The 96,749-nt window shown below is 52.8% G+C and carries 103 protein-coding genes and 1 pseudogene; 16 read left to right on the forward strand and 88 right to left on the reverse strand.

What is annotated here, in order from left to right; genetic code table 11:
- Positions 1 to 315 precede the first annotated feature (315 nt).
- The 8 genes from IM282_RS21910 to IM282_RS15390 form a co-directional block, all read right to left on the reverse strand.
- Positions 316 to 531, reverse strand: coding sequence for a LysR substrate-binding domain-containing protein (locus IM282_RS21910; RefSeq protein ID WP_226839885.1), 216 nt, complete (start codon positions 529 to 531; stop codon positions 316 to 318).
- A gap of 50 nt (positions 532 to 581) precedes the next feature.
- A complete protein-coding gene (locus IM282_RS21915) occupies positions 582 to 806 on the reverse strand; it encodes a LysR substrate-binding domain-containing protein (RefSeq protein ID WP_370553797.1) in 225 nt (74 codons plus the stop codon).
- Positions 807 to 1,004: 198 nt separating this feature from the next.
- Positions 1,005 to 1,277: an OsmC family protein gene (locus IM282_RS15365; RefSeq protein ID WP_192970536.1), complete on the reverse strand. Its 273-nt coding sequence runs from the start codon at positions 1,275 to 1,277 to the stop codon at positions 1,005 to 1,007.
- Positions 1,278 to 1,286: 9 nt separating this feature from the next.
- The gene (locus IM282_RS15370) at positions 1,287 to 1,442 is read right to left on the reverse strand and encodes a hypothetical protein (protein WP_192970537.1); all 156 of its coding nucleotides are present in this window, start codon (positions 1,440 to 1,442) and stop codon (positions 1,287 to 1,289) included.
- Between the two features lie 276 nt (positions 1,443 to 1,718).
- Positions 1,719 to 2,930 carry an MFS transporter gene (locus IM282_RS15375; protein WP_192970538.1) on the reverse strand — a complete coding sequence of 404 codons (1,212 nt, stop codon included), beginning with the start codon at positions 2,928 to 2,930 and terminating at the stop codon, positions 1,719 to 1,721.
- A gap of 117 nt (positions 2,931 to 3,047) precedes the next feature.
- Positions 3,048 to 4,010, reverse strand: coding sequence for a helix-turn-helix domain-containing protein (locus tag IM282_RS15380; RefSeq protein ID WP_192970539.1), 963 nt, complete (start codon positions 4,008 to 4,010; stop codon positions 3,048 to 3,050).
- A gap of 111 nt (positions 4,011 to 4,121) precedes the next feature.
- A complete protein-coding gene (locus IM282_RS15385) occupies positions 4,122 to 4,898 on the reverse strand; it encodes an MBL fold metallo-hydrolase (RefSeq protein ID WP_192970540.1) in 777 nt (258 codons plus the stop codon).
- 617 nt (positions 4,899 to 5,515) lie between these two features.
- Positions 5,516 to 6,487, reverse strand: coding sequence for a GlxA family transcriptional regulator (locus tag IM282_RS15390; RefSeq protein ID WP_192970541.1), 972 nt, complete (start codon positions 6,485 to 6,487; stop codon positions 5,516 to 5,518).
- A gap of 107 nt (positions 6,488 to 6,594) precedes the next feature.
- Here IM282_RS15390 and IM282_RS15395 point away from each other — a divergent pair, with 107 nt between their 5' ends.
- A complete protein-coding gene (locus tag IM282_RS15395) occupies positions 6,595 to 7,143 on the forward strand; it encodes a cysteine hydrolase family protein (protein ID WP_192970542.1) in 549 nt (182 codons plus the stop codon).
- A gap of 148 nt (positions 7,144 to 7,291) precedes the next feature.
- Here IM282_RS15395 and IM282_RS15400 read toward each other — a convergent pair whose 3' ends face one another.
- The 6 genes from IM282_RS15400 to IM282_RS15425 form a co-directional block, all read right to left on the reverse strand.
- Positions 7,292 to 7,987, reverse strand: a complete 696-nt coding sequence (locus IM282_RS15400; RefSeq protein ID WP_192970543.1) for a gamma-glutamylcyclotransferase — start codon at positions 7,985 to 7,987, stop codon at positions 7,292 to 7,294.
- 166 nt (positions 7,988 to 8,153) lie between these two features.
- A complete protein-coding gene (locus IM282_RS15405) occupies positions 8,154 to 8,753 on the reverse strand; it encodes a hypothetical protein (RefSeq protein ID WP_192970544.1) in 600 nt (199 codons plus the stop codon).
- Positions 8,754 to 8,773: 20 nt separating this feature from the next.
- Positions 8,774 to 9,625, reverse strand: a complete 852-nt coding sequence (locus IM282_RS15410; RefSeq protein ID WP_192970545.1) for a Sir2 family NAD-dependent protein deacetylase — start codon at positions 9,623 to 9,625, stop codon at positions 8,774 to 8,776.
- Positions 9,622 to 10,521: an NAD-dependent protein deacetylase gene (locus tag IM282_RS15415; RefSeq protein ID WP_192970546.1), complete on the reverse strand. Its 900-nt coding sequence runs from the start codon at positions 10,519 to 10,521 to the stop codon at positions 9,622 to 9,624. The genes IM282_RS15410 and IM282_RS15415 overlap by 4 nt, the downstream gene beginning before the upstream one ends.
- A 130-nt stretch (positions 10,522 to 10,651) precedes the next feature.
- On the reverse strand, positions 10,652 to 11,926 hold the full coding sequence (locus tag IM282_RS15420; protein ID WP_370553774.1) for an LLM class flavin-dependent oxidoreductase: 1,275 nt from the start codon (positions 11,924 to 11,926) through the stop codon (positions 10,652 to 10,654).
- A 130-nt stretch (positions 11,927 to 12,056) separates the two neighbouring features.
- Complete coding sequence (locus tag IM282_RS15425) at positions 12,057 to 13,496, reverse strand: PLP-dependent aminotransferase family protein (protein ID WP_370553776.1); 1,440 nt, start codon at positions 13,494 to 13,496, stop codon at positions 12,057 to 12,059.
- Positions 13,497 to 13,633: 137 nt separating this feature from the next.
- On the opposite strand from IM282_RS15425, the gene IM282_RS15430 reads away from it, so the two are divergent.
- From IM282_RS15430 to gcvA, 5 genes are all read left to right on the forward strand, one after another.
- Positions 13,634 to 14,599: a C4-dicarboxylate transporter gene (locus tag IM282_RS15430; protein WP_192970548.1), complete on the forward strand. Its 966-nt coding sequence runs from the start codon at positions 13,634 to 13,636 to the stop codon at positions 14,597 to 14,599.
- Positions 14,580 to 15,326, forward strand: a complete 747-nt coding sequence (locus IM282_RS15435; RefSeq protein WP_192970549.1) for a transcriptional regulator, RpiR family protein — start codon at positions 14,580 to 14,582, stop codon at positions 15,324 to 15,326. The genes IM282_RS15430 and IM282_RS15435 overlap by 20 nt, the downstream gene beginning before the upstream one ends.
- Positions 15,327 to 15,427: 101 nt before the next feature.
- Entirely contained in the window at positions 15,428 to 16,765 is a 1,338-nt protein-coding gene (locus tag IM282_RS15440) for a PTS transporter subunit EIIC (RefSeq protein WP_192970550.1), read from the forward strand.
- Positions 16,766 to 16,779: 14 nt separating this feature from the next.
- Positions 16,780 to 18,222: a glycoside hydrolase family 1 protein gene (locus IM282_RS15445; protein ID WP_226839887.1), complete on the forward strand. Its 1,443-nt coding sequence runs from the start codon at positions 16,780 to 16,782 to the stop codon at positions 18,220 to 18,222.
- A 1,040-nt stretch (positions 18,223 to 19,262) separates the two neighbouring features.
- Positions 19,263 to 20,174, forward strand: coding sequence for a transcriptional regulator GcvA (gcvA, locus tag IM282_RS15450; RefSeq protein ID WP_192970552.1), 912 nt, complete (start codon positions 19,263 to 19,265; stop codon positions 20,172 to 20,174).
- An 87-nt stretch (positions 20,175 to 20,261) separates the two neighbouring features.
- On the opposite strand, the gene tnpA is transcribed toward gcvA, so the two are convergent.
- Together tnpA and IM282_RS15460 are read right to left on the reverse strand one after the other, a co-directional pair.
- Positions 20,262 to 20,684, reverse strand: a complete 423-nt coding sequence (gene tnpA / locus IM282_RS15455; protein WP_192970622.1) for an IS200/IS605 family transposase — start codon at positions 20,682 to 20,684, stop codon at positions 20,262 to 20,264.
- Between the two features lie 163 nt (positions 20,685 to 20,847).
- Entirely contained in the window at positions 20,848 to 22,533 is a 1,686-nt protein-coding gene (locus IM282_RS15460) for a BCCT family transporter (RefSeq protein ID WP_192970553.1), read from the reverse strand.
- A 365-nt stretch (positions 22,534 to 22,898) separates the two neighbouring features.
- On the opposite strand from IM282_RS15460, the gene IM282_RS15465 reads away from it, so the two are divergent.
- The 5 genes from IM282_RS15465 (at position 22,899) to IM282_RS15485 (ending at position 29,881) form a co-directional block, all read left to right on the forward strand.
- Positions 22,899 to 24,086 carry an aromatic ring-hydroxylating dioxygenase subunit alpha gene (locus tag IM282_RS15465; RefSeq protein WP_192970554.1) on the forward strand — a complete coding sequence of 396 codons (1,188 nt, stop codon included), beginning with the start codon at positions 22,899 to 22,901 and terminating at the stop codon, positions 24,084 to 24,086.
- Between the two features lie 3 nt (positions 24,087 to 24,089).
- Positions 24,090 to 25,523: an aldehyde dehydrogenase family protein gene (locus IM282_RS15470; protein WP_192970555.1), complete on the forward strand. Its 1,434-nt coding sequence runs from the start codon at positions 24,090 to 24,092 to the stop codon at positions 25,521 to 25,523.
- Between the two features lie 65 nt (positions 25,524 to 25,588).
- The gene (locus IM282_RS15475; RefSeq protein WP_192970556.1) at positions 25,589 to 26,992 is read left to right on the forward strand and encodes an FAD-dependent oxidoreductase; all 1,404 of its coding nucleotides are present in this window, start codon (positions 25,589 to 25,591) and stop codon (positions 26,990 to 26,992) included.
- Positions 26,989 to 28,305, forward strand: coding sequence for an FAD-binding oxidoreductase (locus IM282_RS15480; RefSeq protein WP_192970557.1), 1,317 nt, complete (start codon positions 26,989 to 26,991; stop codon positions 28,303 to 28,305). Before IM282_RS15475 ends, IM282_RS15480 begins: the two co-directional genes overlap by 4 nt.
- A 520-nt stretch (positions 28,306 to 28,825) precedes the next feature.
- Positions 28,826 to 29,881, forward strand: a complete 1,056-nt coding sequence (locus tag IM282_RS15485) for a 2,3-butanediol dehydrogenase (RefSeq protein WP_192970558.1) — start codon at positions 28,826 to 28,828, stop codon at positions 29,879 to 29,881.
- 71 nt (positions 29,882 to 29,952) lie between these two features.
- On the opposite strand, the gene IM282_RS15490 is transcribed toward IM282_RS15485, so the two are convergent.
- From IM282_RS15490 to IM282_RS15515, 6 genes are all read right to left on the reverse strand, one after another.
- Entirely contained in the window at positions 29,953 to 30,726 is a 774-nt protein-coding gene (locus tag IM282_RS15490; RefSeq protein WP_192970559.1) for a lipoate--protein ligase family protein, read from the reverse strand.
- Positions 30,727 to 30,732: 6 nt separating this feature from the next.
- On the reverse strand, positions 30,733 to 31,842 hold the full coding sequence (locus IM282_RS15495) for an acetoin dehydrogenase dihydrolipoyllysine-residue acetyltransferase subunit (protein ID WP_192970560.1): 1,110 nt from the start codon (positions 31,840 to 31,842) through the stop codon (positions 30,733 to 30,735).
- On the reverse strand, positions 31,842 to 32,861 hold the full coding sequence (locus IM282_RS15500; protein ID WP_192970561.1) for an alpha-ketoacid dehydrogenase subunit beta: 1,020 nt from the start codon (positions 32,859 to 32,861) through the stop codon (positions 31,842 to 31,844). The genes IM282_RS15495 and IM282_RS15500 overlap by 1 nt, the downstream gene beginning before the upstream one ends.
- A gap of 12 nt (positions 32,862 to 32,873) precedes the next feature.
- Entirely contained in the window at positions 32,874 to 33,839 is a 966-nt protein-coding gene (locus tag IM282_RS15505; protein WP_370553799.1) for a thiamine pyrophosphate-dependent dehydrogenase E1 component subunit alpha, read from the reverse strand.
- A 73-nt stretch (positions 33,840 to 33,912) separates the two neighbouring features.
- Positions 33,913 to 34,947 carry an NAD(+)/NADH kinase gene (locus IM282_RS15510; RefSeq protein WP_192970563.1) on the reverse strand — a complete coding sequence of 345 codons (1,035 nt, stop codon included), beginning with the start codon at positions 34,945 to 34,947 and terminating at the stop codon, positions 33,913 to 33,915.
- A gap of 202 nt (positions 34,948 to 35,149) precedes the next feature.
- Positions 35,150 to 37,093: a sigma-54-dependent Fis family transcriptional regulator gene (locus tag IM282_RS15515; RefSeq protein ID WP_192970564.1), complete on the reverse strand. Its 1,944-nt coding sequence runs from the start codon at positions 37,091 to 37,093 to the stop codon at positions 35,150 to 35,152.
- Between the two features lie 652 nt (positions 37,094 to 37,745).
- Between IM282_RS15515 and IM282_RS15520 the strand changes: the two genes are divergently transcribed.
- On the forward strand, positions 37,746 to 38,036 hold the full coding sequence (locus IM282_RS15520; RefSeq protein ID WP_192970565.1) for a hypothetical protein: 291 nt from the start codon (positions 37,746 to 37,748) through the stop codon (positions 38,034 to 38,036).
- A gap of 16 nt (positions 38,037 to 38,052) precedes the next feature.
- Here the strand turns inward: IM282_RS15520 and nucC are convergent, their stop codons facing one another.
- The 4 genes from nucC to IM282_RS15540 form a co-directional block, all read right to left on the reverse strand.
- Positions 38,053 to 38,778, reverse strand: coding sequence for a CBASS effector endonuclease NucC (nucC, locus tag IM282_RS15525; protein WP_192970566.1), 726 nt, complete (start codon positions 38,776 to 38,778; stop codon positions 38,053 to 38,055).
- 90 nt (positions 38,779 to 38,868) lie between these two features.
- Positions 38,869 to 39,801, reverse strand: coding sequence for a CBASS phage resistance system CD-NTase-associated protein Cap6 (gene cap6, locus IM282_RS15530; protein ID WP_192970567.1), 933 nt, complete (start codon positions 39,799 to 39,801; stop codon positions 38,869 to 38,871).
- Positions 39,798 to 40,316, reverse strand: coding sequence for a CBASS phage resistance system CD-NTase-associated protein Cap7 (gene cap7 / locus IM282_RS15535; protein ID WP_000100572.1), 519 nt, complete (start codon positions 40,314 to 40,316; stop codon positions 39,798 to 39,800). Before cap7 ends, cap6 begins: the two co-directional genes overlap by 4 nt.
- 7 nt (positions 40,317 to 40,323) lie before the next feature.
- Positions 40,324 to 41,289, reverse strand: coding sequence for a CBASS oligonucleotide cyclase (locus tag IM282_RS15540; protein WP_192970568.1), 966 nt, complete (start codon positions 41,287 to 41,289; stop codon positions 40,324 to 40,326).
- 182 nt (positions 41,290 to 41,471) lie between these two features.
- Between IM282_RS15540 and IM282_RS15545 the strand changes: the two genes are divergently transcribed.
- Positions 41,472 to 41,795, forward strand: a complete 324-nt coding sequence (locus tag IM282_RS15545; RefSeq protein ID WP_001515173.1) for a helix-turn-helix domain-containing protein — start codon at positions 41,472 to 41,474, stop codon at positions 41,793 to 41,795.
- Between the two features lie 2 nt (positions 41,796 to 41,797).
- Positions 41,798 to 42,664, forward strand: a complete 867-nt coding sequence (locus IM282_RS15550) for an ImmA/IrrE family metallo-endopeptidase (RefSeq protein WP_192970569.1) — start codon at positions 41,798 to 41,800, stop codon at positions 42,662 to 42,664.
- Between the two features lie 118 nt (positions 42,665 to 42,782).
- Here the strand turns inward: IM282_RS15550 and IM282_RS15555 are convergent.
- The 15 genes and pseudogenes from IM282_RS15555 to IM282_RS15625 form a co-directional block, all read right to left on the reverse strand.
- Positions 42,783 to 43,106 (reverse strand): annotated as a pseudogene (locus IM282_RS15555) (SAM-dependent DNA methyltransferase); the annotation flags it as partial.
- 121 nt (positions 43,107 to 43,227) lie between these two features.
- The gene (locus tag IM282_RS15560) at positions 43,228 to 44,154 is read right to left on the reverse strand and encodes a DUF1281 domain-containing protein (RefSeq protein WP_192970570.1); all 927 of its coding nucleotides are present in this window, start codon (positions 44,152 to 44,154) and stop codon (positions 43,228 to 43,230) included.
- 114 nt (positions 44,155 to 44,268) lie between these two features.
- Positions 44,269 to 44,535 carry a TA system toxin CbtA family protein gene (locus tag IM282_RS15565; RefSeq protein ID WP_111736469.1) on the reverse strand — a complete coding sequence of 89 codons (267 nt, stop codon included), beginning with the start codon at positions 44,533 to 44,535 and terminating at the stop codon, positions 44,269 to 44,271.
- A 12-nt stretch (positions 44,536 to 44,547) separates the two neighbouring features.
- Entirely contained in the window at positions 44,548 to 45,561 is a 1,014-nt protein-coding gene (locus IM282_RS15570; RefSeq protein WP_192970571.1) for an ArdC family protein, read from the reverse strand.
- An 80-nt stretch (positions 45,562 to 45,641) separates the two neighbouring features.
- Positions 45,642 to 46,244 (reverse strand): DUF3085 domain-containing protein, encoded by a 603-nt coding sequence (locus IM282_RS15575; RefSeq protein ID WP_192970572.1) that lies wholly within the window; start codon positions 46,242 to 46,244, stop codon positions 45,642 to 45,644.
- Between the two features lie 87 nt (positions 46,245 to 46,331).
- Positions 46,332 to 46,817, reverse strand: a complete 486-nt coding sequence (locus tag IM282_RS15580) for a hypothetical protein (RefSeq protein ID WP_192970573.1) — start codon at positions 46,815 to 46,817, stop codon at positions 46,332 to 46,334.
- Positions 46,818 to 46,889: 72 nt separating this feature from the next.
- Positions 46,890 to 47,438, reverse strand: a complete 549-nt coding sequence (locus IM282_RS15585) for a hypothetical protein (RefSeq protein WP_192970574.1) — start codon at positions 47,436 to 47,438, stop codon at positions 46,890 to 46,892.
- A gap of 101 nt (positions 47,439 to 47,539) precedes the next feature.
- Positions 47,540 to 47,908, reverse strand: coding sequence for a hypothetical protein (locus IM282_RS15590; protein ID WP_192970575.1), 369 nt, complete (start codon positions 47,906 to 47,908; stop codon positions 47,540 to 47,542).
- Positions 47,909 to 48,014: 106 nt separating this feature from the next.
- Positions 48,015 to 48,164, reverse strand: a complete 150-nt coding sequence (locus tag IM282_RS15595) for a hypothetical protein (RefSeq protein WP_192970576.1) — start codon at positions 48,162 to 48,164, stop codon at positions 48,015 to 48,017.
- Positions 48,165 to 48,465: 301 nt separating this feature from the next.
- The gene (locus tag IM282_RS15600; RefSeq protein WP_192970577.1) at positions 48,466 to 48,759 is read right to left on the reverse strand and encodes a hypothetical protein; all 294 of its coding nucleotides are present in this window, start codon (positions 48,757 to 48,759) and stop codon (positions 48,466 to 48,468) included.
- Between the two features lie 79 nt (positions 48,760 to 48,838).
- Positions 48,839 to 49,177 (reverse strand): hypothetical protein, encoded by a 339-nt coding sequence (locus IM282_RS15605; protein WP_192970578.1) that lies wholly within the window; start codon positions 49,175 to 49,177, stop codon positions 48,839 to 48,841.
- A gap of 436 nt (positions 49,178 to 49,613) precedes the next feature.
- Positions 49,614 to 49,967 carry a hypothetical protein gene (locus tag IM282_RS15610; RefSeq protein ID WP_226839888.1) on the reverse strand — a complete coding sequence of 118 codons (354 nt, stop codon included), beginning with the start codon at positions 49,965 to 49,967 and terminating at the stop codon, positions 49,614 to 49,616.
- Positions 49,964 to 50,872 carry an integrase domain-containing protein gene (locus IM282_RS15615; protein WP_192970579.1) on the reverse strand — a complete coding sequence of 303 codons (909 nt, stop codon included), beginning with the start codon at positions 50,870 to 50,872 and terminating at the stop codon, positions 49,964 to 49,966. The genes IM282_RS15610 and IM282_RS15615 overlap by 4 nt, the downstream gene beginning before the upstream one ends.
- Positions 50,873 to 51,934: 1,062 nt before the next feature.
- Positions 51,935 to 52,636, reverse strand: coding sequence for a hypothetical protein (locus tag IM282_RS15620; RefSeq protein WP_192970580.1), 702 nt, complete (start codon positions 52,634 to 52,636; stop codon positions 51,935 to 51,937).
- Positions 52,637 to 52,729: 93 nt separating this feature from the next.
- Positions 52,730 to 53,371, reverse strand: coding sequence for a hypothetical protein (locus IM282_RS15625; RefSeq protein ID WP_192970581.1), 642 nt, complete (start codon positions 53,369 to 53,371; stop codon positions 52,730 to 52,732).
- 404 nt (positions 53,372 to 53,775) lie between these two features.
- Here IM282_RS15625 and IM282_RS15630 point away from each other — a divergent pair, with 404 nt between their 5' ends.
- On the forward strand, positions 53,776 to 54,162 hold the full coding sequence (locus IM282_RS15630) for a hypothetical protein (RefSeq protein ID WP_192970582.1): 387 nt from the start codon (positions 53,776 to 53,778) through the stop codon (positions 54,160 to 54,162).
- Between the two features lie 39 nt (positions 54,163 to 54,201).
- Here the strand turns inward: IM282_RS15630 and IM282_RS15635 are convergent, their stop codons facing one another.
- The 8 genes from IM282_RS15635 to IM282_RS15670 all read right to left on the reverse strand — a co-directional run bounded on the left by IM282_RS15635 (position 54,202) and on the right by IM282_RS15670 (position 64,128).
- Positions 54,202 to 55,713 (reverse strand): conjugal transfer protein TraG N-terminal domain-containing protein, encoded by a 1,512-nt coding sequence (locus IM282_RS15635; RefSeq protein ID WP_192970583.1) that lies wholly within the window; start codon positions 55,711 to 55,713, stop codon positions 54,202 to 54,204.
- A complete protein-coding gene (locus tag IM282_RS15640) occupies positions 55,710 to 56,081 on the reverse strand; it encodes a hypothetical protein (RefSeq protein ID WP_192970584.1) in 372 nt (123 codons plus the stop codon). The genes IM282_RS15635 and IM282_RS15640 overlap by 4 nt, the downstream gene beginning before the upstream one ends.
- A gap of 14 nt (positions 56,082 to 56,095) precedes the next feature.
- Positions 56,096 to 57,580, reverse strand: coding sequence for an integrating conjugative element protein (locus IM282_RS15645; protein WP_192970624.1), 1,485 nt, complete (start codon positions 57,578 to 57,580; stop codon positions 56,096 to 56,098).
- A 10-nt stretch (positions 57,581 to 57,590) separates the two neighbouring features.
- On the reverse strand, positions 57,591 to 58,526 hold the full coding sequence (locus IM282_RS15650; protein ID WP_370553800.1) for a TIGR03756 family integrating conjugative element protein: 936 nt from the start codon (positions 58,524 to 58,526) through the stop codon (positions 57,591 to 57,593).
- Between the two features lie 73 nt (positions 58,527 to 58,599).
- On the reverse strand, positions 58,600 to 59,004 hold the full coding sequence (locus tag IM282_RS15655; protein ID WP_192970625.1) for a TIGR03757 family integrating conjugative element protein: 405 nt from the start codon (positions 59,002 to 59,004) through the stop codon (positions 58,600 to 58,602).
- A gap of 100 nt (positions 59,005 to 59,104) precedes the next feature.
- Positions 59,105 to 59,410 (reverse strand): hypothetical protein, encoded by a 306-nt coding sequence (locus IM282_RS15660; protein ID WP_192970586.1) that lies wholly within the window; start codon positions 59,408 to 59,410, stop codon positions 59,105 to 59,107.
- Between the two features lie 11 nt (positions 59,411 to 59,421).
- The gene (locus IM282_RS15665) at positions 59,422 to 63,684 is read right to left on the reverse strand and encodes an RHS repeat-associated core domain-containing protein (protein ID WP_192970587.1); all 4,263 of its coding nucleotides are present in this window, start codon (positions 63,682 to 63,684) and stop codon (positions 59,422 to 59,424) included.
- Between the two features lie 12 nt (positions 63,685 to 63,696).
- Positions 63,697 to 64,128, reverse strand: a complete 432-nt coding sequence (locus tag IM282_RS15670) for a DcrB-related protein (protein WP_192970588.1) — start codon at positions 64,126 to 64,128, stop codon at positions 63,697 to 63,699.
- 173 nt (positions 64,129 to 64,301) lie between these two features.
- On the opposite strand from IM282_RS15670, the gene IM282_RS15675 reads away from it, so the two are divergent.
- Positions 64,302 to 64,631, forward strand: coding sequence for a hypothetical protein (locus IM282_RS15675; protein WP_192970589.1), 330 nt, complete (start codon positions 64,302 to 64,304; stop codon positions 64,629 to 64,631).
- 78 nt (positions 64,632 to 64,709) lie between these two features.
- Here the strand turns inward: IM282_RS15675 and IM282_RS15680 are convergent, their stop codons facing one another.
- From IM282_RS15680 to IM282_RS15870, 39 genes are all read right to left on the reverse strand, one after another.
- A complete protein-coding gene (locus IM282_RS15680; RefSeq protein WP_192970590.1) occupies positions 64,710 to 65,114 on the reverse strand; it encodes an acetyltransferase in 405 nt (134 codons plus the stop codon).
- On the reverse strand, positions 65,111 to 67,978 hold the full coding sequence (locus tag IM282_RS15685) for a conjugative transfer ATPase (protein ID WP_192970591.1): 2,868 nt from the start codon (positions 67,976 to 67,978) through the stop codon (positions 65,111 to 65,113). The genes IM282_RS15680 and IM282_RS15685 overlap by 4 nt, the downstream gene beginning before the upstream one ends.
- Positions 67,978 to 68,391 (reverse strand): TIGR03751 family conjugal transfer lipoprotein, encoded by a 414-nt coding sequence (locus IM282_RS15690; protein ID WP_370553803.1) that lies wholly within the window; start codon positions 68,389 to 68,391, stop codon positions 67,978 to 67,980. The genes IM282_RS15685 and IM282_RS15690 overlap by 1 nt, the downstream gene beginning before the upstream one ends.
- 14 nt (positions 68,392 to 68,405) lie before the next feature.
- A complete protein-coding gene (locus IM282_RS15695; protein ID WP_192970593.1) occupies positions 68,406 to 69,905 on the reverse strand; it encodes a TIGR03752 family integrating conjugative element protein in 1,500 nt (499 codons plus the stop codon).
- Positions 69,898 to 70,806, reverse strand: a complete 909-nt coding sequence (locus tag IM282_RS15700) for a TIGR03749 family integrating conjugative element protein (protein ID WP_192970594.1) — start codon at positions 70,804 to 70,806, stop codon at positions 69,898 to 69,900. The genes IM282_RS15695 and IM282_RS15700 overlap by 8 nt, the downstream gene beginning before the upstream one ends.
- Complete coding sequence (locus IM282_RS15705) at positions 70,803 to 71,474, reverse strand: PFL_4703 family integrating conjugative element protein (protein WP_192970595.1); 672 nt, start codon at positions 71,472 to 71,474, stop codon at positions 70,803 to 70,805. The genes IM282_RS15700 and IM282_RS15705 overlap by 4 nt, the downstream gene beginning before the upstream one ends.
- Positions 71,471 to 71,836: a TIGR03750 family conjugal transfer protein gene (locus IM282_RS15710; protein WP_192970596.1), complete on the reverse strand. Its 366-nt coding sequence runs from the start codon at positions 71,834 to 71,836 to the stop codon at positions 71,471 to 71,473. Before IM282_RS15710 ends, IM282_RS15705 begins: the two co-directional genes overlap by 4 nt.
- Positions 71,837 to 71,847: 11 nt before the next feature.
- Complete coding sequence (locus tag IM282_RS15715) at positions 71,848 to 72,213, reverse strand: TIGR03745 family integrating conjugative element membrane protein (protein ID WP_151428235.1); 366 nt, start codon at positions 72,211 to 72,213, stop codon at positions 71,848 to 71,850.
- A 64-nt stretch (positions 72,214 to 72,277) separates the two neighbouring features.
- The gene (locus tag IM282_RS15720) at positions 72,278 to 72,520 is read right to left on the reverse strand and encodes a TIGR03758 family integrating conjugative element protein (RefSeq protein WP_192970597.1); all 243 of its coding nucleotides are present in this window, start codon (positions 72,518 to 72,520) and stop codon (positions 72,278 to 72,280) included.
- Positions 72,520 to 72,852, reverse strand: a complete 333-nt coding sequence (locus IM282_RS15725; protein WP_192970598.1) for an RAQPRD family integrative conjugative element protein — start codon at positions 72,850 to 72,852, stop codon at positions 72,520 to 72,522. The genes IM282_RS15720 and IM282_RS15725 overlap by 1 nt, the downstream gene beginning before the upstream one ends.
- 165 nt (positions 72,853 to 73,017) lie before the next feature.
- On the reverse strand, positions 73,018 to 73,368 hold the full coding sequence (locus tag IM282_RS15730) for a hypothetical protein (protein ID WP_192970599.1): 351 nt from the start codon (positions 73,366 to 73,368) through the stop codon (positions 73,018 to 73,020).
- Positions 73,369 to 73,555: 187 nt separating this feature from the next.
- Complete coding sequence (locus IM282_RS15735; RefSeq protein ID WP_192970600.1) at positions 73,556 to 74,314, reverse strand: TIGR03747 family integrating conjugative element membrane protein; 759 nt, start codon at positions 74,312 to 74,314, stop codon at positions 73,556 to 73,558.
- Complete coding sequence (gene traD, locus IM282_RS15740) at positions 74,298 to 76,409, reverse strand: type IV conjugative transfer system coupling protein TraD (protein WP_192970601.1); 2,112 nt, start codon at positions 76,407 to 76,409, stop codon at positions 74,298 to 74,300. Before traD ends, IM282_RS15735 begins: the two co-directional genes overlap by 17 nt.
- Positions 76,406 to 77,185, reverse strand: a complete 780-nt coding sequence (locus tag IM282_RS15745) for a hypothetical protein (protein ID WP_192970602.1) — start codon at positions 77,183 to 77,185, stop codon at positions 76,406 to 76,408. The genes traD and IM282_RS15745 overlap by 4 nt, the downstream gene beginning before the upstream one ends.
- A complete protein-coding gene (locus IM282_RS15750; protein WP_192970603.1) occupies positions 77,182 to 77,706 on the reverse strand; it encodes a hypothetical protein in 525 nt (174 codons plus the stop codon). Before IM282_RS15750 ends, IM282_RS15745 begins: the two co-directional genes overlap by 4 nt.
- A complete protein-coding gene (locus IM282_RS15755) occupies positions 77,690 to 78,316 on the reverse strand; it encodes a restriction endonuclease (protein ID WP_192970604.1) in 627 nt (208 codons plus the stop codon). Before IM282_RS15755 ends, IM282_RS15750 begins: the two co-directional genes overlap by 17 nt.
- Entirely contained in the window at positions 78,313 to 78,828 is a 516-nt protein-coding gene (locus IM282_RS15760) for an integrating conjugative element protein (RefSeq protein ID WP_192970605.1), read from the reverse strand. Before IM282_RS15760 ends, IM282_RS15755 begins: the two co-directional genes overlap by 4 nt.
- Positions 78,815 to 79,171, reverse strand: a complete 357-nt coding sequence (locus IM282_RS15765; RefSeq protein WP_192970606.1) for a hypothetical protein — start codon at positions 79,169 to 79,171, stop codon at positions 78,815 to 78,817. Before IM282_RS15765 ends, IM282_RS15760 begins: the two co-directional genes overlap by 14 nt.
- Before the next feature lie 4 nt (positions 79,172 to 79,175).
- Positions 79,176 to 79,853 (reverse strand): transglycosylase SLT domain-containing protein, encoded by a 678-nt coding sequence (locus tag IM282_RS15770; protein ID WP_192970607.1) that lies wholly within the window; start codon positions 79,851 to 79,853, stop codon positions 79,176 to 79,178.
- On the reverse strand, positions 79,832 to 80,542 hold the full coding sequence (locus IM282_RS15775; protein WP_160029932.1) for a TIGR03759 family integrating conjugative element protein: 711 nt from the start codon (positions 80,540 to 80,542) through the stop codon (positions 79,832 to 79,834). The genes IM282_RS15770 and IM282_RS15775 overlap by 22 nt, the downstream gene beginning before the upstream one ends.
- Before the next feature lie 10 nt (positions 80,543 to 80,552).
- The gene (locus tag IM282_RS15780) at positions 80,553 to 81,308 is read right to left on the reverse strand and encodes a hypothetical protein (protein ID WP_192970608.1); all 756 of its coding nucleotides are present in this window, start codon (positions 81,306 to 81,308) and stop codon (positions 80,553 to 80,555) included.
- Positions 81,305 to 81,940, reverse strand: coding sequence for a PilL N-terminal domain-containing protein (locus tag IM282_RS15785; protein WP_192970609.1), 636 nt, complete (start codon positions 81,938 to 81,940; stop codon positions 81,305 to 81,307). Before IM282_RS15785 ends, IM282_RS15780 begins: the two co-directional genes overlap by 4 nt.
- A gap of 146 nt (positions 81,941 to 82,086) precedes the next feature.
- Positions 82,087 to 82,359, reverse strand: coding sequence for a DUF2442 domain-containing protein (locus tag IM282_RS15790; protein WP_072270381.1), 273 nt, complete (start codon positions 82,357 to 82,359; stop codon positions 82,087 to 82,089).
- The gene (locus tag IM282_RS15795; RefSeq protein WP_012146806.1) at positions 82,340 to 82,576 is read right to left on the reverse strand and encodes a DUF4160 domain-containing protein; all 237 of its coding nucleotides are present in this window, start codon (positions 82,574 to 82,576) and stop codon (positions 82,340 to 82,342) included. Before IM282_RS15795 ends, IM282_RS15790 begins: the two co-directional genes overlap by 20 nt.
- Positions 82,577 to 82,591: 15 nt before the next feature.
- A complete protein-coding gene (locus IM282_RS15800; RefSeq protein WP_192970610.1) occupies positions 82,592 to 83,140 on the reverse strand; it encodes a single-stranded DNA-binding protein in 549 nt (182 codons plus the stop codon).
- Between the two features lie 62 nt (positions 83,141 to 83,202).
- A complete protein-coding gene (locus tag IM282_RS15805; RefSeq protein WP_151428224.1) occupies positions 83,203 to 83,679 on the reverse strand; it encodes an STY4534 family ICE replication protein in 477 nt (158 codons plus the stop codon).
- 678 nt (positions 83,680 to 84,357) lie between these two features.
- Positions 84,358 to 86,397 carry a DNA topoisomerase III gene (locus IM282_RS15810; protein ID WP_192970611.1) on the reverse strand — a complete coding sequence of 680 codons (2,040 nt, stop codon included), beginning with the start codon at positions 86,395 to 86,397 and terminating at the stop codon, positions 84,358 to 84,360.
- A 13-nt stretch (positions 86,398 to 86,410) separates the two neighbouring features.
- Positions 86,411 to 86,986 carry a hypothetical protein gene (locus tag IM282_RS15815; protein WP_192970612.1) on the reverse strand — a complete coding sequence of 192 codons (576 nt, stop codon included), beginning with the start codon at positions 86,984 to 86,986 and terminating at the stop codon, positions 86,411 to 86,413.
- Complete coding sequence (locus tag IM282_RS15820; RefSeq protein ID WP_192970613.1) at positions 86,983 to 87,696, reverse strand: PFL_4669 family integrating conjugative element protein; 714 nt, start codon at positions 87,694 to 87,696, stop codon at positions 86,983 to 86,985. Before IM282_RS15820 ends, IM282_RS15815 begins: the two co-directional genes overlap by 4 nt.
- A gap of 574 nt (positions 87,697 to 88,270) precedes the next feature.
- Complete coding sequence (locus IM282_RS15825) at positions 88,271 to 89,548, reverse strand: STY4528 family pathogenicity island replication protein (protein WP_192970614.1); 1,278 nt, start codon at positions 89,546 to 89,548, stop codon at positions 88,271 to 88,273.
- A gap of 133 nt (positions 89,549 to 89,681) precedes the next feature.
- Entirely contained in the window at positions 89,682 to 89,945 is a 264-nt protein-coding gene (locus IM282_RS15830) for a hypothetical protein (protein WP_192970615.1), read from the reverse strand.
- Entirely contained in the window at positions 89,942 to 90,571 is a 630-nt protein-coding gene (locus tag IM282_RS15835) for a DUF2857 domain-containing protein (RefSeq protein WP_160029922.1), read from the reverse strand. The genes IM282_RS15830 and IM282_RS15835 overlap by 4 nt, the downstream gene beginning before the upstream one ends.
- Entirely contained in the window at positions 90,571 to 90,864 is a 294-nt protein-coding gene (locus tag IM282_RS15840) for a hypothetical protein (protein WP_151428218.1), read from the reverse strand. Before IM282_RS15840 ends, IM282_RS15835 begins: the two co-directional genes overlap by 1 nt.
- A 136-nt stretch (positions 90,865 to 91,000) precedes the next feature.
- Entirely contained in the window at positions 91,001 to 91,726 is a 726-nt protein-coding gene (locus tag IM282_RS15845) for a DUF2786 domain-containing protein (protein ID WP_192970616.1), read from the reverse strand.
- Positions 91,727 to 91,978, reverse strand: a complete 252-nt coding sequence (locus IM282_RS15850; RefSeq protein WP_192970617.1) for a hypothetical protein — start codon at positions 91,976 to 91,978, stop codon at positions 91,727 to 91,729. It lies immediately after the preceding gene.
- Positions 91,975 to 93,699 carry a ParB family protein gene (locus IM282_RS15855; protein WP_192970618.1) on the reverse strand — a complete coding sequence of 575 codons (1,725 nt, stop codon included), beginning with the start codon at positions 93,697 to 93,699 and terminating at the stop codon, positions 91,975 to 91,977. Before IM282_RS15855 ends, IM282_RS15850 begins: the two co-directional genes overlap by 4 nt.
- 2 nt (positions 93,700 to 93,701) lie before the next feature.
- Positions 93,702 to 95,042 carry an SPI-7-type island replicative DNA helicase gene (gene dnaB-PI / locus IM282_RS15860; RefSeq protein WP_192970619.1) on the reverse strand — a complete coding sequence of 447 codons (1,341 nt, stop codon included), beginning with the start codon at positions 95,040 to 95,042 and terminating at the stop codon, positions 93,702 to 93,704.
- Positions 95,035 to 95,394: a hypothetical protein gene (locus IM282_RS15865; protein WP_192970620.1), complete on the reverse strand. Its 360-nt coding sequence runs from the start codon at positions 95,392 to 95,394 to the stop codon at positions 95,035 to 95,037. The genes dnaB-PI and IM282_RS15865 overlap by 8 nt, the downstream gene beginning before the upstream one ends.
- Positions 95,391 to 96,293: a ParA family protein gene (locus tag IM282_RS15870; RefSeq protein ID WP_160029916.1), complete on the reverse strand. Its 903-nt coding sequence runs from the start codon at positions 96,291 to 96,293 to the stop codon at positions 95,391 to 95,393. The genes IM282_RS15865 and IM282_RS15870 overlap by 4 nt, the downstream gene beginning before the upstream one ends.
- Between the last annotated feature and the right edge of the window lie 456 nt (positions 96,294 to 96,749).

Below are 96,749 nucleotides of genomic sequence, written 5' to 3' on the forward strand. Positions count from 1 at the left end.
ATGTAATTTTTATAGCCTTTTGATTATCTGTTTTAGTGCTGCATTTTATTCTGGAAAATTGGTTTTATTTTTTCCAATGCAGACTGGATATAAGTGGCCGTCAGGTTTTATTTAATTCTGAAGATGTCCAACCTTTCACATAATTAGTTGAGTCAATGGTTAAAATTAGACAGCCTGTAATAAGATTTCATTTGTCCTCTGGCATCACACTCTATTAAATTTTTCTGCCTGTTCAATTATCCATTCACGAAAGTAAGCAATTTTTGGCAGACTATCGCAACCAAGAAGATTGACCGGGTAATAAGCTAACGGGCCTTAAAGAATATTCCGAACAAAGACGAACAAGTCTGCCGCTTTGATATCTTCATCGACCATAACACTTCTCGCCAAAGCGACACCATGACCCTCGATTGCTGCTTGTAAAACTGCAGCTGAATTGTTACCCCGCAGAGAAGGCTTACGCGCTATTTCCTGAATATTGAAAAGACGTAACCATGTATCCCAAGTGATAAAATCTTTATGCTGTTCCATCGACAGATCGTGAATAAGTGTATACCCAATGGCTCCTGTCAGGCAGTTAATCAATGGGTTAACAGACATAATTTGGGGGGGCACACCGGAAACATTTCTTCCGCCATTAGTAATTCAGCCTGTAGCCCCTCCCATTTACCCAGACCATAGCGGATGCAAGCATCCATTTCTTGCGAGGAGAAATCTAATAATTTCAGCCTGGTTTCAAGGCGAACATCAATATCAGGCCAGCGGCATTGAAAATTGTCGATCCTGGGCAGGGTCAGTCCAACTATAGGGCAGGATCGTCAACCGAGGCGGGGCCAGTCCACACTTGTTCTGTTGCAGCTTCAGAAATGACAGGCGGCTTTCTGACACCATTTGCATGGTGTTAGAGTCGGCGAACCTGGAGATACCCGCAGTCTACAATCACTCTGTGCTGTACTGACGGAAAACTACGTTTGCCTGGTTTTACCGTTTATCCATTACTGAGCTTAAACGTTCTGAACCGCCAGAGTTACATCTCCTGATACAGATACCCGTACACCGGCTGCTTTAAGTAAATTGCCTATCATGCAGGCAATATCAGTTGCCGTTATCAGTTGTCTGACTTTATCCTTGAGTTCTGGCGTCGTCTCCTCAGGTAGTGAAACCACCACTGAATGAGCGATATGTAAATCCTGAGGCTTGTCACCAGTAATTTCTGTGGTGACATATATATCATTAGCCTTAATGCTGCGTGACTCAAGCGTAATGGCCAGAGTCATTACAAGGCATCATGCAGCTGAGGCTTTGAGCATATCTTTTGGATTTGCTCCGGTACCGACACCACCGAAAACCTCCGGAATGGCGATCGGGATTTCAAATCCATTTCCCTCGACAGATCCATGCCCCAGCCTGAATCCTTTCCACGTTGTTTTAAGTTTATTCACAATTTTCGCTCCTTCTGATTATGTCACTGCCTCAGTCTGATATCTGGTAATGCAGACAACAAGTGGCGGTACCGACATAAATCGGATCAACCCCGTCACGACTGAGGCTGGGAACAAAAAAGTTTAACTGAAAAAATAAGGAATTACAGAGTTCACTGTCTTTTCTGCGGCGGGTATCAATAAATCAGTCCTTACCTGCGCTGGAATAACAGAGCGTTGAAGCTATGCAAAAACCCCGGGTGAAAAACACTGCTAATGAAAATGAGCGGCCAGTTTTTAAAGTAACTGAGTTTCATTTTTTCCACACTGCATGCGTGTTACTCTTCTGTTATGTAAGGCCAGTCCTGCAAGCGGAACCATCAGAAACAGGACCCAGGGCAGGAGCAGGAAATTCATTTTCTCCCAGCCAAAGGTGTTAAGAAGCTTCCCGGCAGCAAGTGAGCAGAGCAATGTAAATACAAAAATACTCATGTCATTAATAGCCTGGGCAAATCCTTTTTCAGCCAGCGAGAACGATGTTGCCAGGAGGCTGGTCCCGCCAATATAAAGAAAATTCCAGCCCAACCCCACGAGAAAAAGTGCGCCTGCAAACTGGGTGAAGCCCGTACCCGATAGCGCCAGCAGAATATACAGAATAAGCGCACCTGCACCTGTCATCATGACAGTAATAATGCCAAAACGCTCAATCAATCGGCCTGTAAAAAAGGAGGGAAGAAACATACCCAGAACGTGGATCTGGATAACCGTAGCGCTCTGGGTCAGAGAGTAGTCATGATGTTTCATTGCCAGCGGCGTCGCTGTCATTGCCAGTACCATTATCCCGAATGCAGAGGCAGCCGAGAAAAGCGCCACGGCATATGCCGGTTGGGTAATGACCGCCAGCCAGGGGCGGGAAATGGTCTCACTGGCCTCGTACGTTTCTGCTGGCGGCATTTGCAGGCGACTCAGTAATGCCAGCCCTGACAGTGCCATTATGCCCATTAACAGAAAAGAGCCCAGGAACGGGACAGAAAAAAGATGACTTCCCGCATTTGCCAGTAAAGGGCCCATCAGGGCTGCCACGATCCCTCCGGCCATGACGAGAGAAATGGCGCGGGTACGATACGATCTCTTCGCCGCCTCGGCTGCAGCAAAGCGGTAAAACTGAGCAAAAGCCTGATAGATACCGACCATAAACGTGCCCACACACAACAGTGCGAAAGAATGGATACTCAAGGCAATGACGGCAAGAATGCTGGCGATAACGCCCGTGCCCGCGCCGGTGCAGAATCCTATCTTTCTGCCTGCCCGACTCATCCATATTGATGCAGGAAATGTTGCCAGTACAGTGCCCAGACTGACAGCAGCAATCGGCAGGGTGGCAAGCACCGGTGTGGGAGCCAGCATCTCTCCTGCCAGTCCTCCAATGGTCATAACCAGAATGGATACCGTCTGGAAAATGGCCTGTGAACCAGCCAGGACCCAGACCTGGCGAAACATTTTTTGCATAGAATTTAATCCGGTTAAGCATACCCGTTTTGCTGTGGCGGGCAGAATAAATGTGCAGACTCTGCCGGGATCGCCAGCCAGGCCTCGAAATTGTAACAACTAACAAACAGGTGGCAGTCAGAGTTGAGTATCCGGCCCCCTGAAAGCGCGCCGCCATTCGCTCGGGCTTACGCTAAACCGTGCTTTAAAACTCTGGCGAAAAGAAATCGGTGACTGAAATCCTGACATCGAGGACACGTCTTCAATGCTGTGGTCGGTGGATTCAAGAAGTTCCTGGCTGCGCTGAAGACGTTCGCTGTTGAGCCAGTCTCCGATCGTCATGCCGGTGGCGGCCTGAAAGTGTCGTGTAAGCGTCCGGCGGCTCATACTGCAGAATTTCGCCAGTGAATCGATGTTATGCGGCCTTTCCAGATTCCTTCGTAAATAACTTGTCAGTTCGTTTACAGCGCTGTCGCGGGTGGTCTCTGGTACCGGACGTTCGATATACTGTGCCTGCCCACCTTCACGATAAGGCGGCATGACCATCCGGCGCGCCACTCTGTTGGCAAATGCGCTGCCATAATGCGCACGCACAATATTCAGACAACAGTCAATCCCTGCTGCCGTACCGGCAGAAGTAATGAGCCGTTCATCATTGATGTACAGCGCATTGGTATCCAGTCGGACTGTCGGGAAGCGTCCGGTAAAATCCCGCTCGTATTCCCAGTGTGTGGCTGCCCGTCGGTTATCCAACAAACCCGCGTAGGCCAGCACATATGTACCCAGACATAATCCCACGACCTCTGCTCCCCGCCTCCAGGCGTCACGCAATGCTTTCAAAATTGTGGGGGACGGTTTTTCCTCAGGATGACTCCAGAATGGAACGATGATGATACTGGCGGTTTCAAGCAGCTCCAGTCCGTTCTCAGTCGAGATCGATAAACCGGCTTCGGACCTGACAGTTCCCGGACTCTCGGCACAAATCTTCAGGCAGAAATGATCTGGTTCAGGTAATGCCTGACCGAAAACCATGTAGGGTACTGAAAAATGGAATGGGCTGACGCCAGGGGTGGCAACAACAGCAACGACAGGTACGCTCACGGTTTCATCTCCGTTGTTAAGGTATCGCGGCCTGATGGCAGAAAAGCACTCCGGTAACGGAGTGCTCTGTTCACGCCTGTAAGCATTCGCAGGCGTGTCATGACACAATTCTCAGAAGGACAGCGTTTCGCCGTCGTCAGGAATACGCACGCTGTGCTGGATCCCGTTCTGCTGGACGAATTCTTTAATTTCACTGCGCGTCAGCAGACAGTGGTTAATAGCCTCCAGATGGGATGCCACAACGATGGCGTCAGGAAGGGTCTGATGCGTGCGCAGAATATCTTGGGTTCCCATGATAATGGCGCCGTAGCCATCGACCTGAGCGAAACCGGCGTTGATAACAACCACATCCGGCGTATAAGTAGCAAGGCTGTCTGCATAGGATTTAACCCAGATAGTATCACCCGCGATGTACAGCACTTTTTCACTGGCGTGGCTGAAGACAAGGCCGCATGCATCGCCAAGGAAAGCCGCCATCTCCGGATCGGCATAGGCCTCATCACTCCCGTGCTGACCATCGGTCTTTATAAGGGTGATACCGTCATAATGGTTTTCATCCTGCAGAACGCGAACATCGGTGAAACCCTGTGCACGAATGAGCTCAGCATCTGCATCATGTTGTGAAAAGATAGTTTTGTTTTTTGGGATGAGTTGCTGCGCAGCCTCATCCCAGTGATCCAGATGCGTATGCGTGACAATTACCGCATCCACATTCAGTAATTCGTCAACAGAGACAGGCAGTTCAACCCGGGGGTTACGCAGGTGCGAACGAGCTGTCCCGGGGAAGCCTGGCCACGCTTCTTTTGCGGCGAGGATAGGATCGATGAGGAAACGTTTACCGGCGTATTCAAGTACAAGTGTGGCGTTGCGAATTTGAGTTAATTTCATTGAAAACCCCCTTAAATTGATTAGTCAGCAAGCAGGCTTACAGTGCCTGACTTGTAGACGCTCAGTATAGGGATACCTGAAAGGCTGCGTGAGACGCCCACTAGACAATTAACGATGTAATCGGGTCACAAGAGGGCTTTAATGTCCTGGCCACGACCATTGTCCGACAGCAGGAATTACTTCTTTATGTGCCGCTGAACCGGACACAGGCCCGACGTAAATGTGTGAGCGAAGGGAAGCAATCTACATTCACCCGTGTATGTGCCGGCTGAACACACCCGTGAGAGAAGCCAATAAGTGTCGGTATATTTACCTCCTGACCTCTTAGGTAGTGGTGTGTATGAATACAGACCGGTAATCCTAATCTCAGGTCGCATTGTCGCCTTTCAGGCACCCCGGGTCGGCCGACAGAGGAAGATCCGGGGATGCGATAAGCTGTCGTTATGTTCATGACTCCATAGAATAGCCGCAGCGGAGCTGAATATTCCCCCTGAAAGCTTCAGCCAGTTTGTTGCCCTGAATAAAAGGAAAACACCGTCGATGTAAATCTGAATCCCGAAAACCGGCCTGTCATCTTTTTCTGTCCTGACAGGCAGGCTAGATTACCCCGTGCAGGATCAAGGTTGAAACCTCCGGCGATAGTCCCCCGGTGTTAGTCCCACTATACGGGTAAAGACCTTTCTGAAGGCCCCCGTATCGCTGTAACCCACATCCCACGCAATACGTTCTAACGGAAGCTGGGAAGACTGGAGCATTTCCCGGGCGCGTCCAACCCGCAGGCGCTGACAATACTCGGTCGTCGTCATACCAGTCGCCTTCTGAAAGCGCCGTAAAAAAGTGCGCTCCTCCAGGCCTGCCAGGGCTGCCATTACCGGCAGCGCAGTTTCTTTTGCTCCTGTCTCCTCTAACCAGTGTTGAACTTTCAGTACCGCCCGATCCCCATGTGATAGTCTGGGAGAGAAAGCGCTGTAGAAACGCTGCTGCCGACCTGGTGGATCTACCAGCAGCCGCTGGGCGGTTTCAATCATAATGGCGGCACCATAGTAGCGATCAACCAGGCGAAGACCCAGATCCACCCAGGCCATCGCACCGCCTGCCGTTATAATATCGTCATCGTCTATTAGTAACTGATCAACATCGAGCCTGACGTCGGGGAAGCGCTGGTTGAATAATTCAGCATACTGCCAGTGCGTGGTGATGGTTCTTCCTCTGAGCAGCCCGGTTTCCCCCAGTAAAAATGCGCCTGCACAGACAGATGCGATCGTAGCTCCACTGGCATGCTGGTCGCAAAGCCAGGCAGTACAGGGACGGGCTGATGATGCCGGCAGCGGCTCCTCCAGACTGGGGGGTAAAATAATCACATCTGGCCCGTCTTCGTAGCCTGGAGCGTCCCCACCCAGTCTTTGCGGGACTTCAGCGCTCCTCCCTCCATGCCACCGAGTTACATTAACCGGACCGGGTACTTTCACGTCATGACGAAGCCGGACTTTTTCGGCAAAAGCCAGCAGATCCATAAGACCCAGAACGGCGGCCTGCTGTGCATGTGGATAAACAAGGATCGCGATTTCTTTCGTCAATGTCTGGCTCATGTGTCGATTCCACCTCTGATTATGTCGTTATTGCCACTTTGCATATTATCTGCTCTGATACAAACTGTCTCTAATGAATTTAAAAAGCCAACCAAGGGATACACTCCATGACCAGACAAGCTATCATTGTTATCGATCTACAGAATGAATATCTCCCGACAGGGAAACTGCCACTGGCTGGTATCGAATCGGCCACAGCTAATGCGGCAAAAGTCATTGCTTCAGCCCGTGAACAGGCTGTACCGGTTTTTCATATCCAGCATATTTTTGCCAATAATGAGATGCCAGTATTTGTACCGGACTCAGACGGGATAAAAATTCAGCCTGCTGTGCTGCCTTCAGGCAATGAACCTGTCATCGTTAAAAACTACGTAAACTCCTTCCTGAATACCAACCTCAGGCAGCTGCTTGAGGAGCAGAGCATCACCTCTCTTGTAGTAGTCGGGGCAATGAGTCATATGTGCGTGGACGCTGCCGTACGTGCGGCCTCAGATTACGGCTATGACGTGACGGTCCTGCATGATGCCTGTGCCACACTGGATCTTGAATTCAACGGAGTCAACGTTCCGGCGGAACAGGTCCACGCCACGATGATGGCTGCTCTGGCGTTTGCCTACGCAACGGTGAAATCTACTGAGGAATATCTGCAAAGTTGACAGAGGCTGTTATCAGCAAACTCCTGCCGGTCAGATGCACAGCACTGACCGGTTTTTGTATATATCCAGAAGGAGTCCCATAAATGCGGCCATTACAAGCCAGACATGTTATATAACAAAGCAAAAAGCGAAACAGGGAGATGTTTCACTAGCATGATGGACCATTGTTGTCAGGGTCCTTTTCTGAAAGAGCTTTCGCCCTCAGGCGAGCAGCCAGTTCGTGAATATATTCATCGACAATGCCGTAATGGCAAAGGGAGTCATTCAGACGCAGGACATAATCACGATTAGACCCAAGCTTTCCATATGCTGTAGAAATACATGAAATAATATTATCAGGAGAAGAATCTTTCTCGTAAAATATGTTCGCGGGATCAGCTGCAAAAATAATCGCCCTGACCGTTCGCCCATCATCAACCGTGACATCAGCCCACACTGGCTGGTAAAAACCGCCAACCATTTCGCGCATCCATACCATTCGGAGTTCATTTTCCTGATTTTCTTCATGGAAACGGTATACCAGGCCCGAAGCCCTTCCCCCCTGCTCCAGCGCAAGCATTCTTCCCGGACATTTAACAGTTCCTCTTCCAAGGATAAGGCGGATACAGAAACTTCGATGCCAGCCCTCAACAACTGCCAGTTGTTTTTCCACGTATTGAAAGAGTGGATTACATATAAGCGACCCATAAGCAAAAATCCAGAGCGGCTCTCCTGCAACATGAGTCTTCAGCATATTTTTCATTGACTGCTCAATACGGTTTTCTGACCACCTCTCGGAGCCAGATATCTCCTGTAAAGCATTCAGGAATGAACCATTATTCAGCGTTTTTCTGTCCAGAATCACATTTACTCTCTTTTTAGCTATTATACAGTCTTCTCACTAAAAACTTAAAGAAGCTGTGTTATCTGAATATATTCAGATGATCAGCCTACGATAGGCTGTATATCCGGGATGCGAAAATCATTTCGATAAGCACAAATTTTAATAGTACTCGTTTAGAATCATGATATTAAATTTTCCCGGAATGGAGGTCTCTGCTTTTAAGAAACAGATAACGAGAAAACCCGACGAGCATGCTCGCTTCACTGGTTCGCAGCATTGAGACATCCAGTGCATCAGGGCTCAGACGAAAACGATCAAGTGCATCCGCATCCTTAAAAACCTGAAAGAGTTTCAGATATCGCTCACGCCCTGATTGCATTCTCGCAATTTCGGACAGGCCAATAGCATCTTCAAGATCGTGAAAATGCATGATGAAGCTTGCCAGGCGATTCACAGGAATATTTTTTTTCTGGCAAAAATGATGATAGTACTCTGAAGCACGTTTACCATGCCCTTTGTCAGCATAATCATCCTGACGACGGGAATCATGGAAAACGGAGGCCAGACAAAGAACTTCCATGTCTTCTTCAGTCAGTTGTTTCTGGTGCCCCAGGATAATTGCCAGTAGCAACACCCGGGCACAATGATCAGGTCCATGCCACGCACTGTCAGCCAACAGAAACTCAACATGTTCGTCCATAAAGGCTAACCAGTGATGATAAGGGCCGGATATGGTAGAACACAGTTCCTCATCAAGGACGGTTCGCAGGATACTTTCTGGGATCACAGGATCCTCCTTTACCTTTATCAACATACTGAGTATTGGACAAGCTGCCTCAGGTTATCGGCAATATCGCCATCAAGGCCGATGGATTTACCGCGAATCACATCAGGAATATACAATTCTTCCCCTATATTGAAGGTAATATAACTGGCATAAGGTTCTTGTTGAACCCTGGACATGAAAGGCGCTTTAATAAACGGATTACGTGCCCCAACCCCCAGTTCAAGAAAGACTATTTTTTTGTCCTGTCTCTGTATCAGAAAATCACTGAATGCTTTCTGGCGTGCCTGCCACTGCGAGCCTTTCAAAAAGGCATGCCCGGTTTCAATATGAACCTGCATATGACCGCCACATTTCGGACACTCCGGGACCAGATGGCAAGGAACTTTCCCGTTCTGTTGCTCCCTGGCCATGATGCTGAGGAGTTCATCCCCTGGATATAACTGGTCATGGCAGGCCGTTGCGCATTGCAGATTCTGGCAATTACCCTCGAATTCGAACACTCGCTCAGGATTAAAGCCTGCTGCAAGAAAGTGAGCATCAATATTCGATGTGATGACAAAATAGTTTTTATTTTTTACCAGGGTGAGCAAATTCTCCATGACCGGATCAGGCATTCTGTCATTGAGAAAGTAATCGTACATCCTGCTGTAAAACGCCCATTTGTCTGCCTCTCTAGGAAAAGAATGAAAGCAACCACGGATGATATTACGGAACCCGTGTTGCAGGCGGAGATCACCAAACTTATGCAAAAAAGCGGCATCCTCAGCAAAAAGATGAATACCTGCAGCAATGGATAATCCATTGCTGGCACCGATTACAATGGCATCTGCATCATGAATACGGTGGATCGCATCCGTTAATTCTCTGCTCATACAGTTTCGCCTGATTCCGGATTTGCGGATAACGCCCTCTTTTCTGCATATGTAACGAGGTCATGCAGGACCTGGGCAATATCAGCATCTAGCGTTATTGTCTTGTTCCGCAATAAATCATGTGTGGGCGGTTCGCCTTTATTGATTCGGACCAGAAAAGCATTAGGCCAGTGATACGTCGCCACCGAGAACGGATTTTTGATGATATTAGGCGTCATCAGACCGACGCCGAGCTCCAGAAGCACAATGTTCTTCTGTGAGTGCTGCTCAATAAAATCCTGATATTTACGCATATAATTTTCCCAGTGCGTCCCTTCCAGAAATACAGGGGAACGGAACCAGGGCTCCATCTCTGCGCCACAACGCGGACAACGCGGGATCAATTCTGAAGGAATGCGCGTATCAGCGATGTGTGCAGCAATTTCTCTGACAATGTCCTCGGAGGGATAGACAGCGTCATGGCAGGGTTTACCACACTGAAGCCAGTGGGATGTTCCTTGTGGGTAGCAAAGTTTCTCGTCAGGGAAGAGTTTGGAAAACTGCAGATCCTGATTAGTAGTAATGATGAAATAATTTTTATCATGGATAAGTTTGTGCAGATCCACATATGTCTGCCCGGCAGGTTGTTCGAACATTAACCGTCCGTGTTTGGCAAGATATGCCCAGCGCTCTTCGCTGCTTGGATACCTGTGATACAGCGCATCACAGAGGTTACGGATGCCATAATTTTTTTGGAAATCACTGAAGTGGTCCCGGAAGTATTTACTGTATCCGTAAAAATCATGCTGGTTTGCCGCTGACATACCTGCGGCACCACCGACCAGGATCGCATCTGCATCCTGGATTTTTTGGTAAATGGTTAAAATGTGATTCTGGTACTGCAACTGGTCAGACATAGCCTGAAAATTCTCTGTTTGCGTTATCGGAGTGCCCGCTTTAAACTGAAGTGGACAGGGTAAATCCGTTCCCTGTTATTAATATTTCAAGGAAACGGATTAAGAAAAAAGTTGTTAGTCTGAAAGAGTGTTAGTCTTCAGTATTTCGTGGCATTCCCCAGGCATCAGCAATAATCTCAGTTGAACGGTAAATAGATTTTTGTGAATGACCGAGGTTCAGGATCATTATTTCATCTGAATTAACACGTTTGTGCCATTTGCCCAGTTGTCTGACAACCTGTTGACCTGTTCCACTCATGATCTTGGCATTCCACATATCCATCAGTCGTAATTCAGACGTAGAATAATCATAATCACGGGCTTCGTCTGGCGTTGGAACGACAAAAGATCGCCCTGTACTCATACGCATCATGGCATGTGAGTATGCCCATGCTTGCTGCCGTGCATCGTTCTCATCGTCAGCAGCCATCACCCCGAAACTCGCTATCACGTATGGACGGTCAAGCACGGCTGAAGGGCGAAAATGCTTCCGATAATGTTTCACTGCCATCTCTACATTCTGGTCCGCCAGATGTGCGGCGAAGGCAAACGGGAATCCCATTTGAGCAGCAACACCAGCCGAATAATCAGACGATCCCAGTAACCAGACAGGCGGACGCTCAAATGAGCGGGATACCCCATTCTCACTGTCCTGTACCGGACCGGGTACAGCATAAACGCCAGTCTTAGAAAAACGATGCCCTGCCGGGAATGAGCCATCAAGGAAGTGAAGCAACTCATCCAGTTGCCTCGGAAAACTTTCTCTTCCAGTATCCCCGCGGCGCAAGGCAGAGGCTGTGGCCATATCCGTACCCGGTGCACGGCCTATACCTAAATCAATACGTCCGGGCGCCAGTGAGGCCAGCAGGCCAAACTGCTCAGCCACAACCAATGGCGGGAAATTCGGTAACATCATTCCGCCAGCACCCAGGCGAATACGCCGGGTTTCTCCCGTCAGTCTGGCCAGAAGAAGTGGTGGAGAAGAGGTCGTGACGCCCGGCATAGCATGGTGTTCAGCTATCCAGTAGCGGGTAAAGCCGCGCTGATCAGCAAGGCGTGCCAGTCTGATGCTGTCCGCCAGAGCCTCCTGAGCACTCACCCCTTTCCCCGCCATGGCGAAATCCAGCAGTGAAACAGGAACAGGTGCAGCACCATACCTTTTTCCAAGAATTGTATTTTTCATCAGAATTGGCTCCTCAAAATTATGTCCAGACCACATCAGCTTCAGAGAATGACATCTGTTCTTTGAATAATTTTGAAGCAATTTTCCAATGCTCACAATTGGCTGTGACGACAACATTCGATGGAAATGGGTCATTATTTCTACGGATAATTGAGGTTTTTTAACGTAGTTTATTACCAGCACAGCGATGGCATTCCCGGAAATCCCCATATCTGTGAAAAGTTTAATTAGCTCCCCACAGGTCCTGGGACATAGCCATTGTCACCGGCACCATTCTGGTGACAAGGAAGAGATCAGGGTAGCAGGTGAGGCGTCAATTCTTTGGCCCACAAAATCCTGTTCTGTCGGAACCTTCATATAGTGCCTGATTAAGCCTTTTAAGCACCCTCTCACATTCATTCACATCAATATTGGCGAACCCTATCACGATGAAAGCGGACGGCGCGTTAGTATCAGACGTATAGTTCCCTGTATCGGCAACCTGAATATTGTTTCTGGAAAGCCAGTCAGAAATCCGGCCGGTTTTTTCAGGCTCGCTGAATCTGACGTAAAGCTGCAGACCGCCAGGCGGAACGCTGAACTGCGCGTCCGGCAGGTATTTTCTTACCAGGGCCACCATATCATCCCGTTTATGCCGGTATACCGTTCGCATCCTTCGCAAATGTCGCGCATAAGTTCCGCTTTTCAGCAATTCAGTAACCCATTGCTGTAGCAGGCCGCTTGTACCGCGAGATAAGCTCCAGTGCAGGGCTGCCATCTGTTGTACGAGGTAGCTGTCTGCAACCAGATATCCGAGCCGGACGTTATTGAACAGTACCTTGGAAAAGGTGCCCATATAAACCACCTGCGCTGCAGCTGCGGTTGAACGAAGTGCGGGGCGGGGAACCTTGTCGAAGTAAAATTCACTGTCGTAATCATCTTCCAGCAGAAGCAGTTTTTTCTGACAGGCCAGCTGAATTATCTCGCTTCGCCTGGCATCGGACAGCGTAATGCACTGTGGAAAATGATGCTCCGGCATCAGATAAAGTATGTCCTCCGAAGCTGGCCGGAAGCCGGAGATATCGATCCCCTCAGCGTCCATCCTGTGTGACTGCAGCTCGTAGCCAAAACGCGAAAAATTACGGGCAAACTCCAGGTAGCCCGGTTCGCCAAAATGAAAATAGGTTCTCTCCTGCCGTACGGTCATGGCCAGAAGCAGACTTCCGTACTGTGAACCAGGCACTATCAGCACTTCCTGGGGACTGGCTGAGATCCCCCGGGAAGGGAGGATCTGGTCGCAGATAAGCTGACGTAACTCCAGGTTCCCTGCGCTCTCACCAAAATGATTAAGCCTGTCAGGATAACGCAGCACGCGGTTGAAAGCCTGCCGGAACTCACTGACCGGAAGATGGGCCGTGCTGGCATGGCTGGGAAGCAGGGATAAGCCTCCGGGAAGAAATTTATCACTCGCGTGGGGGATTGGGGAGGGGGCAGACGTAACCGGACCAGGCGGTGACGTATCCGACTTTTCCCGGTAAATCACCATCGTTCCTCTTCCCGTATGGCTGTGACAGTACTCTTTCACGCAAAGCGCTTCATAAGCCCGGACAACGCTTCCACGGGATACCCTCAGCTGACGGGCCAGCTCCCGGGAGGGGGGAAGGTACTCGCTATAATTCAGCCGGCCTTTGATGATCTGCCAGCTGATCTGCTGCTCAATCTGATGGTAAAGCGGAAGAGCCGTCGCGCTGCGGCTGAGATGAATGTCAATCACGTAAACCCCTGTGGTCCAATTATTTACCTGGATTGGACCTTTGAACGGTAATGTTACAGGACCAATATAGCGGGAATTTAGCATTCTTCTGTCCGGGGCGCAGTAATTTAGCCCGGAAATTAAAAGTGAGATATACGGTGTCCGAAAAACTTAAAACTGTCAGCTTCGATCTCTATTCCTCGGTAATGGGGATAACCGGCCTTGGCCTGGTATGGCGGGCCGCCGCAAAAACCTACAGCGTGACCGCTTTGCCTGGCGAAGTCTTCCTTGCGTCAGGATTAACGGTATTTTTAATACTGACCGGTATCCAGCTTCTGCGGCTGGTTTTTTGCCGTCAGGCTATCCTTGCAGAATGGCAGTCGCGCGCCAGTAAGAACTTTTTTTGTGCTGCCACGATCTCAGGATTTCTGCTCGCAATGGGACTGCTGCCTTACAGTATCCTGCTGGCGAAATCGCTCTGGATAGCGGCCGTCAGCGCGCAGATTTTTTTCCTGACGTGTACGTTCCGCCGTTGGCTTATCGATCAGCTTGATACGCATGAAATCAGCCCGGTATGGCTTATCCCGATGGTGGGAAATGCCTCTCCTGCTTTCGCGGGTGTGGATCTGGGATTTCCGGGCCTGAGTAAGATGCTGCTGTTTTCAGCCCTGCTTTGCTGGGCTCTTTTTATGCCGATTATTCTCTGGCGCATCGTGTTTGTTCGCCCTGCAACCCCTCAAAAGGCCATGCCCGGCCTGGCTATCATGGTTTCAGCGCCTGCGGTCATCGCCGTTGGACTTTACTGTGTTTATGGCGGTATGAATGATTTTATTGAATTTATGGTCTGGACAGCCTTGTTCTTTGCCATTGTGCTTATCAGCCTCTGGAGAAGAATGTTCCCGGATACGTTTAGTCGAATCTGGTGGGGATTTACCTTTCCCTCAACTGCTCTTGCATCAGGTCTGATACGGGTTGATGGGGCATCTACGAATACGCTGAACCACACGCTTGCGCTATCGGCAATAATTTTCGCGACCTTTGTAGTTTGTTCCATTATTATCATGACCGTCAGACAATCTCTTTTTATTTTCGGATGGGGACGGCATGAAAAACACTTTGAATAGCGTATTCTACAGCCCACTTTATGTGAGGGTATCTGAATATCTTTTTTATGCGGGTAAGCGCAATGTTTATACCGCCATTGCGAAATCGATAATTGATAAAATTGAAGAATTTCCCTATGTGAATATTGAGGAACTGGCGTCGTACTGTAATACGACGCCTTCGAGTATCACCAAATTCGTCAGAGAGTTGGGGTACGGTTCGTTCCATGAATTAAAAAATGATACTGTTCCCTACAGGCTGACACACCAGGGCATAAAAGGAATGACCGAAAAAGAGATTCTTGGGGAAATATATAAATACATTCCTTACGAAGAATGCAGGAAAATGGCAGATATCATTAATGACAGTCGCTCGGTTATTATTCTATCAAACTCATTTCTTTTCAATATTGCAAACGTCATGAGGGAAAGCATCAGCAGCAGCAACCGGAAGGTTTATCTGGTCGAGCGTTCAAACAACGAACTGATAAAAACCATCCTGCGGCAGGTGGACTGCGTTTTTATTCTTACCCTAACAGGACAGTGGATAAACGCATGCCAGTATATAAACAACGTATCTGAAAAGTCGCAATTATGCCTTATTTCTGGAAGCGTGCCCGCCATCCTGAATAACAAACCAGTCCGTACCATTGAACTCAACAATTACCCTCAGATGTTATATGCTAACTATTTTTCGCATAAATACCTTGAAAGTATTGTTTTTAATATCGTACAGAACGTGATTTAGCTCACAAAGTTGTTTTCCAAAACAGGAAAATGATACTTTTTGATTTCCACCTTGTTCACGGATATTTTCTGGTTATACCCTACATCAAGAGAGTCCCGCAAATGTCTGAACAACAGCAGATATTGTCTATCATTGACAATTTAGGTGGCCGTGAAAATATTAAGGATTATTACCACTGCGCTACGCGGTTGCGTTTTAATCTCTTCGATTATGACAAGATTAACAAGGATGATCTTAAAGCGAACCCGCTGGTCCTCTCAGTCGTGCAGGCAAGTGGACAGTGTCAGCTCATTATCGGCAACAAAGTAGGGGCAGTATACAATGCCCTGCACGGTATGATTGAAAACGGCGGTCAGAACCGCACGCCGTCTTCTTCAGGGGCGGCAGCAAACCGGGAATCCTTCATCAGCCGTATCTTCGCATTCATTTCAGGCAGCTTCCTGCCACTGATAGGTATCCTTGCCGCCGCAGGTCTGCTGCGCGCCTTCACCACGTTGTTACTGAGCCTGCCTTCGCTGGTCGGAAACAGTACTCTGACCCTGCTGTCATTCATTGCTAATGTACCGTTTTATTTCATGCCCGTGTTGCTTGGTTTCACTATCGCCAGAAAGCTCAAATCCAATGAGCTGATAGGGGCGATTATCGGTGCGTCATTACTGTATCCCGAATTTACCAGTCTGGCAGGGCAGACGCTGAATATCATTGGCCTGCCGCTTGTAGTTATGGAATACGGATACAGCATTTTCCCTGTATTCTTTGCCGTACCGGTTGCTGTTGCGCTGGAGCGCTTCCTGAAGGCCAGACTCTGGGATTCAGTACAGCTGTTTATGGTGCCGTTGTTATGCGTCGTAATTGTGGTACCGCTCACCATGTTTTTACTTGGCCCGTTCGGGAAGTACCTCGGCGATTATCTGGCATCAGCCATTGTTTATATCATTGGTGTGAACAGCCTTGTGGCCGGGATGATCATCGGCGCGGCCTATTCCTTTATCGTCCTGTTCGGTCTGCACTGGGCCATTATTCCGGTAGTCTTTTCAAATATTGCCCATGGCGGTGACCCTATCTATGCCATTGGCGGTATGTCAGCCATCGCCCAGATGGGAGTGGCACTGGGGATCCTTATCAGAACGCGTGATGCAGGTACGCGTCAGCTTGCCAGCAGTGCCTTCTTCCCTTCATTAATCAGCGGCGTGACTGAGCCCATCTTATACGGCCTCATCATTCCTAATCGCCGTACGATTTATTACATCATTATTGCCGGTGCGATCGGAGGGGGAATTGTGGGTGGCTATAACATCACGATTAATAACCTTGTTTTTGCGAGTCTGCTTTCCATCCCGACCGCAAGTAACATGCTGATCTACAGCGTGGGTCTATTCGCCACTTTAATTACTGGCGCAGTCTTACCGGTTATTTTTGGTTACAAGAGCCGGTCTTAAAAATGGGAGAGAACATGAGTAACGAATCACTGAATTTTCCTGAGAACTTCCTGTGGGGCGGCGCTATCGCGGCAAACCAGGCTGAGGGAGCCTGGAATCTTGATGGTAAAGGTATCAGCGTTGCTGACATCAATGAATATGTTTTCAATGAAGACATGCACAAAATGTATAATATCGAACTCACCCGGGACTATGCTGTCCAGGCACAGGACGATAAAGACGGCGTGTTTCCTAAAAGAACAGGTATCGATTTTTACCATACTTTTCGTGAAGACCTGACGCTGCTCAAAGCCGCTGGTCTGAAGACCTTCCGTACCTCAATCAGCTGGGCGCGTATTTTTCCGGACGGGGATAATTCTGCGCCAAACGAAGCGGGCCTGCAATTTTACGATGAGCTGATAGACGAAATCATCAAAAATGGCATGGAGCCCATGATTACGCTCGCCCATTATGAAATGCCCCTGAACCTCGCGCTTAAATATAACGGCTGGAAGAATCGCCAGTTAATCGATTTTTATTTTAACTTTGCCCGCAGCTGCCTCGATCGCTATCACGATCGCGTTAAGTACTGGATCCCTTTTAACCAGATTAACCTCATTCGCTATGAGTCCTTCAATCATCTGGGCATTTTCGAAGATGAGGGCACCTATCTGGAACAGGATAAATATCAGGGTGTCCACCACGAACTGGTGGCATCGGCCATGGTAAAAAAATATGCCGCATCCCTGGGCGGGGATATTAAGATCGGCATGATGCTGTATACCGATTTTGCCTACCCTGAAACGACAAGCCCGGAAGACAACTTCGCGACATGGCAGAAAAACCAGTATGAAGTCTACTTCGCGGATGTGCTTCTGCGTGGAGAATATCCTGGCTATATCAAACGGTTCTTCAAAGAGAAAAACATTGTTCTTAGCATCACGGATGAGGATAAAGCCCTCCTGAAGAATACGGCAGATTTCATGACGTTTTCTTATTACACGACCTATGTTAGCAATGCTGAAATTGCGCACCAGTTCAGGGGAAATAACAAGCGTAACCCGCTTTTATCGCAAACTCCTTGGGGCTGGGCAATTGACCCGGTAGGGCTTCGCTATGTGCTGAATTTCTTCTGGGATCGCTGGCAAAAACCCATCATGATCACCGAGAACGGCATTGGCTGTTTTGACGAGCTGGTTAACGAAACCGTAGAGGATGATTACCGTATAACCTTCTTCAGGGATCATATCCGCTCTGTCGGTGAAGCCATTGCCGATGGCGTGGAGGTGCTGGGCTACTACATGTGGTCTCCGATCGACATTATCAGTTGCTCGTCGAACCAGATGTCAAAACGTTATGGCCTGGTTTACGTCAATCTTGACGATCTGGGGCGTGGTGACGGCAAACGTTTCTACAAAAAAAGTTACTCCTGGTACCAGAAACTCATTGCGACCAACGGTAAATCACTCGAAGAATAATCCCTCAGGGTTGCACAAAGGCGTTTACGGGCCCTGATGCAACCCTGCCTTTCTTTTCATCGTGGTGTTATGAACCGAGACCACAGATTCCACGCTATAAACTAGACTGTTTACCTGCCGTAATGAACTTTTATTCAGGTACAAGCTTAGAACAGCGACGCATGCACACCTTCCTGACCGTAAAATTAGCAAGGTTTCAATAGCATAAAGCCCCGTTAAGTGCAATCTAACGGGGCTTTATGGCCGCGACAGAAAGTGTCTGCGGCCAAATTTTACAGGCTGAATCAATGAGATTGTGCAGTGTGACGCTTTGGTTACTGCGTGGGCACACCAGTGAAATGGCCTGAGATTCCGGTTCGTGCGCAAATTCACAAAAGCGCTGACCATTGGATTCTGGAGCAGTCGCTTCCTTTCAGATTAAAACACCGGATTGTTATTAGCCCGATTATCGGGCATTTACATCATGGCATCCCAGTGTTCAGCCAACTTGCCGTTCTCCATGTGATAAAATGACGTAGGGTCTGTAAAGTGACTGCGGTACGCCATCAGCCATTTCCATAACTTGTCGTCGAACCATGTTCACAATCTGCCGCCATGAAAAATGGATCTTACTGCGAAATACACTTTAATACGGTACAGGAGGGTCACTTACAATTCATAGATATCTATGAAAATAGATTGTTAATGCAGAGCTTTAATGATGAAATATAATTAAACACCAAATCGCTTTAATTGAAAATATATAACACCTGAAAAACCAACATCATTAGTAAATATTAATCGCTTTGCCAGGAATAATAGAACGAGAAAACCAACACGACCTCTAAAAAGAATAAACAATAGGCTTTTAATCTTATAAATAAAACCTTTGAAAATTTTCACAGCCGAGAAACAGTCCAAAATATTCGAGAGCCATTAGAACTTATGTCAACGATCACAATTTTAAAATTTTCCCGCATGACCATAACAAAACTGAGGTAAGTTATGGTAAAAATAAACTATATTAAAAACTGACCAATATACCTCATAAGACTATTCATATGAAAATTAAACCTTTGCCCCCACTAAACAGCTTGACAGCTTTTGAGGCAGCTGCGCGGCATCTCAGCTTCACGTTGGCAGCGAATGAACTCAGTGTCACTCAAGGAGCCATAAGCCGTCAAATTCGACATCTTGAGGAATTTCTTGGCACAGCTCTTTTTACCCGCTCCAATAGAAATATCCATTTAACCGCTACAGGGTTGCAATACTATGACTCTGTCAATAATGCTTTGATAGAAATTGCCAGTGCAACAGGTGATGTTAAAAAATGGCAAGGCGAACATAAAATAACCGTATCAACAACCAGCGCAATGGCGGCACTCTGGCTTCTGCCTAAAGTTGTCAGTTTTCAGAATGAACATGAAGAAGTCGATCTGAGAATTCTTGCTTCAGATAGCATACATGATCTACGTAAGCAAGATTGTGACATTGCTCTTTACTATTGTCGCACACCGCCAGCTAACATGAAGGCCACGCCATTATTTTCAGAAAATGTATTCCCGGTCTGTAGCCCAGTTTACTTAGAAAAAATAGGAGTTCTTTCTTCACCTGAAGATATTTTCAGCAAAACTCTACTTTTTCTTGAAGATTCCCACTCAGAATGGTTAAGTTGGGAACAATGGTTTTCAGCTGTAAATTTACCTGAATACAAACCCAAAAACAGAATAAATATCAATAATTACCCAATGTTATTACAGTCCGCAATTAATGGACAAGGTGTAGCTCTTGCCTGGGGTTCTTTGGTTGACAGTTACCTTGAATCTGGGGCACTAATCAGACCTGTCTCATATACACTAGGTACACAATCTTGTTTTTCAATGCTTGAGCCAATTGGAAAAGGAATAACCACTTCCAGCATAAAATTATTCCGTGAATGGCTATTGAAACAATGCCCTAACACAACAGCTTAAAATAAAAGACCACCTTCTGAGAAGGTGGCTTTTGAGAATGCCCCCTGTAAGGGGGGCTACTGTCAATTTTGATTACTACTCTAGCAATTACATCTGCTGTTCATGCGTTTGTTCCGTTTTCTCCTGATTCCTCACATATCGTCTGATAATTTCTTCATTCACTCCCACCGTATCGACAAAGTAGCCTCGGGACCAAAAATGGTTTCCCCATAGCTTCTTCCCGATATGTGGAAAACGATTATAAAGTCTGATGGCACTCCGTCCTTTCAGATGGCCCATCAGAGTTGATATTGAGATCTTAGGTGGGATGATGACGAGCAGATGTACATGATCGGACTGAACATTTAGCACCAGAACCTCACAATCCTTTATTCCACAGAGGATACAGATCGTCCTGTACAACTCCTTACTCAGCTTATCTTTCAGGATCCTGAATCGGTACTTGGGCGTCCAGACTATGTGGTATTTGCAACGCCAATATACATGTGATGAACTCCTGTAAAGTCCCATGTCGGTTTGTCTCTTTTTACTTGTGGTGAGTAAGCAGAGATATTCCGACATAGGCATTCTTCAGGCTATAGCCTTACAGGAGTAATCACCACCTCCCCAGGAGGTGGTTTAGGGACGACAATAAAACAGGAAGCTGGGTTCACACCCAACCTGCTGTTTAAATTTACAGTTTTCTTTTCTGCATCAAGACCGTTTTAAACGCCCCAGTTGGTTTTATCGAACCATCTAGTTGCTCTGGCTCAGGATGAACGTGTTCAGGTAACATAGCCCATGGAGCTGGCTCTCTTCTAATCGTACGGAAAAGAGTAAAAGTCATTAATGCTATAAATATTGATACAGGAAAACCTGCAATAATTGAAGCCGTTTGCATTGCTGGTAAACCTCCGGCATATAAAAGAACAGCGGCAATGGCAGCGATCATTACTCCCCAAAGAACCCTAATAAATGGTGGGGGTTCGTTATGCCCACATGCATCTAGAATACAAAGCACCAACGTTCCAGAATCAGCAGATGTAATAAAGTAAGTTCCTAATAACACACAAGCCAAAGCACTAAGGATAGTAGTTAGCGAAGAGTAAGGTAGATTATTGAAGAGTGCGAATAACGCATTGGTTGTATCCTTTCTGGTCGCCTCCAAAATAGGGCCACCTTTGAAATCATCCTGAACATCTGACAGGTTTTTTTTCTGTGAAATAACATGTTCGTAATGATGCACCCTTGCCTGCTGTTCGATCTTTAATGCTGTACCCCCGAACACAGATATCCAGATAAAAGTAATAACGGTTGGAACAATAAGTGCGCCAGAGATCAACTCCCTGATAGTTCGACCTCTGGAAATACGTGCAATAAACATCCCTACGAAAGGGGCCCAGGTCATCCACCATGGCCAGTAATATGCCGTCCACGAATTCTGCCAATTAGAATCATTTTGGGCATCACTCCAAAAACTCATACCAATAATATTCTGTATATAGTTCCCGGTACTCTCCATTAAAGTATTCAAGATATATCTTGTGGGGCCGATAAACAACACAATGACAACAATCAGTAGAGATAATAACATATTTAACTCAGAAAGACGTTTTATTCCCTTACTAACCCCAGAAAGAACTGATGAAACCGATAAAGTACAGAGGACCACAATAATAACAAGCTGACTTCCTAAACCCACACTAACACCGAATGCCTGATTTAGACCTGAATTAATCTGAATCACCCCCATACCTAGCGTTTGGGATATACCAAACGCAGTCACGGCCACAGTTAAAATGTCCACAAAATGACCGATCGGACCGTATATTCTCTTTCCTATAAGAGGGTAAAGAATAGAACGCAATGTTAATGGGAGATTCTTCCTGTATGAAAAATAAGAAAGAGCCAATGCAACTATTAGGAAAATAGACCAAGGATGCAAACCCCAGTGGAAAAAAGTTAACTGCATCGCCATACTGGAAGATTCATTACTTAGTCCGGTAGTAAAAGGATTATTTGAATAGTGCCACATTGGTTCTGCCACCGACCAAAATATCAAACCAATCCCCATTCCTCCTGAAAAAAGCATAGCGACCCAGGATGTGTAACTGAACTCGGGCTTTTCATTATCTTTCCCTAACCTTATATGCCCATATCGGCTAACCATCAAATATATTAGAAAAAACAATACCAATGTAACAATACCGATATAAAACCATTTCATACCATATAGCAACGATTCCGAAATGGATTCAAAAGACTTCCCAGCTTGATTCGCCAGGATTGCACAGAATAAAACGAAGCTTATGACCAGTATTTTAGAAGCTATTGTGACCGTAGGGTTCAGACCTTTTAGTAATCCGGATGTAGCCCGCATATGCGTCTCTCCTTCCTCAACATTACTTATAAAAGTTATAGTTTTTGTTTCATTTTTGTTAAAAGCAGTTTTGAGCCTAGAGTGACCTCTCCCCCCTTTCAACTGATTAATAGTCAATCAAGAGTGACTAAAACTCATAACTAAAGGGAGTAATGAGTCCATTTCATTAAAAAAATGTCTATTTTCAATCAAAAACAGATTATTTACTTTCCACATGAGTTTTAATCATTCATGCCCCGCCAAAATGTAGCTTGAAGGTTACACAAATGTTACGCAAGCTCACTCTCATTCACGTATCGCCTGCTGAGGTGTGTGGCTGATATGTGTAACGCAGATAACAACACTTCATTTTTGGAGAGCGCTACATGAGCAATGTCAACCAACATATTATCCCTATCCACTTTGTCGATCGCGTATTAACTCCAATCAGCGAGGCGACAGGCATGCCGAACGAAGCCTATACCAACAGCGATTATTTCCGTTTTGAGCGAGATAACGTCTTAGGTAAAACTTGGACGTGTATTGGTTTTAGTTCTGATTTACCAGAAAAGGGTTTTGTCAAACCTGTAGACTTTATGAATCTCCCTCTCGTCATAATGAAAAATCGTTCTGGCGACATTCAGGTGTTCCACAATGTTTGCAGTCATCGGGGTATGAAACTGGTGCATGAAACAGGCCCTGTACAGGGCATGATCCGCTGCCCTTACCACTCCTGGACTTATGACCTTGATGGAAACTTAAAAGGTACGCCACATGTCGGTGGTATTGGAGTACACAAAGATGAGCGTTTCAAGTGTGAGAAACATGGGCTAAAGCCACTACGTTCTGCAATCTGGATGGGCATGGTATTTATCAATCTATCTGGTGATGCAGAAGATTTTGAGCAGCATATTGCTCCGCTAGAACTACGCTGGAAGGGATTCATGGGCGAACAAGGTATGGATTTGTTACGCCAGGCCAAAAATGGCGGGAACCTGGAAATTGAGGTAAACAGCAACTGGAAACTGGCTGTTGAGAACTACTGTGAGGCCTACCACCTGCCATGGGTACACCCTAGCCTGAACAGTTACTCTCGTCTGGAAGATCACTACAACATCATGTTTGATGAACGATTCGCGGGTCAGGGGAGTCTGGCATATAACTTATCGGAGACCGCAGGGACCCGTCTTCCAAAATTCCCCAACTGGCCGCAAGATAAGCAGCGTCATGCCGAATATGTCGCGCTTTTCCCTAACGTACTCTTGGGTATACAGATCGATCATGCCTTTGCCATGATGATTGAGCCTATTTCAGCAGAAAAAAGCATTGAACACCTGCGCCTCTTCTACGTAGGAGATGAAGCAACCACCCAGCCCTTCGCTTCCTGCCGGCAAGCAACTGTCGAATCATGGAGAGTCGTATTTAGCGAAGATATCGCTGCCGTTGAAGGCATGCAACAAGGACGACATTCACCAGGCTTTGGCGGTGGTGCTTTCTCACCGGAAATGGACGTGCCGACACATTTCTTCCAAAAGTGGTTAGCCACTCAGGTAAAACAAGCACTGGAGGCGTAAGCCATGAAGCACTACCTCAATTATATCGCTGACCGGTGGGTCGACAGCACACGTTCCCTTACTGTCAATAACCCTAGTACAGGTGAACCTTTCGCAACCATCGCTCTGGCTAATACACAGGATGCAGATCGCGCCATGGCTGCCGCCAAATCATGCGTTCGGCAAGGTTCTTTGTCTAATGTTCGTCCCGCAGAACGCACCTCCTGGCTGTTAAAAGCTGCCCAAGCGATACGAGAAGTGGCGGGAGAAGGCGCTAAAACTTGTTGTTGGGAAAATGGTAAACGCATGCAAGACGCCCATGACGAGTTTATGGAGGCGGCCCGCTATTTTGAATATTACGCTGGCATGGCTGATAAATTGGAAGGAACGTCAATACCACTGGGGGAAAACTACCTAGATTTCACACAATATCAACCTTACGGCATATCTGTTCAGATTGTTCCCTGGAATTTTCCTGTATCAATCTGCGCACGTTCCCTAGCGCCGGCCTTAGCCGCTGGTAACGCTGTCGTGATAAAATCACCGGAGCTCTCCCCCCTGGCAATAACACTGCTGATCGAGGCCGTAGTCAGAGCAGGTTTTCCCGCCGGAGCCGTACAACTCCTGTGCGGTGAAGGTGCCGATGTTGGTAACTATCTGGTACAACACCCGGACGTTAATCAAATTGTCTTCACCGGATCAGTCGGAACTGGGCAAACTATCCTTCGCAATGCCGCCACCCACGCAACCCCCGCAGTCATGGAGTTGGGTGGAAAATCTGCAGCAATCGTCTTAGCTGATGCCAATGTCGACCACCTACTGAACAGTGTAAAAAACGGCATATTTTTTAATGCTGGTCAAGTTTGTTCCGCACTTTCACGATTACTCGTTCACGTATCTCGTTATGAAGAGGTTAAAAACGCCATTATAGCACTAGCAGAATCACTAAAAATGGGTTCCGGCGATAACGCAGACACCGAGCTAACTCCGCTGGTTTCACGCGAACAACAACGGAAAGTGTTAGCAATGATAGAACAGGCCCGAGCAGAAGGTGCCACCGTGCTTACTGGGGGATATCCACCTGATATTACAGGATACTTTGTTGCCCCCACTATTATCGAAGCGACCCCAGAGATGTCGATCGCTCAGGACGAGGTGTTCGGTCCAGTTTTGGTCATCATGCCTTTTGAGTTGTCGTCGCAGGCAGTAGAGATAGCAAACGGCACGCCTTTCGGGCTGGTTGCTGGTGTCTTCGGCCAGAACCTGGATCAAACTTTGCATGTAGCCAGGCAGTTACGTGGCGGCCAGGTTTTCATCAATGAATGGTTTGCCGGCGGTATAGAAACACCTTTTGGCGGCGTGGGTCTATCAGGTTTTGGACGAGAGAAAGGCCAGGAAGCAATCTACGGTTATGTAAACACCCAGAACATCGCAATACGCATCCACACTGTACAGTAGCTTCTTTTAACTATACATCCCGCTATTATCGATAGCGGGATATAAAGATATTACCGGAGATCCCTATGGCTAATAAAAAGTGGCTCTGTTTGATTTGCGGCTTTATTTATAACGAAGCAGAAGGTTGGCCAGATGACGGTATTCCTGCGGGTACACCGTGGGAAGAAGTACCGGGCGACTGGGTATGTCCTGAATGCCTGGTTGGTAAAGCCGATTTCGAAATGCTCGACATTACCGATTATGAACCTGCCGCCGTAGAAACCCTAAAGCAACTGGCGATAAACAACACGCTACAAGAAAAACCTCAACCGGTAGTCATTATCGGCAGCGGCCATAGCGGCTATCAGCTAGCAAGCAGTTTAAGAAGTAATTACCCCGATCTACCTATCACCCTGTTTACCGCTGACAATGGAGCCATTTATAGCAAGCCAGCCCTTTCCTGCGCTCTGGCTGCTGGTAAAAAGGCAGAGCAGTTACAACAAAGCAGTGCATTAGAATGGGAACAAAAACTCAACATTCGCCTCTACCCTAATACTAAGGTCTTGTCTATAAATCGGCAGCAACAGCGATTGGAAACCAACATTGGTTCCTATTCGTACGGACGCTTAGTATTGGCTACCGGCGCAGCACCGATTACACCAACCATTTCTGGCGACAGTTCACATTTTATCAGCGTGAATCAACTGCATGATTATGTGCAGTTCAGGCAGATCATCGCCGATAAACATCACATAACGATTCTTGGCGACGGACTTATTGGTTGCGAATTTGCTCACGACTTGGCCAGTGCAGGTTATGAAGTTACTGTTGTTGGATTAGGGCGCTGGCCAATGTCGACATTGTTACCTCAGCCTGTTGGCCTTGGTTTACAACACGCGTTGAGCCAACTTGGGGTGTCCTGGAAACTGAACACCACCATTGTCAATGCATCAGAGAGTATAGACCATTCTTGGCTTCTGACCTTGAGTAACGGTGAAATACTGCATACTGACTTGGTGCTAAGCGCCACAGGCCTCAGACCCAATGTTGCGCTTGCCCAACAGTGTGGACTGTCCGTCAAAAAAGGGATTTGCGTCAACCAATATGGGCAAACCAGTGATAGTTCTATCTTCGCACTTGGCGATTGTGCGGAATATCCTGGAGGCTGGCGCCCTTATATTGCGCCGATCAATCAGGCGCTGCCTGCACTGGTACAAAGCCTGGTCGGCAATCTGACCCCTGTAGATTTAACCCCCAGTCCAGTTATTGTTAAAACCCCCTGTGCACCACTATCTTTCTCACCACCGTTGCTTCCCGGTAAATGGCAAATTGAGCATCGAGGAGACTCAATCATGGCTCTGCATTATGACGCTAGTGACATGTTGACGGGCTTTGCCCTGTTAGGAGGCGCGCTCCAGCAGCAACGCCACGATTGGATGTCGGAAGTAATTAATACCCATGCCCGCCAATACGTTGAGGAAAACATATGATCCATTTACCTAATGACGATTCCAGTTGTGGCTGGTATGACGCTCTACCGTCACGACCACCAAAAAAGATGCTTGCTCGGCATGAAAACGCGGATTTTGTTGTGATCGGTGCAGGTTTCGCCGGCCTGGCCATCGCCCGCCGCCTGGCAGAACAAGCACCTACAGCCAGAGTTTTATTAGTAGACGCCCAACGCGTTGGTCAGGGCGCGTCTGGTCGTAATTCCGGATTCGTGATTGACCTACCCCATAAATTTTCGCTAGAACACCCCAATCCTGAACATAAGAAAAAAATTTTGCGACTTAATCGCCATGCTATCGCATTGCTGTCATCATTAGTTGAAAAATATAATATTAACTGTCAATGGTCAGCGACGGGGAAATATCAGGGCGCCGTAAGCGAACGTGGCATTGCCTATTTGGAGCACTTTGAAAAATTGATGCGCGACCTTGGTGAACCATGGCGCAGCGTCGATGGTACCGAGTTATCCGGGGTGTTAGGGACCAACTATTATCAACGTGCTATCTATACGCCTGGCAGTTACTTAATGCAACCCGCAGCGCTGGTGTGTGGCCTTGCTGACTCATTGCCGGCTAACGTGGAATTGCTAGAGAACACTCCAATACGCTCTCTTTCTAAAATGGGAAAACGATGGGTTTTGCAAAGTGATCGGCATTCTATCAGCACACCGACGCTGATGCTAGGCACCAGTATTTTCACCCGTGAATTCGGTTGGTTAAAAAACCGTTTACTACCTATTATGACCTTTGCCAGTTGGACTCGCCAACTGACTGACGATGAAATTAACCGGTATGGTGGGCAACTTAACTGGGGTCTGACGCCTGCTGACCATGCCGGTACGACACTGAGAATGACCATGGATAGACGTATTATGATCCGCAATACATACAAATATGTACCAAGGTACGGCAGTAGCATCACGAACGTCACACGACAACAAATACAAAAGGAACATCGCCAAGCTTTTTTAGCACGTTATCCTGAACTAGAAGATGTGCCTTTCACACATACGTGGGGAGGTACTTATGCAATTTCCCGCAATTTCACCAATTTCTTTGGTCAGCTTGAAGATGGAGTTTTTGCCTGCGCTTGTGACAACGGTGTCGGCGCTGCATGGGGTACAATTTCGGGCACATTGCTTGCCGACTTATACCTAAAAAACGAATCATCGTTACTCAATGACATTCATCGAGTAACGGGAATGCCTTCTCTTAATCCTCCAGAGCCTATTTTAGGACTTGGCGTTCGTGGAAGAATAAAAATTGAGAAATGGAGGAGTAAGGCTGAATTATAAATAAATACATTACTTGGTCGAAGAACGCAATATTTACAATGATTCCATAATCTATCACAAGTATCATTAATTTTCTTAGACCTTTTAGGCCGCAGAACTGTGAGAGTTGCGGCCATCTTACACTATTCATTTAGTGTCATTTTTAAAGTAAACTTGCTTAATACCACATTCCCGCCCGTCACCATGTGTAAGCACACCCGTTTTAGTTCCATACGAGCAACAGACTGTATTCACCTGCCCTCCCTGAATGGAGCTTCTGACATCGGGTATACGCATCTTTATATAATCCACCTCTAATTTTCCAGTTTCCCTGTTACACCCGTATCAGTTACAGGTGCCTCATCGCAGAGCCGCCACCATCAACACCTTTAACATGAAAATCACAACCCATTGAAATATTGTTACTTTTACTTTCCCTCATATTGGCATGGATTTCGCAACTTCGAGCATTCTGTCTCTGCCGATGGCCTCCGGTATTTCTGCCATCGGTAGGTTTATGGTTAATTTCAGGGGAAAGACGATGAAAGCAGCTCGTTGGTATCAGACCCGCGACATTCGTATCGATGATATTGAAGAACCGCAGGTTTCCGCCGGCAAGGTAAAAATCAAGGTCGCCTGGACCGGTATTTGCGGCAGCGATTTGCACGAGTATCTCGCCGGGCCGATTTTTATCCCGGTCGACCAACCTCACAAGCTAAGCCATGACATCGCCCCCATTGTCATGGGCCACGAGTTTTCCGGGGAAGTGGTGGACGTGGGGCTCGGCGTAACGAAATTCAAAGCCGGCGACCGCGTGGTCGTAGAGCCTATCCTGGCGTGTCAGCAGTGCGAAGCCTGCCGCGAAGGCAAATATAACCTGTGCGCCGATCTGGGTTTCCACGGCCTGTCCGGCGGTGGCGGCGGCTTCGCCTCCTTCACCCTGGTGGACGAGCATATGGTGCACCGCATGCCCGATTCGCTCAGCTATGAGCAGGGTGCGTTGGTAGAACCTGCAGCGGTAGCTCTGCACGCGGTGCGAATGAGCAAGCTGAAAACCGGCGATAAAGCGGCGGTCTTCGGTGCCGGCCCCATCGGTCTGCTGGTGATTGAAGCACTGCGCGCGGCCGGCGCGGCAGAAATCTATGTGGTCGAGCTGTCGCCCCGGCGGGCAGAAAAAGCGCGCGAGCTGGGGGCGAAAGCGGTGATAGATCCCAGCAAAGACGACGCCGTCGGTAGCATCCGCGCATTGAGCGCAGGTGGCGTTGACGTGGCGTTTGAAGTGACCGGCGTTCCGCTAGTGCTGAAACAATGTATCGACAGCACCCGCTACGAAGGCGAGACGATTATCGTCTCCATCTGGGAAGGGGAAGCGGCATTCCATCCAAATAAAGTGGTGCTCAGCGAACGTTCAGTAAAAGGGATTATCGCATATCGCCATATTTTCCCGGCGGTGATGGATCTGATGACCCAAGGCTACTTCCAGGCCGACAAGCTGGTGACCAAACGTATCGAACTGTCGGATTTGGTGGAACAGGGCTTTGAAGCGCTAGTGAAAGAGAAACAACAGGTTAAAATCCTGGTGCGTCCGCCGCAGTAGACCTATTGCGGGCATCGTGCGAAACTGCGGGTCGCCCGATAAAATGGACGGGCGATTCCTCCCCCGCAAGGCTACAGCGGAGCCGGCGAACGCAGGATCGCCGCCCGCAGCGCATCGGTCATCTCGTCGCGTAAGTCGCCGGTAGCGTCCGGAGCCATTTGCGCCACGCTGACGGTTTTCTCCGCCTGATAATAGCGCCCGCAGCCCAGCGCCGCCTCAAATTGATTGGCATGACGGTGAGCCGCAGCCAAATCACAATCCACCAACAGCGCAGCATGGGCCAGCACCACGTGATGTCGCGCCCCGCCGGCGGGTTGATTCGCCACCGGTTGCCAGTATTGGGCGGTGCCGGCGATTTTACGCGCCGTTTTCTCGTCGCCGCAGGCCAGATTGAAACGCCCGTCGCAAAACGATCCTGCCACCGCTTGCCAGTGCGCCGCCACGCCCCGCTCAGCCAGCGCGCTGCCGAGAATGGCGCACAGATGTCGATACACCTCTTCTGCCGCTTCGCCCAAGGGGCGCGCTATCTTGTAAGCCAAACTGATATTCACGATCCCTGGTCCCTGCGGCACCAGCCCGCCGCCGGACTTGCGCAAAAATACCGGGCACCCGGCGGCGGCAAACCGTTGGCGGACAGGCTCCAGCGCGGCGAAACGCTTATAGCTGCCCGGCACTACCAACGACAGCGGCGAATGCCACAGCTGTGCCGCCGCCTCACCGGCGGCGGCACGGGCAAACAGACCGGCTTCGGCCTGCGTGGGATCAGGAAAAAACAACAGCCGCGATGACGGCAGCGAAAAATGGCCGCCATTAACAGCGACGGCCGGGGAAATATCCTTCATCATCTCGCTTTATCCACCACTGATATGTTGCTGCAGCAACCGATTCACCTGCGCAGATTGCTCCATCTGCGGCATATGTCCGGCCCCGGCGATCCGTTCTACCCTGCTACCCGCCGGCGCCCGCTCCGCGTGGCTTGGCGGAATGATCGCATCCTCTTCGCCCCAAATCAGCAGCAGCGGTATCTCGCCGTTTAGCCGCCGCCCCGGCAACGCGGTCTGCCCATCGGCGCTGAAGAGAGTGTCATGCAGCTGTTGCAGGCAGTCAGTGACGCCGTCGAGCCGCTTGTATTTAAGCAAATCATCCAGCAACTGACGGCTGACTAATGCCGCATCGGCAAATAGCAGCTCCACCACAGGTTTGAGATCGCGCCGCGACTGCGCATCGATAAACCCTTGCGTATAACTCCGGTTAACCTCCGGCCCGAAGCCCGCACTGCCGATCAATGCCAGCGAGCGCACCTGCTGCGGGGCATCCAGCGCCAGTTGCGCAGCAACTGCGCCGCCCAACGAGTGGCCGATAAGATGTGCCGAAGGGATTGCCAGCGCCTGCATGAACTCGGCGACGAACCTCGCCAGCGCCGACAGGCTGCTGCCGGTAAGCCGGGTTTCCGTCCGACCATGGGCCGGGAGATCCAGCGCCACCACCGTGGCGTCCGGGAAAGCGTCCAGGTTAAACAACCAGTTGTCCAGGTCGCCGCCAAAACCGTGGATAAACAGCAGGGTTTCCGCACCTTCGCCCTTGCGAATATAGCGCACACGCAGGCCATCCGCCTCAATGAATTGATCGGCGCTGACCGGCTCATCGCCGTCGCCCTCCTCCTCCGGCACCACCCAGCTTTGGATAAAATCGTCGATCTGCCCGTCGCTTACCGTCGGCGGAGCCAACACGCCGAGCAACGCTTTCACCGGCAGCATGTCGCCCTCTTCTGCCACTTTGCGCCTGAGCACGCCGCCGTCTGTGGCCTCTACCGCATTGGCGATTTTATCGGTTTCCACGTTGAGGATCGGCATTCCGGGGACGATCTCCTGCCCCTCCTCAACCAGCCACTCGTTGACCGTGCCCTCACGCATTGACAGCCCCCACTTGGGCATCACCACCGGGATAATTGCTTCGCTCATCACTGTTTTCCTCTGTAGCTGAAGGTGCGTTTTACCGCGTCGACAATGCATGCGGCGCTGGGGATATACCGATCTTCCAGCGTCGGCGAGAACGGCACCGGCGTGTGCGGCGCGCAGACCATTTCGACCGGAGCTCTCAGCGCACCGAACGCATGCTGCCCCACCAGCGCGGCGATATCGGTGGCGATATTGCAGCGCGGATGCGCCTCATCCACCACCACCAACCGCCCGGTGTTCTCCACCGTTTCTATCACCGTGTCGAGGTCCAGCGGCGACAGCGAACGCAGATCCACCACCTCGACGTCAATGCCCTGCTGCGCCAACTGCTGCGCGGCGTTCAGCGCACGGTGTACCATCAGTCCGTAGGTGACGATCGACGCATCGCGGCCGTCACGCACAATGCTCGCCTCGCCAAATGGGATGGCATACGGTTTTTCCGGCACCTCGCCTTCCAGGCCATACAGATTTTTATGTTCGCAGAAGATAACCGGATCGTTGTCACGGATCGCCTGGATCAGCAGCCCTTTGGTATCGTAGGGCGTACTCGGGCAGATCACCTTCAAACCGGGAATATGGGTGAAAATCGGCGTCAACATCTGCGAATGTTGGGCGGCGGCCCGGAAACCGGCCCCTACCATCGCCCGGATCACCACCGGGGTTTCCGCCTTGCCGCCGAACATATAGCGGAACTTGGCCGCTTGATTAAAGATCTGGTCGAAACACACCCCCATAAAGTCGATGAACATCAGTTCAGCAATCGGCCGCATGCCGCAAGCCGCCGCACCTACCGCCGCGCCGACGTAGGCCGATTCCGACAACGGGGTATCCAGCAGGCGGTCGCCATGCTTGGCATACAGTCCTTTCGTCACGCCGAGCACCCCGCCCCAGGCATCTTTCTCGCCCTCGCCGCCCATACCGCCGACAATATCTTCCCCCAGCATAATCACGCTCGGATCGCGGGCCATTTCCTGGTCGATCGCTTCGTTGATCGCCATTTTCATGCTTAATTTACGCGCCATGGTGATCCCCTCTCAGTAGCTGACATAGACATCGGATAACAACTCGGCCGCGCTCGGTTCCGGGGCCGCTTTCGCTTCCTGCACCGCCTGCTCAATCAGCGCGGCCACCTCCCAGTCCACCTCGTCAAAGGCGTCGGCGCTGACGACCCCGGCCTGTTCGACCTGGGCGCGGAACAGCTTCAAGCAGTCTTGATTGGCGCGAATGTGTTCCAGTTCTTCACGTCCGCGATAGGTCTGCGCGTCGCCCTCAAAGTGGCCGTAGAAACGCACCATTTTACACTCCAGCAGCGCCGGGCCGCCGCCTTCTCTGGCGCGACGGATCAGCTCGCCGGCGGTTTCATACACCGCAAAGAAGTCGGTACCGTCCACGGTTACGCCGGGCAGCCCAAATCCCGCGGCACGGTCCACATAACTGTCCACAGCCGTGGCGTAGCTGCGCGAAGTGGCCTCGGCATAACCGTTGTTTTCGATGACGAAGATCACCGGCAGGTTCCACACCGCAGCCAGGTTAAGACTCTCTAAAAACGTTCCCTGGTTGGCCGCGCCGTCGCCGGCGAAAGTGATGCCGATCTCTCCCTTGCCACGAAATTTCGCCGCCAGCGCCGCACCGCAAATCAACGGTGCCCCCGCGCCGAGAATGCCGTTGGCGCCCATCATGCCTTTGCTGAGATCGGCAATATGCATCGAGCCGCCTTTGCCGTTACAGGCCCCCCCGTTTTTACCGTAGATCTCCTTCATCATGGCGATCACGTCCACTCCCTTGGCGATGCAGTGTCCGTGTCCTCGGTGGGTGCTCGCAATGCGGTCTCCATCCCCCAGATGTGAGAGGATCCCGACGGCGGTCGCCTCCTCTCCAGCGTAGAGATGGACAAACCCCGGGATGTCGCCCCGGGAAAAGTCGACGTGCAGCCGCTCTTCGAAGTGGCGAATGGTGCGCATACTGCGATACACGTTCAGCAACTGCTCTGCGCTGAGCAGACTACCGGGATTGCTGGTTTCTCTGGTGTTCATAACATTCTCCAACGGGTCGGGTGAAAAACGCCTCGGTTGATCAGGCTCCGTGACGCAGTAACTGTGCCGCAGCGGCATAGCGCAGGCAGGCGGTGACATCCAGTGAGCGAAACGCATGTTCCCGCAGGGCAATGGTGACCCGCTGCTGCGGGCCAAACGTCAACTCGCGTTCACCGTCGACGGCGATAACCCCCTGACGCAACAGCGGCTGATGGCTCTGGCCGTGATCGATAGACTGCCAGCGGGCGATAGCGACGTCCCCTATCACGCCGGGGACCAGCGGGGCCTGCAGGCGGCAGCCGCCGGGGCCAAAGGTCAACAGCAATCCCCCTGCGTCGAGGCGGCCGATCGGCTGCAACAGGCCGCCAATGGCGGACATGCCCACCGCCTGCGGCTCGGCGAAGCTGAGAAACAGCTGAGAGAGCGCTCCGCCGCTCCATAGCGATCGCGCGCCGATAAAGCGTTCATCGGTGACGGCGGCATCCACCAGCGCGATATCCTGACGGCGAGAGCCATCGGCGTCAGTGAGGGTAATATCCAGCCATTTATTCCACACCAGCGCCCGTTCAGCGGGAACGCTGCCGCGGGCATACAGCCCCAACGCCAGCCCGAGCACCGTCGGCTCATGCAGTTCCGGCCAGGCATTGTTGGTACCGGTAGACAGGCCCACGATCGGTACCCTACCGCAATGGCGGGCCACCGCGCGGTGGGTGCCGTCACCACCGAGCACCACGATGGCGGCCGCCCCCGCCTGCTGCATCTGCTGTGCGGCGTGAAAACTGTCCTGAACCGTGGCGCTGACCTCCATCGGCAGCCAACTGAGCTGCGGCAGCCGCCGGTCGGAGTTCTGGGACACTTCACGCAACAACAACGCCCGCAACCCTTCCCGGTCCGGCATCATGCGCACTTCAGCAATGCCGCAGGCGGCCAGCGCCGCCATCAAGCGCAGCAGCAGGTTGACCCGCTCGGCCAACGGCAGCGTACCGGCATTGCCAACCACACGGCGGATATCTCGGGCAGAAACCGGGTTGGCGATTATCCCAATCCACGGCTGGGGGGCGGCTGGCTGTCTCATCGGCATATCTCCATCATCAACTGGGTGAGATAACGCAAATGCCGTGCCATGCGCGTTAATTAATGGTTAAACTTAAGTTAATCATATGGTTGGCGAGGCATGGAAAAGCAGGGCGCAGGGCGGGGCGGTACAGGTGTCACCTGTTCAGCCTGCGGCGGCTGAAACAGGTGTATCGGGGGGTAACGCGATGGGAAAGGCGGGTTTAATCATGCACCGGCGACTGAATGCCAAAGCGCTGCATACGGCGATAGAGCGTCATCCGGCTGATGCCCATTTGCCGTGCGACAGCGCTATGGTTCCAGCGTGCGGCACGCAGATACTGGACCAACAACTGCGCCTCCGGCGGCAGCGCCGCCTCGGCTTGCGAGTGAATCGCCGGCAACGGACTGCCGGGGAGCGCCGCCGTCACCCCTTCCGGCAGATCGGTGACCTCTATGCGGCCCCCATCGCAGAGCGCGGCGGCGTAATCCAGCGCATTGCTCAGTTCACGCAGGTTACCCGGCCAACGATGCTGATGCAGGCAGCGACGCGCGGCGGCTGAGAGCTGCGCCTTACCGGCCAACAGGTTATCCACGACCCAATCGAGATCGCTGCGCTGGCGTAGTGCAGGCAGCGAGATGCGCGCCCCCTGTAAGCGGTAGAAAAGATCGGCACGGAAGCGCCCTTCCTGCACCAGTTGCTCCAGCGCGTGGTGCGACGCGGAGATCACCCGGATATCCACCGACACCGGCCGCGTGGCACCTACCGGCAACACCTCCTGTTCCGCCAATACCCGCAGCAGCCGGGTCTGCATCTCCAGCGGCATGTCGCCTATCTCATCAAGGAACAGCGTTCCGCCGTCGGCTTCCTGAATCAGCCCGCGCCGCCCCTTGCTGGCGGCACCGGAGAAACTGCCGGGCAGATGGCCGAACAGTTCGCTCTCAATCAGCGCCGCCGGGATCGCCGCACAGTTCACCGCCACAAACGATCGATGGCGGCGGTTGCTTGCCTGGTGAAAGGCTTTGGCAAAAAACTCTTTCCCACTGCCGGTTTCACCGTGAACCATCAGGTGCAACGACGCTTCCAGCAGTCGGGCGGCGCGCTGAAGCTGAAGCTGCAACGCAGCGTCGCCGCCGTTAAGTGCGGCCAACGCCGGCGGTAACGCGCCTTGGCTGACTGTGGATTTACGCGGCGTACGCCGGGCGGGCTGCACGGCAGTGACATACAGTTTCTCGCCGCTGCGGGCGCGTTCGAGCGTCCCCTGTTGCCCGCTGGCACTGGCCAGCCAGTCGGGGAGGCTATCGATGGAAACATTAAACAGCTGTTCAATCGGTAGGCCAAGCAACGTGCTGCGGCAATGAACCGGCGCCGCGGCGATGCCCAGCTCCTTTTCCAGCATGCGCTGGGCGCGGTGGTTATGCCCCACCACTTCACCGGCGGCATCAAAGGCGATCAGGAAATCCGGGCTAACCTCGACAAACGGCGAGGCTGGGCTGAGCTTCAGCACCCAGTCACTGCGGTGGCGATGCTCAAACCAGGCGTTTTCAATCTGATGCGCATAAATTTTAGCGAGCTGTAACGCCAACTGCTGACTGGATTTAGGCTGCGGCGAGCTGAGTGCCGAAATATCAAGAATGGCGTTTAACTGGCCTTGCGGATCGAAAAGCGGAACGGCGGTGCAGGTCAGCGGTATATGGGTGGCATCAAAATGGTCGGTCTGATGCACGGTCAGCGCCTTACCGGTTGCCAGCGCAGTCCCCACAGCGCAGGTACCGGCATAGGCTTCTGTCCACTGCGCCCCGAGAAACAGCCCGGCACGGCGTAGGCTGATTTCCGAATTGCTGTCCCCCAGATAATCTACGGTAATACCCCGCGCATCGGTGAGTAATAACACGTAGCCGGCGGCGGCGATCTGTTTATACAGCATGGTCAGACCGTGATAGGCGATGTGGCGAAACTCTTCCATCTCCTGGCGATATTCCCGCAATTCATTCCATGACAATATGCGCGCATCCTGCATGCGGGTAGGATCAAGCCCATGATATTCCACGCAGCGTTGCCAGGAGTCACGAATGGTCTGTTCATATGAGCACCGGGCTGACAGATACATCTTATTACTGAGACTGGCCATTACCGTGGCAATATGTTCGCGCTGGCTCTGATTCACGGGTCTTTCTCCTGTAGCGGCACGCAGGATATAACCGCTGTCGACCAGCATCGGGCGCGGAGCCCATAATCGGCAGGTTTTAGCGTACCGGGCGTTAACGGTTCTCTTTATCAGACTAACTACCGGAGAGAGTTTTTCACCGCATCCGGGTGTAATCTGTGATCGATCACTCAACGCAACTACTTTATTTAATCAGAAAGAGGCCTGCGTGGGCTTCCGGCTAAGCTGCGTGGGCTGGCGGGGTATCATTATCTCATATCAATGCCCTGCCGGTTGCCAGAATACACAAGCAACATGAAGTCGGATATTCCTGATTATGAATGGATCATATTCGGGGTCAGAGTCACAAAGCGACATTACTAACTGACAGTTGTATCTAATACCGGGGCAGGTCACTGTAGCGAATGTCAAAACGCTGTGATCGACTCTGCACATCTTTCCGTATACCAGAAACTATATGATGACCTGAAAATATTACAGCCTAGTATTAAAAACCAGTCATCTCAGAAGAGAATATCCTCTGATATATCTCATTGTAAGAGAGTGATGCTATCCTTTGGTATTAATCTCAACGATGGAGACGCCGATAAGCCACAAACATGAGCCAGCACATATTCGCCGTGAGAAATTCAGGAATATAATCAGGAAGCTTATGGTTTTAAATAAACCTGTAAATATTTTTCGCGTAGCTCGGGAAGCGGGCGTTAGCACTTCATTGATTCACAACTACTATCCAGATATCGCAGATGAAATCAGGAGGATAGCAGATAATACCCCCCGACGTTCTCGGGCAACATTACGTGAAAAGTTAAAGGATGCAAATGCCAAAAACAAAGTTTTACAGGATGAGATCCAACAACTTCAGCTTCGAATATCAAAGCTGGCAACCATCAATGAAATGCTGAATTACAATCTAAAAAATAAACCTTCTCGAAATAAATAAAAAAACATACCAGTACTCAGTTAGCTAACCATTTTCCATAGGCATCAATGTCAATCATTGGCACAGTGCCACTAAATTGAAGCTGTGCAATAAGCCTGAAAAGGAAAGCGGTAGCTGGTTTATTTCCTGGTTCAAAATTGAATTTTCCATCAATGTTATTGAAGTAAAAATGCCCATGTGATGCAACACAGCCCATATCAAGTCGTCCATCTGATAAATCCCCATTGAGAGCTTTGTCGAACGACACCCCCAAAGCAGGACTCCAGTCACTTTCAAAAGTAAGTAACCCTCCCAAAATTGGAATGAGTGGTTTTGCTGGATATGTCCCGCCAGCATGCGGAATTGGAAGGCTGGTACGATGAAGTCTGCGAACACTTGCAACTTTTCGCTGAGCATAAGTAACAAGCTCTGCTGATGCTGATTGCTTCGCTTCAAAAACCGCATAGACGCTTTCTGCTGGAACAATTATTTGATCATTAAATTTAAAAATAAATGGTGAGTACTGCCTGTCAAAAACGACCACATCAATCTGATCACTAAAATTACCCAAACTATCAACTACAAAAGCATTAGCTGCCTGGTAGCGTTTGGGAAGATATGTATCGAGCATTTCAATCCATACTCCTTCACTGGCATCCCCTTTAGCTCCTGGATGATGGAAAGCTTTACGTGCAGTTCCCAATCGAAGTTGAATGTCTTCATGTAACGAAGCAAATAGTTGAGAAAGTGACCAATTTGACATAATAGATTCCTTTATTCAGTAATACTCATACGTTGCATAAGTATGCATGGCCCACGATACTATTTATGGGCATTTATCTTTACTATATTATTAGCGGTCAATAAATGCAGGTGTTGGTGTCATTTTATTGACTACCTGCAGTGCTGAATGGACTGACACCGCGCTATATGGGTAGGCCGCAAGAATTATTGATGGAATTAGCCGCTGGGTAATATCTGAGAAAGTAAATCCCGGCGAATTCGTGTCCCTTGGACCGGTTAACCTGACTAATTCTTCTATCGCCGTAGAATTTAATCCCAACCCCGTAAGTTTTGAATGCAACAAATAGTGTCGTTGTTCATCATTTGGCCGGGAAAAAGTTAAAACTTCAGCAGCACGACGCTGGACGGCCGGATCCAGAGCTTTCAGCCGGTTAGTACACATAAGAACTGCCGCTGGTAGTTTCTGATTGGCGATCCGATCTATTCCGCGAATAAAAGCGTTTACACCAGCACGATCCTCATGGTGCATCTGAGCATTTTCCCGGGATTGAGCCAATGCATCAGCTTCATCAATCAACAGCAAAACCGCACCACGAGCTTTTCCATTCGTGTTTTTTAATTTATCTGCGGCCTCAATGGTGTAATCAAATGCAGCTGAAACCAGCTGAGTCATTTCGCCAACTCTCCCCTGCCCTCGGGTAGCAAGGCTCAAAGGATACAACGTAATATCAATATCTTCCTGCCGGGCAACAGCATCACCAATGGTTTCCGCCAGCTCTGTTTTACCTGAGCCCACGTCCCCAGCCAATACAACTAAAGGTGGCCGTCTGAGTACTGTATCAACAGCCGCACGAGCATCTGGATGATATTTTTTAGCCCATTCCTGAATCCCATAAGGATTTACAAGCAAGCCTAATATTTTTGATAATCGATCTTTGTGCTCATCAAGACCAACTAAACGAGCCAGACGCTCCTGAGGCTCAAAATCAGGGAAATTAATACGCCGCTCAAACAATTCATCAAGTGATGGTTTTACGTTCATACAAAATTCCTTACGCTAGTGCGAGTGAGGGAGCGACCACCGGCCGAGTAAGTCTTATCATTTTCGAGGTAGCCATTAATCCCTGGAGACTGGGCACCAACCCGTTTGAATGGTAGATCTTTCAAAGCAGTATCTTTTTCCGATTGAGTAGCATTCAGATATTTCGAGCTATAAGTCATAAAACTGTAGAAGGATGCACCCGATACATCTTTTCCTGGGCGGATTTTTCCGGGATCGTCATCTGTTCCTGAACCAAGCAAGTCGCCTGCGGTATATCGAAGGGTCGGCTCGATCCAGTTATTATTTTTCTGAAAACCATAAGAGACCTCCCCCAAATATCCAGCCTTAAGAAACACAACCAATTCTTCTTCGTATGCTTCAATGTCGGCATCACTGGGGTAACCATAAAAACGCTGCATCCGCCGCAAGTCAGTTGCAACTTTAGCAGCCATGTGACGAGCGTGGGTTACGCTGAAAGTTTGTGTCTCTGCTACAGTATAACTATAAGAAGACATAATGATTTCACCCTTGGAATGAAGAACCGAGAACTTTCTGCCAATAGGTTACGGTTAATTGCTTGGTTGGTGCATAGAATGCAGCATCAATAGCGTCACCGGCATCCATTGCGGCGTCAATGATGGCGTCCACATTAGACTGCGTATATAAACGAGCAACATTATTAACAGGATTAACGGGATCGATAATCTGCACTAAGTCTGACAACTTGCCTATTTTTGACGCATGATAATTATCCTCGAAGACAATGCGTTCACGTAATTCAGTGCTCACCAGATAGGTAAAAAATGCCTGTAAAGCTTCCGGATAATTCGAGAAATCCACACCATTATCCAGTAATTTTGCAAGAATCAATTCAATCATGAACGATTTAAAGCGAAAATTCGGTCGCTCTTGTTTCATCAAACGAGCCCAATATTTCGCTAAACGAACAACCTGAGCAAAATGCTTCGGGGCAGCACGCTTGCGGGCTTTGATGAAATCAAGGTGCAGAGGAATACTGGTTTCAAGGAACGAGCCATCTTCCTGGCTTATCAAATGACCTCGCCAGTCAGGTAACCCCGAATACAATACAGGGACAATATCGACATCTAAGCCAGAGCCCCGGAAGGAAACCGTTACAGAGTATGTCTGGGGTTTAACCTGATCAGGACTAAAGTTAGGAAATGCTTGACGCAATCTATCAGCAAGATAGTCAAGTAACTCACGTAAATCCTGTGGTGCATCAGAGCCGCTGATATACACAGCCACATCAATATCGTTTAACGAGCGAAGAGCAGTTCCTTTAGCCAGACTACCTGATGGAATCATTCGCTTTAATGAAAAGTCAGGATGATCAGAAAGATACCCTTCCAGTTTGTTCTGTAATCGCTTGGCCTGTTCCCTGAATTCATCAGCCTTTACTTTTGGAAGATTTACCTTATCCTCGGCAAACCGCGCTATAGTTTTATGGTCGACATGTTCTGTTGACATCTCATCCTCACTAGAAGTCTTCACTCTATCCAAGCCGGACGACATGTCATGTTCATCTTCGTCGGCCACAAAGTTCGGTATAGCGAACTTTTTATAAGAATGAGTGCATTTTTCATACTTGTCAAACTTTTTGTTCGGAATAGTGGTACAATGATGGAAGAGATAAATGAGGAGATGTAACAATGGCAACCCGTCTTGGCGAAAAACTTCGCGATTTGCGTAAACAGCGTGGATTAACACTGGAAAAACTCGCTGACATGGCTGGACTCAGTAAAAGCTATCTATGGGAACTGGAAAATCGCGAGTCTCAACGTCCTTCGGCAGAAAAGCTCACTGCCCTGGCAGATGCACTGGGAGTTGGGACTAGTTTCTTTTTAGAAGATGATCTTAGAGAGCCGGAAGAAAGACATCTTGATGATGCTTTCTTTCGTGGCTATAAAAACCTTGAACCTGAGGCTAAAGCACAGTTAAGAAAAATATTGGACACCTTTAAAAAGGACTTTTAGTTATGCCAGAAAAAGAGATATGGACGCCTCAAAAAGCAGCTATTCGGCTAACAAAAATTTGCGATACTTTCAGTGAGATTCACGGCACAGAACGATTTCCTGTTAACGTTGGTGAGTTGTCTCTGGGGGCAGCAGAGTTATTCCAGTGGGCTGACCCTATAGTAAAAATAGAACCCGTTGACATCAAAGGATTTGATGGTGCATTAATTGCCAATGAAGCCCGCAGCCGTTGGATGCTACTTTACAATAACGGTTTAACATCCCCTGGTAGAATTCGATTCACTCAGGCACATGAACTGGGACATTACGTACTTCATCGTCTAAATCGTGATGAGTTCAGATGTAGCAGTGATGATATGCTATCCTGGGAAGATAAAAATATTGAATCAGAAGCAGATTTATTTGCTTCTTACTTACTGATGCCATTCAATGACTTCCGGAAACAGTTGACGTCAGACGTTGATATTGAAGTATTACGTCAGTATGCGATTCGTTATGGGGTATCGCTGACAGCAGCTGCATTGAAATGGCTTGAATGTACTGAAGAAAATGCCGTATTCATTTTATCTCGTGACGGGTACATGAAATGGGCCTTTTCCAGCCCGGCGGCTCGCCGTAACGGAGCCTTCTTTCGCACACAACGCAATGTTGTATGTATTCCAGAAGGATCGCTTGCTGCAAACCAGAACATTTCAATGGAAAGAGCAGGAATGAAGATCCCTGCATCAATTTGGTTCCCTTATGCAGATAAAGACGCTTCAGTTCGTGAAATGAAAATACAATCAGAGCAATATGAATATGTCATCACCCTTCTAATCCTTTCCCGAAAAACAAATGTATGGCCTCCCTTTCATGGGGAAGATGAGTAAAGATCTTTTTCATATAAAGTGGCATGCATATTTTGCAAGAAAAATAATTAGTTGAAAGCGTCAGCATAACCCATTGATATTAATAAATTTAAAAAGACCTAACAGTTAACATGGGCCCATAAGGTGTGAAAAACTGGCCGCGGTACTTGTCACCCAGATCCAGTTGCATGAAGACCTTTCCCAGGAAGTCATTGAATTGCTCCATCATGCTCGTCGACACCAGGGCAAGCAGCTGCGCCATGCGACTGACGTCCGTTTTCTCATAGCCTTTGACGATCTGCAGGTACTTGTCTTCCCGCTTTTGGTTGAAGCAAAGGCGGTTCTCCAGCGCGATGACGCTGCAGCTGACGAAGTCCTCAAACACCTTGGCGCGCCGGTGATACCGCGCCGTCTCATTGAAAAGTGAGATGAACGCTTTTTCATGGTTAATGAGTCCGGACATACGTGTTCTCCAAAAAAAGGGAACACGGATCCCGGGCGGGAAACAATGTTCCCCGAGGGATGAAAAAAGACCACCGGAAAATCCGGTGGTCATTGTTTAGGGTCGGTGCTGCAGCGAGCGTTTAACTCGCTACGGCGTTGGGTGGTAACGGCAAGGAGTCCTTGTCGGCGTAGGTAAACTGGATCACCTCACCGCCCAGGACTTCCGGTTCCATTCGGCCGCCATCGACATGTTCGCCGTGGTCATAACGGTCGTAACCGCTGTGGCCGGCGTCGGACATGTGCCAGCTGTGCTCAACCTGACAGCTGAACTGTTTTGACAGCTCCCCGATCACCTCGCCTGCCGGCGCGTACCACGGAGAATCAAAGTGCACCGTCAGGACATTGATGCTGTCACGCACGCAGCCGACGTTGTGGCCACAGGGCCATTCAACACCATACTGACGACCGTACAGGTCAACCGTTGCCGGCACATCACGCAGCAGCGCGCCGCCGGCCCCGTTCAGCTCTGTCGCCAGACGCGTGGGGATTAACATCAGCATGTCGCAGGGCACGGTATACTCGGGCATATTCCCGAGCCGCTCCCAACAACTGCCGGCATCAACCTGGCCATCAAGCCCCACCATGCCGAACCAGTCGGCAAATTGGCGCTCAATGACGTCCGCTATTCGCGCCTGGGCAAGTGGCGGGATGTTCTCCCACTTGACTGACGCTATCCCGGACTGGCTGTAGAGCCGCTCAATCTGACGGATGTTTTCAGCCGTCAGCGGCGCATCGGCTTTCAGCAGCCAGAACCACTGCTCAAAAGCCAGGTTCTGTGCCGACGACACGCCAGGATGTGCCAGCAAACCAGGGTAAGGGACATAAACACCTGGTTTTACCGTCGCCGGCTTCAAGATGCCGGCACAGCCTGCCAGGAACATCCTGCAGCTTTGCTGGATGGCATGGCGGTAGTCAGGAACGACATGGCCATTCACCCACTGCTGCAGCTCGTCGACAAACACGGATTGACCGGTAACAACTAAACGGTTTTTGCACCAGTTAGACATGGTAGTTCTCCTCTTCATTCAAGAAAAAAGAGAGACGTCCCCCATCGGGGGAGCATCTCCCCCGTTGGGTTAAGGTGTAAAACAGTGGCGGTCAGCCTGTTGGCTCAACCGCCGTCAGTGGCCGGACAGTTCGCGTAAGACCCGTAACTCATGGGCCAGGCGGATCGCCGGCGACAGCTGCTGATAGTCACTGACATCGATACGTTCGAGGTCATACTTCTCAGCCAGATCGTTAATCGCCTCATACGGCCGAAGACCGGCCTCCTGCAAGGCAATGACGCAAACCTCTTCACAGAAGTCCGTGTCATTCAGTGTCAGTCCGTAATGGCGGCTCAAAAGCGCACCGGCAACGGTCTGCCAGCGGTGTTGTTCCTCGGTCATAGCGCCTCCCCGTCAGGCCGCCTGGGCGGTGTCAATCTTTACCGCTTCTGTCTCTGCCGCCGGCATTAACAGAAACTCGGTCGCCTGACGCGCCTGGCTGCTCGCACGGAACAGCGCACGTTTGTCTTCCTTCATGATTTTCAGCCACCCTTCCAGATAGCTCTCATGCTGGACGTCGCCGGCAACGCCGATCCGGGCACAAAGAAATGCACTGCCCAACTCGGCAACCAGCTCCTCAAACGCATAGACCGGGTCACCCCGCTTACGTGAAGAAGAGGTTATCCCCTCCCGGTTAAGACGTGTTGCATGACCGGTGCTGTGCACCAGCTCATGCAGCAACGTCGACCAGTAGTCCGATTCCGTCTTAAACTGCCGAACTTCCGGCAGCACAATCAGGTCCCGGCTCGGGGTGTAAAACGCCCTGTTCTGGTAAACATGCTCAAGGTGAACACCACAGTCCTCCACCATCGTGCTGACCTGCGCCTGTATTCGCTCATCAACCTGTGGGTCGTCCTCACCCGGAGTGTCTGGCGGCAATGCGCCAACCACGTCATCCGGGAGTCCGTCACACTGGCAGACATTGAACAGGTACAGCGGCTTCAGCATCGGGATACGCTCTTTCAGGGCGTTCCCTTCGTCGTCAAACAGCTGCTGGCCGTCGGCATCCTTCGCATCCTTTTCCCAGGGCTTGAAGACCACGGCAAGCGTCGCCTTCTCGCCGGCACGCACATGACCACCGGCGGCTTCCGCTTGGAGATAGGTCAGCCAACGATTAGCGCTGAAGCCATGGTCACAGGCAGCCAACCACAGCAGCAGCACATTGACGCCGCTGTAAAAGTTACCGGTGGTGCCGTTGAGCGGCATCACCGATCCCTGTGCCATCCGGGAGCGGTCCGTCTGCCAGGGCTTGCACCACGGCAGCGTACCGCGCTCGATGGCGGCGATGATTTTGTCCGTCACCTGTTGATACAGGTCGGGACGTTCAGGCCGTTTTTTCGCTGGCCGTGATGATGATTTCTTTCTCATGGGAGGCTCCTCAGTAATAAGGCGCACTCCTCCCCTGGCGGCGAAGAATACGCCCCAGGGGACAAAGAATGGGTTAACGATTAACGTGCAGGGAAACGGATCGCCCCTTCCGCATTAACCGTGTCAGCCAGGTGATACAGACGTTCGAACATCGAGAGGAATTCCTCCCTGTCGTCCGGCTTCGCCCGTTTAGCGTCGGTATGACTGGCGGTAGCCAGCAGGTCGATGGCGCTGACGCGCCAGCGTTTGTACTCCGCCTTGCCCACGCATGCCCGGTAATGGACATGAGCCAGGCGCTGCATGCGGTTGATGATATGACGGTACTCGGCCACCGGCACCCAGGTGACGGGTGACGCATGCACATGGATCTGGTCGTGCAGCACGTATATCCAGAGCTCAAAGCCGTCTGAAAGTATTCGTTCCATGCTTTCGTCGGTCAGCTGCAGATGCTCACAAAAGTCGTCGCCTCCCACCAACACGCGGGAGGTTTCGTACCAGGCGTCATCCTTTTCCGGATGACAGCCATCGGCATACGCTATGTGCTTCACGCGGCCCGTATCGCCACGTTCGGCCACGGCTGATATCAGGTAAACACCGTCGTCTTTGGCCAACACCAGTTCGCACTGATTGGCCTTAACTTCGGCTACGACCAGGCGCAATGCCTCAGGGTCAAAGTGCAACATGTTAAGTCTCCTTAAAAAGCGGAGACGGCTTCCCCCGGAGGGGAAGCCCCTCCAGGGAAATAAAACGTTATGGCCAGCGAGGTGGTTTTACCACGATGTCCGGAAGTAAAGTTGATCCCGACTAAAGTCGAAACCGGTCAGTACGCTGTTAACGTACGTCTTCAGTGAGTCGACCAGCATCCAGTACACATCGCCGTAGTCGCGGCATTCAGAAGGGAACGCCTCATGGCAGTTCGCTTCATTTAATCGTGACAACAGCATCTGCAGCATCTGGACATCGTTGCGGTCGAACGCTATCAGCTCGCCGCTTTTGACGTCCCCGACACTGTTGGCCACCCAGTGCATCAACGCAGTAAAACCGCGAAAATGACAGGTGTTAACCAGCAGCGGCGGATGATAGTGATTACACGTTTTGTGGTTGTATATTCGCGGCGCCTGCGCACAATCACCGCCATCCTCCAGCCACGCTGGTGAACACGGCACCCAGTCGCCAACGGGTGTCCAGTCGCCGTTTACCGGCAACATTGAATAGTCAGCCTTACGCTGACGGAAAAAGTTGATATCAAGCCCCATGGGTCACTCCTCTCGGCAAAGGACAGGAACTCCCCTGCAGGGAGCCCCTGCCGGGTTAATTACGCGCCTTAATCAGGCGACGCGTTGAGTCAACTTTCTGCGTTGGGATAACACCTCATCCATCCACGTAATCACTTGCCAGTGGTACGGAATCTCGGCATTGCACAAACTGTCTCGATACCGTTCAAGGTGCAAACGGATCGAGCTATCCCCCATCGCTGCGGCGTCAACATCTCCCGGTGCAGAAAGCGCCGGACGCTGCAGATGATGACGCAGCCATATCAGCGGTTGCTCCCAGCCTGACTGGCTGGAGAGCTCCCGCTCAATGCGCACGCATCCAGGACACAGATTGTGTATCAGGATGAGTACCAGGCGGTTAAAGAAATCCGACGCCTCATCCCCGGGGACAATCTCCTGCACGGGCAGGTTATCGGCCGGCCATGACGACAGACGGATACCAGGACCTGCAAATGCGCCGCCGGCAAACAGCTGCCCCGCCGCATCAATACCTGCAGGTCTTGCAGATGCCGGCAGCAACCAGAACATCTCGGTCACCGCCAGGGTAAAATCAATCCACGCGTCCTGGGACGGTGGTGCGTCAAAATACACAGTAGTACTCACGATAAATCCTCCAGAAACAAAAAATGGGGGGATTTATCCCCCGGACGGGAATAAATCCCGTCAGGGTTGTGCTACTTACGTGTTACGCAAATCGCCGTACCTCAATACGCTGTATCGAGCGCAGCAATCACTTCATCAGACTCTCTGTCACGTTTTCCCTCCGCCACCGCGCGCTCCCAGACTGACGCGTTAACTTCCTTCCCTATTTTGTCCAGGACATTCATCACATCCTTTCCGGTTTTGGAAAGTGAGGGTAAGCCGTTCCTCTGCAGAGCAAACAGGAAATACCCAAACGCAAAGCCGGCACTATGAACGGCAACCTCAACGAGCGTCATACCGTTTGCCGGGTCGCGCTCCACGTCAAAACCAAGCCGATGGAACGCTCGCGCGCTCATCAGCTCGCTTTCGAGCAGGCACAGGTAGCGCAGCATATCGAGAGGGGTTTTCAGGTAATCGATAGTGGTATTCATGGATAAATCCTCGCACATGGGGGATTTATCCCCTGGCGGGAATAAATCCCCGACAGGGTTGGGCGTCGACCACGGTATAGCCGTCGCAATGTCATTGTTTTCAAACTCAGAAACCGAGCGCCGCAATGGCTTCATCAGCCTCACCGTTAACCTTGCCGTAGGACAAACTCCACGCCCACGCTTCTTTGTGGGCGTCGTTGCCAAGACTGTCCAGGTTGCTCAAGACTTCCCGGCCAGCATCAGACAACGTCGGCAATCTATCCCTCTGCAGGTAGTAGAGAAAGAACCCGAAAGCCTCACCGACACTGATAACCCTATTCTCCAGGTCGGTCAGTTCACGAGGTTCATCCCGCTACTGATGGAGCCCGAGTCGTCGATAGGCTCTTGCGGTATACAGTTCACCTTCAATAGCGCAAAGGTAGAAAAGCACGTCCCGGGACGTCTTGAGGTCGAAAACATTCGTGCGGAAGTTAATTTGCGTATTCATCGGTAAATCCTCTTATAAGATGGATTTACCCCCTGAACGGGAGTAAATCCCGTCAGGGTTGGGTATTAAACTAACGTTGAAAAGCAGGTTGTAAATCAACAGATTCAAACCCCCGACTTGCGGGTATCATGAGCTGATAGCGAGGCCCTTTGACAGGATGTAACCGATGCCTGAAACAATGGAACAGGCGCTTTCCTGACCAAAATGAGCTGACTTCCTGCGTCTCCATGTACTGCCACACTTCACCAAAATTCTCAGCGACAGTGGGATCCGGCAGTTCACGGTTTGCTGCCTGTTTGGCTAATTCTGCCCACATGTAATGCCATTCATTACTGTCGGCGGTGACAAGTGAAATACCATTCATGGGATAATCCTCTTTCAAATGTTGAAACGGAGGATCTATCCCCAGACGGGTATAAATCCCCGTCAGGGTATAAGTCGCTTTAGAAGCGGTAACGCAGTCTGGCCAGATGCTCGGCCTGCTGACAGGCGAGTCGGTAGGCTTTTCTGCGTTCGGTATGTTTGCAAGGCAGCACAACATGGGTGCTTGCGTAGGTATATTCTCCTTTGTACCAACCTTTGCGCTGCGTCAGTAACGCGCTGACCGAACCATCATCACTGCAGATAACATGCGCGCGAACGGCAAAATTACCTGCTGCATTGACGTACCAGTCAGTAAAACGCGGCGGCGCCATGCGAAAAGGTATTCGCTGGAGAACCGATTTGACACGGTGCAGGGTTGAGAAGAAATCAGGAACAACTGAAGAAGTAAAAACAGACATGGTGTATCTCCTGTAATGGGGAAACACCAGCCCGAGGGGAAGGTATCTCCCCGGGGGATTGGACTGCGGTAATCGCAATCGTCAGTACATCAGTCATGACCTTCATCACCGTTAAGTGATCCCTGTTCTCAAAGGTTAAACAGGGTTACCGCCACTGGGGCTTCCTCTTTCAGGCTACGAGGCTATTTGCAGTCACCCGAAGGCGTTTCTCACAGACCGCTGAAACTTTGGTTGGCACTCACCCGAAGGCACTTCTCACAGAGTGCTGAAGCATTGGCTGGTTGTCCGAAGACAACGAGTAAGCCTGTTTATTTTCAGACCACTTACGTCAGGAGTCAAGAAGCTTTACCAACTATTTTGAGTAATAAAAAGCCGCAGCCCTGAGTGAGCTGCGGCGATAACGTTTTCCAAATTTTAGAACCATCACATCATAAAACTACTGTTCACAACTCAATCGATATTCTCCACATTTAAGTTCATCCACTAAATATTCAGGTTCAATTGGCACCTGGTGAATTCCTCGCACTGGCTCTCCAAACATAAGTACACAACTTCCCGTCAAATAACACTTTCCATCTTTGATGTTGACCTCACACTCAAAATCACCGACCACATCAAAATACTCCGAAATTGATTCATAGGTATCAGTTTCATCAACCGGGCTCACACACTCGAAGTAAGTCAGATACCCCTCATCAATATACTTACCAAGATACCGGGAAAAATAAGGCTTTCCCTTGGTAATATGATTTGCTGACGTAATATTCAATGAAATAGTTTCTTGCATCATTCATCCTCACTCATCTTTTGGCTATAAACACGTTTTATATAATCTCCCCTCCCATCACCGTGCCCCAAATCCATAGACGTTAATGCATAGGTTTCCTTATCACTGAACCCTTGCAATTTGTAATAGGCCTCAGCATCTTGCGCATACGCATAACGTAATGAATGGTTAGATTCCTTACTTACCAAACCTCCGTCACGTCTCATAACATTAATATACCGTGTCATGGCCTGTTTTAATGTTGGCTTGTCAATCAACTTTCCATTGTGCTTCTCTGCATAAGAAATCGCATTATTAATCGCGGAAACTACCTTGTCCCGATCAATAACCCGTGTATCACGAGGCCGCCCTCCTTTTGTTCCGAAAACCACTCGTACTTTATCTTCGCCACGTAAAATAGATTGCTTCCATGTTTTTATTGACTTAGCTGCCTGAACAGCCTCTTCATTACGGAGCCCTAAATAACGGGCCAGTTCCATAACGACAGCTACTCCCTCATCTTTATTTTTCACACTGGCAAGAGCCTCTTGATAGCGTTCATTTGATAATGCCACTTTAGTGCCAGCCCGACTGACACCGGCGATACCTAACGCCTTATTACTGAGGCGAGGGTGATTCGGATCTGCCATTTCCGTCTTTCCGACTAAGCCACATATATTACGAACAGCCGACATTTCGTTTTGCAATGTACGCTCAGACAAACTTTCTTCTCTACGGCTTTGTATATACAACTCGACGTGCCTGACTTTTAGTTGCTGTGCTGTTCGTATTTGAATATTCAAATCAGCGAGTCGTTTGGCCAGTCGCGCAACAATCTTCCCTCGATCAGCAACAGTTTTAAAACCACCACTTCCGCGCCTGGACAAAGTCACCAAATCCTTTATAAGTAATTTTTCATTTCTGGACATCTCTCCCCCTTCGACTACAGCAATACGTTTGAGAGTGCTTTCCCAGAAAGAGTAAAAGCACTCTCACACGCATTACATGACGATCATGAATACATCTCCCCTGACGACACGGTTGATTTGCGCTTCCTGCGACTTAACGGGTATCTGTGCATCAGGGAATGCAAGATGTTGAGGTATTGCGGGGTCTCAAATCAGTGAAAACTGACCGCAGCGAATGCTGTACCTGTTATCAGGTCGCCCCCGGCGCGAACTTTCATTGGCGCCGCCATCGATACCGCGTTAAAAATCTCCTTAATCAAATAGTTAGGCGTAAAGCAAAGATAAAAATCAGTTTTTACGCATGAGTGGAAGGTTCTCCTGTACGTTTTGACAAAATGGACTACGTGTCGGTCCGATTGTCATCCTGTACAGAGAATCCCGTAGGCTCTGGTGCAAACGCGTCAACTTCCGTGCGTCACTTTGTCGTCGTTTCACGCCAACAAAAGTGACGCACGCCCCTCTGCGCCTAATGAGACTCACGTAAGCGGCCAAATGTACCAAATGGCCTTATACGTGCGTTCAAAAGTTGCATCGTCAGCAAAGCGTTTAAAAAGACTTAAAAAATCAAAAAGTTGATACAGAATCGCTTACAAAGCGACCATTCTGCAGAAAGACGTAATGCATACGTAATTGGTGAAAGGAACCGTGCCGGAACAGGCTAGGTTGAGTCGTTAATGAACCTTCATCACTATCGTGATCTCCGTTCTCAAAGGGTAAACGGAGGTACCGCCAATTAGGTATCCTCTTCCAGGCTACGAGGATATTGTGACCACCCGAAGGCGTTTCTCACAGGTCACACGAAACATTGGCTGGCACTCACCCGAAGGCGTCTCTCACAGAGTGCTGAGACATTGGATGGTCGCCCGAAGGCAACGGTCGTACCTAAGTAGACTAGCAAAGATGGCTAAGCTCGGTCAAATGAGGAAAAAAGTTTTGCAGAAAAAGGGCTACGGGAAAACCTCCTGTATCTTCCCATATGTACATCAATGGATATAAAATAAAAAACGAAAATATTTATAAGTTCTAATAAATAAATGGGTAAGGATATTCATGAACTTTTTTAACAAGCCTTTTTATATCATCCCGTTCATAAACATCCCTCTCATTATTAGCATTTTTAGAATCCGGGATCTGTAACCACACTGGAGGGGTTATTTTATCCACATCAAATATGTATAGATTCAATGAGGTTCGCGGACCTTTATTACTGTGATTTGTATGTTCATTACATATGATGCCATCGACACCCATGCTTCGAACAGTCCTCATAAAAAACTCAATCCAATGCCGGACAAAGTTTTGTTGCACCATGTCTTTGAAAGCTTCATCTAAAACGGTTTTATTCGGCAGGCTATTTAGTTTCCTTCCCCACTGAGAAAGTTTCTCATTAACAATGAGATATGGTCGTAAAATCTGGCCCGTAAAGAAAAACCGTTCCCATTCAGATAAACTACTCGACGCAATATGCATAGCACCAAACGGATGACTACTTACTTTCTTCCATAGTTCTTTAGAGAAAAATGAATCCTCCAGCAGGTTTGCAATTTTGGCATCTTCGTTTATTTTTATTTTACAACGACCTTCCCCTGCACCTTTAAGAAGTTCATCATCAATGCTAAATGAAATAAAACTGTGGGGAATAAGCTCCCTCTTATATACTGATGTCGTCTCTGATAAAGACCAATTATCAAAATAGACATTCGTACCATGATACCACTCCTGCATTTCGGATTCCTCATAAATAATTAAAAGTCAATTTCCAGCTTTGATAATTAATGAATCTGACAATGCCAGATTCATTAAAAAAACAAATCTCATTTACTTCCCAAACAACCGCTCATGCACCCACCCTTTATTGGTTAGCACGAACACGCTTGTCACTTTCAGTGGTTCCGATTCAGAATCAACGTCTTTCTTAAGCTGACTATTTAAACTGGTAATTTCAGAAGACTTAGCCCAATCAGGGACACCAGTTACTTTGTAAGAGAAAGAAACCCTGGAAATTTTTTGGCCCATAGCATCAGAAGGTTCGGTGAAATTGCTGACCTCTGAAACAGTTGCTTTCCCAAAACAGAACCCCCCCAGGGTTTCCCCGTTAATTTTTTTCGCCGCATCAGACTTATAAAATTTTTTACCTTCATCGGTCAAGTCATAGCTGTTCACTACCACATCATGTGCTTTACTGCCCCATGATGCTTCATAATGTTTTCGTGAAATTTCTTTTTCTGTCAGAAGGCCTTTTTGGGACATTACATGCAAAATATCAGGTAAATTATTGAAAGCGTAACCGTCCGTTTTTAACGGGAAATTAGCCTTAAAATAACAAGATGGGTATATGCTATCCAAATACTGCTGAGCTGCTGCTTTGAAGTTACCTTCTGACGCATCTTTAGGATCATTACAGCCACTAAGAGCAATCGCTCCAATACAAATCAACGGGGAAATATATTTTAATTTCATATCGTTACTACCTTGTTTCCGATAAGTTCAGTTAAATAGTATTCACTATGGGCCTATCAGGCGCCGCTCGGGTTCTTTATGTTAGTCAAGCAACAATGATCTTTGCTGATAGTTGTGCTTGCTTCAAGTAAACACAGAGGACCATTCGAGTTCAAAACTTACAAAACCCTGACAATCTGTCAAGATCCTTGATTCCAGGCTGATTTGGTCTGTGCCTAGGTTATCGTGTGGGTTCATCTCTTTTGCCCATGATGAACACAGTGCTCACTTTGACCGTAGTCGATGCATAACAGAACGTATAGAGAATAGCTCAGCCGTTTGCCGCTCAAGGAACCAGGCAAATAGCAATTGATTGTTATTTAAGCTAAGATGGGGGTAGGCTATCACTAGGTTAAGGAGTGATGATGAACGATACAACACAGCACCACGCTTATCAGCGTGGGGTTCGCATGGCAAACCTGTGGAAGCGAATTAAAGGTACCATTCTTCACTGGGATAACGTTTGTGTGTCTAAAGCACGTAGCCATAAGCTACCTGGTTGGGTTGGTCGCATTCCTATCGCTATTGCACTTTTAGGTTCCCTTACAGCAGCATTACTAGGAGGACTAGCTATTGCTGGATGTCTACTGTTTATATGGGCAATCGCGTTCATACTTCAACAATTTAACCAACCAACAGCCCCTGAATATGTTGATCCAGTTAATAATGAGTCTTTAACAGAATATAGAGATGGTGACCAAGGTTTCGGCTTATATTGTGGAGCATATCGGATAGATCTGGAGGATGAATAAGAGGACTGAGTTATTCAGCCCTCTGCGGTTTTAATTAAATCACAGTTTTGCTGACCGTTTCAGGGTGTCAACTGCTTGCCCCCCAGTATCTTGAGCTTTCTTTGAACCTGCATTTACAGCATTACCAAGCGCTTGTCCTACACTGATACCAGCCCATGACAGCGCGGCCATCCAGACTGTCGGTAACACGATAAACATTGCACCCATTACCAGATTCATGATCAGATCATCAGAACTGTTCTGAAAACCGGCCACATTCCATCGGCTGTGCGTATCCGAACCGTAAAGAGCTTCCAGAAACCAACTGTCCAGCCAGCGCGCCAGTTCCCACCAGAACGTCAGGAAATTGAGAGCAAATACCACGAACGTCATTGTGATCACTGAAGCATAATTGTATGCCGCGAAGGCCAGGATAAGCGGGATCATGATATACACTGCCATCAGCAGGACGGCCTGCACCATCGGCAGCGCCTGCCGCATCGCATCAAAGGCAGGGAATGCCGCCAGGCTTCCCAGCGCGGTTCCACCGGTTGATGCGACACGGTTAACCGAGTTGTCCATGGTGAAGTCAGCGTTGCCGCCATAGCCGGCATAGGCTCGTCCTCCCTGAGAGACTGTCAGGTTATCCGGACTGACCAGACGACGCACCACTGCTTCTTTGTAGTCCGCGTCTGCCTGTCCCATCATTTTAAGCGCTGCAGACATCCGCAGCATCACGCCCGGATCAACCTGTTTCACCACCCGGGCTTCCAGGCCGGTGTCAGCCGCCGACCACCACTCACTGCAGGTCGGGTAGCCACCTCGTCCAGTGTTAGCCCGGCCACTGTCCCGTGATTCGTTCCATGGGAAGCTGGCGCGCGGCGTTTTCGACTGCAGGTTGTTGTAATACCCGCCGTTCAGGAAGGTTTTTGACCCCAGCCACTCGATATCACGCAGCGTCGCCTTGTCCGTCGTTTGTCCCTGGTCGCGGTTCTGCCAGGTGTACAATGCCAGCGCGTAGCAGTCATTGGTGAAGTCCTGCAGCTCTTTCGCCAGCGCCGGGTTATTGACCCGACTGTGCTGGACTTCAAACCGTACCTGCCGCAGATCCGGCCGACACGGAATGTTAGCTACAGCCACCGCGGTGAACCCCTTCGACAATTTATGCACGACCAGCCACCACACCGGCACCTTCGCCGTCTGACCGTTCATGCTCGACATGATATTCGCATACCCCGTCTCATCCGGTTTCTTCGGTGTCCAGGTGCCGCAGATGCTCGCCCGGCTGCTGTCATACTTGATGGTGTCCAGACTGACATTCATCAGTGGTAGGCAGCAGGCAAGCATCACGAAAAATGCACCATAGAGCAGGTTCTCGATGCGCGGCAGGGACAGCATCCCCTTGTTGCCTTCATCTTCCCCCTCTTCCCGGACCTTCAACCAGATCCCAACAACCTTGAACAGCAGCGGCAGCACGAATAACCCCGAACTGACCAGCAGCTCCCACAGGCCGTTGTTCACGATCCAGCCGAGCAGCGTCAGGAAATACTCCAGATAACTGTTGGTCATCATAGCGTCAGCCCTCCGCCAAAGATGGAATATTCACACGCCAGGGCAAACAGCGCGCAAGCGATGACCATACGTTTGAGGGGCTGACGGTGTTCCGGTTTAACCCCGGGTGCATGCCAGATTTTCCAGAATGCCCAGGCCAGCGCCGCATAAAGCGCCAGACGCCAGAACAGCCAGCCGTAACGGGTGCTATGCACCCAGCTACGCAGCGCTGCGGTTTCACCGGGGTGAGTAACGCCCCAGTGTGCGAGCCCCAACGCCATGACCATGGCGACCACAAGCATGGCAAGCAGCTGCAGGAAACGTTTGACTCCCCGACCAAACCTGCCGCCCCGACGGGGCAGCAGGTCTTTGTTCTCTGATTCAGTCATAGGTATCTCCACACTCACTGGTCTGTTTCCGGCACGGCCAGCTGATTAAACTTGGTATCCGGGCTGTCTGTAGACTGACGCTGCGGGTTGGTTTCGGCGCGGTTGTTCTCGCGATCGATAATCGTCAGCACTGCATTGCGGGAGATTTCACGTTTCATCTCCATCTCGTTTTTCAGCGCCGTGATTTCGCGATCGAGCGCTTCGATGCGGCGGTCGCCTTCTTGCATCGCCACCTTCTGTGCGGCCGCATTCGGTTCGGACATACCGGTGGTGATCATGCGGCGCATCAGGAAGGCCGTCTCGATGGTATCGGCCATCGCCAGCTCGCTGGCGAGACGCCCGACAAGGGCAGCATTGTCCGGGTCACGCTGCAGTGCACGCACAACGCCGGCGGTCACCGCCAGGCTGCCGGATTTGAGCTTGGCCAGGTTCGCAGCCGTCGGTTTTTCAGCGCCATTAACCAGCTTGGCCAGCTGCTCATTGTTGGCCTTGGTGGCCTCTTCCAGCATCGGAGCAAAACCGGTGCCGGCCACGGTGCTACCCGGCTGCTCATCGCCTTCGCCACTGGTGCATTGCGATGCGTCTTTACAGGTGCGTAATGACGTGTCACCCAGCACTTTCACCACCGCAGCGGCGGCCTCCTCGCTGCTGGCATATTTGGCGCAGGCACCACCGGTGCAGCTGCTGCCGGACACGCCGGAGGTACTGGTGACAGGCAGTGCATTCATCATGTTGTAGCCGGCAGCCGCCAGGTCATGGGTCGGCTTGATGGCCGGCTGCCCAGAGCCGCCACGTTTCTGCCCGCCAATCCAGGTCTGCCCGGACTGACCTGTTACCTTTTCCGTCGCATTCATCGAGCGGACGGCATCGCCGCCGCTGCTGTTGACCAGGCTTTTGGCCTCTTCCATCGCAGCCGCCTGGCTCCAGGCACCGGTATCCGCCATGTCCATCATGCGTTTGGAAAGGTTCTGGCAGTTGAGCTGCGCCTTGTCGAAGGCAACACCGCCCTGCAGTACCCCGTTGGTCAGCATTTCATACAGCCCCGGGTTGGCGCGTTGGATGGCCATCGCCGGCAGGCTGGCCACCGCACCGGTGGCGCCCTGGATAACGTCACTCATCAGGTTCTTGAACCCGTCGGTGACACCGTTAAGCTGGTTGCCGATCGTCGTTTTCAGGTCGAAGTTGCCGCACATCAAATCCGAGCTCCAGCCCAGGTTCATGCCCAGCCGCTGCATATTGCCGCGTGTCGCCGGCTGCGAAATCACCGAGCCGCCGCCCAGCGAGTAGAACAGCTTGTCGGACACCGCGCCGCTGGTGCTCTTCCCGTACCCAACATTGCTGTCATTGACCTGCGGCAGCGAAACGCCAAACAGCGTACCGTTGTCGTCATTGTCATCAGCGTGCGCACTCATCGTGCTGGCCAGCGTCAGGCTGCCGGCAATCAGCAGAGACAGCAGGCTGCGCCGTCCCCGTAAAAATGTATGCATCGTGTTATTCATCATTCAGACCTCAGAAATCCGTGCTGTAGAGGAAACGCTGCCCGCGGCGCTGGCAGCAGCTGTAGGGTTGCCACAGGGCAAAGGCGGCGTTGGCATCTGCCGCCGGCGGATGGTCGCCGTCCGGGAAGACCGCGCAGGACTGGCTCAGCTGCGGTGAAAGGCGCTGCCATTTGTGGTTCCGGGTACCGGTATTCTCCTGAACGGAACCCGGTGGCCAGTACCCTTCCGAGCGCTGGCCAATCAATGGCTGGTAGACGTGAGGCTGGCCGGAGCGGGTAATGATGTCGGCCACCCGCTGCGCCACGACGGCGCCGGCCTTGTCGTCATCAACCTGGGTCACGAACCCCGACCGGGGGTAGACGTTACCCCACATGTTGGCGCCGGCCTGGCTGCCAATCTCGCGTTGGTCAGGCACCAGGGCTTCCGGATAGAGGGATTCGGGCATACCGGTACGCCACGCCAGGCTGTCGAGCGTGCTGAGGAAATACGGCACGAGCGGCATGGCGGCACTGCGGCAGGAATACCCGGGGATGCTGCCACCAATGATGGACGTCGCCGGGTGGCCAATCGCATCAGCGTACTTAAAATGCAGGTTGGTCTTGCGCTGACCGGGGGTTTTCAGCTCGTTATTACCGCCGCCGGCGGATACGCCGCTCAGCGCGCCGGTAATACTGCTTTCCAGGCCGCCGGAGGCCTGACTGACCATCGACATCTCACGCCAGGTATTACCGCCCTGACTGTTGTAGGTCGAGACCACCGCTTCGGGGATAAAGTGCGTCACCTTGACTGAGGTCCGCACCGTACAGCCGTGCAGGCCGCAGAACAGCCAGTAACAGATACCGCTGACTCGCCAGCTGATACATGACGGCGATACGGCGCTGGCAACAATCTGCGCGGTGTTGAGCGCGGCGTTGGCTGCCGGCACGCTGGCCACTGACAGCATCATGGCCATGCCGAGGGATTTTAGGTTCAGGCGGAACTGGCCGGGAATCGAGGTATCGGGGAGTTGATGTTGCATATCACTGCCCTCCCTGCGCCTGAGCGCGCAGCGCCACTGCCTGCGCAACATCTGCAGTGCCGTACACCACGTCTGTGTCGTCAAACACCACCGCCGGCACTTTTTTGACGCCCAGCTCCCAGGCGTGCACCACTGCACGGTAAACCGTGGCCAGCTGCTGCTCGTCCGCCTGCCATTGCGGGGATTTCAGTACGGCCTGCGCCTGGCGCTCGGCCTCATCGGGGTTTGACGACAGCTCGCCGAACAGTTGCTTCTGCAGCTGCTCCGGGCCGTCAAGATAAATCACGGATACCGACGCATCGATGTTGGTCGGGGGATGGTGAGAATCGGTATAGAGTACCGTGCCGGCAAGCACCGAAGCCGGCATCAGCAGAGGGAACAACGTCAGCAACGTGCTGATTTTCATGGCGTGCACTCCTGCATGGATAGAATCCACACAGGGTGCTACGACATGGTCAGAAAGGCAGCAAAGAAGTCTTTATTCGATTACAAAAGTTTTTCGATGTTCAGTCCTGAAAATCATCGTTTTCGAGGTAATAGCGGACTGCTTCAAGAAGTTCTACACTCCCAGAAGCGGGACTGTGCTCTAACTTATTGTCAATGATCGCCTTAAAGATCGGCGCTTCAAGGAACGTGCCGTAGTTATCTTCAAAATCCATTTCTTCGTCTTCATTTTCAGCAATATAATAACTACCGTTGACGATATCCTCTTCAGAAGAAAGGTTGAACGATGGCGAGACATACAGCCAACCTACATCAGGCAGGTCATCCTTCATTTTTAGTAATTCACTAAAACCATTAATAACAATCATTTAAACCTCCACTATTTTCTGCAGGATGTCCCGCCACCCCATTTATTACGGCCACCAGTTCCATCAGGATGGTAAATTTTATGGTAACTTTTGTGATCATTAAAATCTGCCAACTGCAGTGAACCTGGGGAGTCACCGTGGTGCCACGTCATCCCTTTAGGTGACGAGCCTCTAAACTTACCATTTTTCATCGGTTGAACGTGCTCCACAACCCCTGGGTATTTGACTTGTAACTCTCGTTTAAAGTCAGGGTCTACTTGCAGACGCTTATATACCGACTCGTTTGCACGACTAAAGTGCTCTTTATCCGTCATTGTATACTCTGAAAAGTCCAAAGTATGTTCATGGAACACATGGTATTTCCCTAAGCCACGTTCACCCTCGCCACGGTAAAGCCCTAACGGGTCAATCCATCCATACGGGTTTGGCGCATACTGATACAAGTTCAGCCCGCCGCGCAGCCCTATCGGATCCTGCGAGGTAAAACGCCCGACCTCCGGCTCATAGTAGCGGAACAGATTATAATGCAGCCCACTTTCGTTATCCTGGTACTGGCCGGCATAACGCAGCGGCTGGTCAACGAGCGCGCCCTTGCGCCGTTCGGCGCCGGCGACCGTCTGCCCCTGCAGTTTGCCGAAGGTGTCGTAGTTGCCGGACCAGCGCAGGTTACCCTCGGCATCGGTCACCTCCAGCGGCGCGCTGTTAAGGTCGGTGTGCAGCCAGTAGATATCCGCCTGCTGGCCGTCGCCCGCCTGCTCGAGGGCCGCCAACGGCGTCCACCGGCTTGCCGGGTCATAGCTCCAGGTGCGGCGCGTGCCGTTGTCCCGCTGCTCCTGCAACAGTCGGTAGCCCTCCCACAAGAAGCGCGTGGTTTCCGGCGCTTTACCCTTGCAGGTTACCGTCTTGCGTGTGCGGCGTCCCAGTGCGTCATAGTGATACTGCGCCTCAAAATCACCCTGCGGGCCGCGGCCGTGCGCCTTTATCAGCCGGTTGTCGGCATCATAGACGTAATGCTGTTGGTAGACCCCGTTACGCCGGCTGACCAGGTTGCCCCAGCCGTCATAGCGGTAAAACATCCGCTGCCAGTATTCGAGCCGGTTATTGACCACCGGCGCCGGCGGCAGGTCGGCATCCGGGTCTCGGCTGACGCGCAGTTCCCCGGTCAGGTTATCCGCCAGGTCGTAGCGCAGCCGGTGGCCCGGCCTGCCCTGCTGCGCCTCACGGTGCTGCAGTAGGCGTCCTTCCGCGTCGTAGCCATAATGAATCTCACCGCGCAGCGCGTCACCGACACCTTCCAGTTCGCCGCGCCCGGTATAGCGGAACGTGCGCCACAGCACGCCCTCCTCCGGTTTGGTTATCTGTCCGTGGCTGAAAGCACTGCTTTGCCAACTGCGCCGCCCCAGCGCATCGTATTGGCGCTGCTGATGCAGCGCGCCCTGCGTGCGCCCGGTCTCCCGATGTAGCCGGTCGCGGCTGAATTCGCTCACCAGTTGCTGGTTAAATCTGATGGCGCTGGCGTGGCCGGAGCCGTAATGAAGCCACTGCAGCTGGTCGCCCTGCGGCAGCGTCAGCGCCTGCAGGTTGGACAAGGCATCCCACTGGTACTGCAGCTCGCCGTTGACGCCCTGCTCGCTCACTAGGTTACCGGCCTTGTCGTAGCGCAGCTGCACGCTGTCCGGCTCGATACCCAGTTCGCTGCCGGCGGCAGTCGGCGTGCGCGTCAGGCGGTTCATGCGCCCGGCCGCATCGTAATGATAATGCCACTCGGCGCTGTCGTTGGCACGCCAGACCAGCTGGCCGGCGTCGTCATAACGGAATTGATGCAGCCGCGGGGACGGCTGCGGCTCTACGTCCGGCGGCGCGACCTCCCGGTACTCGGTAAGTTGCCCGTCAAGGCCATAACGATAAAAGCGGTCGAGACGGTCGGGACGCCGCTCGCCCTTCAGCCGGCCGACGGCATCATGACTGAAGTGGTAGTCCCCACCGTTGCCGCTCTCAATGTTGGTCAACCATCCTCGGCAATTATAGTGATAACGGCGCGTACGCTGGATACGGTCGGTGACACTGACCGGCTGGCCCAGCAGGTTGTACTGCCAGCGCGTCTCGCTGCCGAGCGGGTCCTGGTGTTGGGCCAGCTGGCCCTGCGCATTCCAGGCAAACTGCTCTTCGCTGCCGTCCGGATGCAGTAGCGTCTGCAGCCGGCCGGCGGCGTCCCAGCGGTAACGGGTCAGGTGGCCTTCCGCATCGGTGCGGTGTGTCAGTTGCCCCAGCGCATCATAGGCGTAGGCGGTGACGCTGCCGGAACAGTCGGTATAGCGCGTCAGCAATCCCTGCCCATTCCAGACCAGCTTCACCTCGCCGCCCAGCGCATCGATGACGCGTTCCGGCAGGCTCTCTTCCTCGTCGGGATAGTGATAGCGGGTGACGTTGCCCAGCGCATCAATCTGCTGCGTCGGGCGCCCCTGAGTGTCCCAGTGCTGAAAGGCCTGACTGCCATCCGGATAAGTGACCGAGAACAGGCGGCCACTGTTGCGGGAATATTGGTAAGTGGTGGTGCGTCCCAGCGGGTCGGTCTCGCTCAGCAGGCGACCGTAACGGTCCCACTCGCTCTGACGCTGCGCACCGCCCGGCAGCACCACGCCGCACAGCTCGCCCCGTTCATAGATAAACGCCGATTTTCTGCTGTCAAAGTCGGTGAACTGCGCCACGTTGTCATCGTCATCCAGCTGCCACAGCGCCTGCCGGCCGTCATCGCGCACTGCCCGCCGCATGCCACCGGCAAAATCATAATAAAGCGCCAGCTGTTCGCCGGCGCTGTTGCGGTAGGCCACCACCCGCGGCAGGCCGTCAAGCTCCTGCCAGCGGTACTCGTTCAGCAGGCCGTTGTGGTCCTGATGACTGACCATCAGTCCGTCCTGCCAGCCAAAGCGCCGGGTGACTTCACCGGCGCGGTTGCTGACGGTCACCAGTTGCCCTTCCTCATCGTAGGCGTAGTGCACCAGCGGCAGTTCGCCGTCCGGGGTATGCAGCAGCACCGTGCTCAGACGGGACAGTCCGTTAGCGGTGGTCAGGTAGCGACACGCCAGCCGCTGGCCGGCGCTGTCGACCAGTTCGGTCAGTCGGCCGTGGTCGTCATGGAACAGGGAAACCGCGTTGCCGGCGAGGTCAGTCACCATCAGCAGCCGGCTCGGTTGGTCATCGGATAAGACCGGGTAGTGCCAGGCCTGTTCGCTGACGTCGAACACCTGCCAGCTGCCATCGCTGTTGTGCATCAGCCAGCACTTTTCCGCTTCGCAGTAGGTTTTATGGCCTTTGGGCACCATCGGGAAGGAAACATAGTCGCCGGACGGCGCACGCCACACCAAACCATCCTGATAGCGCTGCAGGCTGCTCTCCCAGAACAGGCTCCAGCCGCGCCCCAGAGCACTCTCCGCCGGGTTGCCGCTGCGCCAGTAGCGCTGCCACTCAACCGGCAGGCGTGACGGCAGCACAAAGTCCAGTTCGTCGTCGCCGGACAGGAACTTCTGGCCGCTGATGATATCGACCGGCCTGGCGATAATGCCGGCGGCAGCCATGGCGGTCATCAGCGTGCCGAAGCGGCAGGCAACCCGCCCCAGCTTGTTGATGCCGGGCGCCTTGCTCAGCATTCTGCCCAGCGCACCCAGCTTGCTGGCCGCGCCGCCGACACCGCCTACCAGGCCGGCAAACAACAACGTCAGGTCGGAAATCTTATACACCCAGTCCGGCACTTCCGGTTTTATCGGCAAGGTGGTGACTGTGCCGCCGCCGATGCGCACGTTGGGTGAGCCTTCCATCACCTGGGCGTCGCAGTTGGTTTTATCCCCCACGCGCGCCGCCGGCTGGCCGTTGATATACACCTTGTCCGAGCCCTGCGCCATCTGCATGCTGGGGCCATCCTGGTCGCAGGCGACCTGGCTGACGGTGGCGATGGCCGCCGGCTTGCCATTGATGCGCACGTCCGGCGAGCCGGTCAGGATTTTTCCGGCCGGCGTCAGGCTCCCTGCGCCGGCCTCCGCAATGCCATCTCGCGCCTTGGTCGCCAGCTCCCCGGTGAGATAACCCACCGCCAGACTGGCGCCCACCAGTAATACACCGACACCCACGCAGGACGCCGCCAGGCCGGCAACGAACAGCGCACCCGCCGCCACCGCGCCGGCGGCGGCAATCAGGCCACCGACAATCGTGCCGCCAATCATCCCGGCCAGCGCATGAGAATGCCCAATCGCATCGCCGACGCGTGCTGCTTCGCCCATCACACCCTCCCGTTATGCCGGCTGATAACTGTCCAGAACCTGCTGCAGCAAGGCATCATCCTGCGGCAATAATTTACGCGTATGCGCCAGCGTGAACACCAGTACGCGCCCTTCCTGCAGCGCAAACACCGCCTGGCGTTGCCAGACGCGTTTGCCATCGCGCAGATAGCTGGCGTGTACACATTCTCCCTGCAGCAGGTCTTTGCCCAGCGACGCCGGCTCACGGTTTTTCAGCATCCAGCCTTTCAGCCCCCGGGACAACTCATCGAGCTGACGCGTGATGTAGTCGGCCAGCACCTCATCAGGCTGCAGCGCATCACGGGAAATATTCAGGGAGGGGGAGAAATCATCGCCGGCTAGCAACACGTTGACAGTGCGGTCGCGGTAACCGTCCGGCAGGGAAACGCTGCCTTCAGAAAAGGCGCAGCGGGAAAAATCAGGCATCGCGCAGGGTCCTTATGCTTAATGAGGGGTTAAGCATCGCATAGGTTCAGTTAAAATGGAAAGCTCCCCTCTGTATGCCATTCACACCCTTATTACGTCTTCATTGCTCTTAAGCAATTGAATGTTTATGGTAAGTATTCCTTACCATAAACGATAAAAGAGACATGTCCCTTATGAAAAAAATATTACTCGCTATTGCGCTTACCACTGTCGCATGCACCGCGTTCGCAGGCGCTCCTGTCTTGCCAACCAGCGAAATCCAGGAAAAAGCCGGGTTTGCTCTTGGGCTAACGGCTGATCAGGTGACCATCACCAATGTCCGTCAATCTGAAACTCTCACGGTAAAATTTAACGCGGAAGCCAAAGGGCGGGTATTCCAGTGCTATTACTCCGGCACCGGCTCCACAACCAGCGATGCGCTCTGTTCACCAACGGATGGAAAGCCCATGCCTGCGAGCACAGCCTGTAATGACCTGACCCGGGCAGCCGGATTATGCCAATAAAAAAAACCGGCCCAGAGGCCGGTGAAAGTGATGAGTATTTTGGAAAACATAACAAGTTCGGAGTAAGTATAGCTTCAGCTAATTGACCTGAAAACGTTCGCACAGGTCACTCAGATGGAGCAACAGATACACCACGTCCGCAGCGTCCGGCACAGAGATATACCAGCGAGGGTGATCGTACTCCTCAGGTTGTGGCCAGGAGGTGGTACCTGTCACTGTCACCAGGACATCGACAGACTGGCCCAGTCGTCCTTCCAGATGCAGCGCCACGCTGGTCCGGCTCCCGATACGGTGCGGGTGTGCCGTCAGCACGACCCGCCCCAATAACCGCTCACGGAGCGCATCACACAGCGTCCTGAGTGCCTGCGCATCCGTCTTGCTGATTGTCGCTACCCCCTGGGGCGGCAGCGTAAACAGGCCGGCACCCTGTGACGGCACCGCCTGGGGACGGACTGCGGGTTCCGGGTATTTCAACGTCATCATGCTGCCTGGCTCCCCGCGTCCTCGTCATTGGCGACCAGGCCACGCAGACGGTCAAGTTTGCGCGCTACCTTGAATGCAGCTTCGAGCTCGGTGCAACCAAACTCCTGCATCAGCGCACGGCGCTCTGCCTTTTCTTCCTTCTCGGTCATCCCCAGCGCCAGGTAGAGGCTAGCCGGCACGGCCCGGAACAACGCTTCCATTTTTTTCGACAAAATGACGCCTTCGGTGTAACACCTGGACAGCTTGCTGGCCGACAGCAGCACTGATTCTTGCTCTGCCGTCAGCGCCTTGAAGCGGGCGATATCCTTCACCTCCTCCGGCGGCATGGTCAGACACACCCACCATTCGGCCATGTTGAGCATCTTCTCGGCAATGTCCGGGAAATCCTTCAGGTTCTGCGTGGCCAGCCACAGCCAGGCGCCGAGTTTACGCCACATCTTGACGATCTTGGTCATATACGGCGACAGCAGCGGGTTGACCGTCACAATGTGCGCTTCATCGACCACAAAGACGATATCCCGCTCCGAGTATTGGTCACGCTCGGCAATGTTGTTGATGGTGTTGGTCAGGCTCACCATCGTCAGGGCCATCTGCGCCTCATACCCCTCACGCGCCAGATGCCCCAGGTCAATCAGCGTCACATCCGCTTCTGGCCACAGCGAGCCTTCACGGTTGAACAGCTCGGCCTCAAAGGAGCCAGGCTGGGTGAACATGCCCAGCGCCTCGGCCATTTCCGCCGCTTTTGCCCGGCGCTGCGGGTTACGTTTTTCGTTACTCGTGTCATTGCCGATGTCATACAGCGCGTTCTGCAGGTCGGATGGCAACATCTGGCGCTGCTCATCATAGGCCGTCTGTGCGGCCATCAGTAGCGCCTCGCGGATCATCGCCCGATCGGCACGCTTGAGCTCGGCTTCTTCCTTCGGATCGCCGCCGGTGATCATCATGCGCGCCGAGATTTCCATTTCGCCCAGGTAATCGCGTTTATCCTCGTCCTCATCATCGGCATCGATATCGCGCAGCTCGCTCTCGTCCAGCTCCAGTGAACTGAGCTCTTCAATCAACTTGTGAGCAAACGAGAACGGCGGCAGCGACACGCCGCTGCCAGGCTTGATGCTGATTTTATTGACCGTCAGACCCTGGCTTTCAAAATAGTCCGCCTGCAGGCCAAACGAGTTGCCGGCCTCGGCAATGAACAGGCGCGGCCGGTGTACCGCCATGACCTGCGTCGTCGCCGCACAGAGCGTTGCAGACTTGCCGGCGCCGGTAGGGCCAAAAAACAACATATGGGCGTTCTGACTGCGGTCATCCTTATTTAACGGATCCACCGTCAGCAGGTCACCGCCTCGGTTAAAAAAGCTCAGACCGGGGTTGCCGGTGCCGGTTTCACGGCCGGTAACCGGCAAAAGGCCGGCAAGGTGTTGGACGAAGGTTAAGCGGGTGTACCAGTGCTTTTTGTCCGTCTCCGGGTTAAAACACATCGGCAGCGCGCGCAGGTAGGTATTGAGCGGGGCCACATCAAACTCAGGGCGCACCGGCTGCAGGCCGGCACCGAGCAGCACGTTCGTCAGTTCCACACGTTTGTGGTTAAGCGCCGTCAGGTCGCCGGCGCGCAACAAAAAGGTAATGCCGGCGCGATACAGCTTGTGCCGGTTGCCCAGGTATTCCTTTACCTGCGCCACATCCTGACGCACGCGACCGGACTCGGTATTCTCACCGACGGCATTTTTCGACAGCTTGTTAAAGTCGTTTTCCAGCGTGTCCTGCGGCTGCGCCACGATAGTCATGCAGACCATCGTCCCCTCCGGGAACATGTCCATCAGCGCATTGATTTTCTTCTCACCGCGCTTCATTTCCCCGGTAATGGTCCCGGGCTCCGGCGCGCGACGCAGCTTTTCGACAGGAATGGCGCAGTGCGCCTGGTTATCAAACCACCAGACACCGTGGTCCGGATCGGACACCGGCGGCGTAAACCACAATGTTTCGGCAAAGTCGTTTTGCACCGGCATCGTGCCTTCCGGCTTATCCCGGCGGTCGAAATAGGCTGCCTCACGGTACAGGGTATTTTTATCCACCCATTCCGGGTTCGGGTTGAAGTGACGCAGCATCCAGTCATGCACCTGCGCACCATTTTGCCGTACGCAAACCACACCGGCTCCGTTCAGCGCGCCGGTGAGCCGTTCACAGGTCTGGTTCAGCATGGCTACCGGCGGCATCGGGTCGGTATTGCCCTTACCAATCCAGCGGTACACCACCATGCGCGTGCGGCGCTGTTGGCCACGCCAGGGCTGGTCGGTGATCAGCGTATCCTTGAACAGCCCCTCCGGCCGCGCGATACCGCGCAGGTGCCGTTCGGTTTCCTGCAACCAGGACTCGGTCAATTGTGAGCCCCGGGCATGCGGCTTGATATAGCCACGCAAGCGATTCAGGTAGGCATCAACATTGTCTTCATCCTGGCAGAAAAACTGCACCACCCAGGGGTTCTGATCATGTTCATCAAACGAGTCCTGCAGCGCATCTTCCACCGTGTCACGCATCTTCTCCAGATGGTCAGTGGTGCGCCCCTCCGTGGCCACCGGGGTGACTTCATAAACCGCACCGACAGACACACCATCATCAAGCAGGATGCACTGCTCATGATCCAGAAACTCTGCCCAGGGCAAATAATCAATGATGGACGGATTGGCGTCGTAAATCTTTTTCTCGTCCTGGACCGTCATCTTGCCCGGCCGGGTCAGCGCTTCGCGGCCGGCCACCGACAGCGGCGCACCATCTTCCGTGATGGTCATCGCTTCAGTGACGGCATCTGCCGGCACCACCGCTTTTTTGCGCGTCAGGCGCTTTTTATCAAACAGGGAAAATCGCATCAGTAGGCCTCCGTCCGTTCACCTGGCATCGCGTATTGCACCTGGCTGTAAAACGGGAAAACGGTGCTGTACCCCGGTACCGGGGTGTTGCCGTCGGCCAGGTGCGGGAAGACGTACATCACCAGATCGGGATTCGGCAGTCGCGGGAACTGCTGGCCGATCTCACTCTCCTGCGTGCGGCTGTAGCTGCGATCGTCAGCAACGCTGGCCTGGCTCTCGCTTTCCGTCAGCGGGCGGCGCAGGCTGTCCCTGGCTGCCACCGCATTGCGCGCTGAACCGCCGCCGTCCTCACCCTGCCAGAGTCCCAGCATCGTGCTGTCACCGGGTGGGAGCATCTCGTCCTTTGACGTGGAGCAGCCGGACAGGGCGGCGCCAATCACCAACATGACCAGGGCTGATCGGATTGTCTTCATCATGGTTTCCTCTCTTAGTCCAGACCGCCGGCGCTGCCACCTTCGCCCGGCAGGCTGAAGTCGTCATAACGCACCTTGCGCCCTTTGGTTTCAAAGTCGATCGCCAGCTGGCGGGTGATATGCACGGCCAACTTTTGGCCTGGCGGCACATAAATCGCATCGAACATCATGCCGTAACGCTCACGCACCCAATCAGCCGTCTCTTTCATCCCGCCTGACAGCGCCTTGCCCAGCACCGCCTGGCCGGCGTTACCGGTCATTGTGGACGTGATACCGTTGACGTTATTCTGCGACGTGTACTGCCCCTGACTGATACCGTCACCGGCCGCGCTGGCGGCCGACAGGGCGGCAATGGTCGGCAGGTAGGTGGAGGCATTCGACTTGCGTTCACCGCCGATGCACGGAATGCCGCTGTCATCGGAAATCCAGCCGATGCCGGTGGTAGTGCTGACATCCTTCCCGTTGTTGCCGCTGTTGTTATTGCTGTTGGCTTTCATATTGGTGTCAGGGTGCGGCAGGGTACGCACCGTACCGTCGGCAAACACGAACGTGATGCTGTTGACCTGGCCACGCACGCACGACAGCGTCCAGTCGCCGCTGGCGGTACCTGAGACAATCGCCCCTTCCACGTCCGGCAGCTCGATGCCGTTGGCGGTCAGGTTGTCCTTGCCGATCATCAGCTTGAACGGGTACGGGTCGGTCACCGTGCCATTGATCGGCACGCGACCAAGCAACGCCGTCATGGCGCGACTGCCCACCAGGGTCGAGTTCTCGGGCAGGGTAAACACCGGTTCGGCGTTCTCCTCCGCCCCTTTTTCATTGGTGCGGCCTTTTACCTGCTGCTCATAGGCGGCTTTCTGGCGCGTGATGGCATTGTCCGACAAGAACGACGTCGGGAACTGCGGGCCCTCTTTGGCACTGTTCGGATTGCGCGGATCCACTTCTTTCTGGTCCTTCGGGCCAACCCACATCAGGCCGTCATCGCCGGCCGTGGCGCTGCCGCCGGCGGCGCCCATGCCGTCCAGTCCCAGCCCCAGCGGCATGTCACTGTCACTTTTGGCCTTGTCCTTGTTGCTGGCCAACTGGTCTGTCAGCGACTGGATACGCCCCATCAGCGTCTGTTGCTGCTCCTGCAGCTGCTGCTGACGCTGCTGGGCCTGTTTCTGGAAGCCGGCCACGGCCTCATTCACCTGGCCGGAGACGTTGCTGTTGCGTTTGCGCAGAGCCTCGTTTTCTTTCAGCACGTTATCGATGTTTTTCTGCAGCTCGGCCTGCTGCGCCCGCGTGGTACGCAGCGTGCCAACCAGGGTGCGCAACGTGTCTTCCGGAGTATCCCCTTCAACACCCAGCGCACGCAGCTCTTCCGGAGACATATTGGCCAACACGTTCTGCGCCTGCTGCGGCTTCTCTGCGGTTTTGTTGCCACTGCAGGCTTTAAGGCCGACAAGCACGGCCGCTGCCAGCATGCCGAACACGATCACTTTCGGCAGCATATTGGATTTCACATCAGCCATGGTTTGCCCCCTTCTTCGCCGCTTTCACCGCCTTGCGCATTACCGACGCCTCGGCAACAAACGCGCCATCAGGGCGACCAGCGGTCACCAGGTACAGCGTGGTGGTGTCTTCCGGTGTGCCAACCGGCCCCAGGTACCGATGCTGGAACGTCGCCGTAACAAACTGCCCCTGCAGTACCCGCGGATCGAGCGTGATTTTACGGCTCGCCGTATTTTTCACCTTTAACGCCACCACGTTGCGGCTGCCGATACCCCAGCCACCCAGCGGGGTGACCGAGACCGACTCGGACGGGTACAGCGTGGTGATGCGTTTGGGTAAGTGCGGATTAACAGGATGGATGCCGGGCACGGCTTCGACGGTACGCACCGGGCCATACAGGCTCTGCGCCGCGTAACGCGTCAGCACCACCGGCAACGGCGCGTTGTATTTCACCTTCTTGCGCTTCACCTGACTGCCGTCATCCTGACCTGGCGAGGCACTACCGCCCTCTGCGGAGGCCGACTTGTCTTGACTGTTGCTGACCGAGGAGACCTCACCGCTGTAGACGATGCGTACCGGCTCGGTTGAGCCTTTGCCAGACGCCGTGACATCGAGCAGGATGACCTCCCCGTTTTCGACGTCCTGCAGCTGCAGGCGCGTCTGCGGGAACGCGCTATCCGCTTTCAGATACACCGCACCACCGCTGCTTTGCACCCGCAGCTTGCCGTTCAGCGCCGGCGGGAAGCCAACGCGGACATTTTTATCGGCAAACAGCACGCGCTCCTTGCCGACTGCCAGCGGGATCTGCAGCGGGATACGCTCCCACTTCATCAGTTCCTCTGCCTGCGCCTCTGGTGCAGAAACCAGTGTTGACAGTGTCAACACGCTCAGAGAAAGCGCCAATACGCGAGCTTTCATCATTGGAAGACTCCTTTTTTCTCAGGCACCGGCGCTGGCGGTGCAGCAGCCAGGCGCTGCGGCATACTGTCGTAACAATCCAGCGCCAGACCAAATTCATTGCGCTCTGGATCCCCTTCCGACCGCACCACTTTCAGCGGATAACGGGTCAGGGCGCGTTTTACCGGTTCGCCGGCAAACGTCTCATCGGCCACCAGGTCGAGACGGACCACCCAGTTATCCCGGCCTTTGATGTCGACCGGATTCTGGTTGTAACGGGCGTTATAACCGTGATCCGGGATTTCAAAGACCACGCGTGTACGGCCGGCCAGCTCGCCGGACTCGCTGCGTTTTTTTGCATCCGCATTAAGGAAGCGCTGGCACGACGGCGTCAGGTAAGGAGAAAGCGCATTGATTTTGGCCGGATAATCCACCTCACCGTTTTTCGGCCAGGCATTCAGCTGCTGAAAAATATAGAAACCGAAGCTGTAGACCGTGCTGGGCGGGACTTCCCACCAGGCGCGGGTCGAACCGCTGCGCAGATCCGGCGGATTATGGATGGTCAGATTGGATGGCGCGCGCATCCAGCCAATGATGGCGACCAGGAGAAACACAACCAGCACGCCGCATGCTGCACGCAGCGTCATGATGTGCTGGTCACGGTTTTTTACCGCATGACGAAAACGGCTCATGTAGACCTCTTAACAGCTCGGCTGCGTCGCAGTGACCAGCCCTGTTGGTCGATGATGAGGGTGGGACTACTCCACCCCATACGACGTTTACGCAGCTCAAGCCGCTGCCAGATATAATTCTCAGGCTTACCGCGCTTGAGGCGCGTCAGCCGGCTGCCACCAAACCAGAGAACCGCCAGCGGGGTGAGCAGCATGCCGGTGGGGATCACCACCCAACCGGCAATAAGCAGAAACGGCAGCGACACAAGCAGACCCAGACCCACGCCAATTGCTGCACCCAGCACCATCTCCGGGGTAGTAAATCCCCGGAATACGACGGGTTCAGCATTAAGACGATCGGGCAAAAATCGGATAGTCTGCATGGCGAACGCCCCTAGAACAGGATTTCAGCAGATTTGCCGACCAGCCAAATGACGGCCACGACCAACACCACGCCAACGACGATGATGGCAGCAAATTTACCCCAGACCGCCTTCCCTTCCCGTACCTCGTGGAACGTTGAAACGGCAGCATTGGCGACCACGATAAATGCCACGGCGGCCAGCACCAGACCCACCAGGACAATCCCGTCCTGAATGTAACCTTTGATGGTATCCATCAGACCGCCACCACCACCGGACGACGGCGGCTCCACTGCAGGTAAGGCAGCCTGTGCGGGTTGATTGGCCGCAACGGCCAGAGATGTCGCCACCGCAATGCGCGTGGAGAAGTGACGGAAAAGACGAACTACAGCATTCATAATGTGTTCCTTAAATTGCAGTGTGAAAATAACAACGAGTAATGGGTTCAACGCCCTGCCAGCATCAGCTGGCGAACATCCACATAACGACGACCAGCAACAGAACGGTTTTGAGGACGAAGCGGATCAGCGCTTTGGTGGGGACTTTTTCGTTCCTCCAGCCCTCGTAAACATCAATCCAGGCCCATGCAGCCCAGACAAACAGCACCGCCAACAACCCACCGATACAGACCAGCGACATGACGTTGATTTCAACGCCGCCGCTGGCCGCATTGAAGGCCTGTTCCTGAGCGCCGGTCATGGCCATCAGGGACGCTCCCGCCGGTAATTGCCCGCGACGGAGCCGCCATCACGGGGTTGTGCACGTGACGGCTCCAGGTAACGGTCGATACCGGCATTGATGGTGTTGAGGTCAGAGGTGGCGCGGCGATAGTCGAAAAAGAAGCGACCACGCTCGACGGGGTCGGCCTGAACGGCCGCAACCCGCGCACGCTCAAGCGCCGCCTGTACCTGGATCAACATGCGCTGGGCGGACGCCAGCTCATCTTTTTCGGCGGCACAGGCAGGCAATGCGGTGAGGAATGACAGCCCCAGCAAACAGCCGGCGCCCAGTCCTCGGGTAACTACGGGGATACGCATGCAGCACTCCTTGGTGATTTAGGGTGCTGTCAGGGTGCGATAGATAAGGCGGGAGGTCAGTGGATAACTCTTTATGACTTTTTAATAATTTTTCGGGGAGTTATTGCTTAGAAGGGCAAGGTTTAATTGCCCATCACGAGTTATGCGATGGGCAAAAGAAGAGCATCAATTTACTTCGTTTAACCCTTTATCCGAGATCCAATATTCGCCTGGGTACCCAGAGATGGTGATATGCTTTCTATACCACTGAAATCCCTCTCGTGGATCTTTAATACAGACTTCAACTCCTTCCGGGACTTTAATAATAGAATGTGCCTGAACCAAACTTTTGATTACATCTTCACTACCACTCTCAACAGCACTCTGCATTTTGGAATAATCTTTTTGGTTAATGGCTGCATAAAAACCAGATTTCGTTACTGCAGCCATACCTTCTGAGCAAGCAGCGCTGACGGAAAATGAAGCGCCAATGCAAATACTCATTAGTCCAGCAGCACATATTTTTCGCAAGTTCATAAATACCTCATTCCTTTTGAAGATAAAAAACAACATTAACAATATGCTTACAGCTTGGACAGCCTCATCAGCTGAAAATTTTCAGGGAATATAACTGACGCGCCTATGCTGGTTATTACAGGGCTTGTCTGCTGACGATGGCGCACAAAAGCAAGTTTTGTACGCCATCGGCCAGCTCGAGGGTAAATCAGAGGTACTTTTTAAAGCTGGCCGTCGTTACCGTCACCGCGATACCCAACAAAATCGCTGCCGGCAACAACAGCAGGTTGGGATATACCGCCGTTGGCCAGGACAGGTACAGCATGCAGGGGATGTACACCGCCGGCGTGACCAGTCTTTTGGCGTGGTGGTAGACAAAGCTGGACTCGTAACCGGCGCCATACCGACGAATATCACGCCGCCCCAGCCCCTCGGTCAGTGCGACCAGCACCACCAGGATAAACAGCGGAATGGACAGCACAAGAATTGTCACACGCACCAGGGTAATCACCGTCACATACACCGTGGCCATCAGGTATTCCTTGAGCATACCGGCCAACCAACCACTCCAGCTGTTCAGCTCCCTGGCAATAGCATTCTGGCTATGCGTTTGCGTCTCATACGCCTGCTGTATCCAGCTCAGAAAACCGCTGTCCACAAACGCCCACTGATAGGCCACCAAAATCCAATGGGTCACCGTGACCGACGGCTCAGACAGCAGCAGGCTGCGGGTAAACTCCGAGGACAGATAGCCCAGCTCGGTATTCATCACCGCTTCACTGTGCGATGCACCCAGCTCCGGCCAGAAGAACGCCATCCCGACATATTCAATCACCAGACTCACGAACAGGGACGCGAAAAACATCCCTATCAACATCCAGGGCCAGCCCCACAGCAGGTTATAAAGCAGCCCGTGCTTACGGGGTTCAGCCGCCTGCCGTGGCTGTGTATTATCCGCCTGCGCCATTTAATCCTCCTTGAGTGACCACATCCGGCATCACGGTGCTTGCTGACCACCAGGACTCACTGGTGCGGTAGTTACGCTGCATCTCCTCGGCGATCTTCTGCAGGTTCGCCGGCATCATGGCATCATCACCATCGCTGCTCGGCAGCGGCATACGGATTTTCCACAGCTGGCCGCCTTCCAGCAGCGCGAACGCCTGTCCTTTTGGCAGGTTAATCACGTCCGCCTCTTTCAGCAGCGGGACTTTGACGGTGCCGACACGATCCTGGGTACTGGACGTGAAGTCCTGCCCCTTCTCAACGTCAGCCGTGTCAGCATGCCCGGACACCAGGGTTTTGGTATAGACATCCACTTCCGGCAGTTGTGAGGTCAGCAGCTGCGCGGTGCGGTTCTCGCGCACCCGCAACATGACGAGCGTATTGAAGTTACCCGTGACCTGAGCCGCTTTGGCGGTACTTCCGATGCGCGCCTCGATGTCGGATTCGGTTTGCGTGTAGGCCGTCACCTGCATGCCGGCACCACCACCCTTGTTGATCAGCGGAATGAACTCATCACCCATCAGCTCGTTGAACTCGTCACAGTGCAGGTTGATCGGCAGTTTGCCGTCAGCCCGGGTCGGCAACCCGCCGTGCATGCCATGCTTGTAGATATGGCCGGCAACCGAGACCAGGTCGGCAAACATGCTGTTGCCGACGGCAGAGGCAACCACACCATCTGACAACGCATCCAGACCGATATAGACAACGCCCCGCTTACGAATGACCTGCTCCCAGTCAAACACCGGCCGCGGGTCGCTCATGTCCATGTAATCTGGCGCCAGCAGCTCCGCCGTCTTGCCGGTGGTCAGTTTTTCCAGCAGCGGCAGCAAAGAGGCGACGATTTTGTCGAAATACGTACGGTCATAGCGAACCGCACTGCGCAGACCATCCAGGATAGGGTCGTACAGCTGCTTGCCGGCTTCCGAGCTCAGAGCCATTTCAACCGCGAATATTTTGACCGAGTTCGGTTGCCCCTGCATATTGCGCGGCACATCCTCTTCCGTCAGCACCGACAGGTTATTGTCGATTTGCTGCTGCAGCGCCGGCATCCGCTCTTCAATGACCTTTTTCGCATAGGTCTCATACAGTTCACTAATGTTGTTCACATAGCGGGTAATGAGGGTGTAATCAGGACGCTGTCCCAATGCCACCAGGGCGCGAGCCACGATGTTCACAAAGCGCCAGGCAAACTCACGAAACGCGGCACTGTTGCCCTCGCCGCTCAGTTGCCCGGAGATACGCCCCGCCACTTCGGAGACGCGTTCGAAGCGGCCGACGGCGTTGTATCTCGCCGAGATATCCGGCCAGCCCAGGTGGAAAATATACAGCTCATCACCACGGCCGGCGCGGTGCGCTTCGGCCCACACCCGGCGCAGCAGGTCGGCATCCCCTTTAGGGTCAAACACGATGGTGATGTCACCGCGGCGAATATCCTGGGTGATCAGCAGCTCCGCCAGACGGGTCTTGCCGACACGGGTAGTGCCCAGAACCAGTTTGTGGCCAACCCGCTCGGCCAACGCCATCGAGACATCAACCTCTTTCGGTTCAATGCCATGAATGGCCGGGTTACCGCCCACCGGCGGTAGCGGCCGCACCGGATTAAGCGGAGAGTCCTTGCGCAGCAGCTGGGACAACCAGGGCATGCTGTACTCGGTCTGCAGCTCAAGACGGCGCGCCATCTGGTATGCCCTGGAGGGCTGGACATATTTTTCCACTTCCGGCCGGCGCGTATCCATCAGACGCTGGGTATGTTTTTGCTGCCAACGGAAACCCTTGCCCAGGAACAGTCGTTGCCGGCTAACCGGGATTTCAGCGCTGGTCATGACATACCGCGGTAGCTGGCGCAGGTTACGGCGATAGCGGATCACCTGCATGCCCTGACGGGCGCGTATGGCAGACAACACCGCAAAACTGCCGGCGGTGACATAGCTCACCTCGGGCGCCAGCGCTACCGACCAGGGTGCGACAGCACAGACCACAGCGGCGGCCCCTGACACAATCGCCGTATTGAGCTCTACCGCCGGACGCAGCAAGGCCTCCATCACATGCCGGTTACTCATGCCCCCTCCTTGCCTGGAGCTAACAGGCGTTTCCACCAGGCCCCCTTCTTCGGTGTGGCACCCGCCCCCGGCTTGAGGTACCGGATTTCAAGCTGACGACGTAATTGCTCCGCTTCTGCGGCATGATGCAGGATAAATCGCTGTTCCCCCTCATTGCCCGTCGTGTCATCCAGCGTCACCGTGACCTCAGTGTACCAGGTGTCCACTTTCCAGCCGGGCGTATCATCACGGGAAACCGGCACCCGCAGTGCTAACAGCGTCAGATACACGCCCCGCGACCGCAACGCCGGCACCATCGCTGACAGGGCTTCACATGCGGTCATAAAGGTGTGGTCGACCTGATATTGGCTCAGGGAGACATTGTGTAACTGCGTCACGCCATACCCCTGCAGATGGAAATAAAAACGCGCCAGGCAACTGCGATGATTCCCATCGGCGCTAACATACCAGTCCAGGCCATCCAGGCTGACAAAGCTCATCCCCTGATGGGATTGCGTGGCTTCGGTGTAATAACCCGGGTTACTTTCAATCAGCGGGATGTTGATATCCATGCGCTTGCCCCGATGCAACAGGTCGAGCCAGCTCATCCCGGCATACTGCGGGTGGTCGGTGCCCACGATACGGAACACATTAATACTTCCCCTGTCCGTCCAGTAATGACGGGTGATAAAATCTTCGGCTTGCCGATATCCAACCTGGCTCCAGGACTCAATATGTGTATCAGCCCAGGCGGGTTTGTTGGCTGACACACACTCAATAAAAGGCTTATCGTTCATGACAATTCCCCTTCAGAAGAGCGACGACGTTCATCAGCATTGGCTTCACCGAGATAGGTCACAGCACGATATTCACCTCTTGCATTGATACTTCCGTAAACAGCATTCAGAGCCATCTGGCGACGGCGGTACAGCAAATAAAACAGTTCAACCAACATGCCAAGGACGATGAGCACACTCCCGATCCAGAGAACGACGCGCCGCTCTTGCCTGGCAACGTCAGTGAACGTCTTCGGATGAGGTTTACAGTCCCGTTCTAGTACCGGTGCCACCTCCCATACAGGATCATCCGCATGTGGACACAGACGTACCATCACCATCCCGGCAGGGGCTGCACGGTATTCCTGCGCGGTGCCCGCCATGCGTGAGGCTGCTTTTTGCGCGCCGTTATCACAGAGTGTTGCGATAAAAAAAATGAAACCAAAAATCGCCAGAACCACACCGGGCCAGACCAACAAGAGTCTGAATGCTGAGGACAGAAGGCTGGTGATCACAACAACATAATTAGAACGATTCCACATTGGAGGTACTCCGTTTGATTACCGTATTTTCCGGCAGAAAAGACAGCCACTGCGCATTGCCGGCAAGCAGCGCCAGCAGCTTCTGGCCACTGACCAGATGAACGTGTGGATGGTTCTGCAGCAAGGCACGGCTCAGCTGGCCGGTACGGCCGGTATGAATGAAAAAACCCTGACAGTGGTGATGTCGCAGCAGCGCACCAAAGCTCTTGATATGGGACGGTGTGATGGTTCGGCCGTAACGCTTGGCCTGGATAAGGTATTTTTGGTCGCCGATGATAACCTGACCGTCCAGGCCGCCGTCACCGCTGTAAGCGCTGTTGCGGATAACCGCATACCCCTGACGTTCAAACGCCAGAAGCAGCAGTTCTTCAAAAACGTAGGGATTGATTTTGCGCAGGTACATCAAGCGCTGGCCGTCGCCATCCAACTGGGGCAATCGCTGAAGAACGCGGGCAGCCGTTGCACGGTAACGCCGGTGGCGCCGTGCGGAGGCCGACTCACGGCCACGTAGGTTAAGCGTGGCCATCACCACAATAAACAGCCCGATAAGCAAGACAGCCAGCAGCGGACTCGCCATCAGTGCCGCACCGAGATGCCCCGGAGACATCATGGCGTGACCTGCTGAGACAGACCGGTGTCGGTGATGAGTACCGGGTAGTTTGACAGCTGCAGTCGGCGCGCCAGTTCACTGCCGGAAGCCGGCGCCATCGCTACACCGGGAACCAGCGCCTGCAGCGACTGCAGGGCCGGCAGATTGCTGACGTTCACAACCAGGCCTGCAGCATGGCGCGACTTGAGCCCTTCTGCATTTGCCTGCAGCCAACTGCGGCTGGCATCGTCATCGCCCACAATAAACAGGGCACCAATCCCCGGCAACTGGAGCGGTCTGTCTGCTACCTCACCGGGCGAAAGTTCCGGCGTAGACACGGGCAACATAGAGACCTGAGCGTCACCAATACCGGGTTGGCCAGAAGGTAACGCCGGCGTCTCGCTCTGGGCGTTAATGCCGTCAAAATACGGGGAAGCGTCCTCGCCGCCAACATCGGCGATCACGTTCAGATTCGCCAGCGCGGTGGAGGTCACCAGGCACAAACCGAACAGCAGAAAATTAACGTTCTTCATGATGCTCCCCTTCCCGTTCAATATTGGCCCCATTGCGGAGGTCATCAGCAAATGACAACGCTTCTTCGCTCGCAGTAGCCCAGTGCCGCTGTGCTTCGTAATCGCGATGAGTGCTGTCGCCAGACCAGGATTTAAATGCCGCCGACAACTTTTCTACACCTCTGATTTCCGCCTCCTTAATGAGCTGCGGTGCTTTTTCCAGTTCAGTGAGCAGCGTTGCGATAACCTCAGGATTCGCCACATGCAGCCAGCCCACAGTGACTCTGCTGCCCTTCGACTGTTGCCAGGTTGCCAGCGCTGCCGGCAGATGCTCTTTCAGGTCTTCCAGTTGCTTACTGGTCATCAGCTTATTGACTCCTCGGCTCAACCCACGTCAGCGCGGCGGTCTGCGTCGCTACCGGCGTCGGGTCGGGTGTATGACGGGAAACCACTGGCATCGCCTGGGTACCGCTGCCATTGAGGCGCGCCAGTTTGGTTCTCACGATGGATTTATAACGGGCAGCAGGGGCGCCGCCAGCCGGATGGTGATAACACCCCGCTGCTGTCAGCCAGCTGCCGGGGTTGCGGTTGTAGCACTCTCGCAGGATGGCCGCCGCAGCGTTCAGGTTGGTATAGGGTTCGAAGGCTTCCCAGGTCGAGGTGAAATGATGGCCGTTCCAGCCCAGGTTGACCTGGGCAATACCGACATCGATGCGCTTACGCGGGTATTTCTTCAGGAAGCCCTGCAGCGCCTCCCAGGCCTGTAGTCGGGTGGCATAACGGTAGCCTTTACCGGCGACGTTAATGGTCCACGGCCACGGACGTTCAACATCCGGCGCAGGGCCGGCACCGCGAGTCACCGAAATAATGCCTTTCGGTGACATCGAGGTCTCGGTCAAGGCTACCGAGTAGAGCGACTCCGGCGGCACACCGTGACGCATCGCCACCTCACGATAACCCTGCGGCACATCCTGCGCGGCAGCGGCATGCGCAAACAACAACGTGGCCTGCAGCAGGCCTGTGGTCAAAACGCGGCGATAGTCCATCCGTCTTTCCCCTGTTGCAGCACGACCGGCATCAGGCCGTTGCCGAATTTCATCCAGCGGCCGCCATCGTGATTGAGCGTGATCTGGCGAGCACGGACCTTGTCAGCCGGGATATGATGCGCCTTCGCCCAGCTACGCAGCACGTCGTCATCCCCTTTGCTGTCGACCAGGTAAATGTCGACCGGGCGGTTGTCAGCCAGCACCGCAGCCAGACGCGCATCGCACTGGCCGCAGTCCTTGCCTTTCACGAACAGCGCCAGACGGCCACCGCTGTCATGCGCGATACCGGCCGCATTTCCCATGTTGACCGGCAGCACACCCAGGCGCTGCCAGGCCGCATCGACTTCACGCTGAAACTTCAGCTCTTTCTCCGTGCGAACAAACTCCTGCTTCACCCACTGCTCCGCGTACTTCTTGCGTTCGGCATCGCTTTTGGCCTCGATGCCGAGCGCCGTCAGCGGGTCGAGCCCCGGGGACTGTGTCCCGCGCGGCCCTTCCATCAGTTGCTCGTAACGTTGGTACTCCTGGCCACTCAATCCCCACTGCTTACCCTGTTCGGCCATCTTGTTGGCCTGGCTTTGCTGCAGCTGACTCAGGGTTGACTGACTGTTCTCGATGGCCGTCTGCTGTGCCGCCTGTGATAACGGGCTCAGTAGCACCAGGGCGAACAGGCTGTATGTCAATTTCATCGGATACTCCTTATTGCTCGCTGACAGTCTGCAGGCGACCGTTGACACGGAATGTCGCCTGGCCGTGGCCGGCACTGACCAACGTCCAGCCCGCAACAGACTCACCCTCACCAATCAGCCGAACCTGTGAGAGGTCACTGAATCCCTGCGGCGCCACGGCCGCAAAGGCCGCTGTCCCACGCTGCTCCACCCCGGTCAGCACGAATGGCGCTTTACGCGCCACACGGCGTACCGCTTTACGCGGGGCAGATTTAATCGGCGTAGGTTTGTGCTTTGGGGTGATTTTTGCCGTGGCCGAGGGTGCAGCCGGAACGGCGACAGAAGGTTTGCCGGCAGGGGCGGTGATTTCTGCCGGCGCCGTTGCCACTGACTTTTTCAGCGCCTCAAGGCTGTCTTTGAGTGCATTGAGTTCAACCTGCTGCGCCTGCAGCTGCTGCTCAAGCTTTTCGGGCAGACTGTTAGTGGTCCGGAGTCCCGTCATCTCGTCGTTGAGTGTGTTCTGGCGTGCTGTCAGGGCTTTCAGCTGCTTGGCATGCGCCTGCACAACGTCTGCCATCGAAGTCATGTCATCCTGAGGGGCCAGCGCTTTTTGCGCCTGCTCCAAATGGGTAATACGCTGGTCAACGTGTTTGACGGCGCCGACACCCACCATGCCGATAATCAGAACAACCACCACCCCGCCCGTCACCAGCCAAAAGGCCTTGCTACGCAGCAATCCTTTTTTGGCCGGCGTCATCGGCACCATTTCTTCGTTATGCTCGGTCATTTTTTCAGCCATCCTCCGGTTGAAGACACAGGTTTAATCGCCGGCGGCGCCATCGTGCCTGCAGGTGCTGCGGCCGGCGCTGCGTGATAGACACGTGGCGTCGGCGACGGTGGCAGCTGAGAGGCCGGCAACTGGTAACCGTCCCGCAGGCTGTGGCAGACAACGCGCTGCACATCGTCAACTTCGAGCTGCCATGCTGGCCCCGCCAGGACCTGCAGCGCGGTGCGCAGACGCATCGGCCCCAGCTGGTACTGCACCGCCGGCAGTGCCTGGCGATACAACACGCCGTTGGCCGGGCCAGTCGCGCACAGGGTGTAACCGGACTGTCGCAGTGCATAACGCAGCGCATCGGCCACCGTCGGTTTGACGGAGGCAGGAATACGGATATCGATGATTTGAGAAAGCGGGTCGCGCTGGACAGCGGCCGGATCGGTGCTGACCAGCAGATAGCGGTCATAGCGCACGACTTCCGGCGCCTGGCCGTATGCATCCGGGGTAACGGGCTGGACATTGCGGGTGACGGTGACAGGCGGCGTGACCAGTGACGCATCACGCTGCTGCAGGGGTTGCTGGGTAACGCACCCGGTCAGCATCAGTGCTGCCAGGGAAGAGCCGAGAATTGTTTTTTTCATCCGGAAGGTTTCCTGTTCAGTGACAATTGACAGGTGTCACTGTGCGGTTACCGTCCGGGACGCTCAATTAACAACTCTTTATTGCTATTCAAAAAAAAACGCCGACCCGAAGGTCAGCGTTTAGTGTTAGATGAAGATGAATAACATCAGGATAATGAAGGTGTACGAGTAATGCCTTTCGCTCCCATCAACAACCCTTCCGTACTTAAGTCCTCATCCAGATCTGGCCAGTGAATACCCATTCCAGCCCCGCAAAGTTCCCAGTTTTCCCGTTGCGCCGGCGTACCAGCCGCAAGTCGGGGATACCAGGCTAACGGTGCCGAAATAGTTCGGCCATCCATCAAATCAACCGACAAACGGTCATCATCAATGCGGACATTCATTACACGCAGATCATTTTCATTGCGTAAAGTAAGCATCCCAGGCCTCCTGTAAAAGTGTCCGATGTTCTGTCACCAGACGCTGCAGTATACGCAGTTCATGTGATGCAAACCCCACACTACGCGCAATACTGACATCATGTAACCATATTTTAGCCGTTGCATTGCCCTTATCAATATGGACATGCGCCGGTTCATTAGGTTCATGACTGTAAAAGTAAAAGCGAAAACCACCTACTCGAAGAATGGTCGGCATAAATTCCCCCGACGCTCACAGAGCGTAAATGGCTGATTTTGCGATACCGTAGCCGAATCCCAGGAACGGTATGTCATCGTCAAAGTCCATCGGCGGTTCATTTCCGCCAGACTGAGCCTGTGGTTGAGGCTGTTGAGGCGGCGTGCCGCTGTGGGTTGGCTGTTGAGGCTTGCCCCAGCTGCTCTGGCTGCGTTGGCCAGAGGCATTATCCGGAGAACGGCCGCCCAGCATTTGCATCGACCCACCGACATTGACCGCCACTTCAGTGGTGTAACGGTCAACACCGTCCGAATCGGTCCACTTGCGTGTCCGCAACTGACCCTCGATATAGACCTGCGAACCTTTACGCAAGTATTCACCGGCTATTTCAGCGAGTTTCCCGAACAACACAACACGGTGCCACTCGGTCTTCTCTTTCTGTTCACCGGATTGTTTATCACGCCAGCTCTCGGAGGTCGCAAGTGACAATGAAGCCACAGCACCACCGGAAGGCATGTAACGGACTTCTGGATCCTGGCCCAGGTGACCGACAAGAATAACTTTGTTTACGCCGCGAGACGCCATAATCGAATCCTCATAAATGGGAAAGGGAAAAACGCCCCGGGAAGGGGCGTGAGAAGGCGTTATCAGAAGGAGTTTTCAGCGTAGCTTGGCTGCGCAGAACCCTGCTGAGGCGGCTGGGAGTGAGGTTTTTCAGACTGGTACACCTTTTCCTGACCGATTTTGATCCAATCGATACGAATCAGGCGCGCTTTCAGGCTGACACGCTGTTCACCGGCATGTTCGCCGCTGTTGAGCGTGAAGATGTCCGTTTTGGGATTGCTGAGCACAAAACCAATCAGAACTTTTTTGTCTTCGTCACAGGCTTTCTGGCAACGATTAATCAGGCTGCTTGCTTCTTTGCCTGCAACGGTACAATCGAAACGCGTATAGCTGGCGTTATCGGTAGGACCGGACAGTGCATTAACAACACAGCTGATAAAGGTGCCGTTAGGACCATTAACCTGGCGAACATTACTGAGATACCCCATGCCATTGATGGTCAGGTTGAAGTATTCAGTGTTTTTGGTGGCATTTTGTTGAGTTTGAGCTGGGTTAGACATGATGTTTTCTCCATGGAGTGTAGATTCGGTGACGGAGAAATACACCTTCCCTGACGGGAAAAGTGTTTCCCGTCGGGAGTCTGCAAAGTCGTACGTCAGTGCAGACTGTCTGAATTGTGAAATGGACCTTCATCACCGTTAAGTGATCCCTGTTCTCAAAGGTTAAACAGGGTTACCGCCACTGGGGCTTCCTCTTTCAGGCTACGAGGCTATTTGCAGTCACCCTAAGGCGTTTCTCACAGACCGCTGAAACTTTGGCTGGCACTCACCCGAAGGCGCTTCTCACAGAGTGCTGAAGCATTGGCTGGTTGTCCGAAGACAACGAGTAAGCCTGTTCATTTTTAATGCAAGTTAGGTGAGTGTCAACCGTAATGATCATTTTTGCGAGCCAGAAAATAAAAACGGCGTTGATCCGAAAATCAACGCCGCGGGGTCAGTACCTTACCTGATGAATATTCTGTCTAACTCCGGGGAGAACCTAGTGTCCCGGCGCGTTTTTCACGGAGTTGCTTGCGCCTTGTCAGTCAACCTGAGTGTGGGGGTCACTGACCGAACTGAAGCAGAAAAAAACCATGGAAGAATTTTTCCACCACCGCAGTTACGGGGTACCTGTGCATTCTGCATAAGAAAGCCAGCTAACCTTAGCAAAACTTTCCGGGATTAACATCAGACAATCTCTTACTCTGATCTGGTTGTTTTATTTTTAGCCGCAGATTTTCCCTTATAACGCTTACCCTTACCGCCACTTTTGGCATCGATGTTGATGATCCCCTGACAGGTCGGGTAGTTGCTGCAGCCCCAGAATGCACCGCCCCCCTTCTTACCGGCGCGCCGGCGCATAGTACCGCTGCATAATGGGCAGGGAGGAGATGGCGGCGCAGTGAATTTAACCGCTTGTGTCTTTCCTTTGTCGACCAGATGTGTCGCCCACTGTGCCTGACGGTCCATGAATGTGTAGAGCGTCATTTTGCCCTGGGCAATTTCATCCAGCGCCTGTTCCCAGAGTGCAGTCATACCCGGGTTCGTCAGAGCCGTTGGCAAGGCATCTATCAGCTCGCCGGCAATCGGTGTCGACAGCAGGTATTTACCCTTTTTCTCCAGATATCCCCGTTTAAACAACGTTTCCAGAATACCGGCACGGGTCGCCTCCGTTCCCAATCCTGCGTTCTCTTTGAGCACTTTCTTCAGCTGTGGATCGCTGACAAACGCCGCCGCGTTCTTCATTGCCGCTATCAACGTGCCATCGGTAAAATGACTCGGCGGCTTGGTCTGCAGCGTTTTAAGCTCAGCGCCGGCGATGGCGCATGACTGTCCTTTTTCCAGGGCCGGCAGACGTGCATCTTCCGACTCATCCGGCTGCTCTTTCTCGTTACGCTCTTCCCGCTGAAACAGTGCTTTCCAGCCGGCAATCACTTCAACTTTGCCGCGCGTACGGAACAGCTGGCCACCGACATTGAACGTTGCGTCCGTGACATCCACCTCATGCAGTGGCAGGAACTGCGCCATATAGTGTTGACGTATCAGTTGATAGACCTTGAGTTCATCAGCTGACAGCTTGCTCAGGTCGAATGCCTGTTTTGTCGGGATAATGCCGTGGTGCGCCGTGATTTTTTTGTCATTCCAGATACGGGAGACAAAACCGGTATCCAGCGAAGCAATCACCGCGCCTTGTGTCGGGTCCGTACGGGTAATGGCATTAAGCACATCCGGGATTTCCGCCTGCATTGAGGTAGGCAGGTAGCCGCAGTCTGTCCGCGGATAAGTTGTCGCCTTATGGGTTTCGTACAGTGACTGGGCGATGCTCAATACCTGATTGGCGCCCATCCCCCATTTACGTGAGCAGGCCTGCTGCAGTGAACCGAGATCAAACGCCAGTGGCGCTGACTCCTTCTTGCGCTCGGTACCGACATCCAGCACCACCGCCTGCCCGGTTTGCTGACAGAGCTGCACCACCGCCTGCGCAACGTTCTGGTGAATACAGCGCTTTTCTTCGTCACAGTAATTGGCCGCCGGCACCCAGCTGGCCGGGAAACTGATGCCGTCCTTTTGCAGTGTGGCCTGAACCTGCCAGTAGGGCTTTGAGACGAAATTAGCGATTTCACGGTCGCGGTTGACGACCAGCGCCAGCGCCGGCGTCTGAACGCGGCCGATAGACAAGACCTCGCCATAACCCTGTTCCCGCGCCTTCAGCGTATAAAGCCGGGTCAGGTTCATGCCGGTCATCCAGTCCGCGCGCGCGCGGGCTAAACCGGCTTCATAGAGAGGGGCTGTCTTGCTGCCCGGCAGCTTGTTGGCCAGGGCCTGGCGAATGCTGGTTTCATCCAGCGCCGAAAGCCAGAGCCGCTCAACCGGGCCGGTAAACTTACAATATTCCAGCAGCTCGCGCGCTATCACCTCCCCTTCCCGATCGGCGTCCGTCGCGATCACGACCGAATCAACCTGTTTGAGCAGACCACGGATAACGGCAAACTGGTCAGCGGTATCTTTCTTAACCACCATTTTCCACTGCGTTGGGACAATAGGCAGCACCGACTCACGCCAGGGACTGCCATACTGTTCACCATAGGTTTCAGGTTGAGCTTGTTCCAGCAGGTGTCCGATAGCCCAGGTAACAATCACACCTGCCCCGGTCAGGTAACCCTGCTTGCGTTGGTTGGCGCCCAGAACGGCGCCAATGTCTTTTCCCTGGGACGGTTTTTCACACAGGTAAAGTTGCATCGGATCGCCTCCGTCAGCGCTGGCCTTTGGCAACCTGCTGCAGCTGGGTCATCAGGCGGCGCAGATAGGCGTCGGTCAGGTGGGTGCTGTCCGGTGAGCTGTAGGTGACCTTCAGGCGACTGCCGGCACCGGACTTCTCGACTTCCAGCATCAGGCGATCGTTATCCTTCCACTCCTGGCCCATCTTGTAGTAACTGCCCTTTTGTGCAGCCCATTCCGGCCGTGCCTCGTCAATAGAGCCGGCGCTCCAGTCGCCGTACTGATCGCGCTGACGGAGACTTTCAAGCTCGTCAGTGGTGATAAACTGATAGTGGCTTTTCAATCGAGCAGCCGCAGTATCAACATCCACCGGAAGCGTATAGGTATGCTGAACATCCTTGCGAGGACCGGTAGCACCGGCCTTGGTCATCCAGGGCATTCCACCGGGATCAGAACTCGTCCCCGAACCACTGGCAATAGAATGTGCAGCATCGCTGATCTTCTGATTCCACTCAGTCACATCTGACATCGAACACCCTGACAGCAGAAAACTTCCGAACAGACAGGCAGCAACCGTGGAGCGTAAGGACTTCAAGCTGTCATTACTCATGCAGTGTCTCCTTTAGCCGGACGAAGTGCAGGTGAAAAAGCAGAGCGTTTAGCCCCACTCATGATGTCAGCATCAGGCTGCCCCAGGCGTTTTACAGCATCAATGCCGGCAGGGGTTTGCAGTCGAATATCATCACGCGTCGCTGCGACCGAACGGTATTGTTGAACAACACCATAAACCTGGCGAACCCAGTGCCCGCCCTGGCTCAGTAAATCATCACGTTTTTGACGGGAGATCAGCCCATAATGCCAGGCCTGGAAGGCTTTCATCGCCAGTTGGTCAAACCCAACAAGCAACCAAACGCAACGATAACCCAGTGGCGTTCGGCTAAAAACACCGATGTTCAGAGGAGAAACCGACGCGACCTCTGACATTGATACCTGTCCAGGCAAGCTGGACAAGGTTTTTTCCAGGTCGGCAACGGCCGATTGCAGCCGTCCGGTACCGCGCTCGATCGCTTCTTCAAGTAACAACATGGCATGGTCGGCGTAAGGGTTATCATCGTTTGAATCGGCATTGATTTTGCCGGCTCGCGCAATCACCTGCGGCATACCGACGATTTGGGGTTTATTGGCTTCTTTATCTCGCTGGCGCCCTTCCCACAGCAGGATGGCATATTGGGTGTGTAACTGTACCGTCAGCGTGGACTTGAGGGCCCCAGCCCTTGACTGCGCGGGCTTGCGCTGTGCACTTTCGGTCGTGTCTGCCATTTGTGGCTCCTTCTCCTGTTGAGGATATATCTGGAATGTCTGGCTTGAGATAGTCTCGGCAGCACCTTATTCCAGCAATCCAAAACTCTTTTTGTTTCGTAAACAGAAATCTGAACTGTGCAGATTTCAACTTTGCTGGCACTGCCAGCACTACACGCCTTCAAATCGCGATCCAAGATGTGATTCGCTCTCCACTCCTGGCTCAGGTCATAACTGTCTACTTTTTAACCCTGCTGGCACTGCCAGCACTACACACCTTCAAATCGCGCTCCAAAATATGATTCGCTCTCCGCTCCTGGCTCGGGTCATAACTGTCTACTTTTTAACCCTGCTGGCACTGCCAGCACCAAAACCTTCAAATCACGCTCCAATGTGAAATTCACTTTCCGCTCCTGGCTCGGGCCATGACTGTCTACTTTTTAACCTTGCTGGCACTGCCAGCACTACACACCTTCAAATCGCGCTCCAAAATATGATTCGCTCTCCGCTCCTGGTTCGGGTCATAACTGTCTACTTTTTAACCCTGCTGGCACTGCCAGCACCAAAGCCTTCAAATCACGCTCCGATGTGAAATTCACTTTCCGTTCCTGGCTCGGGCCATCCCCTGCCGTAGCTTCGCCACCAGGGCACTGACATGTTCGCGTGTTGCGACTTGGCCAGGCGTTTTTCGGGACGTTTCTGCAGGGCGCTGCGGGCGTACAGGCTCCGTTTTTACCGGCTTTGAGGCCGTTGTGGTGGCAAACAGAGCCCCGTTACGGGCACGTTTCATCATGCTGAACAGCCAGCCGGTCGGGTTACTCACCTCACCTCGAGCCAATGCGGCACTCAAATTCTCCAGTACCTGACGGGCAACGTCTTCGGGTAAAGCCTGCAACTGGGCATGGATTTGCTGCTGGTCAGCCTCAGGTATGCGTTGCTGCAATGCCTCAGGCAGTCGCGGAACGTACGTTTTTTTATTCACACTTTGTGTGAAAGAACGTACGTTACAGTTCGGTTTCGCAGACTTACTGTAACCTGTTGATTTTAGACTTAGTTCGGAATCCGAACTCTGTATTTTCTTACCTCGTGTTTCACCCAGTTCGGATACCGAATTCGGCTTAAATTGACTGAGTTCGGTTTCCGAACCGGGGTATTTTTCACTGGGTTCGGTTACCGAACTGCCGGCATTTTCTTCACGCAATGTCATCTGCGCGGCCATCTCTTGAGGGGTTTGAGGAGCGCCCAGACGCTGCGCCATCACATTCAGTTGCGAGTGATAATGACGCATCGTCGGGTCGTTTCGGATGTCGGACAACACTGACCAGGCCGTCTGACTGACAGCCCGATTCTTGTGCTGGCAGGCTGCCGCAACCGTATCAAGCCAGGTCGGATCAAGACTTTCAGCATCACAGGCTGAGAGCGGCTCATCATGCTGAGAATAAATGTTCCCGCGTATCCGCCCTTTACTGTCACGCACGCGGCGACACAGGCTCAACCAGCCCGTCAGTCGCAACATCAATAAAACCCGGCTGACCGTTTCACGCGATGCCTTTCCCTTGAACGGTGACGCTAACTGCAACTGCAGTTCGTCGTAGGTCGGGAACATGGCTCCCTGGTTTTGTTGGTTCTGCTGGGCATAGAGGCGGATCATCATCCACGCCACTTTATCCAGGGGAGACAGGCGCGTGTCGAGCATCAACCGGCGCGGTACCGCATCGTGGACATTACCGGTGAACAGCAGGCCACTACGCAGATTTGTTAAATCGGCAGAGCCTGCCTGGTTTTCGTCGCATATTCGCTCAGCCAGCCGGGCATTCATCTGCTCAATCGTATAAGTGATCAGGCTGTCATCGGGTCTTTTGCTTATGCTCATCGAATTTGCGCATCCTTATCCTTTCGCCCACGCCCGATAAGCGTGGCCACAATCATTTGTCGTGCAGCTGTGCTACACATCGCCAAACGGCACTCAGGCCTGTGCCCGCCAGGCAGGCACAGGGTGAATGTCATCATTTCCATAATTCATTGTTGTAGCGTTCGTGGGTCAGCAGCTCCCAATCAACACCACTGTTTCTGCTAAGCAAACGCCAACTGTCACTAATATTGATCTTCATCCAGACACGGCCACTGCGGTGCTTACCCTTTACATGTAGTGCCTTGTAATTCCTTTCCCCCTGGCGAAAACGTCTCACCTGTTCCCGCGCTTTTTTCTGACAAGCAGGAGGGGCGGAACGCGGGGCATATAGCCCCGGCATCAACACTAACGGCTTCATGCTGACCTCCTTACAAGCTCCTCCCCAACACCTGCTTTGTTACGTACGGCCTGGATCGCTTTACGGACCGTGCGAGTCTGTGCACCATCAAAACTCCGCACGGCGTGCCAGACCGCTGTTAACGACACATCCATCTGCTCAGCCGCGAGCATCATGACGTCCAGGCCGTCAGCGCTGGACGGATCATCAATGTCCGCTTTCTGCCACTGGCGCCACAGGGATGCATTGTCCTCATCACTGAGCGTCGAACAGCGTCCCTGACGAATTTGGATCCCCGTCATACGCCGGCGAGCAGAGACCTCGACACTGGACAGGCCGAAAAAGTGCTGCATCATCTCGATAGAACCGCCCAGCGCCAGTGCACGGTCGATACGTTGCATCCGTTGCTGCTCCCGACGGGCCTGCTGCAGCATCAAGGCAAAATTCTCGTGATGGATCTGGAACGTGAGCACCGAGACGGAGCTGTTCAGCAAGTAATACAGATCATCGACGGTCAGACCGTTCAGCATCTGCATTTCCTCTGGCGTGAGTCCGAGAGACTCACAGCGGCGGATATAGCCGGATTTGAGCTCCATGACGAGCTGCGTGAGCAGGCTGTTTGTTGCCTGTGACAAGCTGTTACTCATTAGTAGTACCCCCTGGTGAACAAATTAATAAGAGCCGCGACCAACACAAAAATCGCCGCCAGAAAAAACAATATAAGAGGCAGCAAAAATAAAAGAGGCTGCAAAAAAAAGTTGTCTTTGTCCTTGATAAGACGCTTTAAATCCGTATCTCGAAACGCCATTAGAAAAAACATGACAATACAAAAGCAGATAACAATCAGCGCAGGATTCACGAAGACCTCCCAAGCACGACGAATATTGCCGCCACAACCGGTAAGAACAAGAGCAAATAAGGTAATAAAGAAACCTGCCACCCTTTTTCCCGTGTCCGTAGTTTTAAACGCAATTGATTATAAAAAAGGACAATCGCACCGCCGGCGTATAAAACAAGAACAACCGTCATAAAAGTTGAAAATATCTCGATGTGTCCGTTGGTCAGGGGGCTTTTATTCATTTTTCCTCCCCGGAGCTGTAGCCAATACCTGCAGGTCCACAACCGTCAACCCCGTGATGCAGACGAGCATTTTGTCCTGCCAGATAGCCCTGACTACGCGCGATGGCATCACCGCGACATTGTTTTACCGAGCGGGTTTTCAGCGTGCTCATGCCCTGTTGTTCCAACCACGCAGACATCAGCTCTTGTTCATGCTCCGATACGCTGAAAACATCGACAATTCGGCGGACGCCTTCGACCCAACCCGCACGGAACTGCTCTGCTCGCGCCCGGCGCGTCGCCATTTTCAGGCGCTTATCCTGGGTTTTCAGGTAAGCTGCCGTAGCGTCCTTGAGCTGGCGACTCAGCACATCAAAGGCGTAAGCAGCAACGGCAGGACGTTCACTGAATCCGTAGAAAGTGACGTTGCGACGCTTTAACCCGGTTCGGCTTTCAAAGGAAGAAAAGTAGTGCCGGCAGCCGAACGCATTGGCGACGGTCCAGGTCAACAGGCTCATCCACTCCGGGATTTTGTCCCATGACTGAGATGGCGCGCCCTTGGTTGGCGCCTGTTGAATAGAGGAGATGTTCGCCTCGAGCTCCGTGATCCCGTACTTCGCCATCAGCTTCTGAGCGCGGGACAATGCCTGTCCTGCTTCATGGGCATTACTATTGCTCCGAGCAAGTTCAAGGAGCTTGCGGACCAGTTTCACCAGCCGATCCTGTCGTTGTGAATGGCTCATTTAATTGTTCTCCCAGTTGGCCAAGAGCCCATGGGCTACGCGTGCAATCTCTCTGAGATTATCCGAGTAACCAGAGGTGTTTTTTCTGTTTATCAGGACGTTGCATGTTTCCAAAAGGACACTCAGGCCCTCTTTGGTATAACAGGCGGTGATCGCCCTGACAGCCAACAGCTCCGACGCCATCTCATGCACATCCTGTCCGGCTGAGGGGTCTGCCAAAAAGGCCTGCAAACGCTCAATAGTGACAGTCATGCGTCCTCCCCTGTGTCAGTGTCCACATCACGCTGCAGCTCACGCAGCCGGCGAAGAACACGAACAAGGCGCAGAAACTTCACGGCATGGACATCATCAAGCAGCGGGAACCCGGCGCCATCAGCGGCGCCAATCAACGCCTCGCTTAATGAACAGGCTTCATTGGCCGGGGCCGGTCCAGTCAGTGAGAGAAGTAATGCAATGAATGGGGATGACTGCTGTGTGGCCAGGCAGTACCCTGCCGCAATCAGCGTAGCCTTATCGGCTTTGAGCTCAGTTTCGCAGCCGGCTTGTTCGGCCAGTTCGAAGGCAAGGCGATAAGCCATGCCCTGCAGGTGTTCAATGTCATCCTGCAGGGCCGGGATGGCCCAGACAGAAACCACTGGCTCAAGCCCTTCTTCAGCAAAGGCGACTTCTGATCCCTCTGCGTTCGGGGTAACTTCCGGTGCTACAGGGCACGGTTGCGCAGGTTGCCCTGCCCCTGCTGCCTCTGTTCCGGACATGCCTGGTGAGGGCTGCTCGTCAAAATCTCCGGACAGAACCGGCGGCGCACCATACAGGTCATGTTGGGTTTCAATGCGCGGAGATCCGGAAGAAATAGGCTCAGCGTCGGATGAGTCCCCTTCACCTTCCTGTTCATCCAGTGCGCTGCTCAGCGTCAAAGCCGACGTACCCGGCACAGGTGCATCAGAGGAAGATAACGGGATTGCTGCACTGCTATCAATTTCGCCACTGCCATCAACGGGTGATCCAACCCTTGGCTGAACGGCAAAATTAGGCGCGCTTTGCAGGTGCTCTTCACCAAGCTGTTGCCGGCGATTCTGCTCTTTGGGATCCAGCTCGAGAAGCCAGCGATCGTAATTCAAAGAGGGATGTGGGAGAGCTTTAACCAAGGCGCCAATTAACTCATCACGGAACATCTCTAATGAATACGCATCCGGATCATTAAATTGGCTGCAGACTGAACCAAAAACCTCAGCAAATGAAGTTGTAGATTTAATATCATTTGAAAATAGCTTCCATACTTTTTCAGAACCAGTTCGCAAGGCTAACAGCCCCCTTATTTGGGGTGCTCCGACCCCAGATTCCAAAAGCAAAGGCATAAATGGATACAGATATTTAACCGTATCTTCCATACGACTAATATTGGAGTTATGAACAGGATAACCTGCTTCACCTAATAATGCGGAGAGCTCACGTAATGATACTGCCCTGCCGAGTTCTTCCTCAAAAATAGCGCGGGCTTTCTTAATACCAAATGCTTTCTCAATAAAACTCAATTCACCGCGAACTTCGTTCTCAGCCAAATGACCTATCACACACGACAAACGGCCCGGCCAGGGCTTAAACATGCAGGAAATACGGTAAAACCTTTCATCCCCGGTTTCTTGCCATAGTTCAGACAAAATTTGATGGCGGGTATTCCCCCCGTCACTAAAGAAGAAACCCAGCTCGGGACGATCAGGATCCGCAGTGATTTTAGGTACCGTATCCAGGCCACGCGCCCGGATTGAGGATTTAATTTCCTCATACCGTGGATTACGGGAGGTTCTTGGGTTATCCGGGAAAGGACTGACGTCGTCCAGTGTCAGCACCATCGGCATTTCCGTGGCAGGTAATGCCCCTTCAGCAGGAGCATTACTACTAGTGCCTACTGCAGTCTTGCCCTGCTGAAGCAATGCGCTCCCCAGGTCAATTTTTTTGGTATTGATACGTCCCATGATTAAGCTCCTCCCTGAAATTCAGGCATGGCCAAATCACGGAATGCCGTGTATTGCTGTTCGTACTGAACGCGCACCATGCCGGTTGGCCCCTGACGTTGCTTACCGAATATAATCTCGGCGGTGCCGGCATCTTCAGAATCCGGGTAATACACCTCGTCCCGGTAAATAAAGGCGATCACATCGGCATCTTGCTCCAGTGCACCGGAGTCGCGCAGGTCACTGTTCATCGGACGTTTGTCAGCCCGTTGTTCGAGCGTCCGATTCAGCTGCGACAGCGCCAACACTGGACATTGTGTGTCTTTGGCCAGCGCCTTCAGATTGCGGGAGATTTCCGAGATTTCCTGTGTGCGGTTTTCAAAATCAGGCGCACGCATCAGCTGCAGATAATCGACCATGATGAGCGACGGCCGGCTATACAAACGGGTATACCGGCGCACCAGTGAACGAAGCTGTGCAGGCGTCAGCGCGGACGTGTCATCAATAATCAGACGGTCATTCCAAGCCGTCATAATTCCCATGGCTTCGGAAATACGCGCCCAATGCTCATCCTCGAGCTGACCGTTGCGGAACAGGGTCAAATCCACTCTGCCCAGCATCGCCAGAAAACGCTGCAGCAATTGCTCCCGCGGCATCTCCAGGCTGAAGCAGAATACCGGCCGATCGGTGCCTTCCAGCGCACCGACGCAACACGCCAGTGAAAATGCGGTCTTACCCATACTTGGCCGCGCGGCCAGTAGAGTCAGCTCCCCATCCTGCAGACCACAAGTGACCTCATCAACCAATGACAAGCCTGTTGGGGTTCCGGTCACACCGGTTCCTCCGGTGACGTTTTCCAGTCGGCTGACTACCGCATCCAGGCCATCTATCAGGCAGACGTTTTGCTGGGTATACACCTGTTCCGACAGCTCCAGCAGCTGCTTCTCTACCCGCTCTGTCAACAGTTCAGATTTTGCCTGAGGGGCTACGGCTTCGGCGCTTAACGCTCGCCCCAGATCCAGCAGACGACGTAGTCTGCTGCGCTCTGCGACAATGTTGGCATACGCTTCGATGTTCGCTGCACTCGGTGTGTTTTTAGACATCTCAGCGAGATAAGCAAAACCCCCAACCTGCTTAAGTACATTGTTCTGTTCAAGCGACTCAGACAGCGTAATCAGGTCGATAGGCTGGTTAACCGCCATCAGTTGCCCCATGGCCTGGAAAACACGGCGATGCGACGGGATATAAAAATCAGCGTCACGCAGGACAGACACCACGTCATCCCAGCGCGCGTTCTCCAACATCAGCCCGCCCAGTACGGCCTGTTCGGCGTCGACAGAGTGAGGAATTTTCGTATCAGCCATGACGCACCTCCGGCTGACGCAGTGCGTACTCCAAGATTTCGCGAAGCATGGCGGATGCAACCAGAATCAGAGGTGAATGGTCGTAACAAACTTCCCCATTACCTCCCCCTGTCTCGAGTAATTGAAGCCCACTAGGGATCTTTTTCCCTACCGACATTTCTCGTAGTTGTTCTTCATTCCACAGGTTATAGAAGTCAATGAACCCACACGGAACGCCCCATTCATCAGACAAGCGCTCATAGAGATGTTGTTTTGCAGTTTCATAATCAGGAGCATCGACAAAAACATGGGTTTCATCGCGATTAATCAATGCAGAGTGAGCTACTGCACGCCAGATAAAGTTCCTGTTCATTGGTTGGCCTCCTTACGCAGGAGGTCAAAATCAGCAGTCCAGTCCGGGAACAGCTCACAAGCCAGGTCATACATGGTGTCAGCGGCAGCGGGCGTAGAAGTCCGTGTAGTGGTGGTCTCCAGGCGATGGACTGGCTGGCCCGAGGCATGGCCAAGTTTGTAGATTTCCAGCTTGGGAATGATTGTATTCAGGAGGGAGACGTCAAAGGCGTCGGCGCGCAGATACTGGCCGTTCTCAATGATACCCTGCAGACTTTCCAGCGTTTTCCAGTCCAGGTTGGTGTATTCCATGCAGTTGGTCAGTATTCGCACCTGAGGCATGGCAATACCGTAAACGGCCAGAGGCAGCAGCCCTTCCATCAACCCCAGCGTGCCGCGTAAAAATTCGCGGGTGTCTGGCAAGATTGGCTTGATGACACCAACAGCAAACGAGGAGCTGGCCAGCAGGATAAGCTCAAGCATGATTGACGCCGCACCTTTGGAGTCGATGATAATGACGTCGTAATCTTGGAATAAGGGATGCTGCAGAACATTACGCAGACGCATGCGACCATCCGGGGCATGCAGCATGGCTGAAGAGAGGCGGTCATGCGGATCGTTAGAGACGATGATGTCCAGATTGTTGATTACTGAACGGGAAATAATTTGGTCAGGCCGCGCCAAATCGACGGTCTTCATCAGGAGTTCATACAAACCGTTAGGCGCTTCGTATTCCAGGGAGAATATGCTACTGGCGGTGGGCTGGGAATGGTCACCGTCGATAAGGAGGACTTTTTTGCCGGCGTCGGCCAGGAATCCGGCCAGATTGGCGCTTTGAGTAGATTTCCCTTCACCACCTTTGGTGGAAATGACAGGGACTACTCTTGCTTTATGTTGAGTCTTGGTTACAACGTTTTCCATGTGCACACTCGAATAAATTTATTCGATATGCGCAGTCACAACAGACTAATTACAAACGTTACTATTTAACTTGCAATCAACGATCGGATTGAAAATCCCCGTGTCCTTGGTTCGATTCCGAGTCCGGGCACCACTATTTAAAGAACCCAGCCTATGGCTGGGTTTTTGCTTTTCTGCGCTTATCAAAACCTTACCTAAATTTTATTCCTGTATCTCTTCCCGATGAGGTCGTGCGGCCAGCATTGCCCGGTGGCGCTGCGCTTACCGGGCCTACAAAACCCGCAGGCCAGATAAGGCGAAGCCGCCATCCGGCATGTTTTTCCGCGCACAAAGCAAAAAACCCCGCACCTTCCGGTACGGGGTTCTTTCTGATTGATGCCTGGCAGTTCCCTACTCTCACATGGGGAGACCCCACACTACCATCGGCGCTACGGCGTTTCACTTCTGAGTTCGGCA

The organism is Enterobacter cloacae complex sp. P29RS (genome assembly GCF_014893445.1).
Classification (GTDB): domain Bacteria; phylum Pseudomonadota; class Gammaproteobacteria; order Enterobacterales; family Enterobacteriaceae; genus Enterobacter; species Enterobacter intestinihominis.

Excerpts from the sequence above, each read along its gene's own strand:
- IM282_RS15540 (WP_192970568.1), bottom strand. The coding sequence starts at position 41,289 with ATGTCAACAGAACATGTCGACCATAAAACTATAGCGCGGTTTGCCGAG.
- nucC (WP_192970566.1), bottom strand. The coding sequence starts at position 38,778 with ATGTCAAATTGGTCACTTTCTCAACTATTTGCTTCGTTACATGAAGAC.
- IM282_RS15750 (WP_192970603.1), bottom strand. The coding sequence starts at position 77,706 with ATGTGGAATCGTTCTAATTATGTTGTTGTGATCACCAGCCTTCTGTCC.
- IM282_RS15780 (WP_192970608.1), bottom strand. The coding sequence starts at position 81,308 with ATGACCGAGCATAACGAAGAAATGGTGCCGATGACGCCGGCCAAAAAA.
- IM282_RS15735 (WP_192970600.1), bottom strand. The coding sequence starts at position 74,314 with ATGGCGCAGGCGGATAATACACAGCCACGGCAGGCGGCTGAACCCCGT.
- IM282_RS15770 (WP_192970607.1), bottom strand. The coding sequence starts at position 79,853 with ATGGACTATCGCCGCGTTTTGACCACAGGCCTGCTGCAGGCCACGTTG.
- IM282_RS15815 (WP_192970612.1), bottom strand. The coding sequence starts at position 86,986 with ATGAGTAATGACAGCTTGAAGTCCTTACGCTCCACGGTTGCTGCCTGT.
- IM282_RS15715 (WP_151428235.1), bottom strand. The coding sequence starts at position 72,213 with ATGAATGCTGTAGTTCGTCTTTTCCGTCACTTCTCCACGCGCATTGCG.
- IM282_RS15765 (WP_192970606.1), bottom strand. The coding sequence starts at position 79,171 with ATGACCAGTAAGCAACTGGAAGACCTGAAAGAGCATCTGCCGGCAGCG.
- IM282_RS15615 (WP_192970579.1), bottom strand. The coding sequence starts at position 50,872 with ATGTCCAGAAATGAAAAATTACTTATAAAGGATTTGGTGACTTTGTCC.
- IM282_RS15465 (WP_192970554.1), top strand. The coding sequence starts at position 22,899 with ATGAGCAATGTCAACCAACATATTATCCCTATCCACTTTGTCGATCGC.
- IM282_RS15510 (WP_192970563.1), bottom strand. The coding sequence starts at position 34,947 with ATGAGACAGCCAGCCGCCCCCCAGCCGTGGATTGGGATAATCGCCAAC.
- IM282_RS15845 (WP_192970616.1), bottom strand. The coding sequence starts at position 91,726 with ATGAGCCATTCACAACGACAGGATCGGCTGGTGAAACTGGTCCGCAAG.
- IM282_RS15635 (WP_192970583.1), bottom strand. The coding sequence starts at position 55,713 with ATGATGACCAACAGTTATCTGGAGTATTTCCTGACGCTGCTCGGCTGG.
- IM282_RS15685 (WP_192970591.1), bottom strand. The coding sequence starts at position 67,978 with ATGCGATTTTCCCTGTTTGATAAAAAGCGCCTGACGCGCAAAAAAGCG.
- IM282_RS15835 (WP_160029922.1), bottom strand. The coding sequence starts at position 90,571 with ATGAGTAACAGCTTGTCACAGGCAACAAACAGCCTGCTCACGCAGCTC.
- IM282_RS15640 (WP_192970584.1), bottom strand. The coding sequence starts at position 56,081 with ATGACTGAATCAGAGAACAAAGACCTGCTGCCCCGTCGGGGCGGCAGG.
- tnpA (WP_192970622.1), bottom strand. The coding sequence starts at position 20,684 with ATGGGACTTTACAGGAGTTCATCACATGTATATTGGCGTTGCAAATAC.
- IM282_RS15560 (WP_192970570.1), bottom strand. The coding sequence starts at position 44,154 with ATGTCTAACTGGTGCAAAAACCGTTTAGTTGTTACCGGTCAATCCGTG.
- IM282_RS15485 (WP_192970558.1), top strand. The coding sequence starts at position 28,826 with ATGAAAGCAGCTCGTTGGTATCAGACCCGCGACATTCGTATCGATGAT.
- IM282_RS15670 (WP_192970588.1), bottom strand. The coding sequence starts at position 64,128 with ATGCCTGATTTTTCCCGCTGCGCCTTTTCTGAAGGCAGCGTTTCCCTG.
- IM282_RS15760 (WP_192970605.1), bottom strand. The coding sequence starts at position 78,828 with ATGAAGAACGTTAATTTTCTGCTGTTCGGTTTGTGCCTGGTGACCTCC.
- IM282_RS15700 (WP_192970594.1), bottom strand. The coding sequence starts at position 70,806 with ATGATGAAAGCTCGCGTATTGGCGCTTTCTCTGAGCGTGTTGACACTG.
- IM282_RS15390 (WP_192970541.1), bottom strand. The coding sequence starts at position 6,487 with ATGAGCCAGACATTGACGAAAGAAATCGCGATCCTTGTTTATCCACAT.
- IM282_RS15375 (WP_192970538.1), bottom strand. The coding sequence starts at position 2,930 with ATGCAAAAAATGTTTCGCCAGGTCTGGGTCCTGGCTGGTTCACAGGCC.
- IM282_RS15790 (WP_072270381.1), bottom strand. The coding sequence starts at position 82,359 with ATGCTTACTTTACGCAATGAAAATGATCTGCGTGTAATGAATGTCCGC.
- IM282_RS15675 (WP_192970589.1), top strand. The coding sequence starts at position 64,302 with ATGAAAAAAATATTACTCGCTATTGCGCTTACCACTGTCGCATGCACC.
- IM282_RS15825 (WP_192970614.1), bottom strand. The coding sequence starts at position 89,548 with ATGAGCATAAGCAAAAGACCCGATGACAGCCTGATCACTTATACGATT.
- IM282_RS15575 (WP_192970572.1), bottom strand. The coding sequence starts at position 46,244 with ATGTTGCACTTTGACCCTGAGGCATTGCGCCTGGTCGTAGCCGAAGTT.
- IM282_RS15520 (WP_192970565.1), top strand. The coding sequence starts at position 37,746 with ATGGTTTTAAATAAACCTGTAAATATTTTTCGCGTAGCTCGGGAAGCG.
- IM282_RS15755 (WP_192970604.1), bottom strand. The coding sequence starts at position 78,316 with ATGATGTCTCCGGGGCATCTCGGTGCGGCACTGATGGCGAGTCCGCTG.
- IM282_RS15605 (WP_192970578.1), bottom strand. The coding sequence starts at position 49,177 with ATGTCTGTTTTTACTTCTTCAGTTGTTCCTGATTTCTTCTCAACCCTG.
- IM282_RS15805 (WP_151428224.1), bottom strand. The coding sequence starts at position 83,679 with ATGTCTAACCCAGCTCAAACTCAACAAAATGCCACCAAAAACACTGAA.
- traD (WP_192970601.1), bottom strand. The coding sequence starts at position 76,409 with ATGAGTAACCGGCATGTGATGGAGGCCTTGCTGCGTCCGGCGGTAGAG.
- IM282_RS15600 (WP_192970577.1), bottom strand. The coding sequence starts at position 48,759 with ATGAATGGTATTTCACTTGTCACCGCCGACAGTAATGAATGGCATTAC.
- IM282_RS15490 (WP_192970559.1), bottom strand. The coding sequence starts at position 30,726 with ATGATGAAGGATATTTCCCCGGCCGTCGCTGTTAATGGCGGCCATTTT.
- IM282_RS15820 (WP_192970613.1), bottom strand. The coding sequence starts at position 87,696 with ATGGCAGACACGACCGAAAGTGCACAGCGCAAGCCCGCGCAGTCAAGG.
- IM282_RS15550 (WP_192970569.1), top strand. The coding sequence starts at position 41,798 with ATGCCAGAAAAAGAGATATGGACGCCTCAAAAAGCAGCTATTCGGCTA.
- IM282_RS15870 (WP_160029916.1), bottom strand. The coding sequence starts at position 96,293 with ATGGAAAACGTTGTAACCAAGACTCAACATAAAGCAAGAGTAGTCCCT.
- IM282_RS15730 (WP_192970599.1), bottom strand. The coding sequence starts at position 73,368 with ATGAACTTGCGAAAAATATGTGCTGCTGGACTAATGAGTATTTGCATT.
- IM282_RS15590 (WP_192970575.1), bottom strand. The coding sequence starts at position 47,908 with ATGAATACCACTATCGATTACCTGAAAACCCCTCTCGATATGCTGCGC.
- IM282_RS15665 (WP_192970587.1), bottom strand. The coding sequence starts at position 63,684 with ATGGGCGAAGCAGCACGCGTCGGCGATGCGATTGGGCATTCTCATGCG.
- IM282_RS15650 (WP_370553800.1), bottom strand. The coding sequence starts at position 58,526 with ATGATGCTGTCAGTGGCCAGCGTGCCGGCAGCCAACGCCGCGCTCAAC.
- IM282_RS15395 (WP_192970542.1), top strand. The coding sequence starts at position 6,595 with ATGACCAGACAAGCTATCATTGTTATCGATCTACAGAATGAATATCTC.
- IM282_RS15580 (WP_192970573.1), bottom strand. The coding sequence starts at position 46,817 with ATGGGGCTTGATATCAACTTTTTCCGTCAGCGTAAGGCTGACTATTCA.
- cap7 (WP_000100572.1), bottom strand. The coding sequence starts at position 40,316 with ATGTCTTCTTATAGTTATACTGTAGCAGAGACACAAACTTTCAGCGTA.
- IM282_RS15435 (WP_192970549.1), top strand. The coding sequence starts at position 14,580 with ATGAAAAACACTTTGAATAGCGTATTCTACAGCCCACTTTATGTGAGG.
- IM282_RS15800 (WP_192970610.1), bottom strand. The coding sequence starts at position 83,140 with ATGGCGTCTCGCGGCGTAAACAAAGTTATTCTTGTCGGTCACCTGGGC.
- IM282_RS15850 (WP_192970617.1), bottom strand. The coding sequence starts at position 91,978 with ATGACTGTCACTATTGAGCGTTTGCAGGCCTTTTTGGCAGACCCCTCA.
- IM282_RS15810 (WP_192970611.1), bottom strand. The coding sequence starts at position 86,397 with ATGCAACTTTACCTGTGTGAAAAACCGTCCCAGGGAAAAGACATTGGC.
- IM282_RS15710 (WP_192970596.1), bottom strand. The coding sequence starts at position 71,836 with ATGCAGACTATCCGATTTTTGCCCGATCGTCTTAATGCTGAACCCGTC.
- IM282_RS15775 (WP_160029932.1), bottom strand. The coding sequence starts at position 80,542 with ATGAAATTGACATACAGCCTGTTCGCCCTGGTGCTACTGAGCCCGTTA.
- IM282_RS15385 (WP_192970540.1), bottom strand. The coding sequence starts at position 4,898 with ATGAAATTAACTCAAATTCGCAACGCCACACTTGTACTTGAATACGCC.
- IM282_RS15695 (WP_192970593.1), bottom strand. The coding sequence starts at position 69,905 with ATGGCTGATGTGAAATCCAATATGCTGCCGAAAGTGATCGTGTTCGGC.
- IM282_RS15415 (WP_192970546.1), bottom strand. The coding sequence starts at position 10,521 with ATGTCTGACCAGTTGCAGTACCAGAATCACATTTTAACCATTTACCAA.
- IM282_RS15630 (WP_192970582.1), top strand. The coding sequence starts at position 53,776 with ATGAACGATACAACACAGCACCACGCTTATCAGCGTGGGGTTCGCATG.
- cap6 (WP_192970567.1), bottom strand. The coding sequence starts at position 39,801 with ATGAACGTAAAACCATCACTTGATGAATTGTTTGAGCGGCGTATTAAT.
- IM282_RS15720 (WP_192970597.1), bottom strand. The coding sequence starts at position 72,520 with ATGGCCATGACCGGCGCTCAGGAACAGGCCTTCAATGCGGCCAGCGGC.
- IM282_RS15690 (WP_370553803.1), bottom strand. The coding sequence starts at position 68,391 with ATGAAGACAATCCGATCAGCCCTGGTCATGTTGGTGATTGGCGCCGCC.
- IM282_RS15745 (WP_192970602.1), bottom strand. The coding sequence starts at position 77,185 with ATGAACGATAAGCCTTTTATTGAGTGTGTGTCAGCCAACAAACCCGCC.
- IM282_RS15610 (WP_226839888.1), bottom strand. The coding sequence starts at position 49,967 with ATGATGCAAGAAACTATTTCATTGAATATTACGTCAGCAAATCATATT.
- IM282_RS15440 (WP_192970550.1), top strand. The coding sequence starts at position 15,428 with ATGTCTGAACAACAGCAGATATTGTCTATCATTGACAATTTAGGTGGC.
- IM282_RS15660 (WP_192970586.1), bottom strand. The coding sequence starts at position 59,410 with ATGATTGTTATTAATGGTTTTAGTGAATTACTAAAAATGAAGGATGAC.
- IM282_RS15500 (WP_192970561.1), bottom strand. The coding sequence starts at position 32,861 with ATGGCGCGTAAATTAAGCATGAAAATGGCGATCAACGAAGCGATCGAC.
- IM282_RS15570 (WP_192970571.1), bottom strand. The coding sequence starts at position 45,561 with ATGAGAAAGAAATCATCATCACGGCCAGCGAAAAAACGGCCTGAACGT.
- IM282_RS15645 (WP_192970624.1), bottom strand. The coding sequence starts at position 57,580 with ATGAATAACACGATGCATACATTTTTACGGGGACGGCGCAGCCTGCTG.
- IM282_RS15480 (WP_192970557.1), top strand. The coding sequence starts at position 26,989 with ATGATCCATTTACCTAATGACGATTCCAGTTGTGGCTGGTATGACGCT.
- IM282_RS15470 (WP_192970555.1), top strand. The coding sequence starts at position 24,090 with ATGAAGCACTACCTCAATTATATCGCTGACCGGTGGGTCGACAGCACA.
- dnaB-PI (WP_192970619.1), bottom strand. The coding sequence starts at position 95,042 with ATGGCTGATACGAAAATTCCTCACTCTGTCGACGCCGAACAGGCCGTA.
- IM282_RS15855 (WP_192970618.1), bottom strand. The coding sequence starts at position 93,699 with ATGGGACGTATCAATACCAAAAAAATTGACCTGGGGAGCGCATTGCTT.
- IM282_RS15410 (WP_192970545.1), bottom strand. The coding sequence starts at position 9,625 with ATGAGCAGAGAATTAACGGATGCGATCCACCGTATTCATGATGCAGAT.
- IM282_RS15725 (WP_192970598.1), bottom strand. The coding sequence starts at position 72,852 with ATGCGTATCCCCGTAGTTACCCGAGGACTGGGCGCCGGCTGTTTGCTG.
- IM282_RS15475 (WP_192970556.1), top strand. The coding sequence starts at position 25,589 with ATGGCTAATAAAAAGTGGCTCTGTTTGATTTGCGGCTTTATTTATAAC.
- gcvA (WP_192970552.1), top strand. The coding sequence starts at position 19,263 with ATGAAAATTAAACCTTTGCCCCCACTAAACAGCTTGACAGCTTTTGAG.
- IM282_RS15865 (WP_192970620.1), bottom strand. The coding sequence starts at position 95,394 with ATGAACAGGAACTTTATCTGGCGTGCAGTAGCTCACTCTGCATTGATT.
- IM282_RS15460 (WP_192970553.1), bottom strand. The coding sequence starts at position 22,533 with ATGCGGGCTACATCCGGATTACTAAAAGGTCTGAACCCTACGGTCACA.
- IM282_RS15785 (WP_192970609.1), bottom strand. The coding sequence starts at position 81,940 with ATGAAAAAAACAATTCTCGGCTCTTCCCTGGCAGCACTGATGCTGACC.
- IM282_RS15680 (WP_192970590.1), bottom strand. The coding sequence starts at position 65,114 with ATGATGACGTTGAAATACCCGGAACCCGCAGTCCGTCCCCAGGCGGTG.
- IM282_RS15655 (WP_192970625.1), bottom strand. The coding sequence starts at position 59,004 with ATGAAAATCAGCACGTTGCTGACGTTGTTCCCTCTGCTGATGCCGGCT.
- IM282_RS15795 (WP_012146806.1), bottom strand. The coding sequence starts at position 82,576 with ATGCCGACCATTCTTCGAGTAGGTGGTTTTCGCTTTTACTTTTACAGT.
- IM282_RS15625 (WP_192970581.1), bottom strand. The coding sequence starts at position 53,371 with ATGAAATTAAAATATATTTCCCCGTTGATTTGTATTGGAGCGATTGCT.
- IM282_RS21910 (WP_226839885.1), bottom strand. The coding sequence starts at position 531 with ATGGAACAGCATAAAGATTTTATCACTTGGGATACATGGTTACGTCTT.
- IM282_RS15565 (WP_111736469.1), bottom strand. The coding sequence starts at position 44,535 with ATGACCGAGGAACAACACCGCTGGCAGACCGTTGCCGGTGCGCTTTTG.
- IM282_RS15365 (WP_192970536.1), bottom strand. The coding sequence starts at position 1,277 with ATGACTCTGGCCATTACGCTTGAGTCACGCAGCATTAAGGCTAATGAT.
- IM282_RS15705 (WP_192970595.1), bottom strand. The coding sequence starts at position 71,474 with ATGAGCCGTTTTCGTCATGCGGTAAAAAACCGTGACCAGCACATCATG.
- IM282_RS15545 (WP_001515173.1), top strand. The coding sequence starts at position 41,472 with ATGGCAACCCGTCTTGGCGAAAAACTTCGCGATTTGCGTAAACAGCGT.
- IM282_RS15620 (WP_192970580.1), bottom strand. The coding sequence starts at position 52,636 with ATGCAGGAGTGGTATCATGGTACGAATGTCTATTTTGATAATTGGTCT.
- IM282_RS15445 (WP_226839887.1), top strand. The coding sequence starts at position 16,780 with ATGAGTAACGAATCACTGAATTTTCCTGAGAACTTCCTGTGGGGCGGC.
- IM282_RS15495 (WP_192970560.1), bottom strand. The coding sequence starts at position 31,842 with ATGAGCGAAGCAATTATCCCGGTGGTGATGCCCAAGTGGGGGCTGTCA.
- IM282_RS15830 (WP_192970615.1), bottom strand. The coding sequence starts at position 89,945 with ATGAAGCCGTTAGTGTTGATGCCGGGGCTATATGCCCCGCGTTCCGCC.